At 64.7% G+C, this 113,893-nt stretch carries 103 protein-coding genes and 1 tRNA gene (2 of these 104 running past the window's edge); 63 read left to right on the top strand and 41 right to left on the bottom strand.

Translation table 11 applies throughout. The features are described from left to right. On the bottom strand, positions 1–212 hold the 5' portion of the coding sequence (locus DKT70_RS01325) for a helix-turn-helix domain-containing protein (RefSeq protein WP_111557463.1). It extends 97 nt beyond the left edge of the window; 212 of the gene's 309 nt are visible here — the first part of the coding sequence; its start codon is at positions 210–212; its stop codon lies off the left edge, out of view. A gap of 167 nt (positions 213–379) precedes the next feature. Here DKT70_RS01325 and DKT70_RS01320 point away from each other — a divergent pair, with 167 nt between their 5' ends. Next, positions 380–652 (top strand): hypothetical protein, encoded by a 273-nt coding sequence (locus DKT70_RS01320; protein WP_111557462.1) that lies wholly within the window; start codon positions 380–382, stop codon positions 650–652. 60 nt (positions 653–712) lie between these two features. On the opposite strand, the gene DKT70_RS01315 is transcribed toward DKT70_RS01320, so the two are convergent. Together DKT70_RS01315 and DKT70_RS17730 are read right to left on the bottom strand one after the other, a co-directional pair. Continuing rightward, positions 713–2,149 carry an alkaline phosphatase D family protein gene (locus DKT70_RS01315; protein ID WP_111557461.1) on the bottom strand — a complete coding sequence of 479 codons (1,437 nt, stop codon included), beginning with the start codon at positions 2,147–2,149 and terminating at the stop codon, positions 713–715. A gap of 981 nt (positions 2,150–3,130) precedes the next feature. Next, positions 3,131–3,415: a hypothetical protein gene (locus tag DKT70_RS17730; protein ID WP_146612581.1), complete on the bottom strand. Its 285-nt coding sequence runs from the start codon at positions 3,413–3,415 to the stop codon at positions 3,131–3,133. A 604-nt stretch (positions 3,416–4,019) separates the two neighbouring features. Between DKT70_RS17730 and DKT70_RS01310 the strand changes: the two genes are divergently transcribed. The 4 genes from DKT70_RS01310 to DKT70_RS01295 all read left to right on the top strand — a co-directional run bounded on the left by DKT70_RS01310 (position 4,020) and on the right by DKT70_RS01295 (position 10,576). After that, on the top strand, positions 4,020–5,558 hold the full coding sequence (locus DKT70_RS01310; RefSeq protein WP_111557460.1) for a type I restriction-modification system subunit M: 1,539 nt from the start codon (positions 4,020–4,022) through the stop codon (positions 5,556–5,558). Beyond that, positions 5,555–6,631 (top strand): restriction endonuclease subunit S, encoded by a 1,077-nt coding sequence (locus DKT70_RS01305; RefSeq protein ID WP_111557459.1) that lies wholly within the window; start codon positions 5,555–5,557, stop codon positions 6,629–6,631. Before DKT70_RS01310 ends, DKT70_RS01305 begins: the two co-directional genes overlap by 4 nt. Before the next feature lie 73 nt (positions 6,632–6,704). Then, positions 6,705–7,118, top strand: coding sequence for a hypothetical protein (locus DKT70_RS17725; RefSeq protein WP_146612580.1), 414 nt, complete (start codon positions 6,705–6,707; stop codon positions 7,116–7,118). Between the two features lie 74 nt (positions 7,119–7,192). Continuing rightward, positions 7,193–10,576 carry a DEAD/DEAH box helicase family protein gene (locus DKT70_RS01295; protein ID WP_111557457.1) on the top strand — a complete coding sequence of 1,128 codons (3,384 nt, stop codon included), beginning with the start codon at positions 7,193–7,195 and terminating at the stop codon, positions 10,574–10,576. 119 nt (positions 10,577–10,695) lie between these two features. Here the strand turns inward: DKT70_RS01295 and DKT70_RS01290 are convergent, their stop codons facing one another. After that, positions 10,696–11,361 (bottom strand): DUF6998 domain-containing protein, encoded by a 666-nt coding sequence (locus tag DKT70_RS01290; RefSeq protein ID WP_111557456.1) that lies wholly within the window; start codon positions 11,359–11,361, stop codon positions 10,696–10,698. Positions 11,362–11,481: 120 nt separating this feature from the next. Here DKT70_RS01290 and DKT70_RS01285 point away from each other — a divergent pair, with 120 nt between their 5' ends. Beyond that, complete coding sequence (locus DKT70_RS01285) at positions 11,482–14,337, top strand: DUF3427 domain-containing protein (protein WP_111557455.1); 2,856 nt, start codon at positions 11,482–11,484, stop codon at positions 14,335–14,337. 59 nt (positions 14,338–14,396) lie between these two features. Here DKT70_RS01285 and DKT70_RS01280 read toward each other — a convergent pair whose 3' ends face one another. Both DKT70_RS01280 and DKT70_RS01275 read right to left on the bottom strand, forming a co-directional pair. Further along, a complete protein-coding gene (locus DKT70_RS01280; RefSeq protein ID WP_111557454.1) occupies positions 14,397–16,148 on the bottom strand; it encodes a site-specific integrase in 1,752 nt (583 codons plus the stop codon). 92 nt (positions 16,149–16,240) lie between these two features. Beyond that, a tRNA-Thr gene (locus DKT70_RS01275) sits at positions 16,241–16,315 on the bottom strand. Positions 16,316–16,453: 138 nt separating this feature from the next. On the opposite strand from DKT70_RS01275, the gene DKT70_RS01270 reads away from it, so the two are divergent. Genes DKT70_RS01270 through DKT70_RS01245 form a run of 6 tightly spaced genes read left to right on the top strand, consistent with a single transcriptional unit; the run spans position 16,454 to position 20,678 of the window. After that, entirely contained in the window at positions 16,454–16,633 is a 180-nt protein-coding gene (locus DKT70_RS01270; RefSeq protein WP_072297629.1) for a hypothetical protein, read from the top strand. Beyond that, positions 16,633–17,904: a UDP-N-acetylglucosamine 1-carboxyvinyltransferase gene (gene murA, locus DKT70_RS01265; RefSeq protein ID WP_111557453.1), complete on the top strand. Its 1,272-nt coding sequence runs from the start codon at positions 16,633–16,635 to the stop codon at positions 17,902–17,904. The genes DKT70_RS01270 and murA overlap by 1 nt, the downstream gene beginning before the upstream one ends. A 2-nt stretch (positions 17,905–17,906) precedes the next feature. Next, the gene (locus tag DKT70_RS01260) at positions 17,907–18,383 is read left to right on the top strand and encodes a DUF2948 family protein (protein WP_111557452.1); all 477 of its coding nucleotides are present in this window, start codon (positions 17,907–17,909) and stop codon (positions 18,381–18,383) included. 39 nt (positions 18,384–18,422) lie between these two features. After that, complete coding sequence (hisD, locus tag DKT70_RS01255) at positions 18,423–19,736, top strand: histidinol dehydrogenase (protein WP_111557451.1); 1,314 nt, start codon at positions 18,423–18,425, stop codon at positions 19,734–19,736. After that, positions 19,733–20,212 carry a UPF0262 family protein gene (locus tag DKT70_RS01250; RefSeq protein WP_111557450.1) on the top strand — a complete coding sequence of 160 codons (480 nt, stop codon included), beginning with the start codon at positions 19,733–19,735 and terminating at the stop codon, positions 20,210–20,212. The genes hisD and DKT70_RS01250 overlap by 4 nt, the downstream gene beginning before the upstream one ends. Before the next feature lie 4 nt (positions 20,213–20,216). Continuing rightward, positions 20,217–20,678, top strand: coding sequence for an arsenate-mycothiol transferase ArsC (locus tag DKT70_RS01245; RefSeq protein WP_111557449.1), 462 nt, complete (start codon positions 20,217–20,219; stop codon positions 20,676–20,678). Positions 20,679–20,684: 6 nt separating this feature from the next. On the opposite strand, the gene DKT70_RS18140 is transcribed toward DKT70_RS01245, so the two are convergent. After that, a complete protein-coding gene (locus DKT70_RS18140) occupies positions 20,685–20,909 on the bottom strand; it encodes a DUF1127 domain-containing protein (RefSeq protein WP_199559504.1) in 225 nt (74 codons plus the stop codon). 148 nt (positions 20,910–21,057) lie between these two features. On the opposite strand from DKT70_RS18140, the gene DKT70_RS01235 reads away from it, so the two are divergent. Further along, positions 21,058–21,921 carry a LysR family transcriptional regulator gene (locus DKT70_RS01235; RefSeq protein WP_111557448.1) on the top strand — a complete coding sequence of 288 codons (864 nt, stop codon included), beginning with the start codon at positions 21,058–21,060 and terminating at the stop codon, positions 21,919–21,921. 40 nt (positions 21,922–21,961) lie between these two features. On the opposite strand, the gene edd is transcribed toward DKT70_RS01235, so the two are convergent. After that, on the bottom strand, positions 21,962–23,764 hold the full coding sequence (gene edd, locus DKT70_RS01230) for a phosphogluconate dehydratase (RefSeq protein ID WP_111557447.1): 1,803 nt from the start codon (positions 23,762–23,764) through the stop codon (positions 21,962–21,964). 180 nt (positions 23,765–23,944) lie between these two features. Here edd and DKT70_RS01225 point away from each other — a divergent pair, with 180 nt between their 5' ends. The 6 genes from DKT70_RS01225 to ftsY all read left to right on the top strand — a co-directional run bounded on the left by DKT70_RS01225 (position 23,945) and on the right by ftsY (position 30,665). Further along, positions 23,945–25,138: an RSP_2647 family RNA methyltransferase gene (locus DKT70_RS01225; RefSeq protein ID WP_111557446.1), complete on the top strand. Its 1,194-nt coding sequence runs from the start codon at positions 23,945–23,947 to the stop codon at positions 25,136–25,138. Then, positions 25,138–25,677 carry an RSP_2648 family PIN domain-containing protein gene (locus DKT70_RS01220; protein ID WP_111557445.1) on the top strand — a complete coding sequence of 180 codons (540 nt, stop codon included), beginning with the start codon at positions 25,138–25,140 and terminating at the stop codon, positions 25,675–25,677. The genes DKT70_RS01225 and DKT70_RS01220 overlap by 1 nt, the downstream gene beginning before the upstream one ends. 60 nt (positions 25,678–25,737) lie before the next feature. Then, positions 25,738–27,189, top strand: coding sequence for a glucose-6-phosphate dehydrogenase (gene zwf, locus DKT70_RS01215; protein ID WP_111557868.1), 1,452 nt, complete (start codon positions 25,738–25,740; stop codon positions 27,187–27,189). A 2-nt stretch (positions 27,190–27,191) separates the two neighbouring features. Then, the gene (gene pgl, locus DKT70_RS01210) at positions 27,192–27,863 is read left to right on the top strand and encodes a 6-phosphogluconolactonase (protein WP_199559523.1); all 672 of its coding nucleotides are present in this window, start codon (positions 27,192–27,194) and stop codon (positions 27,861–27,863) included. Positions 27,864–27,880: 17 nt separating this feature from the next. Then, positions 27,881–29,491, top strand: a complete 1,611-nt coding sequence (gene pgi, locus DKT70_RS01205) for a glucose-6-phosphate isomerase (protein ID WP_111557443.1) — start codon at positions 27,881–27,883, stop codon at positions 29,489–29,491. 112 nt (positions 29,492–29,603) lie between these two features. Next, positions 29,604–30,665 (top strand): signal recognition particle-docking protein FtsY, encoded by a 1,062-nt coding sequence (gene ftsY, locus DKT70_RS01200; RefSeq protein WP_111557442.1) that lies wholly within the window; start codon positions 29,604–29,606, stop codon positions 30,663–30,665. Here the strand turns inward: ftsY and DKT70_RS01195 are convergent. Beyond that, positions 30,662–31,648 (bottom strand): GlxA family transcriptional regulator, encoded by a 987-nt coding sequence (locus DKT70_RS01195; protein ID WP_111557867.1) that lies wholly within the window; start codon positions 31,646–31,648, stop codon positions 30,662–30,664. The two genes, ftsY and DKT70_RS01195, sit on opposite strands and share 4 nt — an antisense overlap. 162 nt (positions 31,649–31,810) lie before the next feature. Here DKT70_RS01195 and DKT70_RS01190 point away from each other — a divergent pair, with 162 nt between their 5' ends. Next, positions 31,811–33,220: a class II 3-deoxy-7-phosphoheptulonate synthase gene (locus DKT70_RS01190; protein ID WP_111557441.1), complete on the top strand. Its 1,410-nt coding sequence runs from the start codon at positions 31,811–31,813 to the stop codon at positions 33,218–33,220. Positions 33,221–33,274: 54 nt separating this feature from the next. Here DKT70_RS01190 and DKT70_RS01185 read toward each other — a convergent pair whose 3' ends face one another. From DKT70_RS01185 to DKT70_RS17980, 7 genes are all read right to left on the bottom strand, one after another. Then, positions 33,275–34,147, bottom strand: a complete 873-nt coding sequence (locus DKT70_RS01185; RefSeq protein WP_111557440.1) for a lysophospholipid acyltransferase family protein — start codon at positions 34,145–34,147, stop codon at positions 33,275–33,277. Further along, positions 34,147–35,037 carry a DMT family transporter gene (locus DKT70_RS01180; RefSeq protein ID WP_233490366.1) on the bottom strand — a complete coding sequence of 297 codons (891 nt, stop codon included), beginning with the start codon at positions 35,035–35,037 and terminating at the stop codon, positions 34,147–34,149. Before DKT70_RS01180 ends, DKT70_RS01185 begins: the two co-directional genes overlap by 1 nt. A gap of 118 nt (positions 35,038–35,155) precedes the next feature. Next, entirely contained in the window at positions 35,156–37,177 is a 2,022-nt protein-coding gene (gene tkt / locus DKT70_RS01175) for a transketolase (RefSeq protein ID WP_111557438.1), read from the bottom strand. Positions 37,178–37,260: 83 nt separating this feature from the next. Continuing rightward, positions 37,261–38,589, bottom strand: a complete 1,329-nt coding sequence (locus DKT70_RS01170; RefSeq protein ID WP_111557437.1) for an HlyC/CorC family transporter — start codon at positions 38,587–38,589, stop codon at positions 37,261–37,263. 9 nt (positions 38,590–38,598) lie between these two features. Next, positions 38,599–39,570 (bottom strand): tyrosine recombinase, encoded by a 972-nt coding sequence (locus DKT70_RS01165; protein ID WP_111557436.1) that lies wholly within the window; start codon positions 39,568–39,570, stop codon positions 38,599–38,601. Then, positions 39,567–41,114, bottom strand: coding sequence for a hypothetical protein (locus DKT70_RS01160; protein ID WP_233490365.1), 1,548 nt, complete (start codon positions 41,112–41,114; stop codon positions 39,567–39,569). Before DKT70_RS01160 ends, DKT70_RS01165 begins: the two co-directional genes overlap by 4 nt. Then, complete coding sequence (locus DKT70_RS17980; RefSeq protein WP_158529926.1) at positions 41,107–41,265, bottom strand: hypothetical protein; 159 nt, start codon at positions 41,263–41,265, stop codon at positions 41,107–41,109. Before DKT70_RS17980 ends, DKT70_RS01160 begins: the two co-directional genes overlap by 8 nt. Positions 41,266–41,336: 71 nt before the next feature. On the opposite strand from DKT70_RS17980, the gene DKT70_RS01155 reads away from it, so the two are divergent. Together DKT70_RS01155 and aroB are read left to right on the top strand one after the other, a co-directional pair. Next, a complete protein-coding gene (locus DKT70_RS01155; RefSeq protein ID WP_111557435.1) occupies positions 41,337–41,942 on the top strand; it encodes a shikimate kinase in 606 nt (201 codons plus the stop codon). Further along, positions 41,939–43,045, top strand: coding sequence for a 3-dehydroquinate synthase (aroB, locus tag DKT70_RS01150; RefSeq protein ID WP_111557434.1), 1,107 nt, complete (start codon positions 41,939–41,941; stop codon positions 43,043–43,045). The genes DKT70_RS01155 and aroB overlap by 4 nt, the downstream gene beginning before the upstream one ends. A gap of 87 nt (positions 43,046–43,132) precedes the next feature. Here aroB and DKT70_RS01145 read toward each other — a convergent pair whose 3' ends face one another. Both DKT70_RS01145 and ssb read right to left on the bottom strand, forming a co-directional pair. Continuing rightward, positions 43,133–44,179 carry a Glu/Leu/Phe/Val dehydrogenase dimerization domain-containing protein gene (locus tag DKT70_RS01145; protein ID WP_111557433.1) on the bottom strand — a complete coding sequence of 349 codons (1,047 nt, stop codon included), beginning with the start codon at positions 44,177–44,179 and terminating at the stop codon, positions 43,133–43,135. Positions 44,180–44,399: 220 nt separating this feature from the next. Continuing rightward, on the bottom strand, positions 44,400–44,906 hold the full coding sequence (gene ssb / locus DKT70_RS01140) for a single-stranded DNA-binding protein (RefSeq protein ID WP_111557432.1): 507 nt from the start codon (positions 44,904–44,906) through the stop codon (positions 44,400–44,402). A gap of 249 nt (positions 44,907–45,155) precedes the next feature. On the opposite strand from ssb, the gene DKT70_RS01135 reads away from it, so the two are divergent. Beyond that, on the top strand, positions 45,156–45,743 hold the full coding sequence (locus DKT70_RS01135) for a lytic transglycosylase domain-containing protein (protein WP_233490363.1): 588 nt from the start codon (positions 45,156–45,158) through the stop codon (positions 45,741–45,743). Between the two features lie 40 nt (positions 45,744–45,783). Here DKT70_RS01135 and DKT70_RS01130 read toward each other — a convergent pair whose 3' ends face one another. From DKT70_RS01130 to mdh, 11 genes are all read right to left on the bottom strand, one after another. After that, entirely contained in the window at positions 45,784–46,248 is a 465-nt protein-coding gene (locus DKT70_RS01130) for a transglycosylase SLT domain-containing protein (protein WP_111557865.1), read from the bottom strand. A gap of 64 nt (positions 46,249–46,312) precedes the next feature. After that, positions 46,313–47,707, bottom strand: coding sequence for a dihydrolipoyl dehydrogenase (gene lpdA, locus DKT70_RS01125; RefSeq protein ID WP_111557864.1), 1,395 nt, complete (start codon positions 47,705–47,707; stop codon positions 46,313–46,315). A 60-nt stretch (positions 47,708–47,767) separates the two neighbouring features. Then, the gene (locus DKT70_RS01120; protein ID WP_111557430.1) at positions 47,768–48,172 is read right to left on the bottom strand and encodes an MAPEG family protein; all 405 of its coding nucleotides are present in this window, start codon (positions 48,170–48,172) and stop codon (positions 47,768–47,770) included. A gap of 2 nt (positions 48,173–48,174) precedes the next feature. Then, positions 48,175–48,429 carry a hypothetical protein gene (locus DKT70_RS01115; protein ID WP_111557429.1) on the bottom strand — a complete coding sequence of 85 codons (255 nt, stop codon included), beginning with the start codon at positions 48,427–48,429 and terminating at the stop codon, positions 48,175–48,177. 165 nt (positions 48,430–48,594) lie between these two features. After that, positions 48,595–50,115 (bottom strand): 2-oxoglutarate dehydrogenase complex dihydrolipoyllysine-residue succinyltransferase, encoded by a 1,521-nt coding sequence (gene odhB, locus DKT70_RS01110; protein ID WP_111557428.1) that lies wholly within the window; start codon positions 50,113–50,115, stop codon positions 48,595–48,597. Between the two features lie 4 nt (positions 50,116–50,119). Next, positions 50,120–53,086, bottom strand: coding sequence for a 2-oxoglutarate dehydrogenase E1 component (locus tag DKT70_RS01105; protein WP_111557427.1), 2,967 nt, complete (start codon positions 53,084–53,086; stop codon positions 50,120–50,122). A 54-nt stretch (positions 53,087–53,140) separates the two neighbouring features. Beyond that, complete coding sequence (locus DKT70_RS01100) at positions 53,141–53,536, bottom strand: hypothetical protein (RefSeq protein WP_146612579.1); 396 nt, start codon at positions 53,534–53,536, stop codon at positions 53,141–53,143. Positions 53,537–53,599: 63 nt separating this feature from the next. Then, positions 53,600–54,484, bottom strand: a complete 885-nt coding sequence (sucD, locus tag DKT70_RS01095; RefSeq protein WP_108501361.1) for a succinate--CoA ligase subunit alpha — start codon at positions 54,482–54,484, stop codon at positions 53,600–53,602. Positions 54,485–54,571: 87 nt separating this feature from the next. Beyond that, entirely contained in the window at positions 54,572–55,765 is a 1,194-nt protein-coding gene (gene sucC / locus DKT70_RS01090; RefSeq protein WP_111557425.1) for an ADP-forming succinate--CoA ligase subunit beta, read from the bottom strand. Between the two features lie 194 nt (positions 55,766–55,959). Continuing rightward, positions 55,960–57,153, bottom strand: a complete 1,194-nt coding sequence (locus tag DKT70_RS01085; protein WP_111557424.1) for a hypothetical protein — start codon at positions 57,151–57,153, stop codon at positions 55,960–55,962. 89 nt (positions 57,154–57,242) lie between these two features. Further along, on the bottom strand, positions 57,243–58,205 hold the full coding sequence (mdh, locus tag DKT70_RS01080; RefSeq protein WP_111557423.1) for a malate dehydrogenase: 963 nt from the start codon (positions 58,203–58,205) through the stop codon (positions 57,243–57,245). 160 nt (positions 58,206–58,365) lie between these two features. Here mdh and DKT70_RS01075 point away from each other — a divergent pair, with 160 nt between their 5' ends. The 12 genes from DKT70_RS01075 to DKT70_RS01020 all read left to right on the top strand — a co-directional run bounded on the left by DKT70_RS01075 (position 58,366) and on the right by DKT70_RS01020 (position 67,070). Next, positions 58,366–59,115, top strand: a complete 750-nt coding sequence (locus tag DKT70_RS01075; protein ID WP_199559503.1) for a sulfite exporter TauE/SafE family protein — start codon at positions 58,366–58,368, stop codon at positions 59,113–59,115. An 81-nt stretch (positions 59,116–59,196) separates the two neighbouring features. Beyond that, entirely contained in the window at positions 59,197–60,048 is an 852-nt protein-coding gene (locus DKT70_RS01070; protein WP_111557422.1) for an HpcH/HpaI aldolase/citrate lyase family protein, read from the top strand. Between the two features lie 42 nt (positions 60,049–60,090). Then, positions 60,091–60,642, top strand: a complete 552-nt coding sequence (locus DKT70_RS01065; protein ID WP_111557421.1) for an NnrU family protein — start codon at positions 60,091–60,093, stop codon at positions 60,640–60,642. Then, complete coding sequence (locus DKT70_RS01060) at positions 60,642–60,848, top strand: DUF1737 domain-containing protein (RefSeq protein ID WP_111557420.1); 207 nt, start codon at positions 60,642–60,644, stop codon at positions 60,846–60,848. The genes DKT70_RS01065 and DKT70_RS01060 overlap by 1 nt, the downstream gene beginning before the upstream one ends. Beyond that, entirely contained in the window at positions 60,845–61,897 is a 1,053-nt protein-coding gene (locus DKT70_RS01055) for a MaoC family dehydratase (RefSeq protein ID WP_111557419.1), read from the top strand. Before DKT70_RS01060 ends, DKT70_RS01055 begins: the two co-directional genes overlap by 4 nt. Positions 61,898–62,137: 240 nt before the next feature. Next, the gene (sdhC, locus tag DKT70_RS01050; RefSeq protein WP_111557418.1) at positions 62,138–62,530 is read left to right on the top strand and encodes a succinate dehydrogenase, cytochrome b556 subunit; all 393 of its coding nucleotides are present in this window, start codon (positions 62,138–62,140) and stop codon (positions 62,528–62,530) included. 13 nt (positions 62,531–62,543) lie between these two features. Continuing rightward, positions 62,544–62,930, top strand: a complete 387-nt coding sequence (locus DKT70_RS01045) for a succinate dehydrogenase, hydrophobic membrane anchor protein (protein ID WP_111557417.1) — start codon at positions 62,544–62,546, stop codon at positions 62,928–62,930. A gap of 7 nt (positions 62,931–62,937) precedes the next feature. After that, positions 62,938–64,740: a succinate dehydrogenase flavoprotein subunit gene (gene sdhA / locus DKT70_RS01040; protein WP_111557416.1), complete on the top strand. Its 1,803-nt coding sequence runs from the start codon at positions 62,938–62,940 to the stop codon at positions 64,738–64,740. Continuing rightward, on the top strand, positions 64,740–65,111 hold the full coding sequence (locus tag DKT70_RS01035) for a hypothetical protein (RefSeq protein ID WP_072297672.1): 372 nt from the start codon (positions 64,740–64,742) through the stop codon (positions 65,109–65,111). The genes sdhA and DKT70_RS01035 overlap by 1 nt, the downstream gene beginning before the upstream one ends. 31 nt (positions 65,112–65,142) lie before the next feature. Continuing rightward, positions 65,143–65,439: a hypothetical protein gene (locus DKT70_RS01030; RefSeq protein WP_233490361.1), complete on the top strand. Its 297-nt coding sequence runs from the start codon at positions 65,143–65,145 to the stop codon at positions 65,437–65,439. Further along, a complete protein-coding gene (locus tag DKT70_RS01025) occupies positions 65,439–66,278 on the top strand; it encodes a hypothetical protein (protein ID WP_111557414.1) in 840 nt (279 codons plus the stop codon). Before DKT70_RS01030 ends, DKT70_RS01025 begins: the two co-directional genes overlap by 1 nt. A gap of 12 nt (positions 66,279–66,290) precedes the next feature. After that, complete coding sequence (locus DKT70_RS01020; protein ID WP_111557413.1) at positions 66,291–67,070, top strand: succinate dehydrogenase iron-sulfur subunit; 780 nt, start codon at positions 66,291–66,293, stop codon at positions 67,068–67,070. A gap of 105 nt (positions 67,071–67,175) precedes the next feature. Here DKT70_RS01020 and glyS read toward each other — a convergent pair whose 3' ends face one another. Genes glyS through DKT70_RS01005 form a run of 3 tightly spaced genes read right to left on the bottom strand, consistent with a single transcriptional unit; the run spans position 67,176 to position 70,839 of the window. Beyond that, a complete protein-coding gene (gene glyS, locus DKT70_RS01015; RefSeq protein ID WP_111557412.1) occupies positions 67,176–69,443 on the bottom strand; it encodes a glycine--tRNA ligase subunit beta in 2,268 nt (755 codons plus the stop codon). Next, positions 69,443–69,919, bottom strand: coding sequence for a DUF6446 family protein (locus DKT70_RS01010; RefSeq protein ID WP_111557411.1), 477 nt, complete (start codon positions 69,917–69,919; stop codon positions 69,443–69,445). The genes glyS and DKT70_RS01010 overlap by 1 nt, the downstream gene beginning before the upstream one ends. Then, complete coding sequence (locus DKT70_RS01005) at positions 69,916–70,839, bottom strand: glycine--tRNA ligase subunit alpha (protein ID WP_111557410.1); 924 nt, start codon at positions 70,837–70,839, stop codon at positions 69,916–69,918. The genes DKT70_RS01010 and DKT70_RS01005 overlap by 4 nt, the downstream gene beginning before the upstream one ends. 127 nt (positions 70,840–70,966) lie before the next feature. On the opposite strand from DKT70_RS01005, the gene DKT70_RS01000 reads away from it, so the two are divergent. Beyond that, positions 70,967–72,355: an SPOR domain-containing protein gene (locus DKT70_RS01000; protein ID WP_199559502.1), complete on the top strand. Its 1,389-nt coding sequence runs from the start codon at positions 70,967–70,969 to the stop codon at positions 72,353–72,355. 10 nt (positions 72,356–72,365) lie between these two features. Here DKT70_RS01000 and DKT70_RS00995 read toward each other — a convergent pair whose 3' ends face one another. After that, complete coding sequence (locus tag DKT70_RS00995) at positions 72,366–73,817, bottom strand: TrkH family potassium uptake protein (protein ID WP_111557862.1); 1,452 nt, start codon at positions 73,815–73,817, stop codon at positions 72,366–72,368. Positions 73,818–74,015: 198 nt separating this feature from the next. On the opposite strand from DKT70_RS00995, the gene DKT70_RS00990 reads away from it, so the two are divergent. Both DKT70_RS00990 and DKT70_RS00985 read left to right on the top strand, forming a co-directional pair. Beyond that, entirely contained in the window at positions 74,016–75,137 is a 1,122-nt protein-coding gene (locus DKT70_RS00990; protein ID WP_072297680.1) for a Ppx/GppA phosphatase family protein, read from the top strand. Continuing rightward, positions 75,137–75,898: an RlmE family RNA methyltransferase gene (locus DKT70_RS00985; protein WP_072297681.1), complete on the top strand. Its 762-nt coding sequence runs from the start codon at positions 75,137–75,139 to the stop codon at positions 75,896–75,898. The genes DKT70_RS00990 and DKT70_RS00985 overlap by 1 nt, the downstream gene beginning before the upstream one ends. Here the strand turns inward: DKT70_RS00985 and DKT70_RS00980 are convergent. Continuing rightward, positions 75,865–76,926 (bottom strand): helix-turn-helix domain-containing protein, encoded by a 1,062-nt coding sequence (locus tag DKT70_RS00980; protein ID WP_158529924.1) that lies wholly within the window; start codon positions 76,924–76,926, stop codon positions 75,865–75,867. The genes DKT70_RS00985 and DKT70_RS00980 overlap by 34 nt on opposite strands. Before the next feature lie 76 nt (positions 76,927–77,002). Then, positions 77,003–77,911: a tRNA (adenosine(37)-N6)-dimethylallyltransferase MiaA gene (gene miaA / locus DKT70_RS00975; protein WP_111557408.1), complete on the bottom strand. Its 909-nt coding sequence runs from the start codon at positions 77,909–77,911 to the stop codon at positions 77,003–77,005. A gap of 82 nt (positions 77,912–77,993) precedes the next feature. On the opposite strand from miaA, the gene pyrH reads away from it, so the two are divergent. The 9 genes from pyrH (at position 77,994) to DKT70_RS00930 (ending at position 87,392) form a co-directional block, all read left to right on the top strand. After that, positions 77,994–78,719, top strand: coding sequence for a UMP kinase (gene pyrH / locus DKT70_RS00970; RefSeq protein WP_072297684.1), 726 nt, complete (start codon positions 77,994–77,996; stop codon positions 78,717–78,719). Positions 78,720–78,726: 7 nt separating this feature from the next. Further along, entirely contained in the window at positions 78,727–79,533 is an 807-nt protein-coding gene (locus DKT70_RS00965; RefSeq protein WP_111557407.1) for an ion transporter, read from the top strand. A 98-nt stretch (positions 79,534–79,631) separates the two neighbouring features. Beyond that, positions 79,632–80,195: a ribosome recycling factor gene (gene frr, locus DKT70_RS00960; protein WP_111557406.1), complete on the top strand. Its 564-nt coding sequence runs from the start codon at positions 79,632–79,634 to the stop codon at positions 80,193–80,195. Between the two features lie 5 nt (positions 80,196–80,200). Continuing rightward, a complete protein-coding gene (uppS, locus tag DKT70_RS00955) occupies positions 80,201–80,932 on the top strand; it encodes a polyprenyl diphosphate synthase (protein WP_111557405.1) in 732 nt (243 codons plus the stop codon). After that, positions 80,929–81,765: a phosphatidate cytidylyltransferase gene (locus DKT70_RS00950; protein WP_111557404.1), complete on the top strand. Its 837-nt coding sequence runs from the start codon at positions 80,929–80,931 to the stop codon at positions 81,763–81,765. Before uppS ends, DKT70_RS00950 begins: the two co-directional genes overlap by 4 nt. 20 nt (positions 81,766–81,785) lie before the next feature. Beyond that, complete coding sequence (gene dxr / locus DKT70_RS00945; RefSeq protein ID WP_111557403.1) at positions 81,786–82,943, top strand: 1-deoxy-D-xylulose-5-phosphate reductoisomerase; 1,158 nt, start codon at positions 81,786–81,788, stop codon at positions 82,941–82,943. Next, positions 82,940–84,271 carry an RIP metalloprotease RseP gene (gene rseP, locus DKT70_RS00940; RefSeq protein WP_111557402.1) on the top strand — a complete coding sequence of 444 codons (1,332 nt, stop codon included), beginning with the start codon at positions 82,940–82,942 and terminating at the stop codon, positions 84,269–84,271. Before dxr ends, rseP begins: the two co-directional genes overlap by 4 nt. Positions 84,272–84,372: 101 nt before the next feature. Then, positions 84,373–86,667: an outer membrane protein assembly factor BamA gene (bamA, locus tag DKT70_RS00935; RefSeq protein ID WP_111557401.1), complete on the top strand. Its 2,295-nt coding sequence runs from the start codon at positions 84,373–84,375 to the stop codon at positions 86,665–86,667. Between the two features lie 11 nt (positions 86,668–86,678). Beyond that, positions 86,679–87,392: an OmpH family outer membrane protein gene (locus DKT70_RS00930; protein ID WP_158529922.1), complete on the top strand. Its 714-nt coding sequence runs from the start codon at positions 86,679–86,681 to the stop codon at positions 87,390–87,392. On the opposite strand, the gene DKT70_RS00925 is transcribed toward DKT70_RS00930, so the two are convergent. Both DKT70_RS00925 and DKT70_RS00920 read right to left on the bottom strand, forming a co-directional pair. Then, positions 87,351–88,289, bottom strand: a complete 939-nt coding sequence (locus DKT70_RS00925; RefSeq protein WP_233490360.1) for a nucleoside hydrolase — start codon at positions 88,287–88,289, stop codon at positions 87,351–87,353. The genes DKT70_RS00930 and DKT70_RS00925 overlap by 42 nt on opposite strands. Positions 88,290–88,394: 105 nt before the next feature. Continuing rightward, positions 88,395–89,393, bottom strand: coding sequence for a Fe(3+) ABC transporter substrate-binding protein (locus DKT70_RS00920; protein ID WP_111557399.1), 999 nt, complete (start codon positions 89,391–89,393; stop codon positions 88,395–88,397). 145 nt (positions 89,394–89,538) lie between these two features. Here DKT70_RS00920 and DKT70_RS00915 point away from each other — a divergent pair, with 145 nt between their 5' ends. Beyond that, on the top strand, positions 89,539–91,350 hold the full coding sequence (locus tag DKT70_RS00915) for an ABC-F family ATP-binding cassette domain-containing protein (protein ID WP_111557398.1): 1,812 nt from the start codon (positions 89,539–89,541) through the stop codon (positions 91,348–91,350). On the opposite strand, the gene DKT70_RS00910 is transcribed toward DKT70_RS00915, so the two are convergent. Continuing rightward, positions 91,347–92,318 carry a zinc-binding metallopeptidase family protein gene (locus tag DKT70_RS00910; RefSeq protein WP_111557397.1) on the bottom strand — a complete coding sequence of 324 codons (972 nt, stop codon included), beginning with the start codon at positions 92,316–92,318 and terminating at the stop codon, positions 91,347–91,349. The two genes, DKT70_RS00915 and DKT70_RS00910, sit on opposite strands and share 4 nt — an antisense overlap. A 267-nt stretch (positions 92,319–92,585) precedes the next feature. Between DKT70_RS00910 and rplU the strand changes: the two genes are divergently transcribed. The 4 genes from rplU (at position 92,586) to DKT70_RS00890 (ending at position 95,066) form a co-directional block, all read left to right on the top strand. After that, the gene (gene rplU / locus DKT70_RS00905; protein WP_072297697.1) at positions 92,586–92,960 is read left to right on the top strand and encodes a 50S ribosomal protein L21; all 375 of its coding nucleotides are present in this window, start codon (positions 92,586–92,588) and stop codon (positions 92,958–92,960) included. A gap of 12 nt (positions 92,961–92,972) precedes the next feature. Next, positions 92,973–93,245, top strand: coding sequence for a 50S ribosomal protein L27 (gene rpmA, locus DKT70_RS00900; protein WP_072297698.1), 273 nt, complete (start codon positions 92,973–92,975; stop codon positions 93,243–93,245). 122 nt (positions 93,246–93,367) lie between these two features. Further along, positions 93,368–93,940, top strand: coding sequence for a GNAT family N-acetyltransferase (locus DKT70_RS00895; protein ID WP_199559521.1), 573 nt, complete (start codon positions 93,368–93,370; stop codon positions 93,938–93,940). A gap of 115 nt (positions 93,941–94,055) precedes the next feature. Beyond that, a complete protein-coding gene (locus DKT70_RS00890) occupies positions 94,056–95,066 on the top strand; it encodes an LLM class flavin-dependent oxidoreductase (RefSeq protein WP_407672180.1) in 1,011 nt (336 codons plus the stop codon). Positions 95,067–95,852: 786 nt separating this feature from the next. Here the strand turns inward: DKT70_RS00890 and DKT70_RS00885 are convergent. After that, a complete protein-coding gene (locus DKT70_RS00885) occupies positions 95,853–96,602 on the bottom strand; it encodes a Bax inhibitor-1/YccA family protein (RefSeq protein WP_111557396.1) in 750 nt (249 codons plus the stop codon). A gap of 104 nt (positions 96,603–96,706) precedes the next feature. Then, positions 96,707–97,666, bottom strand: a complete 960-nt coding sequence (locus tag DKT70_RS00880; RefSeq protein ID WP_111557395.1) for an NADPH:quinone oxidoreductase family protein — start codon at positions 97,664–97,666, stop codon at positions 96,707–96,709. A gap of 187 nt (positions 97,667–97,853) precedes the next feature. Between DKT70_RS00880 and DKT70_RS00875 the strand changes: the two genes are divergently transcribed. From DKT70_RS00875 to DKT70_RS00850, 6 genes are all read left to right on the top strand, one after another. Beyond that, positions 97,854–98,213: a helix-turn-helix domain-containing protein gene (locus DKT70_RS00875; protein WP_072297702.1), complete on the top strand. Its 360-nt coding sequence runs from the start codon at positions 97,854–97,856 to the stop codon at positions 98,211–98,213. A 115-nt stretch (positions 98,214–98,328) separates the two neighbouring features. After that, a complete protein-coding gene (locus DKT70_RS00870; RefSeq protein WP_111557394.1) occupies positions 98,329–99,114 on the top strand; it encodes an inositol monophosphatase family protein in 786 nt (261 codons plus the stop codon). 42 nt (positions 99,115–99,156) lie between these two features. Further along, on the top strand, positions 99,157–100,560 hold the full coding sequence (gene mgtE, locus DKT70_RS00865) for a magnesium transporter (protein ID WP_111557393.1): 1,404 nt from the start codon (positions 99,157–99,159) through the stop codon (positions 100,558–100,560). A gap of 23 nt (positions 100,561–100,583) precedes the next feature. After that, positions 100,584–101,099, top strand: a complete 516-nt coding sequence (locus DKT70_RS00860) for a 5-formyltetrahydrofolate cyclo-ligase (RefSeq protein ID WP_111557858.1) — start codon at positions 100,584–100,586, stop codon at positions 101,097–101,099. Positions 101,100–101,544: 445 nt separating this feature from the next. Continuing rightward, positions 101,545–105,033 (top strand): TSCPD domain-containing protein, encoded by a 3,489-nt coding sequence (locus tag DKT70_RS00855; RefSeq protein ID WP_111557392.1) that lies wholly within the window; start codon positions 101,545–101,547, stop codon positions 105,031–105,033. A gap of 177 nt (positions 105,034–105,210) precedes the next feature. Further along, a complete protein-coding gene (locus DKT70_RS00850; RefSeq protein WP_111557391.1) occupies positions 105,211–106,644 on the top strand; it encodes a mannose-1-phosphate guanylyltransferase/mannose-6-phosphate isomerase in 1,434 nt (477 codons plus the stop codon). Between the two features lie 36 nt (positions 106,645–106,680). On the opposite strand, the gene DKT70_RS00845 is transcribed toward DKT70_RS00850, so the two are convergent. After that, positions 106,681–107,433 carry a DsbA family protein gene (locus DKT70_RS00845; RefSeq protein ID WP_111557390.1) on the bottom strand — a complete coding sequence of 251 codons (753 nt, stop codon included), beginning with the start codon at positions 107,431–107,433 and terminating at the stop codon, positions 106,681–106,683. A 169-nt stretch (positions 107,434–107,602) separates the two neighbouring features. On the opposite strand from DKT70_RS00845, the gene DKT70_RS00840 reads away from it, so the two are divergent. The 5 genes from DKT70_RS00840 to DKT70_RS00820 form a co-directional block, all read left to right on the top strand. After that, positions 107,603–108,739 (top strand): pyridoxal phosphate-dependent aminotransferase, encoded by a 1,137-nt coding sequence (locus DKT70_RS00840; protein WP_111557389.1) that lies wholly within the window; start codon positions 107,603–107,605, stop codon positions 108,737–108,739. Continuing rightward, positions 108,736–109,956, top strand: a complete 1,221-nt coding sequence (locus DKT70_RS00835) for an N-acetylmuramoyl-L-alanine amidase (RefSeq protein ID WP_111557388.1) — start codon at positions 108,736–108,738, stop codon at positions 109,954–109,956. The genes DKT70_RS00840 and DKT70_RS00835 overlap by 4 nt, the downstream gene beginning before the upstream one ends. A gap of 77 nt (positions 109,957–110,033) precedes the next feature. Then, positions 110,034–112,577 carry a penicillin-binding protein 1A gene (locus tag DKT70_RS00830; protein ID WP_111557387.1) on the top strand — a complete coding sequence of 848 codons (2,544 nt, stop codon included), beginning with the start codon at positions 110,034–110,036 and terminating at the stop codon, positions 112,575–112,577. A gap of 82 nt (positions 112,578–112,659) precedes the next feature. Continuing rightward, positions 112,660–113,787 carry a peptide chain release factor 2 gene (gene prfB, locus DKT70_RS00825; RefSeq protein WP_072297711.1) on the top strand — a complete coding sequence of 376 codons (1,128 nt, stop codon included), beginning with the start codon at positions 112,660–112,662 and terminating at the stop codon, positions 113,785–113,787. 48 nt (positions 113,788–113,835) lie between these two features. Next, positions 113,836–113,893 carry the 5' end (the start) of an aldo/keto reductase gene (locus tag DKT70_RS00820; protein WP_233490358.1) on the top strand. 929 nt of this gene lie beyond the right edge of the window, so only the first 58 of its 987 coding nucleotides appear in the window; its start codon is at positions 113,836–113,838; its stop codon lies beyond the right edge, outside the window.

Raw genomic sequence — 113,893 nt, 5'->3', positions numbered from 1 at the left:
AATGCATCCAGGCTATCCATCGCCTCGGCCAGCGCCAGCAGCGAGGTCAGCGAGACCTCGCCCAGTTGCTCGAAGCGCTTCAGTGTGCCCAAGGGAATGCCGGATCGCTGCGCCAGTTCGGCCTGGGTCATGCCAAGCGCGATCCGCCGCTGGCGGGCAGCATTTCGGATCGTCTCGCGCAGGTCTGAGGCGGTGTCGAAACCAGGCAGCATGGTGTCCCCTCTTCAACTCTTATCTTAGTCGTAAACATCCAGTATGTCGATCAAGGGATAACATGTTGTCCTTATTGAAAGCGAAGATGCCATCGGGCACGAAAATCCATGCGACGCCACGATCTGCTGGTGCGATGATGAACCATCATCAATGAAGTGAGATTATCATGACGAAACTGGTTCCCGATCACCGCCTGATCGCAATCGAGCGGTGGAAGGCAAGAATGTATACGTCCCTGGCCTTGGGGTTGGTGCTCTGTGCGGCCGGGTGGTTCAATATCGCCTACCGCGACAACAGCCTCGGCTGGATCGCTTTTGGCTATCTTGTCATTGGATTTATGCTGGTTGCTCTCGGTTTCTGGCTGCTCCATCGCGGTCCAAGGCTGCCATCGCCGAAAGCCCAGGATGTCGCGCCGGAGAGCCCGACCTCGCGGTTCTGAGACTGGGCTGGGAAGGCGCATGATGCAATCTCTGGCATCTGTCGGCTGCCGACCTGACGGTCACAGGGCCAGCGGTGCTGTCATGCCGCTGGTCTCAAGATCCCACCGCGCCGACCAGTCGCCCGCCCGGCGCTCAAGGATCAGGTAGTTCCGCTCGGCAACATAGCGGGCGGACTGGCCGGGTAGGGGCCTGATCCTGATGGGATGTTCGGGCAGGGGCGCCTCTCCCAAGCTGGCCAGCGCGCCGATGAACCGTGCCCAGCCCTTCGGGCGCGCACGGTGGGCCACGCCCGATGCGACAAGCTGGTTCAGGTGGCGACCTTGCCCCAGGTCCATCACCGCGCGCGCCGCAATATGGATTTCGCCCGAGACGGAGGTCAGATCATGCCCGTCGTGCTCGATCATGCCGCGGACGAGGCGCAGCATCCGCCGCCATTCATCGCGATGGGCTCGGCTCTGCCACTGATCACGCAGGTCGTCCTCGTATTTCTGCATGCTGGGAATGGCGACCATCAGCATTTCCAGCACCGAGAGGCGCGGTCCAAGAAGGGGCACGCTGGACATGAGCAACGTATGCCCTGCCGAGGTGCGCGCAGCCTCGGCTTCCATCATCGTCCAACCGCCTGGACCCATGACCGACCGTCGGGTGCGTTCCGACCGCAGATCCGGCGCAAGGATGCGCAGACCCGGCGCGTGGATGCTCCAGCCAAGATGAGATCCGCCCGGGTCGGCAAAGCGCGATGGCAGATCGCCATCCACGGTCGCGTGCTGGAAAGTTAGACAGCTTTCTCGCGCCGCTGCAAAAAGGGTCTGCCCGACGGGCGAACCGGTCCGCGACCGGCGCAGAGACCCCCATCCGTCGCAGATGTCGTGATCGTCCCATTGCATCAACGAAGGCACTCGGGCGGCCAGCCAAGCCAGTTCCGGAGCAGCATAGATCGCGGCGTATCGGTCGAAGAACCTTTCGCGCAGGTGGTTGTGAAGATCGGCCAGAGCGGCTCGGGACGGGTCGGAGGGCAGCTTGTCTGGCCAGTCTTGGCTCAGCTCATGGCCTTGTGTGACTTCGTCGGCATAGATCTGGTCGCCGCCGTGCAGCATCAGAGCGAATGGGCTCCGGCGGTGTTCGTCCCGCAGGCGAGCCCACATGGCGTTGCGCTCGGACCCTTCGCGGTCCATGTCGCCCACCTTCTCGCCATTGCACGAGACATAGGCGATGCGCAGGTCGCCTATCAGGTCGCCCGCGACCTGATAGGTGTCTCCGTTCCACGCATAGGAAGACGTCCTGTCCGCAGGCAGGGTAAAGCGGGCGCGCCAGACCGTAGCGTTGTCATAGGTCGCCAAGCTGATCGGGACCACCTCGGCCCCATCCAACACCAGTGCTGAAGGAGCCGCTTCGTCCGTTGGGGTGATGAACAGCGCGGACAGCAGCATCCGGCCCTCGTCGAGATCGTCGAGGAACAGGACTGGGCCGATGGTGGACGTGATCTGGAACTGCATCCAAACGAGCTATTTCCCCTGTGACCCCGATGCAATCGGGAAAACCGGCCATAGCGGCAAGATCACGCAGGCGCGGGTGGCGCATGTCTGGCCACGGGTCCCCGATCCGGGCGGAAAACTCTGCCGTTCATATCGATGTTTCCTTGATATATCCCGACGAACTGGAAGGACGCGAGGCGGGCGCCGTTCTCGATCAACGTGAGCGAGGATGACTTCAATCTCGATGTGATCGTTCCTCGGACTGGCTGATGTTGGGCGAACGTGGAATCCATGACGGATTTCGTCCGTGGCAAGATGAAGGCCAAGCGCCATTGCCATTCCACCTGCGCACCGTGCGAAGACCTCCAAAATTTTGCGCTCCAGGGCCATTGCTTGACGGGCGCCGTCACACCCCTTCGAAATCTCAAGGCGCCCGTCCAGAGGGCCTTCTGCGGCCTCTGAGGGTGTCTCAGCCCGCGTCATGGCGTCGATGTCGGAGCCATGCTTATTCACTCTCCGACGCGCCCGTTCCGACAACCACAATTGCCTCTCCTCAGGCACTTCGAAAGGCGTGTCGTCGCCTTGCCCGGACCGCAGATCATCAGGGTCCGTCCGCTCGCGACGCACGTTATCCCCGGTGGCCGGCGCAACGGGGTTTCTTTCCTTAACAGTATTCTGTGTGAGTGCGGCTCCCCTGACTGAACCGAAACAAGGAGATCGATAGTTGCCGGCATGGGTCTCGGCAACCGAAGTTCAAACTTGGATGGATATCCGAATGAGATCGACAGACTGGGCTTCGCAGTCGCCCGGCCAAATGACAGCGGATGTCCGCCTCTAGTGTAGACGAAAGTCGTGAGCACGGACGTTGAGGGACGTAACATTTCGACGACTTTATGTAACATTTTTGGACGAAAATGTTACGTTTTGACGATGCGATGTTACATTTCAGCCTCAAAATGTAACATAAGCCGTGAAAATCGGGAGCTGAAATGGACCTAAATGTCACCGGATCACCGCCACTTTTCCAGTAATTGCTGGGTTTTCTGAAAGCAGGTGAGCAGAAATGTTACGTAATTTAGCGAATTTCGGATTTTCTGGCGACGGCCAGGCCGAAACCGATGCTCGGGCGATCGTATTCGGATTGGTGGTGATCGAGATCGTTGCAAGACGTTTGCCGAAATCTAACGGCCTTTTTGTTCGATCCATGCCTTCTACGATTGCATATCGGTCCACATGGGCGTGCTCGAAGTTCGGAGCATGGTCGTGGGAGGCCAAATGAATGTCCATGCATTCCCTCATACGCCAGATCCCCAGATTTGAAGTCGCGGCTGTGGAAGGGACGAAGCGCTCATCCTGCGTGAGACGGCCTCTTGTTCAAAGCGTCCGATCAGGAGGAAGGGGAGGCGGACCGCATCATCGTGCGGCCGGGGTTATGCAGAGGATCCTCCACCAATCCCATTTGATCCTTGGGGGCATGGAAATTTCCTAACCAACGTTACCCACCTGCGACGTTGTAAACTGGTTTCACAGCGCTCTCCCATCCGGCGACTGGATCTTGGTTCTCATTCAGGCCGTTAGCTTGCCGAGTGTGCGGAGCGTCTGGCGTTCATTCCCGGCTTCTGATTGATCAGGTTTAGGATGAGTTTGTCTGGCTTGAATGAGCGCCTGACTGAGAACCACTGCCTACCACCAATGTTCTTTTAGCCGACATGGCTGCAAGCCGTTTCCTGAGTGAAAAGCACGGTAACGGCGATGTCGTGGCCGACCGTCCTTCGAGGACATCCAACCCAAAAATTCATCCACGAGAACCACGTGTTTGCCCATACGCCTCTCACATTGGCTTAATCTGTTTCCTGCGATATGCACGACCGATAACGCGATGAGGTTTCCCATGCTGACAGGTCCTATCCGCTCCCAGATCGATCAGATCTGGAACGCCTTCTGGTCGGGCGGGGTGTCCAACCCCCTCTCGGTCATCGAGCAGATCACCTACCTGCTGTTCATCAAGCGGCTCGACGACCTGCAGCTCGTGGAGGAAGCCAAGGCCGAACAGTTGGGCAGGCCCATCGCCCGCCGGATTTTCCCCGAAGGCCGAGACGCCAAAGGCGAAGACTATGGCAACCTCCGTTGGTCGCGCTTCAAGAATTTTGAGGCGCGCGAGATGATGCGTGTCGTGGACGAACACGTTTTTCCCTTCCTGCGTGATCTGGGCGAAAACGGCTCGACCTACGGCACGCACATGAAGGACGCCCGCCTTGGCTTCTCCAACCCCAGCCTGCTGGCAAAGGTGGTGGAGATGCTGGACCAGGTGCCGATGGACGATCGCGATACCAAGGGCGATGTCTATGAATACATGCTGGGCCAGATCGCCAGCGCCGGCACCAATGGCCAGTTCCGCACTCCGCGTCACATCATCAATCTGATGGTGAACCTGATGAAGCCCACGCCGCAGGACGTGATCTGCGATCCGGCGGCGGGCACCTGCGGTTTCCTGGTCGGCGCGGGCGAATACATCCGCGATCACCACCCCCAGGCCCTGCGCAACGCCGATGCGCGCAAGCATTTCCACAACGACATGTTCCACGGTTTCGACTTCGACAGCACCATGCTGCGGATCGGCGCGATGAACATGACGCTGCACGGGGTCGAGAACGCCGACATCAGCTATCGCGACAGCCTGGCCGAGGAACATGACGCCGATGCAGGCACCTATTCGCTGATCCTCGCCAACCCGCCCTTTGCCGGCGCGCTGGATTACGACACCACGGCCAAGGATCTGCTGAAGATCGTCAAGACGAAGAAGACGGAACTGCTGTTCCTTGCCCTGTTCCTGCGATTGCTGCGGACCGGCGGGCGGGCTGCTGTGGTCGTGCCGGACGGGGTGCTCTTCGGATCATCGAAAGCGCACAAGGACCTGCGCCGCACGCTGATCGAGGATCACAAGCTGGAGGCCATCGTCAAGCTGCCCTCGGGCGTGTTCCGACCCTATGCGGGTGTGTCCTGCGCGATTGTGATGTTCACCAAGACCGGCGTCGGCGGGACCGAGGACGTGTGGTTCTATGACATGACCGCCGACGGCTTCTCGCTGGACGACAAGCGCACCCCGCTGCTGGATGCAGCGAAGCTGGGGCCGGTGCCGGAGGAGGCGCTGATGGCCGAGGAGCACGCGAAGAACAACCTGCCCGACATCCTCGCCCGTTGGGACGATCTGCCTGCCGAGGCCGACCGCCCCCGCACCGCGCAGAGCTTCATGGTGAAGGCCGAGGAGATCGCGGCCACAGGCAGTTGGGATCTGTCACTGAACCGCTACAAGGAAGTGGAGCATGAGGAGGTGGAGCACGAAAGCCCCGCCGCAATCATCGCCGAGCTGCGCGCCATCGAGGCGGAGATCGCCGAGGGGCTGGATCGGCTTGAGGAGATGCTGGCGTGAATGTGCAGTCCCGCGTGAAACACGTCGCTCTTGGCGACATCGCAGAGTTTATTAATGGCGCCGCATTCAAGCCTTCCGATTGGACCGGCGAGGGCCGCAGGATCATTCGTATCCAAAACCTTAATGACCCTTCGAAGCCATTCAATCGCACGACAGCCGCACTACCGGCAAAATACGAAGTTCATCCCGGCACGTTGCTCGTCTCATGGTCGGCATCCCTCGGGGTATTCGAGTGGAATGAACCAGACATAGCACTTCTCAACCAGCATATTTTTAAAGTGGTTCCAGATGTCCAACAGGTCACCCAAGACTATCTCCGACATATGTTGGAGAATGCGTTACTAGACATGGCGCGCCATCATCGAGGCTCGACAATGGTGCATGTCAACCGAGGCGAGTTTCTTGGAACTACAATCCCCCTCCCGCCGCTGGAGGAGCAGAAGCGGATTGCGGCGATACTGGATCAGGCGGACGCGCTGCGCCGCCTCCGCCGCCGCGCCCTCGACCGCCTGAACACCCTCGGGCAGGCTATCTTTCATGACATGTTTGGGGACGACGGTAGGACACCTACGGCGACACTAGCCGAAGTTGCTTATGTCAACTGGGGCGACACGAGCGTTACGAAATCGCAATATATCGAAGAAGGATACACTACGTTTAGTGCGACTGGGCCGGATGGCTATAGAGATAAGTTCGATTTCGACGGCTACGGCGTAGTTTTGAGTGCAATCGGAGCCCGATGCGGCAAAACATGGCTTGCCTCTGGGAAATGGTCCGCCATCAAGAATACTATAGTTCTCTATAGTGAAAGTGATCGCCTGATGACGCCATTCCTTTACTGGCTCACTCGATCACCAGACTTCTGGCCAAAACGAGGAGCTGCGCAGCCATTCATAACAATCGGTGATGCTCGTAAATGTCAGATAGTTCTTCCAAAAATTGAACGTCAACAAGCGTTTTTGAAGCGTATAGGAAAAATCGACGCTCAACTATCTGCAGCGCACTTGGGTGAAGATTTAGCATCGTCGCTCTTCACCTCCCTCCAGCACCGCGCCTTTCGGGGCGAACTCTAACCATGCCCGATCCCGCGCTGCACGCGATCAGCCTGCCCGGCGTGATGCTCCAGCGCGGGTTCTGGCTCTATGTGTGGCGCATCTGGGCGCGGGGCGAGACGATGCGTCTCATGTCGGGCGGACGGGGGATGAGAGCAGCCCGCATGCCTCGGCCCCCTATGGCCGTTTCGGCCAGCATCTGGGCCGCAACGACAGACAGAACGCCCTGCGCCGGAACCTCGAGAAACGCGGGATCACCCTGCCGCAGGTAGATCACTATGACTTCCTGTTCTACGGCCCCGTCCATCCCGAGGCGGCGGACAGGGCTGCCCATATCCCCCTGCGCGACGCAATGGTGGCAGTCGAGAAGAAGCTGGCCGACAGCCTGCGCGCGGCGGGTTACACGGTGCTGAACCGGGTGCATTGCCGCAGGCCGCTGGACCCTGCGCTGTGGGATCAGGTGAAGGCGGGCTTCAGCGGCGCGTTTCCGGAACTGGTGGATTATTGAGACGGGCATCATTTCGCTTGCCGTGCGCGTGTGCCGCCCATTAGCGTGACCGTATTATTCAACCTCCGGTTCATATGTCTCAATTTGCTTTTCTCACCGATGAATTTCCCGCGCTGTTCAATCCGGCAAAGAAGGCGGAACTGGCCGCGCTGTCCGATCCCCGCAGCGCCTGCTTTCACGCCCGCCTGACGCTGGAGATCGCGCTGCTGTGGATGTTCCGCAGCGACAAGGCGCTGAAGCCGCCCTATCAGGACACGCTGGCAGCGCTGGTGCATGAGCCATCGCTGGCCGCGCTGACGGGGCCGGCCATCGTCGCGAAGGCAAAGATCATCAAGGACCGTGGCAATCAGGCGGCGCATGACACGAAGGCGCCCTCGGTCTCGGATGCCAAGGTGGTGGTCAGCGAGCTGTTCCACGTCTGCTACTGGTTCGCACGCACCTATGCGAAGAAGGGCAAACCCGATCCGGCGCTTTCTTTTGATGTGGCGAAGCTGGAAAAGACGCTGACGATCACTGCCAGCACCGTGTCGCAGATCAACGCCCTGGCCGAGAAGCAGGCCGCCTCGCTGAAGGCGCAGAGAGAGGCCGAGGAGGCGCGGATGGCCTCGGAGGCCGGTCGCGCCACGCTGGAGGCCGAGATCGCCGCCCTGCGCGCAGAGATCGCCGCCGTGAAGGCGGCGAACCAGGCGCAGGCCGATACGCATGACTATGACGAGGCGACGACCCGCGACGCCTTCATCGACTTGCTGCTGGCCGAGGCGGGCTGGCCGCTGGATCAGTCGCGCGACCGCGAGTTCCGTGTGACTGGTATGCCGAACACGGCAGGCGAGGGCTTTGTCGATTACGTTCTCTGGGGCGATGACGGCAAGCCACTTGCGTTGGTAGAGGCGAAGCGGACCAAGACCAACGCGCTGGCTGGGCAGCAACAGGCGAAGCTCTATGCCGATTGCCTAGAGGCGACGTTCGGGCGGCGGCCGGTGATCTTCTGCTCCAACGGCTACGAGCATTGGATCTGGGACGACGCGATGTATCCGCCGCGAGGGATTGCGGGCTTCCTGAAGAAGGACGAACTGGTGCTGCTCCACCAGCGGCGCAGCACGCGAAAGATGCTGGAGACGGTCGAGGTCGATGAGACCATCGTTGAGCGCTTCTATCAGCACCGAGCGATCCGCCGCGTAGGTGACGCCTTCGAGAGTAAGCAGCGTCACGCGCTTTTGGTCATGGCGACGGGTTCGGGCAAGACGCGGACGGTGATCGCGCTGATCGACCAGTTGCTGCGTGCGAATTGGGTGAAGCGAGTGCTTTTCCTAGCGGATCGCGTGGCATTGGTGAAGCAGGCGCATGGGGCTTTCAAGGCGCACCTGCCCTCGGCGCCAAGCGCGAACCTGCTGCAGAGCCACGACCCGACCCAGAACAACCACTCGAGCGCGCGAGTCTGCCTGTCGACCTATCCGACGATGATGGGACTGATCGACGAGATGAAGGGTGGGGAGAAGCGCTTTGGCCCCGGCCATTTCGACCTTATCGTCATCGACGAGGCGCACCGGTCTGTCTATCGAAAGTATCGCGCGATCTTCGAATATTTCGATGGACTTCTTGTCGGGCTGACGGCCACGCCCCGTGACGAGATCGACCGGGATACCTATTCACTGTTCCAGCTTGAACGCGGTGTGCCGACTGACTCCTACGATTTGGAGGATGCGGTCGACGACGGCTACCTCGTGCCACCCAAGGGGATTTCTGTTCCGCTCAGGTTCCAGCGAGAGGGCATCACCTACGACCGTCTGTCTGATGAGGAAAAGGACGCTTGGGACGCGCTGGAGTGGTCAGACGAAGGTGATGCCCCCGATCATGTCGAGGCCAGTGATCTGAACAAGTGGCTGTTCAACATCGATACCGTCGACAAGGTGCTGAAGCATATGATGACCAACGGCATCAAGGTCGCCGGCGGTGATCGCCTGGGCAAGACGATCATCTTTGCCAAGAACAGCGCCCATGCCCGGTTCATCGTGGAACGGTTTGACATCAACTATCCCCATCTGAAGGGTAGCTTTGCCTCGCTGATCGACTACAGCGTCAGCTATGCCCAGAGCCTGATCGACGACTTCTCGGAACCGGAGAAGGCGCCGCATATTGCGGTGTCGGTCGACATGCTGGACACCGGCATCGACGTGCCGGATGTGGTGAACCTTGTATTTTTCAAGATCGTCCGCTCCCGCACGAAGTTCTGGCAGATGGTCGGACGGGGAACTCGGCTGCGGCGCAACCTGTTCGGGCCGGGTGAGGACAAGCATGAGTTCCTAATTTTTGATTACTGCCAGAACCTTGAATTCTTTGGAGAGAACCCTGATCGAACCGAGCCCGGGGGCACAGCACCCATCGGCGAACGTCTGTTCCGCGCACGGCTCGAGCTCATGACGGCGTTGAACAACGCCAAACACGAGGGCGATCTGGGCCTGCGTGATCGGCTTCACCAAGAAGTTGCCGGGATGAACGTCGACAACTTCATTGTTCGTCCGCATCGGCGCGATGTGGAGGCGTTCCAGACTCGCGAAGCATGGGACGACCTCGATATGAAGGCGACGGAAGCACTGTCCGCGCATGTGGCCGGCCTGCCGAGCGCGTTCAAAGATGACAACCTTCCGGCCAAGCAATTCGACCTGATGGTCCTCGGCTCCCAGCTTGCCCTGCTACGGGAAGACGCGTCATTTGCCCGTGCGCAGGCACGTATCCGCGATCTGGCTTCTTCGCTCGAGGTGTTGGCGAACATTCCGCTCGTTGCCAAGCATCTTCCGTTGATCTTAGACATCCAGACAGATGAGTTCTGGACCGACATTACCGTCGATCTGCTTGAGGAAATCCGTAGAAAACTGCGTTTGTTGGTAGAGCTCATTGAGCCGAAGACCCGCAAGGTGGTCATCACCGATTTCGAAGACGAGATCGGCGTCGGCGAGGCTGTAGCTTTGCCGCAGGTTGGGGCAGGGGTCGACAAGGCGCAGTTCCGGATGAAGGTGCGTAGCTTTGTAGAGCGCCACAAGGATCATATCGCTCTCCAGAAATTGCACCGGGGTCAGCAACTTACGGTGCAGGATCTGATCGAACTGGAACGGATGTTCCTGTCCGAGGGCGTCGATCCCGCCGCCCTCTCCGACGCTGTCGGCGCGGATGGCCTTGGCGTTTTCCTGCGGGCGATGATCGGGCTGAACCGCACCGCAGCCAAGGAAATGTTCAGCGAGTTCACTGCAACCTATTCGTTGAACGCTGATCAGACTGAGTTCCTGAACCTGATAATCGACAGTCTTAGCGAATCCGGGATCGTCGATCCCGAACGCTTCTACGAAAGTCCGTTCACGGATCTCGACGACATGGGTATCGCAGGTGTCTTCAAGGATGCGCAGGTAAAGGAACTCGTCACGATCATCATCCGCTCGAACAGTGCCGCGAGCGCGGTGGCTTGATAGGTTTGGCTTAGCCCCAGTTTGATGGTGCAGTCTGTATAGCTGTCCGATTTGCCCCGGTAGGGTTATACTAGGTATCAGCCTAATCTTCACGCCATTGGCAGTGCCGGATAATACCTTCAGCTCAAAGCTGCAATGACGTCGGCACCAAGCCGCCGCGTATTCTTGGCGGTTCCGGTCCCGTTCATTGGATCGACACCGTTCTCGCGCGCGATAATGCGCAGGGCCGGTTTCGCCATTGCCAGCTGTTCACCGTTCTCGCGCACGACTATCGTGCCATTTTCCAGCTGAGAGACCTGGAAGGCCTGCCATTCGCCACGCGCAACCTCTTTGAGGTCGCCTATGGGTCGCACCGTTTGGTTGGGTGAGAGTAGCCGGTTAACCGGTAGATAGGTGGTTCCCGCCACTGTTCGGAGCATCGGTTGCAATATTTCGATTGAGCAATCCAAACATTCGCTGATTGATGGTTCTCCCTCATCGATGACGATCTGGAGGATCATAACCCTAGAAGCGCAGTGCAGCGTTGCCATGTTGAAATTGATACGGGTCGAAGACGTAAACGTCTTGACCGAAATCCGCTCACCATCGACCGAGACTACGTCATAGCCGACTTGGTTGACCGACAGCGCCATCTGTCCACGGGTGATCATGGCAGCGTAGAGCTCTCCGATGCGACCAGTCAGGTGGCGCAGTTCGGCGACTGGGGCACCCCAGGCCAGTTCTTTCTCAAACCATTGGAGGGCATCTGCGAGCGAGCGTATGATTTGGGTTTGGCTGAGTGTCATGGCAGCACTCTATGCCAGACATTCTGGTCACGCCAAGGCCCGAAGCAGGGACGGCGGACGATCCCTCCTAGACAAGACTTGGCACATGGATAACCTGGCGGCATTTTAAAGGATCGTCTTTTGGCCCTGCCTGTCGTCTCCTGTCCGCTCTGTGTCGAACCAGGCGATATTATCGCCCCTCAGCGCCATGTCGCGCAGTGGGGTGATCTTACCACCCCTGAACAGATGGGGCTCCTGGGGCGCCTCTCAGAAGCGCTGGATGAAGGCTGGACGAGCTTCAAGGTAAGCGACGCGCATGGGCATTTTCATCTATCGCTCGGCCGGACATCCTCGCCACCGAGATTAGTTACAGGCGCTCATGATCCTCTGCTTTCACTGCTGGCTCAAAGCATTGATGGTGCTGTTCAGGTGGACTTGGCCATAGCCTTCGCCATGGAATCCGGCGTGCGCCTGCTCGAGCCTTGGCTGCGCGATCTGCTGGATCGTGGTGGACGGCTACGGATAGTAATCGGCGATTACATGGACGTCACTGAACCCGCAGCCCTCAGGCGCCTTGGCGATCTGGAGGGGGCGGAGCTGCGGATCTTCGAGACGGGGGCAGGGTCCTTTCATCCCAAGGCCTGGCTGTTCCGCGCTGCCGACCGAACGGGTTCGGCAATCGTCGGTAGTTCGAACCTGTCGCGGACCGCGCTGACCACGGACGTCGAATGGAACCTGCACAGCGAGACCGCGACTGATGCCGTGCATGAGGCCTTCGAGGCGCTGTTGCGGCACCCCTCGACGCGGTTTCTAACCCCCGAATGGATCGATGCCTATGCCGCGCGCAGGCGCAGGGCCGCGCTGACCGATATCGCACAGGCGATTGTCGCCGACGAGCCGCCCGAGCCTGCGCCAAAGCCGCATCGTATCCAGCAGGCGGCATTGGACGCGCTTGCCGCCACTCGCAGGGCGGGGCACAGGCGCGGGCTGGTCGTGCTGGCCACGGGTCTGGGCAAGACATGGTTGGCGGCCTTTGACAGCCAGACTTTCGGGCGGGTGCTATTCGTGGCGCATCGTGAAGAGATCCTCAGCCAAGCGATGTCTTCCTTTCGCCGGATCAGGCCAGACGCGCGCTTTGGGCGCTATGACGGCAGCCAAAAGGATGAGGCAGCCGAAATCCTGTTCGCGTCGATCCAGACCATCGGCCGGATCGAGCATCTGCGCCGGTTCGCACCCGATGCCTTCGACTACATCGTGGTGGATGAGTTCCACCATGCCCAGGCTGCAAGCTATCAAAGTCTGCTGGCGCATTTCACGCCGGGCTTCCTGCTGGGTCTGACGGCGACGCCCGACCGTAGCGACGGCGCCGACCTTCTGTCGCTCTGCGATGACAACCTGGTCCATCATTGCGACCTGTTCGAGGGGATCGACGCGGGGCTGCTGGCACCGTTTCGTTACCTGGGCGTGCCGGATGACGTGGATTATGATCAGATCCCATGGCGATCCTCGCAATTCGACCCCACCGTGCTCGAGGCCGCGCTGGCGACCGAGGCGCGGGCCGCCAACGCGCTGGAACAGTTCCACCTTCACCGCGAGGGTCCGGCCATTGGGTTCTGTTGTTCCGTCCGCCATGCCGAGTTCATGGCGGCCCGGTTCTGCGCCGCGGGCCTGCGCGCGGTCGCGGTGCATTCCGGCCCCGGATCGGCCCCCCGCAGCACCTCGCTGGAACAGTTGGGACGTGGCGAGATTGATATCCTTTTCGCGGTCGACATGTTCAACGAGGGCGTGGACGTGCCCAACATTGGCACGGTCATGATGTTGCGCCCGACGGAAAGCGCAATCATCTGGCTACAGCAGTTGGGGCGTGGTCTTCGCCGGGTCGAGCGCAAGGTATTGCGCGTGATCGACTATATCGGCAACCACCGCAGTTTTCTCACCCGCCTTCGAGCGCTCTTGGGTGCAGCGCCAGGAGACCGGTCGCTGGCCTTGCGGCTGGAGCAGGTCCTGTCAAACCAGTTCAGGTTGCCCGAAGGATGCAGCATCACCTATGACCTGCGCGTCATCGAGATCCTTCGGGATTTACTGCGCCCTTCGCGCGCCGGAGCCGAGATCGAGGCGCGCTATGTCGATTTCCGCCTGCGTCACGGGCGGCGCCCGACCGCGTCCGAGATCGCGGTTGAAGGGTTCGATCCGTCGCGAAATGGGCATGGGGGTTGGTTCGACTTCGTGCGTGACATGGGCGATCCGATCGATGTAGTGGCGGCCACGACCGTTGCCGACCTGCTGCGGGTGCTCGAACGGGACCGGACTCTCTCCATCTCGGCCCTGCAGGCGCTCAGCTCGCTGCGTCAGGGGTTGGGAGCTGAAGAGGAGGGGCTGGCGCGATGGGCCTTCCACCCACTGCTACGGCGCGAGGGGCAGCGTTTGGTCCTAACTCGACCGGACCCGGACCAAGCCGGCCGAGAGATGGTTATGGAGTTGGTCGACTGGAGGCTAAGTTCGATAGAGGGATCCGAAATGGATGACCCCTCCAAGCCTTTCAAGGCCACCGGGCCTACGCTCTGGCGGGAATACATGCGCGAGGAGATCCCCCCGCTATTTGGTGCAGTCTTCAACCCCGGCAATTGGAACGCAGGTATTGTGAGCGTCGGGTCCCACCTCGTGCTCCTAGCAACATTGCACAAGGATGGGACCCGGGTAGGCAGCGACTACGAAGACGGCTTCTTTTCTCCCGACCGTATGACTTGGCAGACCCAGACCAGAACCAGGCGAAACAGTCGCGCAGGACTGATCCTGTCTGGTCGGGAGGCTGGCGCGAAGGTGCATCTGTTCGTGCGTGCCAACCGGCTGCGCAACGGCAAAGGAGCACCCTTTCTTTATTGTGGCCAACCCCGGTTCGAGGGTTGGGAAGGCGAGGCTCCGATCACGATCACTTGGAGTTTGAACGAAGCCGTGCCCGAACACTTGAGGCACAGCCTAGGGATCAAGGTTACTTAACATGACCCTGAACAGGCAAATGGTTTTTTGGATAGAGGGTGAAAGCAGCGACGCTTCGTTCACGGGGCTACTTCTTGTAACTCATAGGGCTCCAAGCGATCAATGACCGCCAGCATCGCTTTCAGCGTGACATCGCCATAGTGGTCGCTCGCATCTCGACCAGGGTGGCCCTGAATGGCATCGAGGACGCGTTTCGTCGCCCCCAAGTCGAGGCCGAGCGTCTTGAACCGATGCCTGAAGCCGTAGTTCGGCGCGACATCCTTCGGAACCAGTCCACATTTACCGAGCCATCTACCTAGCTTTCCACTGGTAGCCTTGGCCCCGGCGACATACTGTTTGGGATCTTTCTTGCCGTGGAACAGCGGTCCTTCTTCAGACTTGGACACGAAGTCGATAAAGCCCAATTGTTCGAGTTGACCGTGCAGGGGAACCTTTCGGAATTGTGCGTTTTTGACCGACCCGGCCTCCGGCGTGATCAAGATCAGCCATCTTCCGGACTCCTGCATTACATCCTCTTTGCGCAGCTGGCAGATCTCTCCGACACGCGCGCCGGTGAAGGCGCAGAGGAAAGGAACCCATCTCTTCGCAGGTTCCATCCAAGGGCGCTCGCGGTGAGCGGGGTTCGCTCGCTCCGGCGATGTGTAGTTCCGGCACACCCGCAATAGCTCCGTCGCCTCAGAGGTGCTGTAGCCCTTTTCGCGCAAGCGTATCTTGCGAGCAGCCTCCTGCCTTACATCTTTGGCCTCGTTCGTCGCCAAGCGATCGTTTTCATGAGCCCATGCGAAGACGGCCTTCACCGCAGCAAGATACTTCGCCGCGATGGTCTTCGGCGAGGTTCCCGCCTCCAGCAGGCCGTCGCGCCAAGCGATCAGATCCTTCTTGGTGATGCGCCCCGCATCTTCGTGACCGACATGTCCAATGAGGTGCTTTATCGGGTGACGCCAGTTCCTGCCGCCATCCTGGTGCTTGTTGAGCCGCTGGCGGTAAGCGATGTAGTCCTCGAACAGCGTCCATAGTCCCACGGGCGCCACTGCACGCGGAGGGGGCTCCTGCGTGACCTTCGGCGACGGCGTCGCAGGCACCTTCATCGCCACTGGATCGCTGTCATATACGCCGTTGTCGCGTCGGAAGGTCTCCTCCAAAGCCGCCAGTTCCATACGAACAAGTCGCCGGCCCAGTTCCTGCCAGTCGCGGGAGCCCTTGACGATCGCCAAGTCGTTCTGTGTCGCGGCCTTGCGCGTAGCCTCAAGGACGATCTTCAGGTCGCCGGATGCCCAGGCCGACCGCAGACCATTCACCCTTCTGTGCCGCCATGCCCTATCGTGTTCGCGTGCACCGTTCACGAGTTCGTATGGCGTGCGCGCATTGATTGCCTCGTAAGGATTTCTACTGTCGCTGATCTCGCCGCTATCGATCCGCGCAAGCACTCGCTCGTATTCAGCCGTGATGGCTTCGTGCGTGGGCATGTTGGATTGCTTGAGTTCGTAGTCGTCTAGGACCCGGTGGAGGTGCTCGATGCCCAGTCGATCAAGAAGCTCTTCTGTAAGGATCTGATCGCCGAAGATGTCCGCTGCATTATCCGAAGGAAAGACGTCGGCGGGAGCTGCCACTGCCATCTTCGCAGCCCCAATCCGCGCCTGAAGACGGGCTACCGCAGCTGCATGCTTCTGAAAAGCTACGGGCCGGTCGCCACCGAGAGGTTCCGTCAGTTCCGATTTTCCGTCGAACTGATCTCTCAGTTCTTCCGGTATCGAGATCCGAGCCCAGTAGCGGCCATTCTTCACTTTGAGGTGGCGCAGTTTCGCAGCCATGCTTCTAACACCATTCTGACACCTGTTCTGGCACCAGAAAACGCGCGAAGTCCTCGTAATCAAGGGAATTCTTGCAGGTCAAAGGGTTGAACTGGTGCTGTGAGAGAGGATTGAACTCTCGACCTCACCCTTACCAAGGGTGTGCTCTACCACTGAGCTACCACAGCATCGTTGGAGGGGCGTTTAACCAATGCCCCGGACGCCTGCAAGAGCATTTTCGAATTTTTTCCGGATTTCGCCGATTGCCCATCGATCGGCTTTGCGTTTGCTGGACTGCGACGCTGGCGGACGCTAACAGATGAACCATGACGGATAGACGCAAAGACAAATCTGCCCCGGAAAGCCGCGATGATCGCCTGCGACAGGCGTTGCGCGCGAATCTGGCACGCCGCAAGGCGCAGGCGCGGGCACGTGCGGACGATCCGGAATCCGATAACAAGGCCGCCATTGAACCGGCCGACAAGACAGGCAAGGACGACAGCTGATGGACCAGATCATCGTAGAGGGTAACGGCCCCCTGAAGGGAGAAATCCCCATTGCCGGTGCGAAGAACGCCTGCCTGACGCTGATGCCCGCGACGCTGTTGACCGATCAGCCGCTGACGCTGACCAATGCGCCGCGCCTGTCGGACATCCGCACCATGACGGAATTGCTGCAAAGCCTGGGCGCCGAAGTGGCCAGCCTGCAGGACGGGCAAGTGCTGGCCCTGTCCAGCCATGACATGACCAGCCACCGCGCCGAATACGACATCGTGCGCAAGATGCGCGCCTCGATCCTGGTGCTGGGTCCGATGCTGGCGCGCGACGGCGTGGCCGAGGTGTCGCTGCCCGGCGGTTGCGCCATCGGTGCGCGGCCCGTCGACCTGCATCTGCGCGCATTGGAGGCCTTGGGTGCGACGCTGGACCTGCGCGACGGCTATGTCCACGCCAAGGCACCGGCGGGCGGGCTGCAGGGCGCGGTCTTTGAATTCCCCATCGTCTCGGTCGGGGCGACGGAAAACGCGCTGCTGGCGGCGACCTTGGCACGCGGTACCACGGTGCTGAAAAACGCCGCGCGCGAGCCCGAGATCGTTGATCTGGCCCAGTGCCTGCGCCGCATGGGCGCCGAGATCGAAGGCGAGGGCACCGGCACCATCACCATTCAGGGCGTCCAGTCCCTGAATGGCGCGACGCATCCCGTCGTCACCGACCGGATCGAGCTGGGCACCTATATGCTGGCCCCGGCGATGTGCGGAGGCGAGGTCGAACTGTTGGGCGGCCGCATCGACCTGCTGTCGGCCTTCTGCGAGAAGCTGGAAGAAGCCGGTGTCAGCGTCGAGCAAACGCAGCGCGGATTGAAGGTCAGCCGCAAGAACGGCCGCCTGAAGGCCGTCAACGTCACGACCGAACCCTTCCCCGGTTTCCCGACCGATCTGCAGGCCCAGTTCATGGCCATGATGTGCACCGCCGAGGGCACCAGCGTCCTTGAGGAAACCATCTTCGAGAATCGCTTCATGCATGCCCCCGAACTGACCCGCATGGGCGCCCGGATCGAGGTTCATGGCGGTCACGCGACCGTCACGGGCGTCGAAAAGCTGCGCGGGGCGCCGGTGATGGCGACCGACCTGCGGGCCTCGGTCAGCCTGATCCTTGCGGGGATGGCGGCGGAAGGCCAGACAACCGTCAGCCGCGTCTATCACCTGGATCGCGGTTACGAACATGTCGTGCGCAAGCTGCGCGGCGTGGGTGCCCATATCGAACGCGTCAAGGAGCAGTGATCATGGCCGAGGATGCCCGTTTCAGCGATGCTGACCCCCGTCCCCTGAGCATCAGGGCCGAGGACGAGGTCGATCTGCGCATCCTCTCGTCGCTGGCGCAGGATGCGATCCTGCCCGCGACCCAGATCAGCCATGACCCCAAGGCGCGCCGTCTGGCATTGCTGCTGAACCGCTTCCGGTGGGAGGACGCCGACGCCGCCCGGACCGAGGGACGCGATTTCGAACGCGTTCAATCGCTGCTGGTCGTCAACGATGTCATGCGTCTGGTCAGCGACGGTGTGGACCGCGATGCCGACACCGTCCTGTCGCTGCTGGCGCTGCGCTGGACACCGGGCGAAGACGGCACGGGCCGCCTGTCGCTGGATTTCGCAGGCGACGGCACGATCATCGCCGAGGTCGAATGCATCAACCTGGATCTGCGCGACGTGACGCGACCCTATCGCGCCGTCTCGGGGAAAGCGCCCAGTCACCCCGAGTGACGGGCAAAAAAGGCCGCAAGGCTGCAAGGAACGAAGAACATGCCGGTCACGCTGAACATCAAGGATGCCGATTTCGAACAGGGGTTCCAGCAGATGCTGAACGCCAAGCGCGAGGATTCGGCCGATGTGAACACCACCGTCGCCACGATCATCGCCGATGTGCGCCATCGCGGTGACGCCGCCCTGTGCGAATTGACATCCCGCTTTGACCGGCTGGACCTGACGCCCGAAACCCTCCGCTTCACCGCCGCCGAGATCGAGGCGCAGGTGGCGATGGTGTCGCCCGAGGATCGCGCCGCGCTGGCCTTGGCCGCCGAACGCATCCGCGCCTATCACGCCCGCCAGATGCCCGAGGATGCCAACTGGACCGACCCCGAAGGCGCGACCTTGGGCTGGCGCTGGAGCGCGGTTTCTGCGGCGGGCCTTTACGTGCCGGGCGGGCAGGCGGCCTATCCCTCCAGCGTGCTGATGAACGCGATCCCGGCGCGGGTGGCGGGGGTGGACCGTCTGGTCATCTGCGTGCCGACGCCGGACGGGGTGATCAATCCGCTGGTCCTGCTGGCGGCGCAGCTGTCGGGCGTGGACGAGATCTATCGCATCGGCGGCGCGCAGGCGGTGGCGGCGATGGCTTACGGCACCGACACCATCGCGCCGGTTGACAAGATCACCGGCCCCGGCAACGCCTTTGTCGCGGCGGCCAAGCGGCAGGTCTTTGGCCGCGTCGGCATCGACATGATCGCCGGCCCATCCGAGATTCTGGTCATCGCGGATGGCGAACAGAACCCGGAATGGCTGGCATGGGACCTGCTGGCGCAAGCGGAACACGATGCCGATGCCCAATCGATCATGATCACCACCGATCCCGCCATGGCCCGCGCCGTGGCCGCCGAGGTCGAGCGCATCATCCCGACGCTGGACCGCGCAGCCATCGCGGGCGCCAGTTGGCGCGATTATGGCACGCTGATCGTGGTCGAGGATCTGGATCAGGCCGCAGCCCTGTCGAACCGCATCGCGCCCGAACATCTGGAACTGTGTGTGGCGGACCCCGAAGCGCTGGCCGCGAAATGCATTCATGCCGGTGCGATCTTCCTGGGGGCGCACACGCCCGAAGCCGTGGGCGATTACGTCAGCGGACCGAATCACGTGTTGCCGACGGCGCGGTCGGCGCGGTTCAGTTCCGGGCTGTCGGTCATGGATTTCCTGAAGCGCACCACCATGGCGCGGCTGACGCCCGGTGCCTTGGCCACGATCGGCCCCGCCGCCGTGCGCCTGGCCGCATCCGAGGGCTTGCAGGCGCATGGCGCTTCGGTTCAGGCTCGGCTGGGGATGTTGAACGAAAGGCCGCATGAATGAGCCGCATCATCAGGATCGAGATCGACGACAGCGCCATCGCGCCCGCGACCCCCGAAATGGAGCAGGAACGCCGGGTCGCGATCTTTGACCTGATCGAGGACAACAGCTTCTCGGTTCCGGGCCGTGACGGGGGCGATGCACCCGAAGGTCCCTTTGTGCTGGAACTGTGCATCCGCGAAGGCAGGCTGGTCTTTGACGTGAACAGCGAAGACGGCGACAAGGTGGCTGAATTTCACCTGTCGCTTGGGCCCTTCCGGCAAGTGGTCAAGGATTACTTCCAGATCTGCCAAAGCTATTTCGACGCCGTGAAACGCCTGCCCCCCGCCCAGATCGAGGCGATCGACATGGCCCGCCGCGGCATCCACAACGAAGGCGCGCGCACCCTTCAGGAGCGGCTGGAGGGCAAGGCGGTGCTGGATATCGACACGGCCCGGCGCCTGTTCACCCTGATCTGCGCCCTGATCCCGCAAAGCTGAGATCATGGCGCAGGACAAGTTTCCCTCATCGGTTCTGTTCTGCTGCGATCACAATGCCATCCGTTCGCCCATGGCCGAAGGGATGATGAAGAAGTTCTATGGCCGCGCCGCCTATGTCCAATCGGCCGGCGTCAAGAACGACATGGACGTGGACGGCTTTGCCATCGCCGTCTGCGACGAGGTGGGCGTTCCCTTGGCCAATCACCGCAGCCGCAGCTTCGAGGAGATGCAGGATTGGGGCGACGACCTGGGTCAGTTCGATCTGATCGTCGCCCTGTCGCCCGCCAGCCAGCGCATGGCCTTGGAAATGACGCGGCACGCCCATCTGGACATCGAATACTGGCCCATCATGGACCCCACGGGCCTGGCCGAAGGGCGTGAGGCGAAGCTGGCCGCCTATCGCCAGACGCGCGACCAGATCGAACGGCGGATGCTGGAACGCTTTGGTCCGCCGCGCGGCGAATGACCGGCCTCAGCGGCGACGCCAGCCTGCCGGCACGTCCCATGCCGCCCGGGCCAGTTCCTGTTCCACATCCGCGCGGGTGAGGCCGATATCGTTCAGCTGCGCATCCGTCAGGCGCGCCAGATCAATGCGGGTGCGGCGCACGTCGAACATCGTCAGCAGACGCTCCAGCCATCTGGTGCGCGGGATGATGCCATGGCCGGTGATGACGCGGGCAAGAGATCGGGTCGACATGGTTCAGCCTCATTGATTGATATGATCAGTGACGGTGATGATTCATTGCTTTTTGATCTTGTGAATTGATTGTTATCGACCATCGTTCTATTTTTGAAACGAATGCTTTTGATGCGTTCGATCAAGAATTTTGAAAGGTGGGGCGCCTATGCGGAACTTGGACATCGCGACCTTGCGGTCGCTGCAGGCGGTCGCGGAATATGGCACCGTCACGCGGGCGGCCGAATCGCTGAACATGACGCAAAGCGCGCTCTCGATGCAGATGAAGCGGCTGGAGGATCTGTTCGGCCGGCCCATGCTGACCAAGGCGGGGCGCGGTGTCGTGCTGTCGGACCTGGCGCTGGATCTGCTGGGGGAAAGCCGCAAGCTGGTGGCGCTGAACGACGCGATCCTGTCGCGCTTTACCGGCGTGCAGCCTGCGACGCGCCTGCGCGTCGGGCTGACCACGGACTGGCTGTTCACCAAGGTCGCGCAGACGGTGCGGGCCTTTCGGCTGGATCAGCCGCGAGTCGAGCTGGTGATGAACCACGCCCGCAGCAAGGATCTGCGCGCCCAGATGAAGCGCGGCGAACATGACGTGATCCTGACAACCGAATTCGATGCGCCACCGGGGGCGATCCACTTGGCCAAGGTCGATCTGGCCTGGTTCGGCGCCGCGGGCGGCGAGGCATGGCGCCAGCGCCCCCTGCCGGTCGCCGACAGCGCCCATTGCGCCTATCACCCGGTCGGCATGGCGGCGCTGGATCAGGCGGGGATCGAATGGATACAGGTCGCCAGCGACGGTGGCAGCGAAACATGGCGGGTGCTGGCGGCGGCCGATCTGGGGGTCACGCTGCTGCCGCGCGGCATCTCTCAGCCGGGGCTGGAGGTGGTGGACCATGGCGGGACCTTGCCGCCGCTGCCGCCCACATGGCTGAACGTCTATGTGGCCGATGGCCCGGCCCGCCATGTCGCCGCCGATTTCGCGGGCTATCTGCGCCGCGTCGTCTGCGAGGTTGCCGCGGCGGCGTGATGGTCATCCCCCCGCAGGCATCCTGCGGGGGGGCAGGTTCTCAGACGACGACGCCTGCGCCTTCGGTCGCGGGACCGGCGACGGCGCGGAAGGCGGCAAACATCTCGCGGCCTAGGCCTTCGTTGCTGCCCGAGGGATCGAAGGCCACGGGTTCGCGGCTGTCGAAATCGGGCGCCAGGCATTCCAGCCTGCCCGATGCCGCATCCAGCCGGACCAGGTCACCGTCCTGCACGCGGGCCAGCGGCCCGCCCATCGCCGCCTCGGGCGAGACGTGGATGGCGGCCGGGACCTTGCCCGATGCGCCAGACATGCGCCCGTCGGTGACCAGCGCCACTTTCAACCCGCGATCCTGCAGCACCGCCAGCGTCGGCGTCAGCGAGTGCAGCTCGGGCATGCCGTTGGCACGGGGACCCTGGAAGCGGACGATGACGATGGTGTCCTCGGTGAACTCTCCGGCGCGGAAGGCGGTCTTGACCGCTTCCTGGTCGGAAAAGACGCGGGCCTTCGCCTCGATCACGTGACGCTCGGGGGCGACGGCGCTGATCTTGATGACGCCGCGACCCAGATTGCCTTGCAACTGCTTCAGCCCGCCGGTCTTGGCGAAGGGATCCGAGGCGGGACGCAGGATGCGGTCGTTCAGCGATTCCCTGGCGCCCGCTTCCCAACGCACGCGGCCACCGTCCAGCTTGGGTTCGGCGGTATAGCCGTCCAGCCCGGTGCCGTTGATCGTCTTGACGTCGGGATGCAGCAGGCCACCCTCCAGCAGTTGGCCGATCATGTAGCCAAGGCCACCGGCCGCGTGGAAATGATTCACGTCGGCCAGCCCGTTGGGATAGACGCGCGCCATCAGCGGCACGTTTTCCGACAGATCGTGGAAATCCTCGATGTCCAGCAGGACGCCGGCGGCGCGCGCCATGGCGGGCAGATGCAGGACCAGGTTGGTCGAACCGCCCGTGGCCATCAGCCCGACGATGCCGTTCACGAAGGCGCGTTCGTCCAGCACCTGACCTGCGGGCATGTATTCGTTGCCCAGATTGGTGATGGCGGCGGCGCGTTCGACGGCGGCGACCGTCAGCGCCTCGCGCAGCGGCGTGTTGGGATTCACGAATGACGATCCGGGCAGGTGCAGGCCCATGAACTCCATCAGCATCTGATTTGTATTCGCGGTGCCGTAGAAGGTGCAGGTCCCGGCGCTGTGATAGCTGGCCATCTCGGCCTTCATGAGCTCCTCGCGGCCGACCTCGCCGGTGGCGAATTGCTGGCGGACCTTGGATTTCTCATCGTTGGGCAACCCCGATGGCATCGGACCCGCCGGCACGAAGACCGCCGGGATATGACCGAAAGTCGCCGCCGCGATGATCAGCCCCGGCACGATCTTGTCGCAGACGCCCAGATACATCGCCGAATCAAAGCAGTCATGCGACAGCGCCACGCCCGCCGCCAAGGCGATCACGTCGCGCGAAAACAGCGACAGTTCCATCCCCGGGCGGCCTTGGGTCACGCCGTCGCACATGGCGGGTACGCCGCCCGCGACCTGCACCGTGGCACCCGCCGCGCGGCCCGCCTGGCGGATCCGTTCGGGATAGTGCTCGAAGGGCTGATGCGCCGACAGCATGTCGTTATAGGCCGAGACGATGCCGATATTGGGTTTGCGCGTCGTGGCCATGTCCTCCTTGTCGGACATGGCGGCATAGGCATGGGCCTGGTTGCCGCAGGACAGGTGGGCGCGGGCCGGACCTTCCTGCGCCGCGCGGGCGATCTTTGCCAGATAGGCCGTGCGGGATTTCAGCGAACGTTCGCGGATGCGGTCTGTCACCCGGTCGATGGTGGCGTGAAGGGTCATGGCGGGCCTCTTGTTCATTTGTGGCGACTATACTCCGTTAGCGTTAACGGGGCAACCTCTGCCTGTGCATATCCTGCAGCATTCACCGCGGATCTGCACGATTTCGCGTGATCGGCAGGTCGGTGCGGCTTGTGCGACGGGTGGTCCCGTGTCAGATCAGCCGCGAAAGGATTTTTTCCAATGAATGATCTGCCCGTCCTGCGCCTGCGTCCGAAATCGAAACCCCAGGCCATCCGTCACGGTTTCCCATGGGTCTTTGCCGATGAGGCCGTGCTGGACCGCCGCACCAAGGCCCTGCCTGCGGGCGGCTTCGCCGTGCTGGAGGATGCCGAACGCCGTCCCCTGGCGCTGGTGACGGTGAACCCCGTGTCCAAGATCATCGGGCGGGTGATGGATCTGGATGTCGATACCCAGATAGACGGGGCATGGCTGCGCGCCAAGCTGTCCCGCGCGCTGGAGATGCGCGAAAGGCTCTATGATCAGCCCTTCTATCGCCTGATCCATGCCGAGGCCGATGGCCTTCCGGGCCTGATCGTCGACCGTTTCGGCGATGCCGTCGTCATGCAGCCCAATGCCGCATGGTCCGACAATATGGCCAATGACATCGCCGATGCCCTGATCGAAGTCGTGGGCGTCAAGACCGTCATCGCCAACGGGCAGGGCCGCGCGCGCGGTCTGGAAGGTCTGGCCGAACGTATGGACGTGCTGCGTGGCGATGCGCCCGAGGCACCCGTGCAGGTGTCGATGAACGGCGCGATCTATCTGGCCGACATGATGGGCGGGCAGAAGACCGGCCTCTTCTACGACCAGCGCCCGAACCACGCCTTTGCGCAACGCCTGTCCAAGGGCGCGACCGTACTGGACGTCTTCAGCCATGTGGGCGGTTTCGGTCTGGCGGCGCTGGCTGCAGGCGCGACCCATGCGACCGCCGTCGACGGCAGCGCCCCCGCGTTGAAGCTGGCGCAGGGCGGGGCCGAGGCCATGGATTCCGCCGACCGCTTCGAGACCATGCAGTCGGACGCATTCAAGGCGCTGGAAGCGCTGGCCGAACAGGGTCGTCAATTCGACGTCGTCATCTGCGACCCGCCAGCTTTCGCACCGTCGAAATCGGCGCTGGACGCGGGCCTGCGCGCCTATGAGCGCGTGGCCAAGCTGGCGGCACCGCTGGTTGCGCCGGGTGGCTATCTGGGTCTGTGCAGCTGTTCACATGCCGCCGATCTGACGGCCTTCCGCAACTCCAGTGCGCGGGGCATCGGGCGCGGCGGTCGTCGCGGCGTGCTGATCCACACGGGGCAGGCGGGTCCCGACCATCCGACGCTGCCGCAGCTGGCGGAAACGGGCTACCTCAAGTCGCTGTTCTTCCGGCTGGGTTGATGCGCGCCGTTCTGGACGCCAATGTCCTGTTCCCCACCATCCTGCGCGAGATCCTGTGCGATCTGGCGCAGGACGGGCGGTTCACGGCCTTGTGGTCCGAACGCATCCTGGAAGAATGGCGCCGCGCCGCCCTGCGCATCGGCCCCGATGCGGGGGCCGTCGCCGGGGCCGAGATCGCGCTGTTGCGCCTGCGTTTTCCCGACGCGATCCTGCCGGATGACGGGCAGGCGGCCATCGATCTGGATTTTCCCGACCCTGCCGACCGCCACGTCGCCGAGGCCGCGCTGGCGGGCGGGGCGTCCCTGATCGTCACGGCGAACCTGCGCGACTTTCCCCAATGCCTGATGGCAGGACTGGGGCTGCGGGCGATCCATCCCGACGCTTTCCTGCTGGACCTGTTCCGGGGCGGTCCCGCAGAGGTCGTCAGGGCGGTCCGTGCGGCCTGTGACAAGGCCGTGGCGATGGGGGGGCAGATGACCCCTGAACAGATGTTGAAACGCGGCAGGCTGCCGCGTCTTGCCAAGGCAGTGGGCGGTTGAACATCGTTGCTGTTATCGCTAACAAGGGATATGGCGGAAGCCACCCATAAGGAGGACAGCATGGTCTCGCGTGTCATTCCGGTCGAAGATTTCGACCTTGTGATCTTTGGCGCTACGGGCGACTTGGCGCATCGCAAGATTTTGCCGGGACTTTACCGGCGCTTCAAGGCGGGCCAGTTCCCGGCCACCAGCCGCATCATCGGCGCGGCACGGACCGAACAGGACGATGACGGGTTCCGCGCCGAGGCATCCAAGGCGATCTGCGAATTTGCAAAGGTCGCCGAGGATGATCCGCAATTGGCGCAATTCCTTGAGTTGCTGGGATATGTGTCGATCGATGCCCGCGGCGAAGGTGGCTGGAAGGAACTGAAGGCGCGCATGCGCCCCGGCGCGGTCCACGCCTTCTACTTCTCGGTCGCGCCGGCGCTGTTCGGCGACATCGCGGAACGCCTGGCCGGTCACGGCATCGCCGATGACGACAGCCGCATCGTGGTGGAAAAGCCCTTCGGCCGCGATCTGGCATCGGCCCGCGCATTGAACGACACGCTGGCCCAGCATTTCCACGAACAGCAGATCTATCGGATCGACCATTACCTGGGCAAGGAAACCGTCCAGAACCTGATGGCCGTCCGTTTTGCCAACATCCTGTTCGAACCGCTGTGGAACGCCCAGTTCATCGACCACGTGCAGATCACGGTGGCCGAAACCGTGGGCGTGGCCGGGCGCGGCAGCTATTACGACAAGTCCGGCGCGATCCGCGACATGGTCCAGAACCACATGATGCAGCTTTTGTGCCTGATCGCGATGGAGCCGCCCTATCACTTCGACCCCGACGCCGTGCGGGACGAGAAGTTGAAGGTCATCCGCGCCCTGCAGCCGGTCGAGCCCGCCGATATCGTGCGCGGCCAGTACCAGGCCGACGAGGGTGGCACCGGCTATGTCGAGGATTCCGAGGACCCCAATTCGCGCACCGAAAGCTATGTCGCGATGAAGGTGCGGATTTCCAACTGGCGCTGGCAGGGGACGCCCTTCTATCTGCGCACCGGCAAGAAGCTGCGCGCGCGCACCAGTGAGATTGCGATCACCTTCAAGGAACCGCCGCATTCGATCTTTGACGACAGTGGCACCCCCAAGGCCAACGAACTGGTCATCCGCCTTCAGCCGAACGAAGGCATGAACATGAAGGTGATGATCAAGGAACCCGGTCCTGGCGGCATGCGCCTGGTCCAGGTGCCGCTGGACATGTCCTTTGCCGACGCCTTGGGGCCGGAAGGTGCCGACATGCCCGACGCCTATGAGCGGCTGATCATGGACGTGATCCGTGGCAACCAGACGCTGTTCATGCGTGGCGACGAGGTCGAGGCCGCATGGGCCTGGACCGACCCGATCATCAACGCGTGGGAAGACAGCAAGCGCAAGCCCGAACCCTATGATGCCGGATCCTCGGGGCCCGAGGAAGCGTTGCGCCTGATGCATCGCGACAACCGTCGCTGGAGGGAGATCCGCTCATGACCATGGAATTCAAGGAATACCCCGACCGCGAGATGCTGGCCCTGTCGCTGGCCGATCAGCTGTCCTCGCAGCTGGCGCAGCATCTGCGCAACAATGACAGGGCGACGCTCTGCGTGCCGGGCGGCACATCGCCGGCGCCCGTCTTCGAGACCCTGTCGGGCACCCATCTGGACTGGGGCCGCGTGACCGTGGTTCTGGGCGATGAACGGTGGGTGGACGGCGATCACAAGCGGTCGAACAGCCGCCTGCTGCGCCGTCATCTGCTGAAGGACAAGGCGGCGGCTGCCGATTACATCGACCTCTATACCGGCGATGCGGCACCCGATCTGGCGACCGATGGGCTGGCCGAACGCCTGCGGCCGCATCTGCCGCTGACCGTCGCGCTGCTGGGGATGGGCAATGACATGCACACCGCCAGCCTGTTCCCCGGTGCCGATCACCTTGAGGCCGCGATGGCCGCCGATGCACCCCCCGTCATGGCCATCCGTGCCGATGGCGCCGAGGAGCCGCGCATCACCCTGACCCGCCCGATCCTGGCCGATGCGATCAACATTCATGTGCTGATCATGGGCCCCGAAAAGCGCGAGGCGCTGGAACGGGCGCAAAAGCTCTCGCCGCTCGAGGCGCCGATCCGGGCCTTCCTTGATGCCGCCACCGTCCACTGGGCCGAATGACCGAAGGAAATAGCGTGATGTCCGACAGTTGGAACCGTCTTAAAACCTACCGCCAGGCGCAGGGCGATCTGCGCATCGAAGCCCTGTTCGCCGATGACGCTGCCCGCGCGACCGGGTTCTGCACCAAGGCCGACGGTCTGGTCTTTGACTGGTCCAAGACCACCATCGACGCCAAGGCCCGCGACCTGCTGCTGAGCCTGGCCCGCGACGCCGGTCTGGAAGACCGCCGCGAGGCCATGTTCACCGGCCAGCGGATCAACGAGACCGAGGATCGCGCCGTGCTGCACACCGCGCTGCGCAATCTGTCAGGCAGCGTGACGGTGGACGGCCGGGACGTGATGCCCGCCGTGCGCGATACCCATGCCCGCATGACGGCATTCGCCCGCGACCTTCGGTCGGGCGCCTTTGCGGGGCAGGGCGGCAAGATTACCGATATCGTGAATATCGGCATCGGCGGGTCCGACCTTGGGCCCTATATGGCGGTGCTGGCGCTGGCGCCCTATCACGACGGGCCGCGGGCGCATTTCGTCAGCAATGTCGATGGCGCCGATATCGCCGACACGTTGAAGGGGCTGGACCCGACCACGACGCTGGTGATCGTCGCATCCAAGACCTTCACCACCATCGAGACGATGACCAACGCCAAGACCGCCCGCGACTGGATGGCGGACAAGGTGGACGAACCGGGCGCGCAATTCGTGGCCCTGTCGACCGCCGCCGCCAAGGCCGCCGATTTCGGCATCGCGGCCGAACGCGTCTTCGGCTTCGAGGATTGGGTCGGCGGGCGCTATTCCGTCTGGGGACCGATCGGCTTGTCCCTGATGCTGGCCATCGGGGATGAGGGGTTCAATCAGTTCTTGGCAGGCGGCGCGGCGATGGACGCCCATTTCCGCACCGCACCGCTGGACCAAAACCTGCCGGTGCTGCTGGCGCTGACGGGCATCTGGCATCACCAGATCTGCGGCTATCCCACCCGCGCGGTCCTACCCTATGATAACCGCCTGCTCCGTCTGCCCGCCTATCTGCAGCAGCTGGAGATGGAATCGAACGGCAAGCGCGTCGCCATGGACGGCAGTGATCTGGAGGTCGTCTCGGGTCCAGTGGTCTGGGGCGAACCTGGCACCAACGGTCAGCACGCCTTCTATCAGCTGATCCATCAGGGCACGACACCGGTGCCTTGCGAATTCATCCTGGCAGCCAAGGGTCATGAACCCCATCTGGCGCATCACCACATCCTGCTGGCTGCCAATTGCCTTGCCCAGTCCGAGGCATTGATGCGAGGCCGGTCCTTGGATGAGGCGCGCGACCTGATGAAGGCCAAGGGGCTGGAAGGGGCCGAACTGGAACGCCAGGCCCGCCACCGCGTCTTCCCGGGCAACCGGCCGTCGACGACGCTGCTGGTCGACCAGCTGACGCCTTATGTGTTGGGCCAGATCGTCGCGCTTTACGAACACCGCGTCTTTGTCGAGGGCGTCATTCTGGGCATCAACAGCTTTGATCAATGGGGCGTCGAACTGGGCAAGGAGCTTGCGCTCAAGGTCGAGCCGCTGCTGAAGGGTCAGGATGCGCCGGGGCATGACGCCTCGACCACCAATCTGGCCGCGATGATCGTCGCGGCGCGCGGCTGAACGAAAACCGGGAAGGGCGGGGAATGGTCCCGCCCTTCCCGGTTGAACTTGACGGCTTTTCCTTTGCCGCGTGAACAGCTAGGGTCGGGCCCGCAAAAACAGGGGGCCGATCATGGCGTTTTTCTCGAAACTGCGTGAAAGACTTGGCAGGTCTTCGACGAAGATCAGCTCGGATCTGGACGATATCGTCGCCGAGGCCCCGCCCGCAGCCGCACCCGAGGCCGCGCCGGCACCGGCCCCCGTCGAACATGTCGTCGAACCACCGGCCCCCACCGCCGCCCCCGCCGCGACGCCGGGCTTGGTCGGGCGTCTGTTCGGCCGGTCCTCTCAGCCCGAGGAACCGCGCCGCGCGCTGGACGACGCGATGCTGGAAGACCTGGAAGACATGCTGGTGCAGGCCGATCTGGGCGTCGACACCGCCCTTCGGGTCAGCGCCAACATCGCCGAAGGACGCATGGGCCGCCGCGTGTCGTCGACCGAGCTCAAGGAGCTGCTGGCCACCGAAATCGCGCGCATCCTGGCCCCGGTCGCCCGTCCACTGCCGATCTATGCCAAGAAACCGCAGGTCGTGCTGGTCGTCGGCGTGAACGGCGCGGGCAAGACAACCACCATCGGCAAGCTGGCCAGCCAGTTCCGCGCGGCGGGCAAATCGGTGGTGATCGCGGCGGGCGATACCTTCCGTGCGGCCGCCGTCGAACAGCTGCAGGTCTGGGGGGACCGCGCGGGCGTGCCGGTGATGGTCGCGCCGCAGGGCAGCGACCCTGCCAGCCTGGCTTGGGACGCGATGGTCCGGGCCGAGGCCGAGGGCGCGGATCTGCTGATGATCGATACCGCCGGACGCCTGCAGAACCGTCAGGACCTGATGGAGGAGCTGGCCAAGATCGTCCGCGTCATCCGCAAGAAGGACCCCGAGGCGCCCCACAACACCCTGCTGGTGCTGGACGCGACGACCGGCCAGAACGCGCTGAACCAGGTCGAGACCTTCCGCAAGCTGGCCGATGTGTCGGGCCTGGTGATGACCAAGCTGGACGGGACCGCGCGCGGTGGCGTGCTGGTGGCGCTGGCCGACCGCTTCGGCCTGCCGATCCATGCCATCGGCGTGGGCGAACAGATCGACGATCTGGACGCCTTCGACGCGCAGGACTTCGCCCGCGCGCTGGTCGGGCTGTCCTAGACCGCAGGAACCGAGGATGTCCCCCGTTCGCGATAGGGCGTGCTGCCATATTGCGCGCGGTAGCATTTCGAGAAATGCGAGGGGCTGGAAAACCCCGAGGCCAGAGCGATCTCGATGATCGACATCTCGGTCTGCATCAGCAGGTTGCGGGCGCGGGCCAGGCGCGTCTCCATGTAATACCGCTTGGGGCTGCGGTTCAGGTATCGCCGGAACAGCCGCTCCAGCTGACGGGTGGACATGCCCGCATCCAGCGCCAGCTGCGCGGGGCTGATCGGGTCTTCCAGGTTCGCCTCCATCCGCGCGATGACCGCGGCAAGGCGGGGATGGCGCACGCCGATGCGGGTCGGGATCGACAGGCGCTGGCGGTCCTGTTCGGTGCGGATGGCGGTGTGCAGCATCTGGTCGGCCACATCGGCGGCAAGGGCATCGCCATGCGCCTCGGCGATCAGGTGCAGGATCAGGTCGATGGAACTGGTCCCGCCAGCCGCCGTCAGCCGGTTGCCGTCATGCACGAAGACGGATCGGAACAGATCGACCTCGGGGAAGGCCTCGGCGAAACCATCGTGGTTTTCCCAGTGGATCGTGGCCTTGCGCCCGTCCAGAAGGCCCGCCTCGGCTAGGATCCATGCGCCCGTGCAGACCGCGCCCATGGCCGCACCCCCGCGTGCCTGCCTGCGCAGCCAGGCCAGCACGGGGCGCGTGGCTTCGCGCGCGATCTCGGTTCCGCCGCAGACGATCACGACCTCGTCCCGGCCCGGCGGCGGGGCGTCGCCCTCCAGCCCCCCGTCCAGCACGACCCGCGCGCCGTTGGAACAGACCGACATGTCGCCCCGCGCCCCCACCAGCCGCCAGTCATAAAGTGGCCGCCCCGAGGCTCGGTTGGCCAGCCGCAACGGTTCGATCGCAGCGGTAAAGGGCAGCATCGTGAAACGATCCAGCAGCAGGAAGGTGAAGCGGCGCGGTTTGTCGGTGGCCATCGGCATGTCTTTGCAAAGGTTTCGCGGGCCACCCAAACAGGGAATCGCGGCGGCGGCAAGCATGGCTTGGCCCGGCGACGAAAGCCCGCCCGATTGCACGGCAGGGTCTTTCCCTGCACGGTGTTAGCGACTATACAAATCCGACCATTTTTCCAAGGAGCGCAGGACATGACGCAGGATATCCGCAAGACCGCCGCCACCCAGACCTGGGACAAGGCAGGCTGGCGCGCCTATCCGCGCGTCCAGATGCCCGATTATCTGGATCCCGCCGCATTGGACGCCGTGGAATCGCAGCTGCGCCGCTATCCTCCGCTGGTTTTCGCGGGCGAGGCGCGGCGGCTGAAGGCCCAGCTGGCCGATGTGGCCGCCGGCCGCGGCTTCCTGCTGCAGGGTGGCGATTGCGCCGAAAGCTTCAGCGAATTCAGCGCCGACAATCTGCGCGACACCTTCAAGGTCATCCTGCAGATGGCCGTGGTGCTGACCTGGGGCGCGCAGATGCCCGTGGTCAAGGTGGGTCGGATGGCCGGCCAGTTCGCCAAGCCGCGCAGCGCGCCGACCGAGACCATCGGCGGCACCGAGCTGCCCAGCTATCGCGGCGACATCATCAACGGGTTCGATTTCACCCCCGATGCCCGCATTCCCGATCCGCAGCGGATGCTGTCGGCCTATACCCAGGCAGCGGCGTCGCTGAACCTGCTGCGGGCCTTTTCGACCGGCGGTTTCGCCGACATGCATCGCGTCCAGAGCTGGATCGCCGATTTCGTCGGCGGCCCCGAGGCGGCCAAGTACCGCGAGATCGCGGGCCGGATCAGCGACGCCATGGCCTTCATGCAGGCCGCGGGCGTGAATTCGGAAACGGCACATCAGCTGTCCAAGGTCGATTTCTATACCAGCCACGAAGCGCTGCTGCTGGAATACGAAGAGGCGCTGGCACGGATCGATTCGACCTCTGGTCTACCGGTGGCGGGTTCGGGCCATATGATCTGGATCGGCGACCGCACCCGTCAGCCCGACGGCGCGCATGTCGAATTCTGCCGCGGCGTCCAGAACCCGATCGGTCTGAAATGCGGTCCCACGACCACGGCGGATGACCTGAAGGTGCTGATGGCGAAGCTGAACCCGGAAAACGAGGCGGGCCGCCTGACCCTGATCGCGCGCTTTGGCGCCGGCAAGGTCGGCGATCACCTGCCGCGGCTGATCCAGGCCGTTCAGGAAGAGGGCGCGAATGTCGTCTGGTCCTGCGACCCGATGCACGGCAACGTCATCAAATCCTCGACCGGCTACAAGACACGCGCCTTCGATTCGATCCTGCGCGAGGTCCGCGAGTTCTTTGCCATCCACAAGGCCGAGGGCACGATCCCCGGCGGCGTGCATTTCGAGATGACCGGCAAGGACGTGACCGAATGCACCGGCGGCGTCCGCGCGGTGACGGACGAGGATCTCTCGGACCGCTATCACACCGCCTGCGATCCGCGCCTGAACGCCAGCCAGTCGCTGGAACTGGCCTTCCTGGTCGCCGAGGAACTTCGCGCCCGTCGCGAAAATGCAGCCGCGGAACAGGCTGTCAAAGTGGTCTGATTACCGCCCGCGAAGGACGAAAAGGCCCGGGGTCAATCCCGGGCCTTTTTCATGTCAGCGTTTCCAGCGGCGGTGGATCCAGAACCATTGGTCCATGTGCTGTCGGACCAGCCTCTCCAGATCGTCGTTCAGCGCCTGCATCATCCGGCGCGGATCGTCATGTTTGACGGGCACGCCGACCTGGACGCGAAAGCTGAGCCCGTCGGGCTGGCGGATGGCCGCGATGGGCACCAGCAGCGCCTCGTATCGCCGGGCCAGTTCCGCAGGGGTCAGCACGGTGCGCGAGGGCAGGTCGAAGAAGCGCAGCTCGGCCCCGTCATGGGCGAACTGATCGAAACCCAAGGCCAGCCAGCCGCCCCCGCGCAAAAAGCGCAGCATCGCGGCCAGACCCGACCGACCACGCGGAAAGAGCGGCTCGGCAATGGCGGTAATGGCGGGGACGTAATGGCGGTTGAAGGCCTCGTTGTTCATCGGCCGGTAGAGGGCACCCACCGGCCAGCCCCGCCCCGACAGGGCCGCGCGCATCGCGTCGTAATTGCCGAAATGCGCGCAGGCCAAAATCACCGGACGCCCGGTTTCGAAGGCGGCTTCCAGATCGGACAGGCCCGGACCCTGCAGCGGGTCGGCGTCATGGATGCGCGACGTGAACTGATCACCCGAATAGATCTCGGCCAGCGACCGGCCCGCATTTTCGGGCACGCGGCGGACAAGATCCTCGACCTCGGCCTCGGACAGGTCGGGGCGGGCCAGGTGCAGGTTGTCGCGGATGCGCCGCCGCCATCCGGCGACGGGGGCGATCACATGGGAAAAGACCCATCCGATTGCCGGGATGCGGCGTTCATAGGGCAGGATGCGGGCGATGCCCATGATCGCCAGGAAGGCCGCATTTCCCAAGTGGTCGGGAAGCGATGGCTTGTCGTCGGGCATCAGGCCTCCTTTGCCACGCGGGCCTCTCGGGACCAGACGTAAAGACCGGCCGTCACGATAATGGCCGCCCCCGCGATCGTCCAGCTGTCGGGCAGTTGGCCGAAGAACAGCCAGCCCCAGACCCCCGCCCAGATCAGGCCAGTATAGCCGAAGGGCGCCAGCACGCCCGCCTCGGCGGCGCTGAAGGCGCGCACCAGCAGGTATTGGCTGGCCGTCCCGAAGATGCCCAGCAGCACGAAGGCCCAGATGTCGCCCGAGGCGATCGGTTGCCAGAAGAACGGCACGATCATGCTGGTGATGGTGGTCCCCACCACCGCCGACCACATGACCGAGGTCGCCACCGAATCCGACCGCACGATCCGCGTCAGCAGCGCCCCCGCCGCATAGGTGAAGGCCCCCGCCAAGGGCAGCAGGGCGGCAGGCTGGAAGACCCCCAGGCCCGGACGGATGATGATCAGCGCGCCGACCAGTGCGGCGGCGATCCCGGCGACCCGGCGCGGGCCGATCCTTTCGCCCAGGAACAACGCGGCCCCCAAGGTGATCAGAACCGGGTTCAGGTCCATGATAGCCGTGGCTTCCGCCAACCCGATATATTGCAGCGATGTGAAGAAGAAGCCGACCGATCCCAGTTGCATCAGCGCCCGGCCCAGCTGCGTGCCGGGTTGCCGGGTCCGCATCAGCGGGATCATCTTGTGCCGGAAGATCAGCGCGAAGATCAGCAGATTGCCCACAAAGCGCATCCAGATGACCTGCACCGGATGATAGCTTTGGGTCAGGTGCTTGGCGGTCGCGTCCATCAGCGTAAAGCCAAGGATGGCCGCCAGCAGCAGGGCGATGCCGCGCGCCTGGTCGGATCGCGGTTGCCGCAACCCGTCCCTTTCGCGACCCATCAGCGCGAATGCGCGCGCAAGCACCCGCATCAGAGCGAAGGATCATGGATATCGGGGCGGCGCGGAGGCGATTGCCTCCGCGCCGCCCCAACGCCCCCGCCAAAGGCGGTCGGTGATGTCACAGCATGCCTTTGACGTGCTCGACGACCTTGTCGGCGGTGATGCCGAACTCCTTGTAGAGTTCCGGTGCCGGACCCGAAGCGCCAAAGCCCTCCATGCCGACAAAGGCCGATTTGGCTTCCTGGCCACGTTCGCCCAGCAACAGCCAGTCCCAGGGCTGGCGGACCGCCGCTTCGATCGCGACACGGACCGTCTGCGCCGGCAGCACCTGCTGGCGATAGGTCGCGGGCTGGTCGCGGAACAGCTCCATCGAGGGAACCGAGACGACACGGGTCGGGATGCCGGCATCTTCCAGCACGTCGCGTGCTGCGACCGCGATCTCGACCTCGGAGCCGGTGGCCATCAGCACGGCCTTGGGTTCGCCACCCACGGCTTCGCGCAGGATATAGGCACCCTTGGCGGTCAGGTTCTCTCCGCCGTCCTGGCGCAGGGTCGGCAGGTTCTGGCGCGACAGGGCCAGGACCGAGGGCGTGCTGTCCTGCGACAGCGCGATTTCCCAGGCCTCGGCGGTTTCGATCTGGTCACAGGGGCGCAGGACCAGCGTGTTCGGCGTCGCGCGGCAGATGGCCAGATGTTCCACCGGCTGGTGGGTGGGGCCGTCTTCGCCCAGGCCAATGCTGTCATGGGTCATCACATAGACGACCGGAACCCCCATCAGCGCCGACAGGCGCATCGCGCCGCGGGCATAGTCGGTGAAGGTCATGAAGGTGCCGCCATAGGGGCGGAAGCCGCCATGCAGCCAGATGCCGTTCATCGCGGCGGCCATGCCGTGTTCGCGGATGCCGTAATGCAGATAGCGGCCCATGCGGTTGTCAGGCGCAAAGACACCCTGGCCGCCGGTCTTGGTGTTGTTCGAACCGGTCAGGTCGGCCGAGCCGCCGAAGTTTTCCGGCATTTCGGCGTTCAGCGCGCCAAGGGCGTTTTCGGACGCCTTGCGGGTTGCCAGCTTGGGCTTTTCCTCAAGCGTCTTGGCCTTGAACTCGGCGACGACCTTTTCCAGCTTGGGGTTCGTGTCATTGCCGATCCGGCGGGCGAATTCCTCGCGGTGATCGCCCGACAGGGCATCGACGCGGTCGTTCCAGGCCTTGCGCGCCTCGGCCCCCCGCTGGCCGATCTTGCGCCATTCGGTCAGGATCGCGTCGGGGATCTGGAAGGACTCGGCGTCCCAGCCATAGGCGGCGCGGGTCGCAGCGATCTCATCCTTGCCCAGGGGCGATCCGTGGACCTTGTTCGTGTCCGACTTGTTGGGCGAACCGAAACCGATGATCGTCTTGCAATCGACCAGAACCGGACGGCCGTCATCCTTGGCCGCTTCGGTCAGGGCGCGGTCGATATCGGCGGCGTCATGACCGTCGCAGGACAGCACCCGCCAGCCGGCGGCGGCAAAGCGCGCATGCTGATCGGTCGAATCCGACAGGCTGACGCGGCCATCGATGGTGATGTCATTGTTGTCCCACATGACAATCAGGCGGCCCAGTTTCTGGTGGCCGGCCAAGGCGATCGCCTCGTGGCTGATGCCCTCCATCAGGCAGCCGTCACCCGCGATGACCCAGGTTCGGTGGTCGCACAGGGAATCGCCGTATTCGGCGCGCATGGCTTCCTCGGCGATGGCGAAACCGACGGCGGTCGCGATGCCTTGGCCCAGGGGGCCGGTGGTGGTCTCGACGCCCTCGACATGGCCGTATTCGGGATGGCCCGCGGTGATCGCGCCCATCTGGCGGAAGTTGCGGACCTGGTCCAGCGTCATCTGCTCATAGCCGGTCAGGTGCAGCAGCGAGTAGATCAACATCGACCCGTGGCCCGCCGACAGGATGAAGCGGTCGCGGTCGAACCAGTGCGGCGCCGAGGCGTCGAACTTCAGATGGTTCTTGAACAGGACCGTGGCGACATCGGCCATGCCCATGGGCATGCCGGGGTGGCCGGAATTGGCGGCCTCGACGGCGTCCATGGACAGGACGCGGATCGCGCTGGCCAGATTCCAGTGGTCGGGGTTGGCGGTGCGGCGTGCGGCAATGTCCATGACGATCCCTTGCGGCTGAAAATGATGCGTTGGTGTTAGGGGTGAAGTGGGTCGGTTGCAAGCCGCCCGCGCGTTTGCCGACCCTAAGATTCGGCCCCGCGCGGGCCGACCAATGGCCGTATGCGCAGCCGGGTGATACGATTTTCACGTCGCGTTACAACTTCGAAGCGGTACCCGTGGAAGGAAAAGACCTGACCCTGTTCCGGGATGGACTGCGCCATGTGGATCACTAGACCGGCAACGGTGTTGGCCTCTTCGTCGGGCAGGGTCCAGTCCAGCTGGCGGTTCAGGTCGCGGATGGTCATGCCGCCCTCGACCAGGTAATCGCCCTGTGCGTTGGGCTTCAGCGTCTGGTCGGCTTCGGTGTCGTGTTCGTCGGCGATCTCTCCGACGATCTCCTCCAGGATATCTTCCAGGGTAATCAGCCCGCGCAGGGACCCGTATTCATCCACGACCAGCGCGAAATGCGTCCGCCGCTTCAGGAATTCGCGCATCTGTTCGTCCAGCGCACTGGTTTCGGGCACGAAATAGGGCGACATCACGACCGACATGATGTCGAAACGCGCGGCCGCGGATGGATCGCCCGCCTCGCGCACGGCGCGGTTCACGGCGCGCAGCAGGTCCTTGGCGTGAACGACGCCCACGACATTCTCGCGTTCCTCGCGATAGACGGGCAGGCGGGTATGGGGACTGGCCAGAATGGTGTCCAGGATCTTTTCGGGCGGCAGGTCCGCATCAATCATCTGGATCTCGCTGCGGTGAAGCATGATCTCCTCGACGGTGCGGTTGCCCAAGTCCAGCGCGCCCAGCAGGCGGTCGCGGTCCTCCTTGTGAACGGCGCCGGCGGCATGGCCGATGGACAGGGCCCCGGCGATTTCCTCCTCGATCGAGAACATGTGCGACCCGGGATCGGTCTTGAGCCCGAAGATGCCCAGTATCCCGCGCACGATCAGACGCACGACGGTCACGATGGGCGACAGGATGATGGTCAGCATCCGGATGGGGCGGGCGACCAAGCTTGCGACCTTTTCAGGGGCAGAAATCGCATAGGTCTTGGGCATCACCTCGGAAAAGATCAGCACCAGCACGGTCATCACGATGGTGGCGATGGCGACGCCGCTGCCACCCAGGATGCGGGTGAACAGGGCGGTCGCAAGGCTGGCCGACAGGATGTTGACGACGTTGTTGCCCAGCAGGATCGCGCCGATCAGGCGTTCGCTGTCCGAGGAGACGGCGATGGCGGCCTGCGCGCCCGTGTCGCCCTTGTCCGCCCGGGACCGCAGCTTGGCGCGGCTGGCCGCTGTCAGCGCGGTTTCCGAGCCAGAGAAGAAGGCCGACATCGCCAAAAGCACGATGATCGAGGCGGCGGTCAGCCACAGGGCGGCGTCGAAGGTACTTGAAGGATCGTCCATGGGTCCAGATCAGGTTGAGGGATCGCCGCTCTTGCGGCATTCGTTGGCAACGTGCGCCAGCGGGTGATGGTTCAGCACAAGATCGCGCATGCGCTGGTCCAGCACATGGGTATAGATCTCGGTCGTTCCCAGATCGGCGTGACCCAGCAACAGCTGGATGCTGCGCAGGTCGGCGCCGCCTTCCAGAAGATGGGTCGCGAAGGCGTGGCGGATGACATGGGGGGTCACGCGCGATGGTGCGACGCCCGCCTCGATGGCCATCAGGGTCAGCAGGCGCGACAGGCTCTGGCGAGGCATGTGACCCTCGGCCCCGATCGCGGGGAACAGCCAGCGCGCGCCGGGACCCTGCAGCATCCGATGCAGGGCGCTGCCATAAGGGGCAGCGTCGCGCAGCGCGATCCATTCGCGCAGCGCCGCGCGGGCCGGGTTGCTCAGCGGCACCATCCGGTCCTTGCCGCCCTTGCCCTTGACGACCAGCACCGCCGGGTCGCCCCGACAGCCCGCCACCGGCAGCGACACCAGTTCCGTCGCGCGCAGACCCGTCGCGTAAAGCAGCTCGATCAGGCAGATGTTGCGGGCGCGGTCGGTCTGGGTGCGCCCGGTCCGGCCTGCGGCATCCAGCAGCGCTTCGACCTCGGCGCGTTCCAGCGTCTTGGGCAGGCGCTTGGCGCGTCCCGGTCCCGCGATGCGCAGCGCTGGATCATCGGTGCGCCAGCCTTCTTCCAAGGCAAACCGGGTGAACTGGCGGATGGCCGACAGGCGGCGGGCGCGGGTGGCACGCGACAGCCCCTGGGCGTCGCAATGGGTCAGGTAATCCTCGATCTGGTCGCGGGTCAGGTTGGCCAGCGACAGGCGCCGGTGGCCCAGCCAATCCGACAGGTCGCGCAGGTCGCGCCCATAGGCCAGCAGGGTGTTGCGCGCGGCACCCGCCTCGGCGGCCTGCGCGTCCAGGAAATCCGAAATGGCGCGGTGATCGCTCATCCCGCCTCTCCGGCCAGTTCGGACAGCAGCGCGATCTGGGCCGCGGCCAGATCGGCGTCCTGCGTCAGCCCAAGCGCGCGCATCTGGGCAACGCCGCGCGCGGCCCGCGCCAGATCACCTTCCAGGGCTGCGTCGATATCGCTCATGGCCGACAGCAGCGCCTCTCCCTTGGCGGTGGCGGGGGCATCGGGCGGGGGCAGCTTCTCGATGGGTTCGACGGCATCGGGCAGGGGGCGCATGCCCTGCCATGCCTGCAGCAGCGCGGTGATGCGGGCGGTGTCGGGGTCCTCGCTGTCGGGCAGATCCTGGGCGACCATGCCGGCCAGCAGATCGGCCATGTCGGCCCGACGGAATTCGTCAAAGGCGCGGGGCAGAGCCTGGCGCAGGTCGCCGCTGACCAGCGCCGCCTCCAGCGTGCGCATCACGCCGGCCCGTTCCCAGACCCCGCCCGATGCGGCGGGCCGCTGTTCGGCATAGATGGCGCGCAGCTGCTGATGGGACAGCGCACCGGCCCGGACCAGACGCTCGGCCGCCTCGACGCGGGCCTTGAAGCCGCTGTTCAGCCGCAGGTCCGATTGCGCGAAGGCCACGGGCAGGGGCGTGGTCGGCAGGGGCTGGCCGATGGCCTCGTGGATGCGGAATTCGATCGGGGTCATCGGATCGGCGGGTTCCAGAATTTCCGCGCCATCGACAAAGGCATCGTCCAGGAAATGCGTCAGCAGGATGGCACGGCGTTCGTCGATCAGCCCAAGCGCCTCGGCGCCATGCAGGCTGACGGCGGCCGCCGCCCAATCACCGGTCTGCGCAAGGCAGAAGATCCGCGCGGTAAAGCTGGGCGCGATGCCGGGGGTGCTGTCCATGATGGCGCAGGCGCGCGATTCGTCCCCCTCCAGCAGGGCGATGTCGAACATGCGGCGAAAGATCTCGGGTTCGCCCGGGCCTGCGGCGGCGAGCAGGGTCTGCGCGGGCTGCAGCGCGCCCATGTCCAGCAGGCGGTCGACACGGGCCAGGAACAACTGGCCCGCGATGTTGCCCGAGCCCCCCGTGACGGCACCGTCGCCCTGGTCGGTCGCCTGATCGGGGGTCCATTTCGGCGGGGTCAGCTGCGCGGTCAGGATGCGGCGCATCAGGTTCTGCATCGCGGGCAGCCGCGCCGGGGTGGACAGCACCTGCGCCGCCAGCGCCGACGGATCGCTGCCCTGCCACAGATCGGCGGGCAGTCCGGCGCGGCCGGCGCTTTGGGTGCCGGTATGGTCGGGGTTCGTCTGGTCCAGGCGGGTGACCTGCACGGGCCCCACCGCACCGCTTTCGGCCACCGCGCGGCGGCTTGGCTGGCCCTTGGGGTCGGGGCGCCGGCTGCCGTCGCCGGGCCGCCAGGCCGAACTTTCGCGCTGCGGCCCGCGCACGCTGCCCGACAGCCAGTCGCTGGCCGACAGGGGCTGCTGCGCAGCCAGCGCCATCGGCTGTGCGACCAGGCATCCGCTCAGCAGCAGTGCGGCGATCCGGCCAAGGGCAGGGCGCGGGGCAGGGGCGGGATCACTCACTGGCAGGCTCGGACGTGCCATCATTCGCGCCCAGTTGCAGCTGCGTGCGGGTTTCGGTCCGGTTGGGGTCCATGTTCCCCAGATAGGCATAACCCACAAGGCCGATCAGCCCTGCAAGAATCAGCACCACCAGTATCTTGATCTTCCGCATCGAATTCGCCTTTGCTCGACCGTGTTTTATATGGCTCGGGCCGGTTCTACGCCGGCTTGTCCCGAATATATATGGCAATTTCCGAAAGATCACGTCATTCAGTCACCCGATTGACGGGGGCTGGGATGACCAAGCGGATTGCGCGCCATATCGTGCTGATCGGAATGATGGGGGCCGGCAAGACGGCCGTGGGGACGGAACTGGCCCGACGGCTGCGTGTGCCCTTTACCGATTCCGACGCCGAGATCGAGGCCGCCGCCGCCATGTCGATCAGCGAGATCTTTGCCCGCGACGGCGAAAGCTTCTTCCGCGACCGCGAAAGCCAGGTGCTGACGCGGCTGCTGGCGGGACGGCCAAGCGTGATCTCGACCGGCGGGGGTGCTTGGCTGCGCGCCGAGAACCGGGCCGCTATCGCGGCGCGCGGGATCTCGGTCTGGCTGAACTGTTCCCCCGAGGTGCTGTGGCACCGCGTCCGCCAGCGCAGCACCCGACCGCTGCTGAAGACCACCGACCCCAAGGGGACGCTGCTGCGCCTGCTGGAGGAACGCAGCCCCATCTATGCCCAGGCCGAGGTCGAGTTCCTGTCCCAGCCCGGCGACAGCATCGAAGCCTCGACCGACCGCCTGATCGCGCAGCTGCGCGCCGCCGACCCCACCCTGATCGAGGACAAAGCATGACCCAGCCCGTTACCGTCCATGTCCCTCTTGGCGATCGCGCCTATGACGTTCGGATCGGCGCGGGGCTGATCGCGCGCGCCGGCGCCGAGATTGCGCCGCTGCTGGCGCGCCCCCGCGTCGTCATCGTCACCGACGAAAACGTGGCCGCCCTGCACCTGGAACCGCTGAAGGCCGCGCTGGCGGCGGAAGGCATCGCGCATGACGCGCTGATCCTGCCGGCGGGCGAGGCCACGAAAAGCTGGCCCCATCTGACCCGCTGCGTCGAATGGCTGCTGGAGCGCAAGGTCGAGCGTCGCGACGTGGTGCTGGCCTTGGGCGGCGGGGTGATCGGTGACCTGGTGGGCTTTGCAGCGGCGATCCTGCGGCGGGGGGTGCGCTTCGTGCAGCTGCCCACCTCGCTTCTGGCGCAGGTGGACAGCAGCGTGGGCGGCAAGACTGGGATCAACAGCGCGCAGGGCAAGAACCTGATCGGCGCCTTTCATCAGCCGTCCTTGGTGCTGGCGGATATTTCGGTGCTGGAGACGCTGACGGAACGCGATTTTCGGGCCGGATATGGCGAGGTGGTGAAATACGGGCTGCTTGGCGATGCCGATTTCTTTGCCTGGCTGGAAAGCAACGCCCCGGCCCTGCGGGACGACCCCGAACTGCGCCAGAAGGCAGTGGCCCATTCCGTCGCCATGAAGGCCGGCATCGTCACCCGCGACGAAACAGAGCAGGGTGAGCGTGCGCTGCTGAACCTGGGCCATACGTTCGGCCACGCGCTGGAGCAGGCGACCGGCTATTCCGACCGGCTGCTGCATGGCGAGGGCGTCGCGATCGGCTGTGCGCTGGCGTTCGATCTGTCGGCGCGGATGGGGTTTTGCAGCCAAGAGGATCCGAGCCGCGTGCTGGAACATCTGCGCGCCATGGGCATGCCCGCGCGGCTGTCGGACATTCCAGGCGACCTGCCGGACGATGCGGCGCTGATCGCGCTGATGGGGCAGGACAAGAAGGTCGTGGACGGCCAGCTGCGCTTTGTCCTGGCGCGCGGCATCGGCGATGCCTTTGTCAGCGATGCGGTCCAGACCGGACCCCTGGCGCAGGTCCTGAAGGAAGCGCGCTGATCCGAAACGGCAAGCGCCGCCGTCCCCCATCGAGGGGAACGGCGTCGCTGGACGGCCTTGCCGTCCGGTTCCGCCACCGATTTCGGCTCAGGCGGCCTTGCGGCCGGTCAGCATGTCGTGGACCATCTGATCGGCGATATCCGGGATCAGGCGGCCTTCGGCCTTGGCACGCGTCAGCATCTGGTCGACCCGGCCCGCAATGGCGATCAGGCGCTCCAGCCGCCAGGTGTCTGGCTGGGCGTGGATCTCGCTTGCGACGCTGATGATCCCGCCTGCGTTGACGACGTAATCGGGCAGATAGGTGATCTGGCGATCGGCCAGGATCTGCGCGACCGCGTCGGTGGCCAGCTGGTTGTTGGCAGCCCCGCAGACCAGCCGCGCCTGCAGCTGCGCGGCGGCCTTGGTGGTCAGCACGCCGCCCAGGGCGCAGGGGGCAAAGATGTCCATCGGCTGGTCGAAGACCTGATCCGGCGCGCAGACGGATGCGCCAAGACGCGCCTGTGCATCGTCCAGCGCCGCCTGGTTGATATCGGTGACGATCAGGCGGGCCCCGGCGGCATGCAGCTTTTCGGCCAGCGACATCCCGACATGGCCCAGACCCTGAACCAGCACGCGGCGGTCGGTCAGATCGTCCGTCCCGAAGACATGGGTCGCGCCAATCTTGAGGCAGCGAAACACCCCTTCGGCGGTCCAGGGCGAGGGGTCGCCCGAGGCGTTCGACAGGCCCACCGCATAGGCCGTCTGGCTGGCCGCATGGGCCATGTCCTCGGGCGAGATGCCCACATCCTCGGCGGTATAGTAGCGGCCGGCCAGCGTATCGACGGCGCGCCCGAAGGCCTGCATCAGGGCCGGCGTCTTGTCGTGGCGGGCATCGCCGATGATGACGGATTTCCCGCCCCCCAGCCCCAGATCGGCCATGGCGTTCTTGTAGGTCATGCCGCGGGCCAGCCGGGTCACGTCGTGGATCGCCGCCGCGTCATCGGCATAGGGCCACATCCGGCACCCGCCCGCGGCCGGGCCCAGCACCGTCGAATGCACGCAGATCAGCGCCCGCATCCCGACATCTGGATCCTGTGCCAGGACCAGCTGTTCAAAGCCATCGGGGGCGGTCATTTCCGTAAGTGTCAGTGCCATGGGCGGTGCCTTTTGGGTGGATCTGCTTGGAAAGTCCGAACCAGAAAGCGCCATGCGCGCATCATTGCAAGCGCAGGATCATTTGCAAATTTCGCGACTGAAACGCGCAATTGTCATGCGCGGCGGACCGGGGGGCGGCAATCTTTCGACCACCGGTCACGACAAAGGGCGACCCGATGGGTCGCCCTTGCCTAAATCGAATCGCTGTGACCCGGCTGGATCAGAACGGGATCTCGTCGTCGTAATCGGGACGACCGCCGCCCTGCGACCCGCCGCCCGAGGGAGCCGAGCCCGAGCCATAGCTGTCATAGCCGCCCTGGTCGCGACCACCGCCGCCCATGCTGCCGCCACCCATGCCACCGCCGCCGCCTTCGCCGCGGCCGTCAAGCATCTGCAGCGTGCCGTTGAAACCGCGCAGGACGATCTCGGTGCTGTATTTGTCGGCGCCCGACTGGTCCTGCCATTTGCGGGTTTCCAGCTGGCCTTCGATATAGACCTTGCTGCCTTTCTTCAGGAAACGCTCGACCACGTTGACCAAGCCCTCGGACATGATCGACACGGTGTGCCATTCGGTCCGCTCCTTGCGTTCCCCGGTGTTGCGGTCCTTCCACTGCTCGGACGTGGCGATGCGCAGATTGGCGACCTTGCCGCCGTTCTGGAAGCTGCGGATTTCCGGGTCGCGGCCCAGATTGCCGATCAGGATGACCTTGTTGACGCTGCCTGCCATGACGGAATTCCTTGGTGATGTCTCTATGGGTTCAAAGGGGTCTATCGCACGGGGACCATCGCCTGCAAGCGGTTCGCCGGTCCGGGCCAAGGCGGGATGCCGCCCAAGGGATCAGGGGGGCATGCCAAGCACGGTGGCACCGGTCGCATTTTTATGTATAGTTGTCGCCAAACCCGGCAATAGTCAAAGCCGACACGAACGAGGGGCCGAAACATGCGGATCAGACATTCTGTGACAGCGGCGCTTTGCATGGCACTGATCAGTGCCACAGCTGTGCCCACCATGGCCGAGGGGCTGCGCCTGTCGGGCAGTTCTTCCAAGTCACGCGCCGAACAATTCGCCCGACAGACACGCCTGATGGATTCGCGCCTGACCACTCAGTACCAGCAATCCGCCCGTTTGCAGCCAGGCGGTGCCAAGCGCAACGCCCTGGTCGCCGCGGAACCGGTCCGCATTCCACGCTATACCGGAAGGCGCACGGCCTATCTGCCGCATGCCCGCGCGGCCGCCCAGAAGAACGGCATCCCCGAAGATCTGTTCCTACGTCTGGTCCAACAGGAATCAGGCTGGAACCCAAACGCGAAATCCCACAAGGGCGCGATGGGTCTGGCGCAGCTGATGCCGGGAACCGCGGCCAAGCTGGGCGTGAACGCCGCCGACCCGGTCCAGAACCTGAATGGCGGGGCACGCTATCTGCGGATGATGTACAACCAGTTCGGCAACTGGAACCTGGCCCTGGCGGCCTATAACGCGGGTCCGGGCGCGGTGCAGAAATACGGCGGCATCCCACCCTATCGCGAAACGCGCAATTACGTGCGCATCATCGCGGGCGGCTGATCGGAATGAAAACGGGCCCCGATCGGGGCCCTTTTCCTTGTCAGCTGCGCAATCCGGTCACCTTCAGCAGACCCTTGCGCTTGGCTTCATAGTAATAGCCGCGGCTGTACCACCCGATCGCGGCATCCGCATCGCCTTCGGCCACCAGCCAAGCCCCGCGCAGGTATTTCACCCCATAACGCAGGTTCGTATCGGCATCCAGAAGGCTGGACGCGGGTCCGCGATGTCCCATTGTCCGGGCCGTTTGCGGCGCGATCTGCATCAGGCCGTAATAGGGACCGTTGCGCGCGCCGGGCCGGTGCTGCGATTCGCGCAGGACAACGCGCTGAACCAGCGCCGGGGGGACGTCGTAATGGCGCGCCCATGAATTGATCTGCTGGCGCAGACGCGGGGTTTCATTGGGATAAAGCCCGTTGGACCGCAGGCCCTTGGGCTGGGACACGCTTGATGATCCGCCGCATGCCCCCAAGGCCAACAGCGACAGGACGGCAAGGCGCCGCCCCATCACCGGTGCCGGGATATCCCGACGACCGGGGGACAGCGCCCCCCGATCCGCCGCCGAACCGGCGTCAGACATGGATGGCGCCGTCGCCGCAGGCCAGCGCGGCCTCGCGTACGGCTTCCGACACGGTCGGGTGGGCGTGGCAGGTCAGGGCCAGATCCTCGGCCGAGGCGCCGAATTCCATCGCCACGCAGACCTCGTGGATCAGGTCACCAGCCGAGGGGCCGATGATGTGGCAGCCCAGGATGCGGTCGGTTTCGGCATCGGCGATCAGCTTGACGAAGCCGTCGGCCTGCATCATCGCCTTGGCGCGCGCATTGCCCATGAAGGGGAACTTGCCGATCTTGACCTTGCGACCGCCTTCCTTGGCGGCCTCTTCGGTCAGGCCGACGCTGGCGACCTCGGGGGTGGTATAGATCACGCCGGGGATCACGTCGTAATTCACATGGCCGTGCTTGCCGGCGATCACCTCGGCGACGGCCATGCCTTCATCCTCGGCCTTGTGGGCCAGCATCAGGCCGGGCACCGCATCGCCAATGGCATAGATGCCCTTGACGTTGGTCGCCCAGTGATCGTCGATCGCGACTTGGCCACGGTCGGTCATCTTGACGCCAAGATCATCCAGACCCAGCCCGTCGACGGTGGGACGACGACCGGTGGCAACCAGGACGCAATCGGCCTCGATCACCTGTTCGCTGCCGTCCTTCTTCAGGGCATAGGTGACCTTGCCCTTGCCATCCTGAACCTCGGCACCCTGCACCGCGGCGCCCATGACGAATTTCAGACCCTGCTTGGTCAGGATCTTCTGGAACTGCTTTTGCACCTCGGCATCCATGCCGGGGGTGATCACGTCCAGGTATTCCACGACCGTGACATCCGCCCCAAGGCGTGAATAGACCGAGCCGAGCTCAAGCCCGATGACGCCCGCGCCGATCACGACCATGGATTTGGGAATGTTCGGCAGGGCCAGCGCGCCGGTGCTGTCGACGATGACGCCGCCCGCATTGTTGACCGTCACGCCCTTCAGCTCGGACGGGACAGAACCGGTGGCGATGACGATGTTCTTGGTTTCGTGGACCGTGTCGCCGACCTTGACCTTGCCGGGTGCTTCGATCCTTGCCCAGCCTTTCAGCCAGTCGATCTTGTTCTTCTTGAAAAGGAATTCGATGCCCTTGGTGTTGCCGTTGACGGTTTCCTGCTTGTAGCCCTGCATCGTTGCCCAATCGACATCGACCTTGGCGTTCATCAGGCCCATCTTGGCAAAGTTTTCATGGCTTTCATGCAGCATGTGGCTGGCGTGCAGCAGTGCTTTGGACGGGATGCAGCCGACATTCAGGCAGGTGCCGCCCAAGGTTTCGCGACCTTCGACGCAGGCGACCTTCAGGCCCAGCTGTGCGGCCCGAATGGCGCAGACATAGCCACCGGGGCCGGCGCCGATCACGATCAGATCATACATTGGAATTCCTTTCATTCGGACCGCAGGACCGGGGGCTTCGATCCACCGGTCACCTGCGCAATATTTCTAGACGGATGACGAGACAAGCCCCGCGACGATCATCAGGACCGTCGCCGCAAAGCCGATCATCCAGATGATCGAACGGCCCGGCACCCAGCCCAGCAGATAGGCGGGGACATAGGCGATGCGGGCCAGCAGATAGATCCAGGCGCAAAGCGCGGTGAACCATGACGCAGCGCCGCCCAGGGTCACGACCACCACCGCAAGGGTGAACATGATCAGACCCTCGAAGTGGTTGTTGAAGGCGCGCTGCATGCGCCCGGCCATGCCCTTCAATTGGGTCGGCATGTTGTCGCGCGGGCTCATGGCGGCCTTGGGACCGATCTGGCGTTGGGCCATGATCGAAAAGGCGGCGAACTGGGCAGTCTGCAACAACCCGGCAAGGGCCAGCACGGTGACTTCGGCGGGCATAATCACGCGGTCTCCAGGAAATGGGCGTCGGTCGCGGTGATGCCGGCCTGGCTTTCAAAGACCTTTGCGGCACCCCCCAGGTAGTCGCGGGCGGCCTTGACGTCGCCGACCTGGAACAGCGCCCAGGAATGCCCGTCATCTTCGCGCCACAGCTGCAGCAGCGACAGGCCGTTGCGGCCGCGATCCTCGGCATCGGCGTCGAAGGCGGTGCGGAAGCTGGCGGTGTTCTGGTGGGTATAGCGAATGATCAGCTGCATGATCCATGCTCCGGTATGATGATGCGCATCCCGCCGCGATGCGCGGAAATGGGTACGGGCGGATCGAGGAAACGCTGATGCATGGGGCAGGGGTCCGCCGATGGCCGTTCTGTCCGGCAAGATGGAAGGCGGGGGCCATGTCGCCACGGCCCCCGCAAGATCGGATTACAAATCCATCAGCAGACGGCGCGGATCTTCCAGGGCTTCCTTGACGCGGACCAGGAAGGTCACGGCGCCCTTGCCGTCCACGACGCGGTGGTCATAGGACAGCGCCAGGTACATCATCGGGCGGATGACGATTTCACCGCCGACGACCATCGGGCGTTCCTGGATCTTGTGCATGCCCAGGATGCCCGACTGCGGGGGGTTCAGGATCGGCGAGGACATCAGCGAACCATAAACGCCACCGTTCGAGATGGTGAAGGTGCCGCCCTGCATCTCCGCCATGGACAGCTTGCCGTCACGACCCTTCAGGCCAAGCGCGCCGATTTCCTTTTCGATCTCGGCAAAGCTTTTCTGGTCGGCGTCGCGGACGACGGGGACGACCAGGCCGGTCGGCGTGCCGACCGCGACGCCCATATGGACGAAGTTCTTGTAGACGATGTCAGTGCCGTCGATTTCGGCGTTGACCTCGGGAACTTCCTTCAGGGCGTGGCAGCAGGCCTTCACGAAGAAGGACATGAAGCCCAGCTTGACCTTGTGCTTCTTCTCGAAGGCGTCCTTGTATTCGTTGCGAAGCTGCATGATGCCGGACATGTCGGCTTCGTTATAGGTGGTCAGCATCGCGGCGGTGTTCTGCGCGTCCTTCAGACGACGGGCGATGGTCTGGCGCAGGCGGGTCATCTTGACCCGCTCCTCGCGGTCGGCATCATCGGCCGAACGGGGGGCGGCGGGTGCCTTGGCGGCCGGCGCGGGGGCCGAGGATGCCTTGGCCACATCTTCCTTCATCACGCGTCCGTCGCGGCCCGATCCCTGGACCTGATCACGACTGACGCCCTTTTCGGCCATGGCCTTCTTGGCCGAAGGCGCGTCCTCGACATCCGAACGCGGCCGGGTTTCCTCGGGGCCGGCGTTCTCCAGGACGGTTTCCTGCGCGGCGCTGGCGGGCGTGGTGGCCTTGCCTTCGCCGCCTTCGGTGATCACGGCCAGCTTGGCCTTGGCATCGACCGTTGCGCCTTCCTCGGCCAGGATCTCGGCCAGGACGCCCGCTGCGGGGGACGGAACCTCGACCGAGACCTTGTCGGTCTCCAGCTCGCACAGCATCTCATCCATCTCGACACTGTCGCCGGGCTTCTTGAACCAAGTGGCGACGGTGGCTTCGGTCACGCTCTCGCCCAGGGACGGAACCATCACGTCCACGGATTTGCCGGTCATCTTGTCTTGTCCTTCGGATTTTTCAGCGGGTTTGGCCTCTTCGGCCTTGGCTTTGGCAGGGGCCGCTGCGGTGCCAGCCTCGTCGATCTGTGCCAGCAGCGCGTCGGGGGCGACGGTCTCGCCCTCGGCTGCCACGATCTCGGCCAGGACCCCGGCGGCGGGGCTGGGCACCTCGACGGTGACCTTGTCGGTCTCCAGCTCGCACAGCATCTCGTCGATCTCGACCCGGTCGCCGGGCTTCTTGAACCAGGTGGCGATGGTGGCCTCGGTGACGGATTCGCCCAAGGCGGGTACGCGGACTTCGGTTGTCATCGGATCATCCTTCAAGGTTCAGTGCGTCGGCGACCAGCGCCTCTTGTTCAGCTTTGTGGCGCGAGGCAAGGCCCGTGGCGACCGAGGCGGCGGCGTTACGACCGGCATAGCGGGCGCGCGAATGTTTCGCGCCAAGGCGTTCCAGCACCCATTCCAGGTAAGGCTCAACGAAGGTCCAACCGCCCTGGTTCTTGGGCTCTTCCTGGCACCAGACGACCTCGGCCTGCTTGAAGCGGCCCAGTTCCTTGATCATCGCCTGCGCGGGGAAGGGATAGAACTGTTCCAGGCGCAGCAGGTAGACGTCGTTGATCCCAGCTTCGTCGCGGGCCTTCAGCAGATCGTAATAGACCTTGCCCGAACAGACGACGACGCGCTTGATCTTGTCGTCGGGCGCCAGTTCCGTGGCCGATGTGCCGCGCTGCGCATCGTCCCACAGAACGCGGTGGAAGGTCGATCCGGTCTGGAAATCCTCGGCCTTGCTGACGGCCAGCGGGTGGCGCAGCAGCGATTTCGGCGTCATCAGCACCAGCGGCTTGCGGAAGCCGCGATGGATCTGGCGACGCAGGATGTGGAAATAGTTCGCCGGTGTCGTGCAGTTCGCGACGATCCAGTTGTCCTCGGCGCAGCCCTGCAGGAAGCGTTCCAGACGGGCCGAGCTGTGTTCCGGACCCTGGCCTTCGAAGCCGTGCGGCAGCAGCATGACCAGACCGGACATGCGCAGCCACTTCTTCTCGCCCGACGAAATGAACTGGTCGAACATGATCTGCGCACCGTTGGCGAAATCGCCGAACTGCGCTTCCCACATCACCAGGCTGTTCGGTTCGGCCAGCGAATAGCCATATTCAAAGCCCAGCACCGCATATTCCGACAGCATGCTGTCGATGACCTCATAGCGGGCCTGATCTTCGGTGATGTTGTTCAGCGGATAGTAACGCTGTTCGGTCTTCTGGTCGATGAAGGCCGAATGACGGTGGCTGAACGTGCCGCGGGTGCTGTCCTGACCGGCCAGACGGACGCCGTGGCCTTCGGTCACCAGCGATCCGAAGGCCAGGGCCTCGGCGGTGGACCAGTCGAAGCCTTCGCCGGTTTCCAGCATCTGCTTCTTGGCCTCCAGAAGGCGGCCAACAGTCTTGTGCAGGTTCATGCCTTCGGGAACCTTGGTCAGCGCGGCGCCGACGCGGGTCATCACCTCGGGGGCGATGCCGGTTTCACCGGCGACATATTCCGCACCTTCGCGCGACAGGCCTGTCCACTTTCCATCCAGCCAGTCGGCCTTGTTCGGCTTGTAGTTCTTGCCGATCTCAAACTCTTCGTTCAGATGCGCCTGGAACGCGCTCTTCATGTCCTCGATCTCGCCCTCGGGGATCAGGCCGTCGGCGACAAGGCGTTCGGTGTAAAGCTGCAGCGTGGTCTTGTGACCCTTGATGCTGTGATACATCGCGGGGTTGGTGAACATCGGTTCGTCGCCTTCGTTGTGACCGAAGCGGCGATAGCAGAAGATGTCCAGAACCACGTCCTTGCGGAACTTCTGGCGGAATTCGGTGGCGACCTTGGCGGCGTGGACCACGGCCTCGGGGTCGTCGCCGTTCACGTGGAAGATCGGCGCCTCGACCATCAGCGCGATGTCGGTCGGATAGGGCGAGGTGCGGCTGAAATGCGGCGCCGTCGTAAAGCCGATCTGGTTGTTGACGACGATATGCATGGTGCCGCCGGTGCGGTGACCACGGATGCCCGACAGCTGCAGGCATTCGGCCACGACGCCCTGACCGGCAAAGGCCGCATCGCCATGCAGCAGAATCGGCAGGACCGAGGTGCGCGCCTTGCGGTCGCCCATCTGGTCGGTCTTGGCGCGTGCCTTGCCCAGCACGACCGGGTTCACGGCCTCGAGGTGGCTGGGGTTCGCGGTCAGGGACAGGTGGACGGTGTTGCCGTCGAATTCACGATCCGAGCTGGCGCCCAGGTGATATTTCACGTCGCCCGAACCGTCCACATCCTCGGGCTTGAAGCTTCCGCCCTGGAATTCGTGGAAGATGGCGCGATAGGGCTTGGACAGCACGTTCGCCAGCACCGACAGGCGGCCACGGTGCGGCATGCCGACGACGATGTCCTTGACGCCTAGGGCACCGCCGCGCTTGATGATCTGCTCCATCGCCGGGATCAGGGCTTCACCGCCGTCGAGGCCGAAGCGCTTGGTGCCCATGTATTTCACATGCAGGAACTTCTCGAAGCCCTCGGCCTCGACCAGCTTGTTCAGGATGGCGCGGCGGCCTTCGCGGGTAAAGGCGATCTCCTTGCCGTAACCTTCGATCCGCTCCTTCAGCCAGGCGGCTTCCTCGGGGTTCGAGATGTGCATGTATTGCAGCGCAAAGGTACCGCAATAGGTGCGCGTCATCAGGTCCGCGATCTGGCGGATCGACGCGACCTCCAGGCCCAGCACGTTGTCGATGAAGATCGGGCGATCCATGTCGTCGGGACCAAAGCCATAGGTCGAGGGCTTCAGTTCACCGTGATCGGGCACGTCGCGCAGGCCAAGCGGGTCCAGTTTGGCATGCAGGTGGCCCCGGATGCGGAAGGCGCGGATCAGCATCAGCGCGCGGATGCTGTCCAGCACCGCCTGCCGCATCTGGTCGGTCGTCAGCTTGACGCCCTTTTCCTCGGCCTTGGCGGCGATCTTCTTGATGGCGGCATCGGCGTCGCTTTTCGACGCGCCGGGCCATTCGCCGGTCAGCGCGGCGGTGGTGTCATCCTGGGGCAGGGGCGGCCAGTCGGCGCGCTTCCAGCTGGCGCCTTCGGCTTCGCGCACGGCATCGGCCTCGGCGTCACCCAGGCCGCGGAAGAATTCGTCCCACGCCTGATCGACCGCAGCCGGATCCTGGGCCCACTGGCCATAAAGATGTTCCACATAGGCCGCGTTATGGCCCTGCAGAAACGAGGAATCATGGAAATCGGTGTTTTTCGGCTGGTCGGTCATGGCTGGTCCCCGTTCAGGGCAAGGAGAGGGAAAAGGCGGTGTCGGGCACGGATGTCAGGCACAATGGATATCGAAGATGCGGGCACCGGGGTCGGCGAATGGATCGATGCGGGGCTGCTGGACAATGCGCAGCGGCGCCCGTCGTTCCAATCCGCACAATGCCACAGCGGCCTGGCTTTCGGCATTCGGAGGCGCGGCCGAGGGCTGATAGATTACCCGCCAGCCGAAATCCCGGCGCGCCACCGTCCGGACCGAGGCGGGCGGAAGGCCGCTTGCCTCGTGCAGGTTGGTGCGGGCGGGAATGCCGCCGGGCAGGATGTCCCGGGTCACGCGGTCGCCGCAGGCCGCCAGGGTCAGAAGCGCGATCAGCGACATGGGAACGCCGCGGCCCGATGCCATCTGCACCGGGTTCGGCTGCGGCTCGGTGGCGCGCTGTCCAGTCAATGTCACGGTCCTTCCCCTTCATGCCATCCGCCCCCCATACTCATGTCCGGGGGGCGGACAGTCAAATCATCAGGCCTTGATCGCCTTTAGAACGGCTTCGCCGAGGCCTGCGGGGCTGTCGGCAACCACGATCCCGGCCTTCTTCATGGCCTCGATCTTGGATTCCGCGTCGCCCTTGCCGCCCGACACGATCGCGCCGGCATGGCCCATGCGACGGCCCGGAGGTGCGGTACGGCCCGCGATGAAGCCGGCGGTCGGCTTCCACTTGCCCTTGCGCTTCTGCTCGGCCAGGAATTCGGCGGCCTCTTCTTCGGCGGAACCGCCGATTTCGCCGATCATGATGATGGATTCGGTCTCATCATCGTCCAGGAACATCTGCAGCACGTCGATATGCTCCATGCCCTTGATCGGGTCACCGCCGATACCGACGGCGCTGGACTGGCCCAGACCCACGTCGGACGTCTGCTTGACGGCCTCATAGGTCAGGGTGCCCGAACGCGACACGACGCCGACCGAACCACGGCGGAAGATGCTGCCCGGCATGATGCCGATCTTGCATTCGTCCGGCGTCATGATGCCCGGGCAGTTCGGGCCGATCAGGCGCGACTTGCTGTTCATCAGGGCGCGCTTGACGCGCATCATGTCCAGGACCGGGATGCCTTCGGTGATCGCGACGATCAGCGGGATTTCCGCGTCGATGGCTTCCAGGATCGAATCCGCCGCGAACGGGGGCGGGACATAGATCACCGATGCATTGGCGCCCGTCTTCGCCACGGCCTCGTGGACCGAGTTGAAGACCGGCATGCCCAGGTGATCCTGGCCACCCTTGCCGGGCGTCACGCCGCCGACCATCTGCGTGCCATAGGCGATCGCCTGTTCGGTGTGGAAGGTGCCCTGGGATCCGGTGATCCCCTGGCAGATGACTTTGGTATTCTTGTCAACGAGAACGGCCATCATGGCCTCCTTGCGTAGGGGTGCGGCTTGGCGCACCGATGTTTCCGGCAAGCCGCGCCGTCATGGGCGCGGCCAAGAGGATCAGGCTCAGCCCTTGACCGCTTTCACGATCTTTTCGGCCGCATCCGACAGATCGTCGGCCGCGATCACGTTCAGACCGCTGCCCGCGATGATCTCTTTGCCCAGTTCGACGTTCGTGCCTTCCAGACGGACGACCAGCGGAACCTGCAGGCCGACTTCCTTCACGGCGGCGATGATGCCTTCCGCGATGATGTCGCAGCGCATGATGCCGCCGAAGATGTTGACCAGGATGCCTTTGACGTTCTGGTCGCTGGTGATGATCTTGAAGGCCTCGGTGACCTTTTCCTTGGTCGCGCCGCCGCCGACATCAAGGAAGTTGGCAGGCTCGGCGCCCTTCAGCTTGATGATGTCCATGGTGGCCATGGCCAGGCCTGCGCCGTTCACCATGCAGCCGATCTCGCCGTCCAGCGCGATGTAATTCAGGTCGAACTTCGAGGCTGCCAGTTCCTTGGCGTCTTCCTCGGTCTCGTCGCGCAGCGCCATGATGTCGGACTGGCGATAGAGCGCGTTGTTGTCGAAGCCCATCTTGGCGTCCAGGCACTTGATGTTGCCTTCGGGCGTCACGATCAGCGGGTTGATCTCCAGCATCTCCATGTCCTTGTCGATGAACAGGCGATACAGGTTCTTGACCAGGGCCACGCATTGCTTGACCTGCTGGCCTTCAAGGCCCAGGGCAAAGGCCACGCGGCGGCCGTGGAAATCGGACAGGCCCGAAGCGGGATCGACGCTGAAGCTGACGATCTTCTCGGGGGTGTTGGCGGCGACTTCCTCGATGTCCATGCCGCCCTCGGTGGAGGCCACGAAGGACACGCGGCTGGTCTGGCGATCGACCAGCAGGGCCAGGTACAGTTCGCGGGCAATGTCCGAACCGTCTTCGATATAGATGCGGTTGACCTGCTTGCCGGCGGGTCCGGTCTGGTGCGTGACCAGCGTGCGGCCCAGCATCTGGCGGGTCAGTTCCTCGGCCTCGGAGACCGATTTGGCCAAGCGGACGCCGCCCTTTTCACCGGCTTCGGATTCGACAAAGTGACCCTTGCCGCGGCCACCTGCGTGGATCTGCGCCTTCACGACCCAAAGCGGGCCGTCCATCTCGCCTGCGGCGGATTTGGCTTCGTCGGCCTTGGTCACGATGCGACCTTCGCTGACGGGCGCGCCGTATTGACGCAGCAGCGCCTTGGCCTGGTATTCGTGGATGTTCATCTCGACCCCCTCATTCGGTTCGACAGATTTGGCGGTGTTGTGACATATCCGAAGGCGTCCCTAAAACGCTTTTCCCATAAAATGCCGAAAACAGGCGGGTTCCTGCCTGATGTGATCACAGCAATTCCGCGTGTGATCACAAAGCCTGCGCCCGATAGCGCAAGCAGGTCGATTCGGGATGGTGACGTCCTGATTCAGTTCAGCAGCAACATGTAAAGACCTGCGCGCCCGCCGAACATCTGGACAAAGCCGTCCCAGCTGTCGCCCCCCACCGTCAATCCGGGCCTGGCATAGGGCAGGGCGGCGGTGCCCTGCACCCAATCCGCGATCTCGACCGGCTGCGGGTCCTGCAGCCATTTGGACAGGTCGATGCCGTGGCCGGGTGCAAAGCGCCAGAACGGGATCAGCATCTTGCCCTGCAGCGCCTGATCCATCTGGTCCAGCAGCGCCATCCATTGCGGCCCGGTGCCCTGCGGCAGATCAAAGCCCAGGGCGGCCTGCTGCCCGTCATTCGGGATCCATTCGCGGTCGTTGTCGCCCTCCAGCGCGACCAGCCGCCAGAATTCGCGGTTGGCCACCACCATCTGGCGCAGGTGGTTGCGGGCATCCCGGGTCAGGGCCGGGGTCGGCTGGTGTCGCAGGGTCTGCAGGACCACGGCGATGCGGTCGATGATCGGGCCGAAGGCCTGTGCCTGCATTTGCATGCTGGGCGCGCGGGCCATCTGCCCCGGCGGCTGCGCGAACTGTTCGTCCAGCTTTTGCTGCAGGGCCAGCCTGTCAGCCAGTGCGGGTTCGGGGTCGAAGGCCAGGACCAGCTTGGTGACGGCCTGGATCAGATGGGTATAGGCCCGCAGCCATTCCGCGTCGGCGCGGTCAAAGCGGATCACGCGCGGACCCTCGGGCAGGGGCAGGCCGGCAAGCTGGCCCAGATCCTCGGCAGGTGAACGCTGGCCATCCCCGTCCACATCCAGCCACAGATCGTCCAGATCCAGAACCAGCGCGGCTTCCTCCTTGGGCAGGTGGTCGCGGCTGTCCTGCATGGCCTGCGACAGGTCGGTCATCATCACGTTGACGAAGTCGGAGGACATGGGCTGCGGGTCGGAATTGGCGGGCAAGGTTGCCCCCAGCAGTGGCAGCGGCACCAGCGGTTCCGTCGCTCCGATGCGCCAGCGCGCCTGATAGGCCGACTGGACCGCGCCAAGGAAGGTCACCGCCGACAGCGCCATGTCCCGGTCGGGCGACGCGGGCTGGTCCGCCAGCGCCTGCGCCGTGGCCGTCAGCCCGCGATCCGCGATCATCCCCGAGGTGGCGGTGTCATCGGCCAGCGTGGGGCCGGCCAACAGGGCGGGGGTGACGGTCAGGGCAAGGGCGGCGATCAGATGGCGCATGGGGAACCCCTTGGATGCGGTCGGGCCGGAATGCAGAACGGCGCGCCAAGCATGGCGCGCCGCTCCGACAGCTGCAAGTGGTAGTCCGATCACGCCAGCGTGGCGTCGATCCCCTTGCAGGCTTCGACCAGGCCTTTGACAGCATCGACCGACTTGGTGAACATGGCCTGTTCGTCCTTGTCCATGTCGATCTCGATGACGCGTTCGATGCCTTTGGCGCCAATCACGGTCGGGACGCCGACATACATGCCGTTCAGGCCGTATGCGCCCGAGACATGGGCCGCGCAGGGCAGGACGCGCTTCTGGTCCTTGAGATAGGCTTCGGCCATCTCGATGGCGCTGGTGGCGGGCGCATAGAAGGCGCTGCCGGTCTTCAGCATGCCGACGATCTCGGCGCCGCCGTCGCGGGTGCGCTGAACGATGGCGTCCAGCTTGTCCTGCGTGGTCCAGCCCATCTTGACCAGATCCGGCAGCGGGATGCCCGCGACCGTGGAATAGCGGGTCAGCGGAACCATCGTGTCGCCATGGCCGCCCAGCACGAATGCGGTGACGTCCTTCATGGACACGTCGAATTCCAGCGACAGGAAGTGGCGGAAGCGGGCCGAATCCAGCACGCCGGCCATGCCGCAGACCTTGTTGTGGGGCAGGCCGCTGAATTCGCGCAGGGCCCAGACCATCGCGTCCAGCGGGTTGGTGATACAGATGACGAAGGCGTCGGGGGCGTGCTTGGCGATGCCCTCGCCCACGGCCTTCATGACCTTGAGGTTGATGCCCAACAGGTCGTCGCGGCTCATGCCCGGCTTGCGGGGGACGCCGGCGGTGACGATGCAGACGTCGGCGCCCGCGATGTCGGCATAGTCGTTGGTGCCCTTCATGCGGGCGTCGAAACCTTCGGACGGACCCGATTGGGCGATGTCCAGGGCCTTGCCCTGCGGCGTGCCTTCCGAGATGTCGAACATGATGACATCACCAAGTTCCTTCATCGCGGCCAGATGGGCCAGCGTGCCGCCGATCTGCCCCGCACCGATCAGTGCGATTTTGGGTCGGGCCATGGGTAACCTCCGAATACATGTTGGAATGTTGCGTGGTGGTTAAGGCGTCACGCAATGAATCGCAAGTGTGACCTGCTGCGCTGCGGCATTGATTGGGCTAACACTTGCCTTCCGTCCCTGCGCAGGCAAGGTTTGCACGACATGCAAGGGGAGGGGCCGGATGCTGGATCTGACGGTGACGGGATGGCTGTTGGCGGTGCTGGCCGCGATCGCGGTGGGCCTGTCCAAGGGTGGGCTGGCGATGGTGGGAATCATCTCGGTCCCGCTGATGTCGCTGGTCATGTCACCGGTGCAGGCGGCGGGGCTGCTGCTGCCGGTCTATGTCATTTCGGATCTGGGCGGGCTGGTGGCGTTCCGGCGCGATTTCGACCGCGGCGTGCTGCTGCGCGCGCTGCCGGGGGCCCTGGCGGGGATCGGGGTCGGATGGGCCACGGCGTCTATCGTGCCGGTCTGGGGGGTGACGCTGATCGTGGGGCTGATCGGCCTTGGCTTTGCGCTGAACGCGCTGATCCGCCCGCCGCTTGACGATGCTGCGCGCCGCCCAACCCTGACGGCGGGCAGCCTCTGGGGCGGGCTTGCCGGTTATACCAGTTTCGTCAGCCATTCGGGCGCGCCGTTGTGGCAGGTCTATGCTCAACCCCTGCGCCTGACGCCGCTGATCTATGCCGGGACAACGACCTGGTTCTTTGCCATCGGCAACTGGGTCAAGCTGATCCCCTATGCGGCCCTGGGCCAGCTGTCGGCGGCCAATCTGGCGACAGCGGCGGCCCTGACGCCCGTATCGCTGGCATCGGTCTGGGTCGGGCTGCGGCTGGTGCGGATCATCCCGCCACTGCTGTTCTATCGGCTGATCACCTGGGGGCTGCTGGTGATCTCGGTCCGGCTGGTCTGGCAGGCAGTGGCGGGGTGACGCCGCGATGCAGCGCATTTGCGCTTGCCATTTGTGGCGCTGCATTGCAGCATTGCGCAACATTCTTACCCTGAGGATCTCATGGCCAGACCCTATCGCTCCGTTCTTTATATCCCTGCCGCCAATGCCCGCGCGATGGACAAGGCCTGCGACCTGCCCGCCGATGCCATCATCTTCGACCTCGAGGATGCGGTCGCCCCCGATCAGAAATCTGCGGCCCGCGACGGGCTGGGGCAGGCGCTGGCACAGGATTACGGGCCGCGCGCGCGCATCTTGCGCATCAATGCGCTGGCGACCGAATGGGGCAGGGATGACGCGCTGGCCTGTGCAGGCGCGCTGGCGGGTCTGGTCGATGCCGTGCTGATCCCCAAGGTGGACAGCCCCGCCGATCTGGATGCGGTGGCCGAGCTGATCCCGGACACGGCCCTCTGGGCGATGATGGAAACGCCCCTGGGCATGCTGAACGCCGCCGCCATCGCCGCCCATCCGCGTCTGAAGGGCATGGTGATGGGGACCAACGATCTGGCCAAGGATCTGGGCACCCGGTTTCGCGCCGACCGCCTGCCGATGATGGCGGGGCTGGGGATGTGCCTGCTGGCCGCCCGCGCGCATGGCGTCACCATCGTCGACGGGGTCTTCAACGCCTTCAAGGACGAGGAGGGGCTGCGCGCCGAATGCGAACAGGGCCGCGACATGGGCTTCGACGGCAAGACCCTGATCCATCCCGCCCAGCTGGCCATCGCGAACGACGCCTTTGCCCCGACCGATGCGGAAATCGACCTTGCCCGGCGCCAGATCGAGGCTTTCGATCAGGCCACCGCCCAAGGCAAGGGCGTGGCCGTCGTCGATGGCCGCATCGTCGAGAACCTGCATGTCGCCGCCGCCCGCGCGACGCTGGATCGGGCAGATGCGATTGCGGCCATGGCACAATAGGCGCAAGGTGCGGCCAAACGCATTCCAGCAAGAGGAAGCCAGATGCTGATCCTGATCCTTGGTGTCGCCCTGTGGTGGGGCGCCCACCTCTATAAACGCATGGCCCCCGCGCAGCGCGCCGCGATGGGCAGCCAGGGCCGGGGCATGGTCACCGGGCTGCTGGTGCTTTCAGTGATCTTGATGATCGTCGGCTATCGCATGGCGGATGGCGCCTTCTTCTGGGGCCGGACCGCGCCCATGACGGGCATCAACAACCTGCTGATGCTGGTCTCGATCTATCTGTTCGCAGCCAGCGGCATGAAGACCCGCGTGACGGCTTATACCCGCCACCCGATGCTGTGGGGCTTTGCGCTGTGGGCGGTCGCGCATCTGCTGGTCAATGGCGACACGCCGTCGCTGATCCTGTTCGGCGGGCTGCTGGTCTGGGCCTTCGTCGAGATGCAGGTCATCAACCGCGCCTCGGACTGGGTGCGGCCCACCGGACCCTTCCCAGTCAAGAAAGAGATGATGGCCCTTGCCGGCGCGGTCATCGTGCTGCTGGTTCTTGGCGCGATCCACGGCCTTGTCGGCCCCAACCCCTTCGGAGGTGCATGATGCCTACCCTCTATCGTTTCATCACCGAGGACGACACCTCGCAATTCTGCCATCGCGTGTCCGAGGCCCTGTCCAAGGGCTGGCGGCTGCAGGGCGACCCTTCGATGGCCTTTGACGCGGCGCGCGGCGTCATGCGCTGCGGGCAGGCCGTCACCAAGGAGGTCGAGGCCGAATACCACCCCGACATGAAGCTGGGGCAGCAATGACCAAGACGAATTCCGGCCGCTTCTTCGAGGATTACACCGTCGGCCAGGTCATCCGCCACGCCGTTCCCCGCACGCTGGCCGAAGGGGAACGTGCGCTCTATCACGCGCTTTATCCCATGCGGCACGCGCTGCATTCGTCGGATGAATTTGCGATCGCGGCGGGGCTGGACGGCAGCCCCTTGGACGATCTGCTGACCTTCCACACGGTCTTTGGCAAGACGGTCCCCGACATCAGCCTGAACGCGGTGGCGAACCTTGGCTATGCCGACGGGCGCTGGCTGCAGCCGGTCTGGCCGGGCGACACGCTGCGCGCGGAAAGCCAAGTGATCGGGCTGAAGCAGAACTCGAACGGGCAGTCGGGCGTCGTCTGGGTGCGCACGCGCGGCCTGAACCAGGTCGATGAACCGGTGCTCGAATTCGTCCGTTGGGTCATGGTGCGCAAGCGAAACCCCGGCAGCCCCGCCCCTGAAACCGTCATTCCTGACCTGCCCGTGGCGGTCGCCGCCGAGGATCTGGCCATCCCCGAGGCGCTGGATTTCACCGATTATGATTTCAGCCTGTCGGGCGAACCCTATTGCTGGGGCGATTACGCCATCGGCGAACGGATCGATCATGTCGACGGCGTCACCGTCGAAGAGGCCGAGCATATGCTGGCCACCCGTCTGTGGCAGAACACCGCCAAGGTCCATTTCGATGCCACCCACCGCGAGGACGGCCGCCGCCTGATCTATGGCGGGCATGTCATCAGCATGGCGCGCGCGCTGTCCTTCAACGGCTTGGCCAATGCGCAGATCATCGTGGCGCTGAACGGCGGCACCCATGCCAATCCCTGTTTCGCGGGCGACACCATCCGCGCCTGGTCCGAGGTGCTGGACAAGGCCGAAACCGACGCGCCCGGCGTCGGCGCGATCCGGTTGCGGCTGGTCGCGACCAAGGGCGACAGCGCGCAATTCGCGCTACGCGGGACCGACGGGAAATACGCCCCCGAGGTGCTTCTGGACCTGGACTATTGGGCGCTGATGCCGGCCAATGGCGATTCAGTCCACTAGGCACCCCACGGTTTTGCGCTAACGTGGTGCGACCGTTCCGCCGCCTGTGATCACACGGATTGCAAGTGTGATCACAAAGACGGAAATCCGCGGCATTTCATCGCGCGGGGTGGCATCTGTCCGTGACAGGTGACAGTATCACGATCAATAAGGACGCCAATCGCCAGCCCGCGTGGCCAGCCCTGTCAGTCTTGGGCACCTGCGACGGGACATGCCAGAACCGACATAGGAGGGCCGACCATGGCCGACGTGAACCGGGGTAACCGGCCGCTTTCCCCCCACCTTCAGGTCTATCGTCTGCCGTTGCCGGCAATCACATCCATCTTGACCCGCATCACCGGGCACGCTCTGGTCGCGGGCATCCTGCTGCTGGTCTGGTGGCTGGTCGCCGCCGTCAGCAGCCCCGGCGCTTTCGCCGCCGCCGACTGGCTGGTACGGTCCTGGCTGGGCTTCCTGATCCTGACGGCCTCGGCCTGGGCGCTGTGGTTCCACGCGCTGTCGGGCATCCGCCACCTGTTCTACGACCAGGGCCTGGGCCTTGAGATCGAGGATGCCAAGAAGGCGTCCTGGGCAATCATCATCGGTTCGGTCGCGTTGACGCTGCTTAGCCTGATCATCTTCTTCATCAGCTGAGGCGAGGGACATCATGCGCTATATCACCCCACGCAAGGCGGCCACGGGACTGGGTTCGGCCCGTTCGGGAACCGCACATCACTGGCAGATGACCGTCAGCAGCTATGCGCTGGTCATCCTGACGCCGCTGTTCATGATCGCCGTCGGCGGCGCCATCGGCCTGCCGCAGGACGCGGTCGCGGCCCATTTCGGGCGCCCGTTCCCCGGCATCATCACCGCGCTGTTCATCGTCGTGGGCATGATCCACTTCATCAAGGGCACGCGGATCATGATCGACGACTATGTCTATGGCTCGGCCAACAAGCTGGCGATCATCGCTTCGAACATCTTCGGGTGGGGCGTCATCGCCGCCGCGATCTTTGCGCTGGCAAAGATGGCCTTCACCACCCCCGCGATCTGAGGACGACATGGCTGCATACGAAATCCAAACGCATGAATATGACGTCGTCGTGGTGGGCGCCGGTGGCGCAGGTCTGCGCGCGACGCTTGGCATGGCCGAACAGGGCCTGCGCACGGCCTGCGTGACCAAGGTCTTCCCGACCCGTTCGCACACCGTCGCCGCACAGGGCGGCATCGCCGCGTCGCTGTCCAACATGGGCCCCGACAACTGGCAATGGCACATGTACGACACCGTCAAGGGGTCGGACTGGCTGGGCGATACCGACGCCATGGAATACCTGGCGCGCGAGGCCCCCAAGGCCGTCTATGAACTGGAACATTACGGCGTTCCCTTCAGCCGCACCGAGGACGGCCGCATCTATCAGCGCCCCTTCGGCGGCCACACCACCGAATTCGGCGAAGGCCCCCCGGTGCAGCGCACCTGCGCCGCTGCCGACCGCACCGGCCACGCCATCCTGCACACGCTCTATGGCCAGTCGCTGAAGCATAACGCGGAATTCTTCATCGAATATTTCGCGCTGGACCTGATCATTACCGATGGCCGCTGCACCGGCGTCGTCTGCTGGAAGCTGGACGACGGCACGATGCATGTCTTCAACGCCAAGATGGTGGTGCTGGCGACGGGCGGCTATGGCCGCGCCTATTTCAGCGCGACCAGCGCCCATACCTGCACCGGCGACGGCGGCGGCATGGTCGCCCGCGCGGGCCTGCCCCTGCAGGACATGGAGTTCGTGCAGTTCCACCCGACCGGCATCTATGGTTCGGGCTGCCTGATCACCGAAGGCGCGCGGGGCGAGGGCGGTTACCTGACCAACTCCGAAGGCGAGCGTTTCATGGAACGCTATGCCCCCACCTACAAGGATCTGGCCAGCCGCGATGTCGTCAGCCGCTGCATGACCATGGAAATCCGCGAAGGGCGCGGCGTCGGCAGCGAACAGGACCACATTTTCCTGAACCTGATGCATCTGCCGCCCGAAAGCCTGGCCGAACGCCTGCCCGGCATCAGTGAATCGGCCAAGATCTTTGCCGGTGTCGATGTCACCAAGCAGCCGATCCCGGTGATCCCGACCGTGCATTACAACATGGGCGGCATTCCGACGAACTATTGGGGCGAAGTGCTTGCGCCGACGGAAGAAAACCCCGACGCGACCTTCCCCGGCCTGATGGCCGTGGGCGAGGCGGGCTGCGCATCGGTCCATGGCGCGAACCGCCTTGGCTCGAACAGCCTGATCGACCTGGTGGTCTTCGGTCGTGCCGCGGCCATCCGCGCGGGCGACGTGATCGACCGCGAAAGCCCCATCCCCTCGACCGACCAGTCGCAGGTGGACAAGGCCTTGGCCCGGTTCGATGCGCTGCGCTATGCCGACGGTTCAGTGACGACTGCGGAGTTGCGCGACCAGATGCAGCGCACCATGCAGGCCGATGCTGCCGTCTTCCGCACCGACAAGACCCTGGCCGAGGGCGTCGAGAAGATGGAGGCCATCGCCGCCAAGATGGACGACATTAAGGTCACGGATCGCGGTCTGATCTGGAACACCGACCTGATGGAAACGCTGGAACTGACGAACCTGATGCCCAACGCGCTTGCGACCATCGTCGCGGCCGAGGCGCGCAAGGAAAGCCGCGGGGCGCATGCCCACGAAGACTACCCCGAGCGGGATGACGCCACCTGGCGCAAGCATTCGCTTGCACGCATCGACGGTAACAAGGTTAAACTGGACTATCGTCCCGTCCATCTTGATCCGCTGACGACCACGGAACAGGGCGGCATCGACATGAACAAGATCGCTCCGAAGAAAAGGGTTTACTGATGCGTTTCAATCTTATCGCGGCCTTCGGCCTTTCCGCCGTCACGCTGGCCGGTTGTGTGGCTCCGGTCCCCGTCGCGGGTCCCGCCGTTCCCTCGGCCCCCGTCACCACGCCCGCAACGCCCACCGTTCTGGATGCCGCGTCGCGCCAGGTCGCGCGCAGCGTCGTCAATTCCGAGATGCAGAAGCGTCTGCCGGGCGTCAACGTTGCGCCCTATACCGATTGCGTCGTGAACAATGCGACCACCGCCGAGATGATCGATATCGCCCAGATGTCGCGTGCCGGTGCCGGTGGAACGGCCGATAGCGTCGCCTCGATCGTGTCGCGTCCGGCCACCACGCAGTGCATCGCGGCCGCGGCGCGCACGGCCTGATGGCATGATGACGCGGGCAGCCCCCCTGGCCATGGTTCCGCTTTTGGCGGTGCTGTCGGCTTGCGGCCCGATCCCTGTGGATCAGGCCGAAAGGGTCTGCCTGCGTGACGCCGAACTGGCCCGCGCGCCACGCACGGACGTGACCGTGGGCATCGGCACGGGTTCGGGCGGAACGCAGAGTTTCGGCCGGATCGGCATGGAGATCAGCGGCGATTACCTTGCAGGGCGCGACCCGGGACAGGTTTTCGACCGATGCGTGATGCGCCGGTCGGGCCAGATGCCGCAGCGCGCTTTGGCTGAACAGCCTGGTTGGCAGGGGCGCATCTGATGACGCAGGACGGGGCAGGGCGGCGTCTGGTGCTGCATCTTGGCGTGCAGAAGACCGGTACGACATCATTGCAGCGGTTTCTGAAGCTGAATGCCGAAGCGCTGTCTGACCTGCTGGTGATCCGCACCCCTGAGGAAGGCACGCCGATGCGTCCCCTCGGTCGCGCCGCGATCGCGGCGAGCCTGGGCGACAGTGGCGATCTGCGCAGGGCACTGAAGATTGCCTTCGAGGATGTCTTGGAGACCATCCCCGACGGGCCGCAGGCCGTCCTGATCAGCCATGAAAACCTTGCCGGCGCCATGCCCGGCAATGGCGGCGAAACGCAGCTTTACCCGGCTCTGCCGCAGATGCTGCAACAGGTGGATGGGGTCGCGCGGTCGCGCGGCTTTGATCCGCACTATGTTTTTTACACGCGCCGGATGTCGACGTGGAAACATTCTGTCTGGGCACAGGCAGTTCGGACGGATGGTTATGCCGAAACGCGCGAGGCGTTCCTGAAGGAGGTCAGCGATCTGCCCGGTTGGGGCGATCTGGAACGCCGCCTTGCGCGGCAGCTGGGACCGGATCGCGTCACCCGCCTGGCGCTGGAGGCCGAGACCGACCCCGACCGCCCCGGCCAGCAGCTGCTGGCGATCGGGGGCATCGGGCCCGACCGGGTGGCCGGCCTGGCGCTGCTGCAGTCGCGCGCGATGGAGCGACTGAACGACGGCTCGACCGAATTTCTTCGCCGGCTCAACGGGCTGGCGCTCAACCCCCATGCGCGTGGCCGGATCGTCGATCTGGTGACGCGTTCGCAACACCTGTTCACGGCTGACATGCCGTCCGAAGGCACTCTCTGAAAGGAGCACCCAATGGTCCAGTTCACGCTACCCAAGAACAGCCAGATCCGCGTTGGCAAGACCTGGCCCAAACCCGAGGGCGCGACCAACGTCAAGAAGTTCAAGATCTACCGGTGGGACCCGGAAAACGGGGAAAACCCGCGTCTGGACACCTATTTCGTCGATCTGGACAAATGCGGTCCGATGATGCTGGACGCGCTGATCAAGATCAAGAACGAGATCGACCCGACGCTGTCCTTCCGCCGGTCCTGCCGCGAAGGCATCTGCGGGTCCTGCGCGATGGTCATCGATGGGGGCAACCACCTGGCCTGCATCTATGGCATCGACGAGGTTGCGGGCGATGTCGCCATCTATCCGCTGCCGCACATGCCGGTGGTCAAGGACCTGATCCCCGACCTGACGCATTTCTATGCCCAGCACGCCTCGGTGAACCCCTATCTGCAGACCAAGTCGCCCACCCCTGGCAAAGAGTGGAAGCAGTCGATTGAGGACCGCAAGAAGCTGGACGGGCTTTACGAGTGCATTCTGTGTGCATCCTGTTCGACGGCTTGCCCGTCTTACTGGTGGAACGGCGACCGTTACCTGGGGCCCGCAGCCTTGCTGCATGCCTACCGCTGGATCATCGACAGCCGCGACGAAGCCACGGGCGAGCGTCTGGACGAATTGGAAGATCCGTTCAAGCTGTATCGGTGCCACACGATCATGAACTGCACCAACACCTGCCCCAAGGGTCTGAACCCTGCCAAGGCGATTGCCTCGATCAAGCACATGATGGTCGAACGTTCGGCCTGATCGATGCAACCGGGGGCTGTCCGCCCCCGGACCCCCGAGGGTATTTGAACAAAGAAGAAGGGCCAGAGGTTTTTGCCTCTGGCCCTTCTTGCATTTCAGGGTCGGTCAGCCTTCGATCTTGGTGAAATCCGCGATCTGGCGGCCTGCTTCGCGGATGCGCGACAGCAGGTTCAGACGATTGCGGCGGATGACCTGGCTGTCGGTGTTGACCTGCACGGCCTCGAAGAAGGCGTCGATGGGGGCGCGCAGGGCAGCGATGGCGGTCATGGCGGCGGGGAAGTCTTCATTCTTCATCGCCTGCTTGATAGCGGGTTCAGCGGTGTCGAGGGCGGTGAACAAGGCCCGTTCCTCATCCGTTTCCGCGAATTTCCGGTCGGCGCCGAAGCTGTATTCGACGCCGTCCTTTTCTTCGGCTTGGGTCAGGATGTTGCTGGCGCGTTTCAGGCCTTGGGTCAGGTTCTGGCCGTCGGTCGTGTTCAGCATGGCGTTCAGTGCCGTGGCGCGGTTCACCACCTGCACCAGATCGTCGTTGCCGTCCTGCGCCAGCACCGCGTCGATGATGTCGTGGCGGATGCCTTGGTCGCGGAGGTAGACCTTGAGACGGTCGTGAAGGAAGGAGAGGAGGTCTCGCACCTTGCTTGGCTGACCGGCAAGGATATCGGCCCGCATCTCTGAAAATACGCGTTCGCGGTCGTTATGCGGAACGTTCTCGTCCTCCATCATGATGAAAGAGCCAAGGGGTTCTTCGGCATTCCAACTCTCGATCGAGTGGAGTAGCGGCTTGGAAATGGCGCTGCCAATAATGAGCGGGGCATCTTCAAAGCTGTTGGTGAACCGATCCGCTTCAGCACGACGGAATGGATGGGGCAGGACCGAAGACAAAGTGATTTTTTCGCCAGAGGTCAGCACCAACCGGAGCACCCCCAATGCCGCTCGACGCAGAGCGAACGGGTCTTTGGAGCCGGTGGGCTTTTCATCAATGACCCAGAACCCTGTCAACGTGTCCAGCTTGTCGGCCAGCGCCACCGCAACCGATACCGGGGCGGTGGGCACGTCGTCCGAGGGGCCGAGGGGCGAGTAATGGTCGCGGGCGGCGTCGGCGATTTGGGCGGGTTCGCCGGCCTCTAGCGCGTAGTAGCGGCCCATGGTGCCTTGCAACTCGGGGAATTCGCCGACCATCGCGGAACGCAGGTCCAGCTTGGCCAGACGCGCGGCGCGTTCGGCCTGATCGGGGTCGGCGCCGACCAGCGGGGCGATCTCGCGTGCCAAGGCCGCAATGCGGGCGATGCGGTCGGATTGCGAGCCGAGCTTGTTGTGGAAGGTGACGGAGCTCAAACCCTCGGCCCATGCCTCCATGCCCGATTTCGCCTCGCGCAGGTCGTTTTCCCAGAAAAAGGCGGCGTCGGACAGGCGGGCGGCCAGGACGCGCTGGTTGCCCGCCAGGATCGTCGCGCCATCATCGGGGGTCTCGATATTGGCGACGGTGATGAAGCCCTCGATCCGGCCGGTCTTGGGGTTCAGGGTCGAGAAGAATTTCTGATGTTCCTTCATCGAGGTCTGCAGGACCTCGGGGGGGAGGTCGAGGAAGCGGTCCTCGATCACGCCCATCAGGGCCACGGGCCATTCGACAAGGCCCGCCACCTCGGAGAGGAGGGCGTCGTCGGGGACGACCTGCCAGCCGCGGGCGAAGGCCAGGTTCTCGGATTGCTGGCGGATCTCGGATTCGCGTTCCTCGGCGTCCAGCATGACGCGGGCGCGGCGGAGTTTCGCGGCGTATTCGTCGAAGCCCGTGACGGTGAAGGCATCGGGGGCCATGAAGCGGTGGCCGCGGGTGGTGTTGCCGGCGGTGATGCCGTCGACGGTCAGATCGACCGTGGTGGCGCCTGCCTCATCCGAGAGGATGCAGAGGATCGAATGCAGCGGGCGGACCCAACGCAGCGATCCCGCGCCCCAACGCATCGACTTGGGCCAGGGGAAGTTGCGGATCGCATCCTCCAGCACCTCGGCGACGATATCGGCGGCGGGGCGGCCTTCGTGGGTGATGGTGGCGAACCAGACCTGGCCCTTCTTGTCGTCGCGGGCCTCCAGCTGGTCGCGGGTCAGGCCGGTCGAGCGCAGGAAACCCTCCAGCGCCTTTTCGGGGGCGTCTGTCCGGGGGCCCTTGCGTTCCTCGCGGGTGGTGGGGCTGTGGTCGGTCAGCCCTTCCACGGTCAGGGTCAGGCGGCGCGGGGTGCTGAAGGCACCGGCGCTGGCATAGGTCAGCCCGGCCTGGACCAGACCTTCCGTCACCAGACGTTTCAGGTCCGCACGGGCACGCGCCTGCATGCGGGCGGGAATTTCTTCCGAGAAAAGCTCGATCAGCAGGTCGGCCATCAGTCCATCACTCCGCGTTCCGGGGTCTTGTCGTTATATTGGTGCCAGCCGAAGATGCGGCCGTCGGGATAGACGGCCAGCACGCGGTCCACGTCGGGCCGGATCTCGGCCATGGACAGGACGGCGCGGGCGGCACCGGATTCCAGATCTGCGCCGATCTGCTGGGCGTCGAAACAGTCGAACCAGCCGGGCGCGATCAGGGGCGTGGGGTCGTCGAAGGGCAGGGCATCGGCGGGCAGGTCACCCGTCACCGCGCAGGCCCGCCAGCGCAGGGGCGAGCTGTCGGCGTCGATGCCCTGGAAATCGGTCAGGGTCAGGTCGCGCGTTCCCGCAGGGGTCGTCACGGCGATGCGCGCATCGGGCCCTGCTGGGTCGATGCTGTCGTAATAGCCGTATTCCTGCGCATACCACATGCCGCCGCCCGCAGCGATGGCGGCCAGCGTGATCGAGGCGGCTGCGACCTTGCCCCAGTTCATGCGGTGGCACCGCCCGCATCGGTGGTCAGGAACAGGTCGGCGCAGCCCTTGGCCAGCGCCCGCACCCGGCCGATATAGGCTTGGCGTTCGGTCACGCTGATGACGCCGCGGGCATCCAGCAGGTTGAACAGGTGGCTGGCCTTGATGGCCTGGTCATAGGCGGGGTGAGCCATTGGGATGGTGCGACCGGCGCCATCGGTTTCGGCGGCCCCCAGGATGCGGGCGCATTCGGCTTCGGCATCCTTGAAATGCTGGAACAGCATGTCGGTATCGGCCTGGTCGAAGTTCCAGCGCGAATATTCCTGTTCGGTCTGGCGGAAGATGTCGCCATAGGTCAGGGGCGTGGGGCTGTCGGGGTCGTTGAAGGGCATGTCCATGACATGTTCGACGCCCAGCACATACATCGCCAGGCGTTCCAGGCCATAGGTCAGTTCGCCCGACACAGGTTTGCAGTCATGACCGCCGACCTGCTGGAAATAGGTGAACTGGCTGACCTCCATCCCGTCGCACCAGACCTCCCATCCCAGGCCCCAGGCACCCAGGGTGGGGGATTCCCAGTCATCCTCGACGAAGCGGACGTCATGCACCATCGGGTCCAGGCCGATCGCGCGCAGGCTGCCCAGGTAGAGGTCCTGCAGGTCGGGGGGGCTGGGCTTGATGATGACCTGGTACTGGTAATAATGCTGCAGGCGGTTGGGGTTTTCCCCGTAGCGCCCGTCGGTCGGACGGCGCGAGGGCTGGACATAGGCCGCGGCCCAGGATTTGCCGCCAAGCGCGCGCAGCGTGGTGGCCGGGTGGAAGGTGCCCGCGCCGACCTCCATGTCATAGGGCTGCAGGATCGCGCAGCCCTTGGTCGCCCAATAGGTCTGCAGGCGCAGGATGATCTCCTGGAAACTGCGGGGTCGGTTGGGGCTGGTCATCGGGCCATCCTTTTGCGTAGATCGGGCGAGGCTTTCGCGTCTTCTAGGCGCGGGAAGGAACAGGGTCAATAAAGGCCCGCAGGCGGGGATGATCCCCGCGACGGCAAAGACATTCAAGGAGGCTGCGATGCGGCAGTTGGCGGTAATCATCCTGGCGGCGGCGCTGCCGGGGGCGGGGATGGCGCAGGACGCGTTGATCCGACTGGAAGCGAAGCGCGCCCCCGACGTCGCGGCAGCGACCGCCGAGGGATGGGCCGAACGTTTCGACGACGTGGTGACGCTGCCCCTGCAGGGCGGCTGGACCGGCATCGCGCTTGGCCCGATGGAGCGCGAGGCCGCGCTGGCCCGGCTGGCGGATCTGAAGGCCAAGGGCGTGGTTCCGGGCGATGCCTTCGTGACCGAAGCGGCCCCCGGAACGGAACTGACCCGGCTTGGCGATGCACCCGACGCGGACGCTACGGATGCCGAAGCCGCGATGGCTCCGGAACCCGAGGCCCCGGCTGAGCCTGCGCCGCAAGGCAGCTATCTGCAGCTGGAATCCTTTCAGGATCGCGCCGAGGCAGACGCGGCGCTGGCCCGCAACCGCAAGGAATTTCCAGGTGCCGGGCTGTGGGAATTGCCGAATGGCTGGTTCACCGTGGCGCTTGGTCCTCTGGCGGACGATGTCGCGCGCGACTGGCTGCCGGTCCTGAAATCGGGCAAGCTGATCCCGCGCGACGCGCTGGTGACGCAGGCCGCCGATCTGGGGCAGGCGCTGGATCAGGGCGAGGCGCCCGAACTAGGCGCGACAGGCGACACCGAACCCATGCCGCCCCTGGATCAGGTGCAGCGGTCGCTGCGTTGGGCGGGCCATTACGACGGCCAGATCGACGGGCGCGACGGTCCCAAGACCCAGGCCGCGATTCAGGCCGAGATCCTGTCGGCGCGCGCCTCGACCGATCCGGGCACGGCGATGCGCCTGCTGTCCGAACGCCGGGCCGAATGGCGCGAGGAGATGGGCCTGGCGCAGCTGGACGACGAGGCGACAGGGCTGTCGGTGATGGCGCCGATGGGCGCGCTGCAATTCGACCGCGCGGAACGGGCGCTGTCGATCTATGGCCCCAAGGATGGGTCGGGGGCGGCGATGATCCTGTTCAGCCAGCCCGGCGGGCAGCAGGAGCTGCTGGATCTGGCGGGGCTGGTCACAGCGCTTGGCTGGGTGCCCCAGCCCGAACGTGACGTCCGGCGCGGCCATGTCACGCTGCGCGGCCAGAGCGACGACCATATCGGTGCCGCCGAAGGCTGGGTCCGCGATGGCCGGGCCGAGGGTTTTGTCCTGATCTGGCCCACGGCGGACCAGCAGGACCAGGCCCGCATCCTGGCCGAGATGAGCGACAGCCTGACCCGCAAGGCCCCCGGCCAGAACGAGGACATGCCCCCCGCCGCCCTGCCGGGCGACCCGGCTACGGCCCCCGAAGCGACGGTCCCCGAAGCGACCAAACCCGATGCGACGAAACCCGACGCGACGGCCCCCTAAACGGGGGGCCTCAGGGCCGCCAGAATCTGGGCATCAGCAGGACTAGCACGGAAACCAGTTCCAGCCGGCCCAGATACATGCCCAGGATCATCAGCCATTTCGCGGCGGCCGGAAACTCTTCGACCGATCCGTTCGACGTGACCTCGGGCCCCCAGAGGGGGCCGATATTGGCGATGGCCGTCCAGGCGGCGGTCAGCGCCGTGCGCGGGTGCAGCCCCGTCAGCGCCAGCCCCACGATCAGCAGGCCGAAGGTCAGCATGAACAGCGTGAAGAAGGCCATCACCGAATCGATGATGCTCTTGTCCAGGGGCTGGCCTTCATAGCGCAGCGGGTAGACACGATGGGGCGAATGCATGCGGCGGATCTGGGCGCGGACCGCCTCGAGCAGGACCAGATAGCGGAAAATCTTGACCGAACAGCCGGTCGATCCGGTGCAGCCGCCGATCAGCCCCACGATGATCAGCAGCGTCAGCGGCAGATGTCCCCAGCCCGTCATGTCGGTCGAGGCGAAGCCCGTGCCCGAAAAGACCGAGATGGTGTTGAAGACCGTCTCGCGCAGCATCTCGGCCAGTTCGTTGTCCTGCTCCATGTAGATCACGCGATAGATCATGATGATGGCGCAGACATAGCAGATCCAGCGCAGATAGGTGCGCACCTGCCGGTCCTGCCACAGGGGAACGTAATTGCCCCGCAGCGCCTGCACCAGCCGGATGAAGGGCACCGATGCCATCACCATGAAGACCGAGGCCGCCCATTCCGGCGCGCCGAGGTAATGGCCCATGCTGGCGTCATAATTGGAAAATCCGCCGGTGGAACAGGTGGTCAGAGCATGGATGATGGCATCGAAGCCGGTCATGCCCAGCAGCATGAAGGTGATGGCGCAGGCCCCCGTCATCAGCAGATAGACCATGGTCATCTCGGTCGCGATCTCTCCCGCGCGGGGCAGGACTTTGCCCAGGGTGTCGAACCCCTCGGATCGGAAGAACTGCATGCCGCCGACCTTCATGACGGGCAGGAACACCATCGCCACCACGACGATCCCCAGGCCACCCATCCATTGCAGCAGCGCACGCCACAGATGCGTGCCCGAGGGAAGGCCGTCCAGTTGGGGAAAGACCGTGGTGCCGGTGGTGGTGACGCCGGACATCGCCTCGAAATAGGCGTCGAGGATGCTGGCATTGGGGGCGCCCAGGATGAAGGGCAGGGCACCGAAGATGGGCAGGGTCAGCCAGATCCCCGATGTCAGCAGGAAGGCCTGCTGGATCTTCAGCGTCTTTTGTTCGCCGCGCGTCGCGACCACCGTCAGCAACCCGCAGACCGAGGTGATGATGGCGCATTCCAGAAAGACCAGCCAATGGGGGTCGTTGTTCCACAGGTCGACCAGCATGGGCGCCAGCATGAAGCCGCCCAGTGCAAAGACGATCTTGCCAATCGGGTGGACTACGGGGCGCAGGTCGATCATCGGACCTGATTGACGCGCGCCCCGCCGGTCGTCAAGCATCCGCGCGACTTGATGCCGCCATTTGCCGCGACCTGATGCAGGCAGGGCCCGCAGCGGCACGGGCTTGGGGCATCCAAATGCCGCAAGCCGACCGCTGGCCCTTGATTGGGTCCCCCCGGCACGTTACCTTTTGATTAACTTGTCATCGGAGGGCGTAACATGACGCCCAAGCGTCCTGCGGGTGCAGACGCGTTCCCGAGAAAAACGGTAGAGCCGTCAGGCACCCTGAAACCCGAGGAGGGGGCGCTCTATGCTGCCCTCGATCTCGGCACAAATTCGTGCCGGATGCTGATTGCCCGACCGACGGGCAGTCAGTTCCAGGTCATCGACAGCTTTTCCAAGCCCGTGCAGCTTGGTCACGGGCTGGAAGCTTCGGGACGCCTGTCCCGCAGCTCGATGGCGCGCACCGTCCATGCGCTGCAGGTCTGCAAGCGCAAGCTGGATCAGCACAAGGTGCAGAACATGCGCCTTGTGGCCACCGAAGCATGCCGTCGCGCGCGAAACAGCCGCGATTTCATGCGGTCCATCCGGCGTGAAACCGGCCTGCCCGTCGAGGTGATCGGCGCAGAGGAGGAGGCACGGCTTGCCGTGATCAGCTGCGCGCCGCTGGTCAGCCACAAGACCGAAACTCTGATGGTCGTCGATATTGGCGGCGGTTCGACCGAGCTGGTCTGGATCGACCTGGAAGATGTCGAACCCAAGGAACGCCCCCGCGCGATCATGCGGCTGTCGGAGGGCTTCGGCAATCCGCAGCCCGGCGGCGCGCGTGTCGTCGACTGGATCAGCGTGCCCCTGGGCGTGGCGACCCTGCGCGACCAGTTCGTCGATGTTCAGGACGATCAGGGCCGGTTCGCCCTGATGTCTTGGTTCTTCGAGGAAGCCCTGGCCAATTTCAGCCCCTATGCCGACGGATCGCCTGACGAGGGGTTCCAGATCATCGGCACTTCGGGGACGGTGACCACGGTGGCGGCCAGCTTCCTGAACCTGCGCCGCTATGACCGGACCAAGGTGGACGGGCTGGAGATGACCAGCGACCAGATCGACCGCGTGATCCATTCCTATCTGCAGCTGGGCCCGGACGGACGGCGGTCCGACCCGCGCATCGGGCGCGAAAGGCAGGCGCTGATCATGTCGGGGGCCGCGATCCTGCAGACATTGATGCGCGTCTGGCCGACAAATAAGCTGTCGGTTGCCGATCGCGGCCTGCGAGAGGGGTTGCTTTATGCCCAGATGGTGCGCGATGGGGTGCTGACGCCTGACGGACTGAACGGAGTAGCCTAATGACGAAACAACCTATCAGCCGGTCGGGCAAGACAAGCGGACGCGGCCAGCGCGACCTGAAGGTCCGCGTGAAGACCGCCAAGGGCCGCAAGATGTCCAGCAAGCTGTGGCTGGAACGGCAGTTGAACGACCCCTATGTCGTGCGCGCCCGTCGCGAAGGCTATCGCGGGCGTGCGGCCTACAAGATCCTCGAGCTGGACGACAAGTACCGCTTTCTGGTGCCCGGCGCGCGCGTCGTCGATCTGGGCTGCGCGCCCGGCGGCTGGTGCCAGGTCGCCGTGGCCCGCGTGAATGCGTTGGGCGAGAAATCCGGCAAATCCGTGGGCCGCGTGCTGGGGCTGGATCTGCAAGAGGTCGATCCCATCGCGGGCGCTGAAATTCATCAGCTGGATTTTCTGTCCGAGGGCGCCGACGATCTGGTCAAGGGCTGGCTGGGCGGGGCGGCCGACGTGGTTATGTCGGACATGGCGGCGTCATCTTCGGGCCACAAGGGCACCGACCACCTGCGCATCGTGGCGCTGGTCGAGGCTGCGGCCCAGCTGGCCTTCGACGTGCTGGAACCGGGCGGCACCTTCGTCGCCAAGGTTCTGGCAGGCGGCGCGGAAACAGACATGCAGGCCATGCTGAAGAAGAACTTCGACAAGGTCGCCAACGTCAAACCCCCCGCCAGCCGCAGCGATTCGTCCGAGAAATTCGTTGTGGCGACCGGCTTTCACGGTCGCGGCCTTCAGGCGGACGCGGGCGGCGACGCCGACATCTGACGCATCTGGATGCGGAAGGTCTCGGGCGTGCGACCCGTGGCCGCCACGAAGGCGCGGGTCATGTGGGTCTGGCTGGCATAGCCCAAATCCAGCGCGATGCGCCCGATGGGACGGTTGGTGTGCTGCAGCATCTCGGCGGCGCGTTCCAGCTGCAGTTCGTGCAACAGTTCAACGGCGCGCAGGCTCTTAGCCTCGATGCAGGCGCGGTCCAGCTGGGTCAGGTTGCTGCCCAGCTGTTGGGCCATGTCGGCCAGGGTCTGGCACGATCCCATCTGCTGGTTGGCCAGCGTGACAAAACGATCGACCAAAGGCCGATCAGCCATGGCGGCAAGCGGGCGGGCATGGACCTGGCGTTCCGGGTCCAGACGCGACAGGCGCAGCGCCAGCATGTTCAGATGGCAGGTCAGCGCCTTGCGATCGGTCGCCGTCGTCGCTTCGCGCACCAATTCCTGCAGGTTGACCAGCAGGGCAGGCCCCGATTGGCCAACGCTGCCCGCGATCATTGCGGTGGGCAGGGCGGGATCGACCTCGGTCGTCAGTTCGGGCGACAGGGTGAGGACATGCCCTTCGGCCCCATCCTGTGGGACCGCCGCAAAGGCCGTCCCCGACGGAATATATCGCACATCGCCCGGTCCCAGCAGCAGCGTTTGGCGCGGCAATTCCAGCCGCATCGCGCCACCCGTCACCCAGATCAGCGTGTGATCGGGCCGCGTGCGGGGGCGTACGGGATGGCCCTGGCTGCCCCAGATGAAGCCGCCCAAGGGGAACAGGCGCAGGCTGGCCTTGCGCGGCGCGTGGCGTCGAGTGGTCGGTCCTACGCGCACGGTCAGCGCATCGGGAACCACGATCCTGCCGGTGGGGGCACCGGGACGCAGCCATGGGCGATGGTGCACGGGGGCACTGCCTGCATCGGGGACCGAGGCGGCGGTGACATCGACCCCGCCAGCCGCGCCGCGGCCTTGGGGTCGAAGGTTGCTGTCTGAGAACGGAAACCCTCCCGTCCAGCCTGTGCGGTCCCAAAGTGACATCGTCGTCAGCCCCTGCATTCGGGATAAGCGGATTATCGCCTATCTGCGGGACAACTCAACAACCTTGCAGAAGGTTTCACATCATGGGGGCCGGATGCATCGCTTCGTGGCTTGCGTGCCACATCTGCCAGTCCTTCATGCGGTTCCTGAACCAGATGCGCTGCGACTTGGCATATTGCCGCGTGGCGATGATGGCCAGTTCCGTCGCCTGCGCCAGGTCGGGTCCGCCCTGCAGATGCGCAACCAGGTCGGGGGCGCCGATCGCCTTGGCCCATTGGCGGGCGGGGTCCCATTGGGGCAGCATGGCGCGGACCTCGTCCAGCGCGCCCTGGTTCAGCATTGTGCGAAAGCGTCCCGCGATGCGATCGGCCAGCCAATCGCGGTCCGAGGTGATGACGATGCGCTGGCAATCGTCGGGGCCGATCAGGGGCGGGGGGGTGTCGGCCTGCCATGCGGCGATGCCGCGCCCGGTGGCCTGCTGAACCTCCCATGCGCGCTGGACGCGGACGGGGTTCTTCAGGTCTATCTGTGCGCGCGTCGTCGCATCCAGATCCGCGATCAGCCCCTGCAGACCATTCGGATGCAGCAGGCGTTCGTCGGCCTCGGCGCGGATGGCATGGGGGGTCGCGGGGATGTCGGCCAGTCCGCGCGTCAGGGCCGACAGGTAAAGGCCGGTGCCGCCCACGATGATCAGCCGCCGGCCCAGCAGGTCGCCCACCTGCCGCAGCCAGTCGCCCACCGAATAGGTCTGGTCCGGCCCCACATGCCCGTAAAGCGCGTGGGGCGCGGCCCGTTCGTCGGCCGCCGAGGGCCGCGCCGTCAGCACCCGCCAGCAGGACCAGACCTGCAGCGCGTCGGCATTCACGATCAGCCCGCCCTGTGCCTGCGCGACGGCCAGTGCCAGCGCCGATTTGCCGCTGGCCGTCGGTCCCGCGATCAGCAGGTGGCGCGAGCCGTCGATCTGTGTCAGGTCAAGTTTCAGCATTGGCTATCCGGACAGTTGATCCTGCGGGTCTTTTGCGACATTTAACGGCGCGATGAAAGCGACCCGGCGACAGGAGCCCCCCATGACCACCGAGACACCCAAGCAATATGGCCGCGTGATGCTCAAGATCTCGGGCGAGGCCCTGATGGGCGACCAGGGATACGGCCTGCATCCGCCCACCGTCGCCCGCATCGCGAACGAAGTCGCCACCGTCCAGGCCATGGGCGTCGAGGTCTGCATGGTCATCGGCGGCGGCAACATCTTCCGCGGGCTGCAGGGCAGCGCGCAGGGCATGGAACGCACCACCGCCGATTACATGGGCATGCTGGCGACCGTGATGAACGCGCTGGCCATGCAGGCATCGCTGGAGGCCGAGGGACTGCATTGCCGCGTCATCAGCGCCATCCGCATGGACGAGGTCTGCGAGCCCTACATCCGCCGCCGCGCCATCCGCCACCTGGAAAAGAAGCGGATCGTCATCTTTGCCGCCGGCACCGGCAACCCCTATTTCACCACCGATACCGCCGCCACCCTGCGCGCCAGCGAGATGAACTGCGAGGCGATCTTCAAGGGCACCAAGGTTGATGGCGTCTATGACAAGGACCCGGTCAAGTTTCCCGATGCCAAGCGCTACGAGGATGTCAGCTATGACGAGGTCCTGCAGAAGCATCTGGGCGTGATGGACGCATCCGCCATCGCGCTGGCCCGCGACAACCGCCTGCCGATCATCGTCTTCTCGCTGGACCAGCTGGGCGGGTTCCGGACCATCCTGGAAGGGCGCGGGACCTATACCCGCGTGCATAACTGAGCGCACCATGACCCTTCGCGACCGCGTCGACGGCTTCGTCCACGGCCCCCGCGCCCAGTGGTTCATCACCGGTGTCATCGTCTTCAACGCCCTGATCCTGGGGTTGGAGACGTCACGCACCGTCATGGCGGTCGCGGGGCCGCTGATCCTGCTGCTGGACGCCATCTGCCTGTCGATCTTCGTGACCGAGATCGGCCTGAAGCTGTTCGCGCGCGGCCCGCGATTCTTCCGCGATGGCTGGAACATCTTCGATTTCGCCGTGGTGGGCATCGCGCTGATGCCCGCGACGCAGGGGCTGTCGGTGCTGCGCGCGCTGCGCATCCTGCGGTTGTTGCGCATCGTCTCGGTCACGCCGCGCCTGCGCCGGGTGGTCGAGGGGTTCCTGTCGGCGCTGCCCGGCATGGCCAGCGTCTTCCTGTTGATGGGGATCATCTTTTATATCTTCGCGGTAATGGCGACCAAGCTGTTCGCGGCGGCCTTTCCCGACTGGTTCGGGGATCTGGGCAATTCGGCCTATTCGCTGTTCCAGATCATGACGCTGGAAAGCTGGTCCATGGGTATCGTGCGCCCGGTGATGGAGGTCTTTCCCCAAGCCTGGCTGTTCTTCGTGCCTTTCATCCTGGTGACGACCTTCGCGGTGATGAACCTGGTCGTGGGCCTGATCGTGAATTCGATGCAGGAGGCCCACCAGGAGGAGGAAACCGCCGCGACCGAGGCCTATCGCGACCAGGTTCTGGAGCGACTGACCGCCATCGAGGAGATGCTGGCGCGCGGGCGCGATCCCCACAACGACCAGGGCGGGCCGCAGCGCTGACACCCGCGACCTGCTGCCGAAGGGTTGGGCAAAGGCTTTGCCAACCCCCGGCAATGCAGTTACAAGCAAACGAAATTCAAACTTAGAGGCAGTCCGATATGGCCGAGGACATCGAAATCGATATTGACGATCTGGAACGCCGGATGAAGGGCGCGATGGAAAGCCTGCGCAGCGAATTCGCCAGTCTGCGTACGGGCCGCGCATCCGCGTCGATGATCGATCCGGTTCAGGTCGAGGCCTATGGCCAGATGACCCCCGTGAACCAGCTGGGCACCGTGAACGTCCCCGAACCCCGCATGGTCACCATCAACGTCTGGGACAAGGCGATGGTCGGCAAGGTGGAAAAGGCGCTGCGCGAAAGCGGCCTTGGGATCAACCCGCAGCTGAACGGCACCATCATCATGCTGCCCATCCCCGAGCTGAACGAGGAACGCCGCCGCGAGTTGACCAAGGTCGCCGCGCAATATGCCGAAAGCGCCCGCGTCTCGATGCGCAACGTGCGCCGCGACGGCATGGACAAGGTCAAGAAGGGCAAGACGAACGGCATGCCCGAGGATGACCAGAAGTTCTGGGAGACCGAGATCCAGTCCCTGACCGACCGGATGATCGCATCCGTGGACGAAGCGCTCGAGGCCAAGCAGGCCGAGATCATGCAGGTTTGAGCCGAATGGCAGCGGCAAGGGAGCAGTCAGTGGCATCGGGCAGCGAGGCGCGGCCGCGCCATGTCGCCATCATCATGGATGGCAACGGGCGTTGGGCGACGGAACGGGGCTGGCCGCGTCTGGTCGGCCACCGTCGCGGGGCCGAACGGGTCAAGCAGATCGTGCGTGCCTGTCCCGACCTGGGCGTGGACTGGCTGACCATCTATGCCTTCTCGACCGAAAACTGGAAGCGGTCGACCGAAGAGGTGCTGGGTCTGATGAAGATCTTCCGCCGCTATATCGAACGCGAGGCCGTGGGCATGGCTGCCGAAGGGGTGCGTATGCGCTTCATCGGCGGACGCGAGCGGCTGGACCCCAAGCTGCAGGCCCTGATGGCCGCCATCGAGGCGCGCACGGCCGGCAACACGCGGCTGAACCTGACCGTTGCCATCAATTACGGCGGTCGGGATGAAATCCTGCGCGCATCGACCCGGCTGGCGCGCAGGATCGCCCAAGGCGAGGTCGCCGATCCGTCCGAAAGCGATCTGGCGGCCTGCATGGATACCGCTGATCAGCCCGATCCGGATCTGGTGATCCGCACCTCGGGGGAAACGCGGACGTCGAATTTCCTGCCTTGGCAGGCGGCCTATGCGGAATATGAATTCACGCCCACGCTGTGGCCGGATTTCACGCCCGACCACCTGTCGGCGATCCTGGACCGCTTCGGCATGCGCGACCGGCGTTTCGGGGGCGCATGAGCGGCGGCGGGGCTATCCGGACGGGCGGCCGTTGGGGCGATCTGTCCCGGCGCGTCGCCTCGACCTTGGTGCTGCTGGCGATCGGTGTGCTGTTAGCCGTGGCGCAGGGGCTGTGGCTGCGGCTTGGCATGGCGGTGATTTCGGCCATCACCTTCTGGGAACTGGCGGCGATGACGGGCTGGAAATATCCGGCCCGCCACGTGACGCTGTTCGGGCGCAGCCGCGCCGTGGCCCTGGCCGCAATTGCGGGCGTGTCGCAGGCCGTCGCGCTGACCTCGTTCGAAAGCTGGGCCTGGCTGGCGCTTCTGGTGCCGATCGTGGCCGGGCTGCCCGGTGCGGCCAAGCGTGATCGTCTGACCTATGCGATCTTTGGCGTCGCGATCATGCTGGTCGCCTATGAACTGGTCGTCTTTCGCGAAAGCTTTGGGCTGAACTTCGTGCTGTGGCTGATGGGGGTGATCATCATCTCGGACACGGCGGGATATTTCTTTGGCCGCATCTTGGGCGGCCCCAAGTTCTGGCCCGCGCTCAGCCCCAAGAAGACCTGGTCCGGCACCATCGCTGGCTGGATTGGCGCCTGCATCCTGGGCATCGTTTTGTGGCTGTCGGGGCAGGGCAATATGACATTGGTCTGGATATCGCCGCTGGTTTGTTTTGCGGGACAGATGGGCGATATCGCCGAAAGCTGGCTGAAGCGCCGGGCAGGGGTCAAGGACAGTTCGAACCTGATCCCGGGGCATGGCGGCTTCATGGATCGTTTTGACGCAGTGACGGGGGCCGTTCTGGCCACCATGCTGATCGGGTTCCTGACCAGCCTGCCCGTGGTAAATTGATCTCGTGGTGAACTGACCTGATGCGACGCATTTCCATTTTCGGGGCGACCGGCTCGGTCGGCGCCAACGGCGTCGATCTGATCCGTCGCGGCGGCGGGGCGGATGCCTATGACGTCGTGGCGCTGAGCGGCGGGCGCAACATCGCGCGCCTGGCGCAGATGGCGCGCGACCTGCGGGCTGAAATCGCCGTCACCGCCCATCCCGAGTTGCTGGACGACCTGCGCGACGCATTGTCAGGCAGCGGCGTGCGCGCCGCCGCGGGAGAGGCCGCCCTGGTTGAGGCCGCGGCCATGCCCGCCGACTGGATGCTGTCGGCCATCGTCGGGTCCGCCGGTCTGGCGCCGGGGCTGACGGCACTGGCCCAAGGCCGGGTTCTGGCGCTGGCCAACAAGGAATCGCTGGTCTGCGCGGGCGGCTTGCTGCGCCGCACCGGGCGGAACAGCGGCGCCACGATCCTGCCGGTCGACAGCGAACATTCCGCGCTGTTCCAGGCGCTCGCGGGGGAAAAGCTGGACAGCGTTCGGGACGTGACCATCACCGCATCGGGGGGCGCTTTCCGCGACTGGCCGCTGGAACGGCTGGCGGCGGCGACCGTGGCCGAGGCCTCGACCCACCCGAACTGGGCTATGGGCCAGCGCATCACCATCGACAGCGCGTCGATGTTCAACAAGGCGATGGAGGTTATCGAGGCCAAGGAATTCTTCGGCCTTGCCCCCGACCGCATTAACGTGCTGGTCCATCCGGAATCCATCATCCACGCCATCGTCAACCATATCGACGGCGGCAGCATCGCGCATATGGGGGCGCCCGACATGCGCCACGCCATCGGTTACGCGCTTCATTGGCCCGAACGCCGTGCCCTGCCGGTGCCGCCGCTGGATCTGGCCCGCGCTGGCAGCCTGACCTTCCGCGCCCCCGACGAGACGCGCTGGCCCGCCCTGCGCCTTGCGCGCGAGGTGATGGCCGCGGGCGGCGCGGCGGGTGCGGTCTTCAACGCCGCCAAGGAACAGGCGCTGGACGATTTCATCGCCGGGCGCATCCGTTTCACCGACATGTCCCCCCGGGTCGAAGCCACGCTGAGCGCACTTTCGGCCGAAGCGGGCTTCGGCGACGACCCCGACACCCTGCAGGCGGTCCTTGAATGGGACGCGCTTGCGCGACAGAAGGCCGCCGCATGACCGATCTGATCCTTGGCGCAGGCAATACCCTGTGGACGCTGGCATCATTTGTGGTGGCACTGGCCGTCATCGTGACGGTGCATGAATACGGCCATTACATCGTGGGGCGCTGGTCCGGCATCCGGGCCGAGGTGTTTTCCATCGGCTTCGGCCCGCGCCTGGCATCTCGCGTGGACAAGCGCGGCACCGTCTGGCAAATCGCGGCGCTGCCCTTGGGCGGCTATGTCCGCTTTCTTGGTGACGACAATGCCGCCAGCGCGGGGCCGGGGCGCAAGGTCGATCCGGCGCTGCGGCGCCAGACATTGCAGGGGGCGCCGCTTTGGGGGCGCTTTGCCACGCTGTTGGCGGGACCGGTCTTCAATTTCGTCCTGTCGATCCTGATCTTCGGCGGCTTCGCGCTGGTGCAAGGACTGCCATCGCCCGACATGCGCGTGGGTCAGGTGTCGGACGCGCCCCCGGCCATCACCAACGAGCTGCGCCCCGGTGACAGGCTGTTGGCGGTGGGGGACGTCGCGCTGGAAAATTGGGGCGATCTGGGGCGGGCGGCGCAGGACCTGCCGCTGGCTGCCCAGCAGGATTGGCGCATCGAACGCGACGGCAAGCAGATAACCGTGACCGGTCCCGACCCGATGCCCGCGCGGGTGTCGGGCGTGGCGCCGGGCAGCGCAGCGGCGGATGCCGGCCTGAGGGCAGGCGACGTGGTGACGGCCATCGACGGCCAGCAGATCACGCGCTTTACCCAGATCCGCGACGCGGTCGAGACGACCAAGGGCGAGCCGCTGATGCTTGATGTCTGGCGCGCGGGCAGCAACCCCATTCAGGTCACGCTGCGCCCCAAGCTGTCCGACCTGCCCGCCGAGGCAGGCGGATATGAACAGCGCTGGCTGATCGGCATCACTGGCGGGAACAGCTTCTTTACCCCCGAAACCCGCCGCGCCGGTCCCATCGAGGCGCTTGGTCTGGGCGTCGCGCAGACCTGGGGCATCATCGTGTCTTCGCTGACGGGGATGTGGGCGATGATCTCGGGGCAGATCGGCAGCTGCAACCTGGGCGGTGCGATCAGCATCGCCGAAAGCACAGGCCAGGCGGCCAGCGCGGGGGGGGCGAATTTCCTGTGGTGGATCGCGGTCCTGTCTGCCGCCATCGGCTTTCTGAACCTGCTGCCCATCCCGGTTCTGGATGGGGGGCACTTGGTTTTCTATGCCTACGAGGCCGTGCGGGGGCGTCCGCCATCCGACGGGGCGCTGAACCTGCTGACGACGATCGGCATGGCGCTGGTGCTGGGACTGATGATTTTCGGTCTGACCAACGATCTTTTCTGCCCCTGAGCGTCGATGCGCTTTTGACAGGCCCCTGTCGAAAGAGCTACACGATAGGGCAAAACGACAAGCCCGCGATGGGCGCGTGAAGGCTGAAAAGAGGGGCTTCGATGACACGGAAACTGGGCAAGGGCGCGGTGGCGCTGATGGCGGCCTTGGCGATCACGGTGCCTGCCGGGCTGATGCCGGCACCCGCCATGGCGCTTGTGTTCAACGACATCACCATCCAGGGCAACAACCAGGTCGAAACCGCGACCATCCTGTCCTTCCTGAACCTGCCCCAAGGGCGCGACGTGTCACCGGGCGAGGTCAACGACGCCCTGCAGCGCCTGCAGGGATCGGGACTGTTCGAAACCGTCGAACTGTCCCCCCAGGGCAACCGCCTTGTCGTGACCGTCAGCGAATATCCCACGATCAACCGCATTTCGTTCGAGGGCAACCGCAAGCTGAAGGACGACCGCCTGGCCGAGATCGTGACCAGCCAGTCGCGCCGCGTCTATCAGCCCAGCCAAGCCATCCAGGATGCGCAGACCATCGCCCAGATCTATGCGACCGAAGGCCGTCTGGCCGCCCGCGTCGATCCGCGCATCATCCGCCGCAGCGGCAACCGCGTCGACCTGGTCTTCGAGATCAGGGAAGGCGACGTCACCGAGATCGAGCGCATCAGCTTTACCGGCAACCGCGCCTTTTCCGACCGCCGCCTGCGCAACGTGCTGCAGACCAAGCAGGCGGGGATCCTTCGCACCTTCATCCGCCGCGACACCTTCGCGCCCGAACGCATCCCTCTGGATCAGCAGTTGCTGACCGATTATTACCGGTCGCGCGGCTATGCCGATTTCAAGGTGCAGGCCGTTGCGCCGGAAATCGCGCGTGAACGCGATGCGTTCTTCATCACTTTCAACATCAGCGAAGGCCCGCGTTACCGCTTTGGCCAGGTCAACACCGTGTCCGAGATCCCGGGCGTCGATGCGGCGGCCTTTGCCGAACAGAACCGCGTCGAACGGGGGGCCGTCTATAACCCCTCGGTCATCGACACGACCATCCGCCGGATGGAGACCATCGCCATCCAGCAGGGCCTGAATTTCGTCAATATCGAACCGCGCGTCACCCGCAACCCCTCGAACCAGACGCTGGACCTGACCTTTGCGCTGACCCGCGGTGAACGCATTTTCGTCGAACGCATCGACATCGAGGGCAACACGACCACCCTGGACGAGGTGATCCGCCGCCAGTTCAATACCGTCGAGGGCGACCCCTTCAACCCGCGCGAAATCCGCAATTCCGCCGAACGCGTCCGCGCGCTTGGCTATTTCGCCGATGCGCAGGTGGAAACCCGTCAGGGCAGCGGCCCCGACCAAGTGATTGTCGGCGTCGCTGTCGAGGAACAGCCGACCGGTTCGCTGTCCTTCGGCGCCTCTTATGGGGTCAGCTCGGGCGTGGGTCTGAACGCATCGATTTCGGAAAACAACTTCCTGGGGCGCGGGCAGCAGGTCGGCTTGCAGATCTCGACCGCCAGCGGCGACCGGGCGGCGGGCATCTCGTTCGCGGAACCCTTCTTCCTGGGACGCGATTTGCGGTTCGGTTTCAACGCCAATTACAACGAAACCGACAGCCTCAATTCCGACTATGACACCCGCTCGATCCAGGTCCAGCCGTCGATCGAATTCCCGATCTCGGCGAATGGCCGGATCGAACTGCGCTACAAGATCGCCAAGGACACGTTGCGCGATGTGACCGATGACAGCTCGATCCTGCTGCAGCAGGAGGAAGGGTCGCGCGTCACCTCGGCGCTTGGTTATACCTATTCCTGGGACTCGCGCCGCACGGGGCTGGACCCGCTGACGGCCTATCGTTTCCGCTTCTCGCAAGATTTTGCGGGTGCGGGCGGGGATACCAAGACGGTCACTACCACGGCCCTGGCGGGTGTCGAAAGCACCGCCTGGCGCGAGGAGGTGACCCTGCGCGGCGAAGTCGAGGCTGGCGCCATCTACAGCTATGGCGACTATTCGACCTGGATTCTGGACCGTTTCCGCACCGGCAACCGCATTCGTGGCTTTGAAAGCAACGGCTATGGCCCGCGCGACCTGGGCGCCGCGAACGAGGATGCCATCGGCGGCAACTACTATTGGGCCGCCCGCGCCGAGGCGCAGTTCCCCGTCGGCCTGCCCGAGGAATACGGCATCACCGGCGGTCTGTTCGCCGATGTCGGCTCGCTCTGGGGGCTGGACAACACGGCGGGGAATGCCGAGGTCGATGACGACATGTATGTCCGCGCCGCCGTCGGTGCCTCGATCTTCTGGACCACGCCCATCGGTCCCTTGCGCTTCAACTTCTCGAAGGCGGTGCAGAAGGAAGATTATGACGAGGAACAGAATTTCGACCTGACCATCCAGACCCGGTTCTGATGACTGGGGCGATGACGGGATTTCGCAGAATGGGGGCGGCCGGGATGATCCTGGCCGCCCTTCTGCCGATGATGGTGGCCGCGCAGCAGGCCGAAGACGTGACGCCGCAACTGCCCGGTTCGGACCCCGCGCAACCCACGGCACCGCTGCCCAGCAGCACGATCACCACCCCCGGAACGGCCGAACAGGCGCTGAACGCGCCGATCCTGACGCTGGATCAGGACGTGCTGTACCTGTCGTCGGACTGGGGCAAGCGCGCGCAGGCGCAGCTGGAGGCCGAGGGCGACGTCATCACCGCCGAAAACGAACGCCTGACCGAACTGCTTTCATCCGAGGAGACGCGCCTGACCGCACAGCGCGCGACCCTGCCGCCCGCCGAATTCCGCAAGCTGGCCGAAAGCTTTGACCAGCGCGCCACCGATGTCCGCCGCGAACGCGCGCAGGCCGTCCAGCAGTTGAATGCCTGGGCCGAGGCCGATCGCGGCGCCTTTTTCCGCGCTGCGTTGCCGATGATGGGCGAGATCATGCAGGACCATGGCGCGGTGGCGGTCCTGGACCGCCGCACGCTGTTCGTGTCGCTGGACGCCATCGACGTGACGCAGGACCTGATTGCCCAGCTGAACCAGGAGCTGGGCGACGGGCAGGGTGCCGTACCCCTGCCGCAGGAGGCAGAGGCCGAGGCGTCAGGGCAGACGGGCGATCCGCTCGGCCAGCAGGTCGAATAGAGCATCGCGATCGACCTGACGCAGGAACAGCGCGTTCGGCGCGCGGTCGGTCACCCGCCACCAATCGGCAACCGTCATGCCCGTGGTCCAGCGACCTTCGGTCTCGATCTGGACATTGATGTGGCGGCCCGTGAACATGTCGGGACGCAGCAGCCAGGCGATGGTGCAGGGATCGTGCAGGGGTGCGCCGAGGCTGCCGTATTTCTCCTTGTCGAAGCGCTCGAAGAAATCGGTCCAGCCCGCCACGGCGGGACCGCAGCGTCCGGGCAGCGCCGCCATCGCGTCCACCCATTCGCGCGACGTCAGCGCCGCATGCGTCACGTCCAGCGGCAGGACGACCAGCGGCACGCCTGCGTCAAAGACCTCGGCCGCGGCTTCGGGATCGACATAGATGTTGAATTCGGCGGCGGGAGTAATGTTGCCGACCTCGAAATAGGCACCGCCCATCAGCACGATCTGCTGCACGCGGGCGACGATGTCGGGGGCGCGGCGAAAGGCCTCGGCGATATTGGTCAGCGGCCCGATGGGGACCAGCGTGACGGTGCCTGAGTCCTTGGTGCGGAGCGTCTCGATGATGAAATCGACGGCGTGCCCGTCCTGTAACGGAACCGACGGATCGGGCAGGGCGATCCCGTCAAGGCCGGTCTTTCCATGCACGTGTTCGGCGGTCACCAGGTCGCGCGACAGGGGCCGGTCGCATCCGGCAAAGACGGGAATGTCCGGGCGGCCTGCCAGTTCGACGACCTTGCGGGCATTCAACTGGGTCAGCTGCAGCGGCACGTTGCCCGCGACCGTGGTGATGCCCAGCACCTCCAGCTCTGGCGATGCCAGGGCCAGCAGGATGGCGACGGCATCGTCCTGACCAGGGTCCGTGTCGATGATGATCTTTTGCGCCAAGCTTGCCTCCTTGTCTGCGTGACGGGCAAAACATTGCGCCGCCATGATAAAAGGCGCAAGCGACATGCCCGCGCCTTTCCGGTTCTTGCAGCCGTCTGTTGCCGATCAGCCGTCCAGGTTGACCTGTTCGATCAGGTTGAGCGCCTTTGGACGCAGGTCCGAGATCTCGGACAGCGGCAGATCATCGGGGGTGAATTCACCCCAGCTGGCGACCAACTCGGATTTTTCGACGCCTTCCTTGACCGGGAATTCGTTGTTGGTCTCGGCATAGATCTTCTGGGCTTCGTCGCTGACCAGGAATTCCATCAGCTGCAGCGCCGCATAGCGGTTCGGGGCCGATTTGGTCATCGCCACGCCCGACACGTTCACATGGGTGCCGCCATCCTCGAAGGTTGGGAAGACGATGCGGACGGATTCCGCCCATTCCTTCTGTTCGTCATCCTTCAGCATCGCACCCATGTAATAGGTGTTGCCCAGGCTGATGTCGCATTCGCCGGCCCAGATGGATTTCACCTGGTCGCGGTCGCCGCCTTCGGGGCGCTTGGCCAGGTTGTGCTTGATGCCCTGCAACCAGGTCAGGGTCTCTTCCTCGCCGTGATGGGCCAGGAAGGCGGCGGTCAGTGCGACGTTGTAGTCGTTCGTGAAGCTGCGGGTGCAGATGCGGCCCTTCCACTTGGGATCGGCCAGATCCTCATAGGTGGTCACATCGCCATCGGCCACGCGTTCGTTATGGGCATAGACGATGCGGGCGCGGGTCGTCAGGGCGAACCACTGGTTGTCCTTGTCGCGCAGATCCGCGGGGATGACGTCCAGCATCTCGTCCTCGACGGCCTGGGTGACGCCGGCTTCCTTGACCTCGCCCAGACGGGCAACATCGACGGTCAGGACCAGGTCGGCGGGCGAACGGTCGCCTTCGGCCTGCAGGCGTTCCACCATGCCCTTGTCGACGAAGGCGGTGTTGACGGTGATGCCGGTTTCCTTGGTGAAGGCATCGAACAGCGGCTGGATCAGCTCGGGCTGGCGATGGGAATAGACGTTCACTTCCTCGGCCAGCGCGGGCATCGCGGTGGCACCAAGAAGCGAGGCAAGGATCAGCTGACGCATGATAGCTCCTGTCATCAAGTTGTGGGACCGCGATATGATGACCGACGAAACTTGTCAACAATAAGGGATGGGGGTGGGCGTCTTTCGCCGCAGCCCATGCACGGGGTCCATTGACCAAAGGCGGGCGGCAGGCTAGGGCGCAGGCATGGCAAGAGCACCCCTTCTCCAACTCTCCGACATTTCGCTGACCTATGGCGGCGATCCCGTTTTCGACGGCCTGTCCCTGAACGTCCAGCCCGGCGACCGCGTCGCGCTGGTCGGGCGCAACGGGTCGGGCAAATCCACCCTGATGAAGGTCATGGCGGGCTTTGTCGAAGCCGACAAGGGCGAGGTCGTTCTGTCGGCTGGCGTCTCGACCGGCTATATGGAGCAGGACCCCGACCTGTCCGGCTTTGCCACGTTGGGCGATTTCGCCCGCGACGGGCTGGATGACAGCGAAGGCTATCTGGTCGACATGGCAGCCGAAGGGCTGAAATTCGACCCCGACCGCCCCGTCGACACCGCATCGGGCGGCGAACGCCGCCGGGCGGCGCTGGCCCGCCTGCTGGCGCGGTCACCCGAATTGATGCTGCTGGACGAACCGACCAACCACCTGGACATCCAGGCCATCGGCTGGCTGGAGGAATACCTGTCCCAGACCCGCGCGGCCTTCGTGCTGATCAGCCACGACCGCGCCTTTCTGCGCCGCCTGACCAAGGCCACGCTGTGGATCGACCGCGGTCAGGTCCGCCGACAGGAACGCGGCTTCGAGGGGTTTGAGGATTGGCGCGAAGCCACCTGGGCCGCCGAGGATGACGCCCGCCACAAGTTGGACCGCAAGATCAAGGCCGAGGCTCGTTGGGCCGTCGAGGGCATCAGCGCGCGGCGCAAGCGCAACCAGGGCCGCGTCCGCGCGCTGGCCGATCTGCGCGCCGAACGCAGCAGCCAGATCCGCCGTCAGGGCACCGCCGCGATGGCGCTGGAATCCGGCCCGACCAGCGGCAAGAAGGTAATCGAGGTGCGGGGCATCTCGAAGGCCTTTGGCGACCGGGTGATTTTGGCGCCCTTCGACCTCCGCATTCAGCGCGGCGACCGCATCGCCTTTGTCGGACCGAACGGCGCCGGCAAGACGACGCTGATCAAGATGCTGACCGGAGAGGTCGCGCCCGACGAAGGCACCGTCACCCTTGGCACCAACCTAGAGATCGCGGTCTTTGACCAGGCGCGCGCGGCGCTGAACCCCAACCAGACGCTGTGGGAATCCCTGACGGGCGACCCGGACATGAGCGTGTCGGGCCGGGCCGATCAGGTCATGGTGCGGGGCGTGCCCAAGCATGTCGTGGCCTATCTGAAGGATTTCCTGTTCGATGACGGGCAGGCGCGGGCCCCCGTGCGCAGCCTGTCGGGCGGTGAAAAGGCGCGGTTGCTGTTGGCCAAGCTGATGGCCAAGCCGTCGAACCTGCTGGTCATGGACGAACCGACCAACGATCTGGACGTCGAAACGCTGGACCTGCTGCAGGATCTGCTGGGCGAATATGACGGCACGGTGCTGCTGGTCAGCCATGACCGCGACTTCATCGACCGCGTCGCGGATACGACGGTGGCGATGGAGGGTGACGGTCGCGCCACCGTCTATGCCGGTGGCTGGAGCGATTACCAGAACCAGCGCCAGCAGCCCGAACCCGCCGCGCCCGCGCCAGCCGCGCGTCAGGCACAGCCCGCAGCCGCCCCGGCAACCGAAAAGCCGCGCGAAGGGCTGACCTTCACTGAAAAGCACCGGCTGGAGGAGTTGCCTGCGGTGCTGGAACGTCTGGAGGCCGAAATTGCCAAGCTGACCGAGTTCATGTCGGACCCCGAGCTGTTCACCAAGGCGCCCGCCAAGTTCGAAAAGGCCAGCCTCGCCCTCAGCGAACGCCAGGCAGCCCTGGCCGATGCCGAGGAGGAATGGATGTCGCTGGAGGAAAAGGCCGCGGGTTAGACCCCGCGGTCCAGGTGATCGCGCAGCCATTCATGCGCGAAAGCGATCTTGGTGCGGACCGGCCCGGTCAGCACGAAGGGATAGAGGTCAGGGTTGTCCAGCGCGCGGTTGATGTCATTGATTGCGATGGCGATTTCGGTCGCCACCGAAAGCAGCCGCTGCGTATCGGTTTCCTGATAGGGGGCAAAGCCTTCGGGGACGCTGGACATCGACAGCCCGGCACTGACGAAGCTGTCGGCGAAATCCACCATGTGCAGCAGGTGGGCGACGGTTTCGGCCCAGTCCTCGTGGGGGTGGGCTGTCGCATAGCCGGTGATGAAATCGCGACCGGGATCGCGGGGTTCGGCATAATGCCGCTTCAGCGCCTGTCCGTAATCCTGCCTCTCATCGCCGAACAGGTCGCGGAAGGCCGGCTGGAAATCGGGACAGCGGGCCAGCCGGTCGAACAGGAAATGCGCGATCTCGTGCCGGAAATGCCCCACCATCGAGCGGTACTGTTCGCCCAGGTCCAGCTGGCGCTTCAGTCGGATCAGTTCATCGGCCTCGGTGACGTTGATGGTGATCTCGCCCGCCGCGTGGCCCATGATGATCTGCTGGGCGCGACCGCCGGTGTTTTCGGACAGCATCTGGAAATGCGGGCGGCGGCCGGCATCGTTGTCGTTGAACCAGTCCCATTGCGCCAGGTTTGCCAGGACCCACCGCTTGGCACGTTCGGTCGCGGCCAGCAGGGTGAGATTGTCGCCCACATGCAGGACGGGCACCACATGCGACATCGCGCAGGACAGGCAGCGCGTCCCTTCGGTCGGCGTGGCCCAGTTGCAGCCGATGTCCTGACGATTGGCGCAGGAAATCGCCTCGACGATCATCGCACGTGCCATCGGGTCGTAATGCAGCTGCTCTCCGCATGTGCAGGTCATGTTGTGGAAATAGGCGCGGGTCCCGCAGCTGGGACAGGTAAAGCGTTGCATCGGAGATCCGGTTCGTTCGTGGCAGGGCTCAAGCACGGCCAAGGCTCCAAGGTTCCTGCCCATCGCCGGATCGAAGCCATTTCGCAAGGGTTGACTTTGCTGGACGGATACGGCAATTGGCACGCACCGGCCGGGCATCTGCCCTTGGCCGGTTGATTGTTTTTAATATCACCCTTTGACGGGTGCGCTGTCCGACGGTGGGGAACCCCGTGAACATCGGCCCAAGGGCCGGGACCACAGGATGCGGTTGACAAGGGATAAGAAGCGATGTTCGCGGTTCTGAAAACTGGCGGCAAGCAGTACAAGGTGCAGGCGGGTGACGTCCTGCGCGTTGAAAAGCTGAATGCTGCAGCTGGCGACAAGGTCCAGTTCAATGACATTCTGATGGTCGGCTCGACCTTGGGCGCGCCCATGATCGAAGGTGCCTGCGTCCAGGCCGAAGTGATCGACCAGATCAAGGCCGACAAGGTCATCACCTTCGTCAAGCGTCGCCGCAAGCACAGCTCGCAGCGCACCCGTGGCCATCGCCAGCAGCTGACGCTGCTGCGCGTGACTGATGTGCTTGAAAAAGGCGCGGACAAAACCGGTGTCAAAGCAGCAATTGGTGCACGCACCAAGGTTGCAGACGCAGCTGAAGCCTAAGGAGAACAACCCATGGCACATAAAAAAGCAGGCGGTTCATCGCGCAACGGTCGCGATTCGGCCGGTCGCCGTCTTGGCGTGAAACTGTTTGGTGGCCAAGCGGCCATCGCGGGCAACATCATCGCACGTCAGCGTGGCACCACCTGGTGGCCGGGCGTGAACGTCGGCATGGGCAAGGATCACACCCTGTTCGCGCTGACCGATGGTCACGTCAGCTTCAAGAAGGGCCTGAAAGGGCGCACCTTCATTTCGATCGTCCCTGCGACGGTCGAGGCTGCCGAGTAACCCAAGCGTAACATTTCGATGTTAAAAGGGGGGATCGGCGCAAGCCGGTCCCCTCAGCTGTTTCATCATTTTTCGATTTCCAGCCAGTTTCCGGGGGAGGGAACATGGTCATGTCTGCACCGATGAGAGAGGGCACCCGTCTGGATGACCTCAAGGCGAATGATCCTGCGCAATTGAGCCAGCCGATCATTCCGACCGCACGCTTCACCCTGCGCCCCCTGCGTCCGTCGGATGCGGGCATGATCGCGCATTACACCGCTGATCGACGCGTGGCCCAAGGCACCCGCGCCATTCCGCATCCGCTGCCGCATGGCGCCTCCGAGAGCTTTGTGGCGCGTGCCCTGTCCGCCGACCGCAGCGAAGACGTCTGGGCGATCGACGGCTCGCAAAGCAAGCTGTCGGAATTGTTGGGCGTCGTGTCGCTGACCCGGATGGAGGGCGACCAGTCCGAACTGGGTTTCTGGGTTGGTGCGGGTTTCTGGAACACGGGCTTTGCCACCGAGGCGGTTTCGGCGTTGGTCGCGGCCAATCCGCATGGCGCGCGGACCCTGTTCGCCGAGGCGTTTCAGGACAATGCCGGTTCGGCCAGGGTCCTGACGAATTGCGGCTTCGTCTATCTGGGCGACGCGGAAAGCTGGTCCGTGGCGCGCAATGCGCGCGTGCCGACCTGGACCTATCTGCGCAAGATGGGCTGAGCCGGGTCAGGGGGGCGTCCGCGCCCCTGACCGCACGCTCCGGCCGGCCATCGCAACATTGCATATCGTGCATGCAGGGCATTGCAAAACGCACGCGCAGGCTTAAATCCTGCGCATGACACAGCATATCCCATATTCGCTTCTGGACCTGTCGCCTGTCCCCGAGGGCAGCACCGCGCAGGATGCCATTCGCAACACCATCGACCTTGCGCAACACGCCGAGGAATGGGGTTATCGCCGGTTCTGGCTGGCGGAACATCACAACATGCCTGGCATCGCCAGCGCCGCAACCGCCGTCCTGATCGGGCTGGTGGCGCAGGCGACCAGCCGCATCCGCGTCGGTGCGGGCGGCATCATGCTGCCCAACCACGCCCCCTTGACCGTGGCCGAGGCGTTCGGGACCCTGGCCAATGCTTTCCCCGACCGGATCGATCTGGGGCTGGGGCGCGCGCCCGGTGGTGACGGGGCGGTCATCCGCGCCCTGCGCCGCGATCCGATGGCCGACAGCTTTCCACAGGACGTGGTCGAGTTGCTGGATTACTTCGGTGACGAACGTCCCGATGCCGCCGTCCGCGCGATCCCCGGCGAAGGCACGCATGTGCCGGTCTGGATCCTGGGCAGCAGCACCTTTGGGGCGCAGCTGGCGGCGCATCTGGGGCTGCCTTATGCCTTCGCCAGCCATTTTGCGCCTGATGACATGGAACGCGCCTTGGCGATCTATCGCGAACGGTTCCGCCCGTCACCCTGGGGGCAAAAGCCCTATGTCGTGATGGCCGCGAACGTATTTGCCGCCGATGACGCAGCCGAGGCCGCCTATCTGCGCACCACGATGCAGCTGGCCTTCGCGCGCCTGCGGACCGGCCAACCCGGCAAGCTGCCGCGCCCGGTGCGCGATATCGACGCCGAGATCGGTGCCTCGGTTCGGCAGGGGGTGGATCGTGCGCTGCGCATCAGCGCCGTAGGGGATCGCGACCAGGTGCGCGACCAGATGGCCGCCCTGATTGCCGCCCATCGTCCCGATGAGGTGATCCTGACCGGTCAGATTCATGACCACGCCGCACGCTTGCGCAGCTTTCAGATCGCCGCCGAGGTGATGCAGGATCTGCCCTTGGCCAACGCCGCCTGATGCCTACGCGTGTCCCGGGGGCGCAGTGGGGCGGTACTAAACGCGTCCCGGCATAGGACAGGGGGCTGCAGGTCACTGCGGCCCCCTGTCCTATGAGCCGGTCTTGTCGGCAAGCCCACGCGCAACGCGCTTGCGGCCGCCAACCCATCACTTTGGATCGGTCAGCGCCTTGACCACCGGTGTTCGGTGCGCAGGATGACGCGTGGCAGTTCATCCAGCGGGACCCGAGTTATGAAAACGCAGTCACTATGCCTTGCGCTGCTGGCGGTCCTGTTCGTCGCAGGATGCAGGGCGCGGTCCTGGTTTGAAAAGATAGACGAGAGCTGCGACCCGCAGCAGCTTTCTGCCCTGGTCAGCGGCGCGACGACCCGGTCCGGCAGCATCTGGCATGGGACCTAGGTCGAATATCTGTCACCTGATGACGATCCGCTGGATCTGGAAGGCGGCAAACTGCCTTTCGTCATGTGTCAGACGTCCTATCAACTTTCTGATCTGATGGTGCAGACAGGCCAACCGTCCGATACGCTGCGACCGCGCCTTGTAACGCCGATCCTGTCTTCAGCTGAAAAAGTGTCACCAGCCTCAAAAGGAAGCTAAGCACCTGCCGGGATGAATGACATGCGTAGTCATCCTGGGTAAAATTCCAGCCCTCATCCCGGCAAAATTTGTACCTGATCTTCAGGCACATTGGGTGGCTAATCGGTGCCATGTTGAAAAACCTGCCCGGAATGAAAAAGGCCCCGCCGATGAACGGCGGGGCCTTCGAACGTCTGGATCAGGTCGCGATCACTCGCGGTTGCCCATGAACGACAGCAGGAACATGAACAGGTTCAGGAAGTCCAGATACAGCTGCAGCGCGCCCATGATGGCCGACTTGCCGATGAAATCCGCATCCGAACCCGCCATCTGCAGATAGGTGTTCTTGATGTTCTGGGTGTCATAAGCCGTCAGGCCCGCGAAGATCAGCACGCCCAAGCCCGAGATCGCGAACTGCATCGCCGAGGATTGCAGGAAGATGTTCACGATCGAGGCGACGATCAGGCCGATCACGCCCATGATCAGGAAGCTGCCCCAGCCCGAGATGTCCTTTTTGGTGGTATAGCCCCAGAGCGACAGTCCCGCGAAGGCGATGGCCGTCACCAGGAAGGTCTGAACGATCGAGACCGAGGTATAGACCAGGAAGATCGAGCTGATCGACAGGCCCATCAGGGCCGCGAAGGCATAAAACAGGCCAGTGGCCGCGCCGACTGACAGGCGGTTCATGGCTGCGCCGAAGGCAAAGACCATCAGCATGGGCGCGAACATGATCACCCATTTCAGCGGCGAGGTGTAGATCGCCGCGCCCAGACCCGTCAGCTGGCCATCAGCCGTGACGGCAGCCGTCGAAATGCCGAATGCGGCAACGGCGGTAACACCCATGCCGACCGCCATCAGCCCATAAACCTTGTTCATGTAAGCCCGCAGGCCTTCGTCGACCACCGCGTGGCTGCGGGTGCCGACACCCTGCGCGGTGCGATAAGTGTTAAAGTCTGCCATCGAACTCTCCTCTGTGAGGCAATGGGGATCATGCCCCCTCGTGACCTAGAATATCGGTTGTCGGGCTGTTTTTTCAATGCCGGTGCTGCGGCAGATAGCCGCAATTACAGTGTTATGATGACCTTTCCGACACTGCGCCTGTCACGCAGCAGGTCGTAACCCTCCTGGATGCGATCCAGCGGCAGGACATGGCCCATGACGGGGTTCAGTTTGCCTTGGTCGAACAGCTCGAACAGGGCCTGCATGCTGGCGCGCAAGGCGGCCGGGTCCTGCTTGCGATACCCGCCCCAGTAGAATCCGTGGATCGAGATGTTCTTCACCAGCGCGTGGTTCAGGGGCAGGGCGGGGGGCTCGCCGCCGGCGAAACCGATGATCAGGTGGCGGCCGCCGGGACGCAGGGCGCGAAAGGCCGCCGCGCCGGGTTCGTCACCCACGGGGTCATAGACGACATCCGCGCCGCCCAGGTCGCGCAGGGCCTGACGCAGATCGGGGCAGGTGTCGCTGTCGATCACGTGCTGGGCGCCGGCGGTCCGCACCGTCTCCAGCCGCGTTGCGCCGCGGGCGATGCCGATGACCCTGGCCCCAAGCGCCGCGCCGATTTCGACGGCGGTCAGGCCGACGCCGCCCGCCGCCCCCAGGACGACCAGGGTGTCGTCCCGGCGCAGCGAACCCGGACCTGTCAGGGCCAGATGACTTGTCCCATAAGCCACCTGAAAACCAGCGGCCTGTTCAAAGCTCATGCTGTCGGGAATGGCCTGCAGGGCGGCGGGATCGACGGCGATGATCTGGGCCATCGTGCCGGGACAGGACACGGCGACGCGGGTGCCGGCGGCCAGATCCGAACCCTGCGGTGCTTCGATCACGGTGCCGGCGCCTTCCAGGCCCGGGACGAAGGGAGGATCCTGGGGTTCCTGATAGGTGCCCTGCGCCTTCAGCAAATCCGCGAAATTCAAGGCAGAGGCGGCCATGCGGACCAGCACCTGTCCCGGGCCCGCCACGGGGGGCGGCTGGTTGGTAATGGCAGGCCCCTGTCCAAGGGCGGGAATCTGGGCTTGGCGAATCATGTTTCCTCCTGTGATGGCGGGCGCAGGGCGCGTCGATGGTCAGGTTAGCCCGGACCGGCCGTCCGGACCGCCCGGAAGCCTCTCCCAGACCTGTCTTTTTGGTCAAGATCGGGCCTGTTAACCAAGAAGACACTGTGGAATTGTGCATTGTTGTCGTACTACCTCTGCAGATTGAGTGAGGTTAGCGATGAAGCATAGTGTTGATGTTCATGTTGGTAAGCGTATCCGCCATCGTCGCTGGATGATCGGAATGACCCAGCAGCAATTGGCCGACAAGGTCGGTATCAAATTCCAGCAGATCCAGAAGTACGAAACTGGGATGAACCGGGTTTCGGCGTCGCGTCTGTGGGATATTGCCCATGCGGTGGATGTTCCGGTCAGCTTCTTCTTCGAAGGGCTGCATGAAGGGGCCATGTCGCAGATCGTCGAGGGCGACATGTTCGCCGACAAGGAGGCTCTGCAACTGGTGCGTGCATACTATGCCATGCCGGAAGCGCAGCGTCGCCAGATCTTCGAACTGGCCCGCGTCCTGTCGGACGCCGCCTGATCGACTGAAACCGGTCGTTCCGCGTTCATGAACGCGGGGCGACATCTTCCCTTCGCGTCTGGCCCCTGCTGTTCATTCGGGTTACACCTGCGTCAACCAGCGACAGGGGGCCATCATGCAGGACGCAGCGCAGATCATCCGGACCGCGCATGACATGGCAGATGCCGCCCGCAAGGCGATCCTGCCCCTGTTTCGCAGCGACGACCTGGTCGCCGACAACAAGCGCCCCGCCAATTTCGACCCCGTCACCGAAGCCGACCGTGCCGCAGAACAGGCGATGCGCCAGGTCTTGGCACGCCACCGCCCCGACGACGCCATCCTGGGCGAGGAATACGGCCACAGCCCCGGCACCAGCGGCCTGACCTGGATCCTGGACCCCATCGACGGCACGCGCGCCTTCATCAGCGGTGCGGCCAGCTGGGGCGTGCTGATCGGCCTGTCCGACGGGCAGGACGTCGTCTATGGCCTGATCGACCAGCCCTATATCGGCGAACGGTTCGAGGGTGGGTTTGGCATCGCGCAGATGACCGGTCCGCATGGCACCCGCGGCCTGAAGGCCCGCCGCGACGTCGCGCTGGACCGCGCGACGCTGATGACAACATTTCCCGAAGTGGGCACCGCGACCGAGGCGCAGGCGTTCCGCCGTGTCGCCGATCAGGTGCGGCTGACGCGTTACGGGCTGGACTGCTATGCCTATGCGCTTCTGGCGCTGGGGCAGATCGATCTGGTGATCGAGGCGGGGCTGCAATCCTACGACATCGCGGGGCCGCTGGCGGTCGTTCAGGCGGCGGGCGGCATCGTGACCGATTGGCAGGGGGGACCGGCCGCACAGGGCGGTCAGGTCATCGCCGCCGCCAGCCCCGAACTGCACGCGGCCGCGCTGGCCCTGCTGGCCGGCTGACACCATTATCCACGCCTGATTTCCGAAGACAGAAGGGGCAGCATGACCGACCACGACCGCCTGCAGATCGATCAGACCCCGAACCCAGATCAGGGGGATCAGGATTACGTCTCCAGCCCCGAATTCTTGGGGCGGCTGGACGACATCATGGATCAGGGTAACCAACAGGCGCTGAACGCCCTGCTGGAAAAGCTGCACGGCGCCGATATCGCCGACATCATCGAACAGCTCGCCCCGGGGCGGCGCCGCCTGTTCCTAGAACTCTATGGCGCCGAGATCGACGGCGAGATCCTGTCCGAGATCGACGAATCCATCCGCGAGGAGGTGCTGGAGCTGCTGCCCCGCGACGTCCTGGCCGATGCCGTTCGCGAGATGGACAGCGACGACGTCGTCGACCTGGTCGAGGATCTGGACGACACCGACCGCGACGCCATCCTGTCGGCGCTGGACGACAGCGACCAGGCCGCCGTCCGCCAGTCGCTGGCCTATCCCGAATATTCCGCCGGCCGTCTGATGCAATCCGAGGTCGTGACCGCCCCCGAGCATTGGACCGTGGGTGAGGCCATCGATTTCATGCGCCGCGAGGAATGGCTGCCCGAGCAGTTCTATCACATCATCCTGGTCGACCCGCGCCGTCATCCCATCGGCTATGTCACGCTTGGCCGCCTGCTGGCGTCCCGTCGCGACGCGCCCCTGCGCGACATGGCCGAAGACAGCTTCCGCACCATCAGCGCCTATGCCGAGGAAGCCGATGTCGCCTATATCTTCAACCAGTATCACCTGATCTCCGCCCCCGTGGTGGATGGCGACGACCGGCTGGTCGGCGTCATCACCATCGATGACGCCATGGCCGTCCTGGACGAGGAGCACGAGGAGGACATCCTGCGCTTGGCCGGTGTGGGCGACGAGTCCAGCATATCGGACAGCGTGCTGCAGACGGTGCGCCAGCGGGTGCCGTGGCTGGCCACAAACATCCCGACCGCCCTGGCCGCCGCCGCCGTCATCGCGTTTTTCGAGGGCGCGATTTCCCAGCTGGTGGCGCTGGCCGTGCTGATGCCCATCGTCGCCTCGATGGGCGGGAATGCGGGCACCCAGACGCTGACCGTCGCCGTGCGGGGTCTGGCGACGCGCGACCTGTCATCGTCGAACGCGCTGCGCGTCGTGCGGCGGGAAATGGTGGTGGGGCTGATCAACGGGCTGGTCTTTGGCGCCATCATGGCGGTCATCACCTTCCTGTGGTTCCAGGACCCATGGCTGGCGGCGGTGATCGGCATGGCGATGGTCATCAACCTGATGGTGGCCGCGCTGGCCGGGATCATGGTGCCCCTGGCGCTGAACAAGCTGGGGGCGGACCCGGCCTTGGCATCGGGGACCTTCGTGACGATGATGACCGACGTGATCGGCTTCATGGCCTTTCTGGGACTGGCATCGACGGTACTGCTGTGACCGACAAGGCGGCCCTTCGGCGCATGGCGCTGACGGCGCGCGGGCAGGGGGGGGGCGATCAGGCCGCGCTGGACCACCACCTGATCGCGGCCCTTGCGCCCCATGCCAGCGCCGTTCTGGCCGGATACTGGCCCATGCGGGACGAGGCCGACCCCCGCGCAGCCATGGCCACCCATGCAGGTCCCCTGTGCCTGCCCGTGGTCACCGGCCCCGCCCGCCCGCTGGTCTTTCGCCACTGGCAGGGACAGCCGCTGCAGCCCGGCGCCTTCGGCACGTCCCATCCCGGAGAGGACGCGCCCCAGCTGACCCCGCAGGTGCTGATCGTGCCGCTGGCGGGCTTTGACCGTCGGGGCAACCGCATCGGCTATGGCGGCGGCTTCTATGACCGCACGCTGCAGGTTCTGCGCGAATCGGGCCCGGTCACGGCCATCGGGCTGGCCTTTGCCTGCCAGGAATTGCCCGAGATTCCGGCCGAAGATTTCGACCAGCCGTTAGATCTGATCGTCACCGACCGTGACATCCTGACCCCGGCGCGCTGAAATCCGCGCCTTGTGGCTTTGGTGCATCGCTTGTTGGCAAGCGGGGGATGACTGGCGCGAAAGCCTGTGGATATCCTTGGGATGGTTTCCATCAATCTATTGGCAGAAAAAGATATTAACCCAATTCATCCAAGGTGGACCCGAAAATTCGGCGCGTCCTGTGCACGAATCCAGTGGGTCCATGCGCGGCAGCGCTGTCAATGGGCAAACCCATGGTTTTGCAGAAATAAATCCGTTGAACAGTCGGTCGTGCGACGGCACCCTGTCGCAAATTGCCGCAGCGGCACAGGTTGCGCGCGTCACGGGTCATGCCGGATGCGCGCATCCCAAGGGCAGCGGACGACCGGTATGCAGGATGGTCGGGCCATCCTGCGGATGCCCCATGGGCTGACGGCCCGTCACGCGTCGCGCGGCCTCAAGGCAGGCTAGTACAGGACGCGCTGACATGCAGATCGAACGTCGTTTCTCTTTCCTGGATGCCGGGGCATATGGCGAGATCGCCTTTGTCACGCGCCTGATCGCGCAGGGCCCCGAGCCCGAGGATGGCGAGGGCCATCCGGTCATCGTCCCCGCCCATTTCAGCCAGGTCGCAGCCGAGGTCCTGGCGCGGTCCTTCTGCCACGCCGGGGGCGTCCCCGCCATCCTGAAGCCCGTGCCCGAAGATGGCGTTCCCGAATTCCTGTGGCGGCACGAGGCCGACCTGTCGGCGCTGCAGGACCTGCCCGCCGATCAGCGTTTCGGACTCGAAACCGACGCACGCCAGGTTTTCGACCGCATGGCGGGGGCATGGACCTATTGGGGCTGGAAGGGCGGCTATTTTGACGGCGACGCGGATGCCCGCGCCTATCTGGACGAGATGCGCGCCATGCTGGCCCGCCAGATGGCGTCGCCGTCGCCCGAACAATGGCAGGGGACCGGCCTGCACTGGGCCTATGGCATCGCCACGGCCGAACCGGGCTTTCGCGTCGATCCCGCGACCGGCCGGGCGGCGCGCGCCGACGCGTCACATCCCCGCCCCCACGGCCACTTCATCCAGTCCATCGGCGACGGCCTGCCCGAAGAGTGCGCCCTGGACCTGTGGCAGCGCGAGGCGCGGCTGATCCGGCAGGCCAAGGGCAGCGGCACGAATGTCAGCGACCTGCAGGCCGCCGACGAAACCCCGTCGCAGGGTGGGATGATGGATGCCCTGCGCCTGGGCGACCGCGTGGCGGGCGCGGTGCGCCCCCATGGCCAGAACCGCCGCAGCACCCGCATCGCCATCTGCGACATCGACCACCCCGAGGTCGAGGATTTCATCGACTGGAAGCTGGAGGAGGAGCACAAGCTCTCCAGCCTGATCGCGGGCGCCCATCTGCATCAGCAGCATCTGAACGCGATCTTTGCCGCCGTGGCGCAGGGCGGCAGCGACCCCGCCCCGAACGCCACGCTGGCGCAGGCCATCCGCGACGCGCGGCGCGCCATGATCCCCGAAAGCTTCCTGCACCGGGTCCTGCATTATGCGCAGCAGGGGTTCACCAGCATCCGGTTCCCCAGCTTTGACACCGATTGGGACGGGGCAGGCTATGCCAGCGTTTCGGGCCAGAACGGCGACACGGCTTTGCGCATCAGCGACGCGTTTCTGCAGGCGGTGCGCGATAATCGGCCATGGGCCCTGTTGCGCCGCAGCGATGGCGGCGTCGACCGCTGCATCCCGGCCCGCGCCCTGTGGGACCGCATCGGCCACGCCGCCTGGGCCAGCGCCGAGCCTTCGGTTCAGTTCGACGATACGATCAACGCCTGGCACACCTGCCCGCGCGACGGCAGGGTCCGGGGAAGCAGCACCGATGGCGCGTTCCTGTTCCTGGACGACACGGCCTGCAGCATCGCGGTGCTGAACCTGCCGGCCTTTCTGCGCGACGGGGCCTTCGATGGCGAGGGTTTCGCCCATGCGGTGGACCTTTGGACCCTCACCGCTGACATCACGGTCGCGATGGCGCAGTTCCCCACAGCCGGCATCGCGCAGCGCAGCGTTGATTTCCGTCCGCTGGGGCTGGGATATGCTGGGCTTGGCGGGCTGCTGATGCGGATGGGGATGGGATATGACAGCGACGCGGGCCGTGCGATGGGCGCGGCGATCACCGCGCTGCTGACCGGCACCGCCTATGCGTTCAGCGCCCAGATGGCAACGCAGCTTGGCGCTTTTGCGGGCCATGCCCGGAACAGCGACGCCATGCTGCGCGTGATCGCCAACCACCATGCGGCGGCGCATGATGGCGGCGGTCACGACGGGTTGAACGTCGCGCCCGTGGCGCTGGACGGCGATGCCTGTCCCGATCCGTCGCTGGTCGCTCTGGCCCGCGATGCCTGGGACAGGGCGCTGAGCGTGGGCCGCACCCACGGCTTCCGCAACGCCCAGGCCAGCCTGATCGCCCGCGCGGGGCAGATCGGGCTGATCCTGGATTGCGACACGCAGGGCCTCGACCCCGATCACGCCCAGGTCCGGTTCGCGGCGCTTGGGGGGCAGGGGGAAGGCAAGGTGCTGAACCCGGCGATCCTGCAGGGGCTGGCGGCCCTGGGCTATGATGACGACCAGATCGCTGATATCGCGGCCCATGCGGTGGGCCACGGCACTCTGATCGGCAGCCCCGCCATCGACCATGACGCATTGGCCGCCAAGGGCTTTGGCCCGCAGCAGCTGGACCGGGTCGAGGCCGCGCTGCAGGGCGCCTTCGACATCCGCTTCGTCTTCAACCAATGGACCCTGGGGCGCGATTTCTGCCGGGTGACGCTTGGCATCGCCGATGGCCTTCTGGCCGATCCGGGCTTTGACATGCTGGCGCATCTGGGCTTTTCGCAGGCGCAGATCGATGCGGCGAACGACCATGTCTGCGGCGCCATGAAAATCGAAGGCGCCCCGCATCTGCGCGCAGAGGATCTGGCTGTCTTCGACTGCGCCAGCCCCGGTGGGACGCGCCAGCTGTCGGTGGACGCCCATATCCGCATGATGGCGGCCGTGCAGGGCTTCGTTTCGGGCGGCATCGCACGGACCATCGATCTGCCGAACGCGGCGACCATCGCCGACACGCTGGCCCTGCATGACCTGGCATGGTCGCAGGGCCTGAAGGGCAGCGCGATCCACCGTGACGGTTCGCGCCTGTCCCAGCCCGTCATCCGGTCCCTGATCGGCGAGGAGGAGGACGCGCAGGCCATCATCGCGGCCCCGCCCCGCCAGCGCGCCGGCATCATGGCCGAAAAGATCGTCGAGCGGATCATCGTGCGGGAAATCCGCTCTCAGCGCGAAAAGCTGCCGCTGCGGCGCAAGGGCTATACCCAGAAGGCCAGTGTCGGCGGGCACAAGGTCTATCTGCGCACCGGCGAATATGACGACGGCAACCTGGGCGAGATCTTCATCGACATGCACAAGGAGGGCGCGGGCTTTCGCGCCATGATGAACAATTTCGCCATCGCGGTGTCGGTGGGCCTGCAATACGGCGTGCCCTTGGAAGAATTCGTCGACGCCTTCACCTTCACCCGGTTCGAACCGGCAGGCACAGTGCAGGGCAATGACAGCATCAAGAACGCGACCTCGATCCTGGATTACGTCTTTCGCGAACTGGCGGTCAGCTATCTGGACCGGACCGACTTGGCGCATGTGAAACCCACAGGCGCCAGCTTTGACGACTTGGGCGAGGGCGAACGCGAGGGCGAGGCGCCGCGGGCCGATCCGACGCTGCAGCCGCTGACCATGCTGCGGCAGGTCAGCAGCGCGGGCTATCTGCGCAAGCGCCTGCCGCAGGAACTGATGGTCCTGCAGGGTGGGGCGGGGCGGTCGCAGGGCCAGACCGCGCTGCGCGTCGATGCAGAGCCTTGCGCCGCCTGCGGCGAGGGCGTAGTTCAGCGCGACGGCGCATTCTGCCGGTGCAGCTGCTGCGGCTCGTCGGGCGGCAGCGCCTGACGACCAGCGGATGCCGGCGGCGGATCGTCTTTTGGCTGCAACAGCTTGGCCCGCCGCCGGGTCTATCCGGAAGGATCGCTTGACGCGGGCGCAGCCGTCGTACTTCACTGCGGCTTCATGGTCGGTCCCGGGGGCCCGGCACAATGACATGGGGCGCTTTGCGCCGAGGGGTTTGTGATGGTAAAGATTACACCGGTTCTGATGGCTGGGGGTTCTGGGACGCGGCTCTGGCCTGTGTCGCGCAAGAGCTTTCCAAAACAGTTTGCCCAGCTGATCGGGGACGAAACCCTGTTCCAAGCCAGCGCGCGGCGCCTGTCGGGGCCGGATTTCAACGATCCGGTGGTGATGACCAACAGTGATTTCCGCTTCATCGTGGCCGAGCAGTTGGAACAGGCGGGCATCAATCCCGGCCAGATCATGATCGAACCCGTGGGTCGCAACACCGCCCCCGCCATTCTGGCCGCTGCGACGATGATCGCGGCCAAGGATCCGGACGGGCTGGTGCTGGTCGCGCCCTCGGATCATGTCATTCCGAATGTCGATGCCTTTCTGGAGGCGGTGCGCCAAGGCGCGACGGCGGCGCAGCAGGGGCGCATCGTCACCTTCGGCATCACCCCCGACCGCGCTGAGACGGGCTATGGCTATCTGGAGCTGGCCTCGACCGGCTCGGGGCCGCAGCCCTTGGCGCGCTTTGTGGAAAAGCCCGATGCCGAACGCGCTGCGCAGATGGTATCCGAAGGGAATTACCTGTGGAACGCGGGCATCTTCCTGTTCAGCGCCCGCGCCATGATCCAGGCCTTTCGCGACCATGCCCCCGATTACCTGGACCCCGTTCAGGCGGCGCTGGACGACGCGCATATGGACCTGGGCTTTCTGCGGCTGGCCAAGGCCCCCTGGCAGGGGCTGCGTGACGAATCCATCGATTATGCGGTGATGGAAAAGGCCGATAACCTGACCGTGGTGCGTTTTTCGGAACGCTGGTCGGATCTTGGGGGCTGGGATGCCGTCTGGCGCGAGGCATTGGGCCGCGCACCTTCGGATGACGGCGTGGTCACCGACGGGCATTCGACGGCGATCGATTGCCGCGACGTGCTGCTGCGGTCCGACAGCGACGACCTCGAGGTTGTGGGCATCGGCTTGTCGGACGTGATGGTTGTGGCGACATCGGATGCGGTTCTGGTGGCCGACAGGTCGCGCGCCCAGGACGTGCGACAGGCCGTCGTCGCGCTGAAGAAGAAAAGCGCCAAGCAGGCCGAGGCCTTCCCACGCGATCACCGCCCCTGGGGCTGGTTCGAGACGCTGGCCTTGGCCGATCGTTTCCAGGTCAAGCGCATCGTGGTGAAACCCGGCGCGGCGCTGTCGCTGCAAAGCCATGTCCACCGGTCCGAACATTGGATCGTCGTGTCCGGAACGGCCCGGGTCACGGTGGATGACAGCGTGACGCTGGTGACCGAAAACCAGTCGATCTATGTGCCCCTGGGCGCCGTCCACCGGATGGAGAACCCCGGCAAGGTGCCGATGGTCCTGATCGAGGTCCAGACCGGCAGCTATCTGGGCGAGGACGACATCATCCGATACGAGGACGTCTATTCCCGCAGCAGCGCCGACTGAGGCGGCAGGCCCCGCCGCATGGGCGGGGCCGTCTTGTCACATCGCGTCACGCACCTGGTCGATGGCGCTGGCAACGCCTGCACGGGGAACGCCGCGCAGCATCTGCTGGCCGATGATGAAGGTCGGGGTGCCCTGGATGGCCATCGTCTCGCCCAGTTCGCGGTTCTTGACCAGCACCTGCGTCACCTCATCCGAGGTCATCTGCGCGATGACCTTGTCGGCATCCAAGTCGATCTGGTCTGCCAGCTTGCGCAGGGCGTCTTCATTGGCGGGACTGCGCAGGGTGATCAGCGCGTCATGGGCGGCTTTGTAGGCCTCGTCGCCGGCGATCTGCTTGACGGCAATGGCAAAGCGGCTGGAAGCCTCGCTATCTTGGCCAAGGATCGGAAATTCCTTGATGATCAGGCGGATATTACCATCATCCTCGACGGCATCGACCACTTCCTGATTGTATTGGCGGCAGACGCCGCAGCGGTAATCCATGAATTCGACCATGGTCAGGTCACCATCGGGATTGCCGCCGACCCAGCTGTGTCCATCATCAAAGATCGCGTCGTGGTTTTCGGCCACCAGATTGACGTCATCCTTGGCGGCCTGTTCGGCCTGGCGGCTTTCCAGCTCGTTGATCGATTCGATCAGCACCTGCGGATTGGCCATCAGGTATTCGCGGACCGCGGCCCCGAATTCGGTCTTTTCGTCATCGGTCATCGCGCCGATGTCGAAGGCCATGGCAGGGGCGGTCAGGACAGGTGTCGCGCCAAGCAGCAGCGCGGCGATCAGGCGTTTCATGATGGGAACCCTTCGGAGTGTCTTTGCACCAGCTTGGACCGGGGGGGCTGGGATGGCAAGAATGCCGGGGAACAAGGCTGCGTGACGGGCGGGCATTGCGCAAAAGGCTGGATGGTCCGGCCCGCGCGCGTTATCACCGGCCCGCAGGACAGGACATGAGGGCAACGCCATGCGACATTCCACCCGCGGTCAGGTTGACCCCTTCATCGTCATGGACGTGATGGAGGCCGCCCAGAAAGCCGAGGCCGCCGGTCGTCACATCATCCACATGGAGGTCGGCCAGCCCGGCACGCCCGCCCCCCATGGCGCCCGGCAGGCATTGGCCGGGGCGCTGGACCAGCCGCTTGGCTATACCTCGGCGCTTGGGCTTCCGGCGCTGCGGCAGGGGATCGCGGATATTTATCGGCGCTGGTACGGGGTCGATCTGGACCCGACGCGGGTTGTCGTCACATCGGGCAGCAGCGGGGCCTTCCTGCTGGCCTTTTCGGCGCTGTTCGATGCGGGCGACAAGGTCGCGATGGGGGTTCCCGGCTATCCCAGTTATCGCCAGATCCTGAAGGCAATGTCGCTGGAACCCGTGGGCATCCAGACCCGGCCGCAGGATCGTTATCAACCTCGCCCGACCGACATTCCCGACGGCGTGCAGGGGCTGATCCTGGCATCGCCGGGCAATCCGTCGGGGACGGTGCTGAACGCGCCGGAACTGCGCGCCCTGACCGATGCGGCGCAGGCGAATGGCGTGGCCGTCATCTCGGACGAGATCTATCACGGGCTATCCTATGGCGACCGCTGCCATTCCGCGCTTGAGGTCACGGATGAGGTTTTCGTCGTAAACTCCTTCAGCAAATACTTTTCCATGACCGGATGGCGCATCGGCTGGATGGTGGTGCCGCCAAGCCATGTCCGCACGGTGGAACGCCTGGCGCAGAACATGTTCATCTGCCCGCCCCATGCCAGCCAGATCGCGGCCCTTGCCGCCTTGGACTGCACCGATGAGGCCGAGTCGAACCTGGCCGTCTATGCCGAAAACCGCCGCCTGATGCTGCAGGAACTGCCCAAGGCGGGCTTCGACCGCATCGCCCCGCCCGAGGGCGCCTTCTATGTCTATGCCGACGTGTCGCACCTGACCGACGATTCCGTGGCCCTGGCGGCCGAGATCCTGGAACATGCGGGCGTCGCCGTCACGCCGGGGCTGGATTTCGACCCCGTGCGGGGCGCGCAGACGCTGCGCTTTTCCTATGCCCGCGCAACGGCGGACATCGCCGAGGGCCTGCGCCGCCTGACCGGATACATGGCGACCCGATGATCCGCAAAGCCGCCCTTCCGGTCCTTGCCCTGCTGCTGCCGTTCATGGCGCAGGCGCAGGGGCCGGCGCGCATCGACGTGGGGGCGTCTTCGGTCACGTGGCAGGACGTGGGGTGGTGGCAGGCGGTCTTCGGGCCGCGCGCGATGGACCTGTCGCTGGCGCTGGACCAGGCCGTGCCCTATCGCGTCTTTCTGGTCGGCGACCCCGCCCGTCTGGTGATCGACCTCAAGGGCGCCAACCTGACCGCACAGGACCTGCCACAGATCTTCGGGCGCGACCTGCTGCACGCAGTGCGCAGCGGCAGTTTCAAGCGCGGCTGGTCGCGCATCGTGATGGAACTGCCGGGGCCCTATCGCGTGGCCAGCGCCGGGATGGACACGCGCGGGGCACAGGCGCGGCTGAACGTCGCACTGTGGCCCGTCGCGCCCGATCAGTTCACGCCGCGCCCCTCGGCGGCGGCGGCGCTGCGAAATCTGCCCGACCCGGCGGTGCTGTCCGACACGCCCATCCGGGGCGAGGGGCTGGTCGTCACGCTGGACCCCGGCCATGGCGGCTTTGACCCTGGCGCGCAGTCCGACGACATCACCGAGGCCGAACTGGTGCTGACCTTCGCGCTGGAACTGCGCGAGGCGATGCAGGCCAAGGGCATCACCGTCAACATGACGCGCGACAAGGATGATTTCGTGGCCCTGGAGCAGCGGATGACATCGGCCCGTGCGGCCGGATCGCATCTGCTGATTTCGCTTCATGCCGACGCGCTGCCCAAGGGGCAGGCCGCCGGCGCCACCGTCTATGTCTGGAGCAATTCGGCCGATGACCGCGCCGCCCGCCAGCTGGCCGCGCGCCACGAACGCAAGGACCTGTTGCTGGGCATGGACCTGACGGGCCAAGACGACGCGCTGGCCCATGCGCTGATGGATTTCGCCCGCACCGACACCCAGCCCCGGTCCGAGGCCTATGCCCGCCAGCTGACATCGCGCATGGCGCTGAAGGGGATCGGGCTGCATGCGCGGCCCGTGCAGGGGGCCGCGTTTTCGGTGCTGAAATCGCCCGATATCACCTCGGTCCTGCTGGAATTGGGCTTCATCACGGATGGTTACGACCGCGCCAAGATGTCGGACCCGATGTGGCGTGGCCGGATGGTGCAGGCCGTGACCGAAGCCACGATTGGCTGGTGGAAGGACGAGGCCGCACGGGGCGACCTGCTGCGCCGGTGATCGCGCCAGTGTTGCTTTGACCCGAAGGGGTGGGACGGCTATAGACTGACCCTGGGATTTCCAAAAGGCGACATCACGTGCTGCGAGCCATACTTTCATTCATCGGAGCGATCTTTTCCTGGTTCGTGACCGCCAGCTTCTTCATCGCCCTGACCCTGGGCGGGATCTTCTGGGTCTATTCCCGTGATCTGCCCAGCCACGAGACGCTGGCCCAGTATTCGCCCAAGACCATCAGCCGCATCTATTCCGCCGAAGGCCAACTGATCGACGAATTTGCCGATGAGCGTCGCATCTTCGTGCCCATCGACGAGATCCCCGACCTGGTCAAGCAGGCCTTCGTCAGCGCCGAGGACAAGAATTTCTATTCCCACCCGGGCTATGACCTGCGTGGTATCTTGGGGGCTGCCTATCAGGCGGCGGCCAGCGGCGGGTCGCAGGTGCGCGGCGCGTCCACCATCACCCAGCAGGTGATGAAGAACTTCCTGCTGTCCAGCGACCGCAGCGTGGAACGCAAGGTCAAGGAACTGATCCTGGCATCGCGGCTGGAACAGACGCTGTCCAAGGACCAGATCCTGGAACTGTACCTGAACGAGATCTTCCTGGGCCAGAACAGCTTTGGCGTCGCCGCCGCCGCACAGACCTATTTCAACAAGTCGCTGACCGAACTGGCCCCGCACGAGGCCGCGATGCTGGCGTCCATGCCGCAGGCGCCGGGTCGCTATCACCCCGTGCGCGCCAAGGAGCGTGTCACCGAACGCCGCAACTATGTCCTGCGCGAGATGTGGCAGAACGGCTATATCGACGAGGCCACCTATGAGGCCGAGGCCAAGCTGCCGCTGCGTTCGGTCCAGAACGGCGACTTCAAGTCCTTCCAGAACCAGCTGCCCGACCGCGACTATTTCACCGACGAGATCCGCCGCCAGCTGAGCCGCGAATTCGGCCAGGAGGAATTCTTCGGCGGCGGCATGACCATTCGTGCCACCGTCGATCCCGACCTGCAGACCGAGGCCGAAACCGCCCTTCAGGACGCGCTGGAGCAATACGACCGTGGCCTCGGCATCTGGCGCGGCACCGGCGAAGTGCTGCCCCCCGAGGCGCTGACCGATCAGGTCGCATGGCGCGGTGCGCTGTGGGACCTGCGCCTGCCGCGTGACATTCCCGGCTGGCGACCCGCCGTCGTGCTGGAAATGGGCGCCAGCGACGCCCGCATCGGCATCGAGGGCATCGAGGAGGATGCCGACGGCCACTGGATCACCGCCGCCGACGTCCAATGGGCCCGCAAGCGCAATTCCGATGGCAGCCTTGGCCCCCGCGCACAGGTCGCCGACGACCTGTTGGACGTGGGCGATGTGGTGCTGGTGCGCACCATGACCAATGACGGTGACGGCAGCTTTATCCGCTGGACGCTGCGGCAGGTGCCGCAGGTGCAGGGCGGCTTCATGGCCATGGACGTGAACACCGGGCGCGTGCTGGCGATGCAGGGCGGGTTTTCGTATCAAAGTTCGGTCTTCAACCGGGCCACGCAGGCGCAGCGCCAGCCGGGATCGTCCTTCAAGCCCTTCGTCTATGCCGCAGCATTGGACAACAATTATACCCCCGCAACCATCGTGGTCGATGAACCGATCCGCGTGAACACGCCCCAAGGCCTGTGGGAACCCAAGAACAGCTCGGGGCAGCATTACGGGCCTACGCCACTGCGCACCGGCATCGAACAATCCCGCAACCTGATGACCATCCGCATCGCCGACGATATCGGCATGGACCAGGTCGCCCGCTATGCCGAGGATTTCGGCGTCTATGACAAGCTGTCGCCTTTCCTGGCCAACGCGCTTGGGGCGCAGGAAACGACGCTGTTCAAGATGGTCGCCGCCTATGCCATGTTCGCCAATGGCGGCGAACGGGTCGAACCCACACTGGTCGACCGCGTGCAGGACCGTCGCGGGCGCACCGTCTATCGCCACGACCAGCGGGTCTGCGAAACCTGCGGCATGCAGCCCTTGCCCGTGGGGCAGGGGCCGGTCATCGACAGCAACCGCGAACGGGTCATGGACGCCGTGACCGCCTATCAGCTGACCTCGATGATGGAGGGGGTGGTCAAGCGCGGTTCGGGCAAGGGCGTGGACCTGCCCGTGCCGATCGCGGGCAAGACCGGCACCACGAACGACGCCAAGGATGTCTGGTTCATCGGCTATTCCAGCAACATCGTCGCTGGCTGCTATATCGGTTTCGACCAGCCGCGCAGCCTTGGCGACCGCGCTTATGGCGGCACCCTTTGCGTGCCGGTCTTCAACGCCTTCATGCGCGATGCGGTGGCGAAATTCGGCGGCACCGAGTTCAAGGTCCCGCCGGGCGGCTATTGGGTCAAGATCGACCGCGTGACCGGTCAGCGTCTGGCCGATGATGCCAGCGGGCCGAACGTCATCTCGGAATATTTCCGCGACGGAACGGACCCGGACTGGATGACGCCCTATGTCGTGTCGGGCTTTGGCGAAAACAACGTGATCCTGCCGTGGGAAGCTGGCGCTTCGGCCGCGACATCGATCACCACGTCGACCGGCAAGACGCGCGTCATCCCCAAGCAGGCCGATTTCGGATCCATGTCCTCGGGCGGTCTTTACTGATCGCGGCGGCGGGTGGTCTTGCCGAAGCCGGCCCGCCGCGTTATCACCCCGGACCTGACGCCAGACCGAAGGGAGCCCGCAGATGCGCGCCGAAACGCAGTCCACAATCGAGGCCATCCGTCGTTCGCTGACCCTGCTGGGACAGCGCCTTGACTGGCAGACCGCGCCCCATCGCCTGGAAGAGATGAACGCCATGATCGAGGATGGCGATCTGTGGTCGGACCCCGCCCGCGCGCAGAAGCTGATGCGCGACCGCCAGTCGCTGTCGGATGCCATCGACACCTATCGCCGGATCGAGGGCGATCTGGCTGCCAATGCCGAGATGGTCGAACTGGCCGAGGCCGAGGGCGACGCGGATCTGGTCGCGGAATCCGAGGCGAACCTGAAGGCGCTGGCCACGATGGCCGCGCAGAAGGAACTGGAAGCCCTGCTGAACGGCGAGGCCGACGCGAACGACACCTTCCTTGAAGTCAACGCGGGCGCGGGCGGCACCGAAAGCTGCGACTGGGCGTCCATGCTGGCCCGGATGTATGTGCGCTGGGCCGAGAAGAAGGGCTATGAGGTCGAATTGCTGTCCGAAACCTCGGGCGACGAGGCGGGTATCCGCAGCGCGGCCTACAAGATCACCGGTCACAATGCCTATGGCTGGCTGAAATCGGAATCGGGCGTGCACCGCCTGGTCCGCATCAGCCCCTATGACAGCGCCGCGCGCCGCCACACCAGCTTCAGCAGCGTCTGGGTCTATCCCGTGGTGGACGACAATATCGAGATCGACATCCCCGACCGCGACATCCGCATCGACACCTATCGGTCGTCAGGCGCGGGCGGTCAGCACGTCAACACCACCGACTCCGCCGTGCGGATCACGCACCTTCCCACAAATATCGTGGTGACCAGTTCGGAAAAGTCCCAGCACCAGAACCGCGCCAACGCCATGGCGGCTTTGAAGGCGCGCCTGTACCAGATGGAGCTGGACAAGCGGAACGCCGAGATCAACGCCCAGCACGCTGCCAAGGGCGATGCGGGCTGGGGCAACCAGATCCGTTCCTATGTCCTGCACCCCTATCAGATGGTCAAGGATCTGCGCACCGGAGAGGAGACCAGCGATACCCAAGGTACGCTGGACGGGGATCTGGACCGCTTCATGGCGGCGACGCTGGCCCTCGACGTGGCCGGCAAAAGCCGGGCCGAGGCGCAGGGCGACGATTGAGACAGGCGGGCACCCTTTCGGGTGCCCTTTTCATTTCGGGGTATGGGCATGATCCACAAGCGGCAACTGGGGCAGGGCGGCCCGATGGTGGGCGCGGTCGCGCTGG

The organism is Paracoccus sediminilitoris, from assembly GCF_003259195.1.
GTDB classification, from domain to species: domain Bacteria; phylum Pseudomonadota; class Alphaproteobacteria; order Rhodobacterales; family Rhodobacteraceae; genus Paracoccus; species Paracoccus sediminilitoris.
The sequence above is the reverse complement of the archived record's forward strand: the minus strand, read 5'-3'. Positions and strand labels throughout refer to the sequence as shown.

Coding starts and splice junctions, on each gene's coding strand:
- DKT70_RS00880 (WP_111557395.1), bottom strand. CDS start 97,666: ATGATTCGCCAAGCCCAGATTCCCGCCCTTGGACAGGGGCCTGCCATT.
- DKT70_RS01035 (WP_072297672.1), top strand. CDS start 64,740: ATGCGTTTCAATCTTATCGCGGCCTTCGGCCTTTCCGCCGTCACGCTG.
- DKT70_RS01005 (WP_111557410.1), bottom strand. CDS start 70,839: ATGACCAGCCCCAACCGACCCCGCAGTTTCCAGGAGATCATCCTGCGC.
- dxr (WP_111557403.1), top strand. CDS start 81,786: ATGCGACGCATTTCCATTTTCGGGGCGACCGGCTCGGTCGGCGCCAAC.
- DKT70_RS01235 (WP_111557448.1), top strand. CDS start 21,058: ATGCGGAACTTGGACATCGCGACCTTGCGGTCGCTGCAGGCGGTCGCG.
- DKT70_RS01085 (WP_111557424.1), bottom strand. CDS start 57,153: ATGCGCCATCTGATCGCCGCCCTTGCCCTGACCGTCACCCCCGCCCTG.
- DKT70_RS17980 (WP_158529926.1), bottom strand. CDS start 41,265: ATGCGGAAGATCAAGATACTGGTGGTGCTGATTCTTGCAGGGCTGATC.
- uppS (WP_111557405.1), top strand. CDS start 80,201: ATGGCAGCGGCAAGGGAGCAGTCAGTGGCATCGGGCAGCGAGGCGCGG.
- DKT70_RS01245 (WP_111557449.1), top strand. CDS start 20,217: ATGGCGCAGGACAAGTTTCCCTCATCGGTTCTGTTCTGCTGCGATCAC.
- pgl (WP_199559523.1), top strand. CDS start 27,192: ATGGAATTCAAGGAATACCCCGACCGCGAGATGCTGGCCCTGTCGCTG.
- zwf (WP_111557868.1), top strand. CDS start 25,738: ATGGTCTCGCGTGTCATTCCGGTCGAAGATTTCGACCTTGTGATCTTT.
- pyrH (WP_072297684.1), top strand. CDS start 77,994: ATGACCACCGAGACACCCAAGCAATATGGCCGCGTGATGCTCAAGATC.
- sdhC (WP_111557418.1), top strand. CDS start 62,138: ATGGCCGACGTGAACCGGGGTAACCGGCCGCTTTCCCCCCACCTTCAG.
- DKT70_RS01310 (WP_111557460.1), top strand. CDS start 4,020: ATGCTGACAGGTCCTATCCGCTCCCAGATCGATCAGATCTGGAACGCC.
- DKT70_RS01020 (WP_111557413.1), top strand. CDS start 66,291: ATGGTCCAGTTCACGCTACCCAAGAACAGCCAGATCCGCGTTGGCAAG.
- DKT70_RS01270 (WP_072297629.1), top strand. CDS start 16,454: ATGACGGATAGACGCAAAGACAAATCTGCCCCGGAAAGCCGCGATGAT.
- DKT70_RS01190 (WP_111557441.1), top strand. CDS start 31,811: ATGACGCAGGATATCCGCAAGACCGCCGCCACCCAGACCTGGGACAAG.
- DKT70_RS01045 (WP_111557417.1), top strand. CDS start 62,544: ATGCGCTATATCACCCCACGCAAGGCGGCCACGGGACTGGGTTCGGCC.
- DKT70_RS01280 (WP_111557454.1), bottom strand. CDS start 16,148: ATGGCTGCGAAACTGCGCCACCTCAAAGTGAAGAATGGCCGCTACTGG.
- rplU (WP_072297697.1), top strand. CDS start 92,586: ATGTTCGCGGTTCTGAAAACTGGCGGCAAGCAGTACAAGGTGCAGGCG.
- DKT70_RS01010 (WP_111557411.1), bottom strand. CDS start 69,919: ATGAACTGGGGCAAGGTCGCAGCCGCCTCGATCACGCTGGCCGCCATC.
- DKT70_RS00855 (WP_111557392.1), top strand. CDS start 101,545: ATGCAGATCGAACGTCGTTTCTCTTTCCTGGATGCCGGGGCATATGGC.
- rpmA (WP_072297698.1), top strand. CDS start 92,973: ATGGCACATAAAAAAGCAGGCGGTTCATCGCGCAACGGTCGCGATTCG.
- bamA (WP_111557401.1), top strand. CDS start 84,373: ATGACACGGAAACTGGGCAAGGGCGCGGTGGCGCTGATGGCGGCCTTG.
- hisD (WP_111557451.1), top strand. CDS start 18,423: ATGCCGGTCACGCTGAACATCAAGGATGCCGATTTCGAACAGGGGTTC.
- DKT70_RS01250 (WP_111557450.1), top strand. CDS start 19,733: ATGAGCCGCATCATCAGGATCGAGATCGACGACAGCGCCATCGCGCCC.
- ssb (WP_111557432.1), bottom strand. CDS start 44,906: ATGGCAGGCAGCGTCAACAAGGTCATCCTGATCGGCAATCTGGGCCGC.
- DKT70_RS00860 (WP_111557858.1), top strand. CDS start 100,584: ATGGCGCTGACGGCGCGCGGGCAGGGGGGGGGCGATCAGGCCGCGCTG.
- DKT70_RS01180 (WP_233490366.1), bottom strand. CDS start 35,037: ATGGGTCGCGAAAGGGACGGGTTGCGGCAACCGCGATCCGACCAGGCG.
- DKT70_RS01195 (WP_111557867.1), bottom strand. CDS start 31,648: ATGCCGATGGCCACCGACAAACCGCGCCGCTTCACCTTCCTGCTGCTG.
- DKT70_RS00930 (WP_158529922.1), top strand. CDS start 86,679: ATGACGGGATTTCGCAGAATGGGGGCGGCCGGGATGATCCTGGCCGCC.
- DKT70_RS01185 (WP_111557440.1), bottom strand. CDS start 34,147: ATGCCCGACGACAAGCCATCGCTTCCCGACCACTTGGGAAATGCGGCC.
- DKT70_RS00890 (WP_407672180.1), top strand. CDS start 94,056: ATGACACAGCATATCCCATATTCGCTTCTGGACCTGTCGCCTGTCCCC.
- DKT70_RS01030 (WP_233490361.1), top strand. CDS start 65,143: ATGGTTCCGCTTTTGGCGGTGCTGTCGGCTTGCGGCCCGATCCCTGTG.
- DKT70_RS00850 (WP_111557391.1), top strand. CDS start 105,211: ATGGTAAAGATTACACCGGTTCTGATGGCTGGGGGTTCTGGGACGCGG.
- pgi (WP_111557443.1), top strand. CDS start 27,881: ATGTCCGACAGTTGGAACCGTCTTAAAACCTACCGCCAGGCGCAGGGC.
- DKT70_RS01070 (WP_111557422.1), top strand. CDS start 59,197: ATGGCCAGACCCTATCGCTCCGTTCTTTATATCCCTGCCGCCAATGCC.
- odhB (WP_111557428.1), bottom strand. CDS start 50,115: ATGACAACCGAAGTCCGCGTACCCGCCTTGGGCGAATCCGTCACCGAG.
- DKT70_RS00885 (WP_111557396.1), bottom strand. CDS start 96,602: ATGGCAGACTTTAACACTTATCGCACCGCGCAGGGTGTCGGCACCCGC.
- DKT70_RS00950 (WP_111557404.1), top strand. CDS start 80,929: ATGAGCGGCGGCGGGGCTATCCGGACGGGCGGCCGTTGGGGCGATCTG.
- DKT70_RS01165 (WP_111557436.1), bottom strand. CDS start 39,570: ATGAGCGATCACCGCGCCATTTCGGATTTCCTGGACGCGCAGGCCGCC.
- DKT70_RS01000 (WP_199559502.1), top strand. CDS start 70,967: ATGCGGCAGTTGGCGGTAATCATCCTGGCGGCGGCGCTGCCGGGGGCG.
- DKT70_RS00870 (WP_111557394.1), top strand. CDS start 98,329: ATGCAGGACGCAGCGCAGATCATCCGGACCGCGCATGACATGGCAGAT.
- DKT70_RS00915 (WP_111557398.1), top strand. CDS start 89,539: ATGGCAAGAGCACCCCTTCTCCAACTCTCCGACATTTCGCTGACCTAT.
- sdhA (WP_111557416.1), top strand. CDS start 62,938: ATGGCTGCATACGAAATCCAAACGCATGAATATGACGTCGTCGTGGTG.
- DKT70_RS00920 (WP_111557399.1), bottom strand. CDS start 89,393: ATGCGTCAGCTGATCCTTGCCTCGCTTCTTGGTGCCACCGCGATGCCC.
- mdh (WP_111557423.1), bottom strand. CDS start 58,205: ATGGCCCGACCCAAAATCGCACTGATCGGTGCGGGGCAGATCGGCGGC.
- mgtE (WP_111557393.1), top strand. CDS start 99,157: ATGACCGACCACGACCGCCTGCAGATCGATCAGACCCCGAACCCAGAT.
- DKT70_RS00965 (WP_111557407.1), top strand. CDS start 78,727: ATGACCCTTCGCGACCGCGTCGACGGCTTCGTCCACGGCCCCCGCGCC.
- edd (WP_111557447.1), bottom strand. CDS start 23,764: ATGACCCTTCACGCCACCATCGACCGGGTGACAGACCGCATCCGCGAA.
- DKT70_RS00835 (WP_111557388.1), top strand. CDS start 108,736: ATGATCCGCAAAGCCGCCCTTCCGGTCCTTGCCCTGCTGCTGCCGTTC.
- DKT70_RS01145 (WP_111557433.1), bottom strand. CDS start 44,179: ATGGCACTGACACTTACGGAAATGACCGCCCCCGATGGCTTTGAACAG.
- DKT70_RS00910 (WP_111557397.1), bottom strand. CDS start 92,318: ATGCAACGCTTTACCTGTCCCAGCTGCGGGACCCGCGCCTATTTCCAC.
- DKT70_RS00985 (WP_072297681.1), top strand. CDS start 75,137: ATGACGAAACAACCTATCAGCCGGTCGGGCAAGACAAGCGGACGCGGC.
- DKT70_RS00895 (WP_199559521.1), top strand. CDS start 93,368: ATGAGAGAGGGCACCCGTCTGGATGACCTCAAGGCGAATGATCCTGCG.
- DKT70_RS01320 (WP_111557462.1), top strand. CDS start 380: ATGACGAAACTGGTTCCCGATCACCGCCTGATCGCAATCGAGCGGTGG.
- DKT70_RS00875 (WP_072297702.1), top strand. CDS start 97,854: ATGAAGCATAGTGTTGATGTTCATGTTGGTAAGCGTATCCGCCATCGT.
- DKT70_RS01315 (WP_111557461.1), bottom strand. CDS start 2,149: ATGCAGTTCCAGATCACGTCCACCATCGGCCCAGTCCTGTTCCTCGAC.
- DKT70_RS01290 (WP_111557456.1), bottom strand. CDS start 11,361: ATGACACTCAGCCAAACCCAAATCATACGCTCGCTCGCAGATGCCCTC.
- miaA (WP_111557408.1), bottom strand. CDS start 77,911: ATGCTGAAACTTGACCTGACACAGATCGACGGCTCGCGCCACCTGCTG.
- DKT70_RS01155 (WP_111557435.1), top strand. CDS start 41,337: ATGGCAATTTCCGAAAGATCACGTCATTCAGTCACCCGATTGACGGGG.
- DKT70_RS00845 (WP_111557390.1), bottom strand. CDS start 107,433: ATGAAACGCCTGATCGCCGCGCTGCTGCTTGGCGCGACACCTGTCCTG.
- ftsY (WP_111557442.1), top strand. CDS start 29,604: ATGGCGTTTTTCTCGAAACTGCGTGAAAGACTTGGCAGGTCTTCGACG.
- DKT70_RS01055 (WP_111557419.1), top strand. CDS start 60,845: ATGACCAAGACGAATTCCGGCCGCTTCTTCGAGGATTACACCGTCGGC.
- DKT70_RS01075 (WP_199559503.1), top strand. CDS start 58,366: ATGCTGGATCTGACGGTGACGGGATGGCTGTTGGCGGTGCTGGCCGCG.
- aroB (WP_111557434.1), top strand. CDS start 41,939: ATGACCCAGCCCGTTACCGTCCATGTCCCTCTTGGCGATCGCGCCTAT.
- DKT70_RS00980 (WP_158529924.1), bottom strand. CDS start 76,926: ATGTCACTTTGGGACCGCACAGGCTGGACGGGAGGGTTTCCGTTCTCA.
- DKT70_RS18140 (WP_199559504.1), bottom strand. CDS start 20,909: ATGTCGACCCGATCTCTTGCCCGCGTCATCACCGGCCATGGCATCATC.
- DKT70_RS01025 (WP_111557414.1), top strand. CDS start 65,439: ATGACGCAGGACGGGGCAGGGCGGCGTCTGGTGCTGCATCTTGGCGTG.
- DKT70_RS01220 (WP_111557445.1), top strand. CDS start 25,138: ATGCGCGCCGTTCTGGACGCCAATGTCCTGTTCCCCACCATCCTGCGC.
- tkt (WP_111557438.1), bottom strand. CDS start 37,177: ATGGACATTGCCGCACGCCGCACCGCCAACCCCGACCACTGGAATCTG.
- DKT70_RS00990 (WP_072297680.1), top strand. CDS start 74,016: ATGACGCCCAAGCGTCCTGCGGGTGCAGACGCGTTCCCGAGAAAAACG.
- DKT70_RS01120 (WP_111557430.1), bottom strand. CDS start 48,172: ATGCCCGCCGAAGTCACCGTGCTGGCCCTTGCCGGGTTGTTGCAGACT.
- murA (WP_111557453.1), top strand. CDS start 16,633: ATGGACCAGATCATCGTAGAGGGTAACGGCCCCCTGAAGGGAGAAATC.
- frr (WP_111557406.1), top strand. CDS start 79,632: ATGGCCGAGGACATCGAAATCGATATTGACGATCTGGAACGCCGGATG.
- DKT70_RS01260 (WP_111557452.1), top strand. CDS start 17,907: ATGGCCGAGGATGCCCGTTTCAGCGATGCTGACCCCCGTCCCCTGAGC.
- DKT70_RS01115 (WP_111557429.1), bottom strand. CDS start 48,429: ATGCAGCTGATCATTCGCTATACCCACCAGAACACCGCCAGCTTCCGC.
- rseP (WP_111557402.1), top strand. CDS start 82,940: ATGACCGATCTGATCCTTGGCGCAGGCAATACCCTGTGGACGCTGGCA.
- DKT70_RS01130 (WP_111557865.1), bottom strand. CDS start 46,248: ATGGGGCGGCGCCTTGCCGTCCTGTCGCTGTTGGCCTTGGGGGCATGC.
- sucC (WP_111557425.1), bottom strand. CDS start 55,765: ATGAACATCCACGAATACCAGGCCAAGGCGCTGCTGCGTCAATACGGC.
- DKT70_RS17730 (WP_146612581.1), bottom strand. CDS start 3,415: ATGGACATTCATTTGGCCTCCCACGACCATGCTCCGAACTTCGAGCAC.
- DKT70_RS00840 (WP_111557389.1), top strand. CDS start 107,603: ATGCGACATTCCACCCGCGGTCAGGTTGACCCCTTCATCGTCATGGAC.
- sucD (WP_108501361.1), bottom strand. CDS start 54,484: ATGGCCGTTCTCGTTGACAAGAATACCAAAGTCATCTGCCAGGGGATC.
- DKT70_RS00995 (WP_111557862.1), bottom strand. CDS start 73,817: ATGATCGACCTGCGCCCCGTAGTCCACCCGATTGGCAAGATCGTCTTT.
- DKT70_RS01105 (WP_111557427.1), bottom strand. CDS start 53,086: ATGACCGACCAGCCGAAAAACACCGATTTCCATGATTCCTCGTTTCTG.
- DKT70_RS01135 (WP_233490363.1), top strand. CDS start 45,156: ATGGCACTGATCAGTGCCACAGCTGTGCCCACCATGGCCGAGGGGCTG.
- DKT70_RS01065 (WP_111557421.1), top strand. CDS start 60,091: ATGCTGATCCTGATCCTTGGTGTCGCCCTGTGGTGGGGCGCCCACCTC.
- prfB (WP_072297711.1), top strand. CDS start 112,660: ATGCGCGCCGAAACGCAGTCCACAATCGAGGCCATCCGTCGTTCGCTG.
- DKT70_RS01225 (WP_111557446.1), top strand. CDS start 23,945: ATGAATGATCTGCCCGTCCTGCGCCTGCGTCCGAAATCGAAACCCCAG.
- glyS (WP_111557412.1), bottom strand. CDS start 69,443: ATGGCCGACCTGCTGATCGAGCTTTTCTCGGAAGAAATTCCCGCCCGC.
- DKT70_RS01170 (WP_111557437.1), bottom strand. CDS start 38,589: ATGGACGATCCTTCAAGTACCTTCGACGCCGCCCTGTGGCTGACCGCC.
- DKT70_RS01295 (WP_111557457.1), top strand. CDS start 7,193: ATGTCTCAATTTGCTTTTCTCACCGATGAATTTCCCGCGCTGTTCAAT.
- DKT70_RS01060 (WP_111557420.1), top strand. CDS start 60,642: ATGCCTACCCTCTATCGTTTCATCACCGAGGACGACACCTCGCAATTC.